Origin of the sequence: Peribacillus sp. S4 (assembly GCF_046715815.1) — a bacterium.
Taxonomy (GTDB): Bacteria; Bacillota; Bacilli; order Bacillales; family DSM-1321; genus Peribacillus; species Peribacillus frigoritolerans.
Window position 1 is genome coordinate 530,687 of sequence record NZ_CP175708.1, and the last position, 115,343, is coordinate 646,029.

103 protein-coding genes, 3 pseudogenes, 2 riboswitches and 1 other annotated feature (2 of these 109 running past the window's edge) are annotated in these 115,343 nt (G+C 41.8%); of the genes and pseudogenes, 69 read left to right on the plus strand and 37 right to left on the minus strand.

Going from position 1 to position 115,343, the window contains the following annotated elements; genetic code table 11:
- The 3 genes in view from bioC to bioF are tightly spaced (each overlapping or abutting the next) and all read right to left on the minus strand, a layout consistent with a single transcriptional unit that may run on beyond the window.
- Positions 1–382: the 5' portion of a malonyl-ACP O-methyltransferase BioC gene (gene bioC / locus ACJ9PY_RS02565; protein WP_411739434.1), read on the minus strand. 440 nt of this gene lie to the left of the window's left edge; the window shows 382 of its 822 coding nt (coding positions 1–382); its start codon is at positions 380–382; its stop codon lies off the left edge, out of view.
- On the minus strand, positions 372–1,121 hold the full coding sequence (locus tag ACJ9PY_RS02570; RefSeq protein WP_057278539.1) for an alpha/beta fold hydrolase: 750 nt from the start codon (positions 1,119–1,121) through the stop codon (positions 372–374). Before ACJ9PY_RS02570 ends, bioC begins: the two co-directional genes overlap by 11 nt.
- A complete protein-coding gene (gene bioF / locus ACJ9PY_RS02575) occupies positions 1,118–2,317 on the minus strand; it encodes an 8-amino-7-oxononanoate synthase (protein ID WP_411739435.1) in 1,200 nt (399 codons plus the stop codon). The genes ACJ9PY_RS02570 and bioF overlap by 4 nt, the downstream gene beginning before the upstream one ends.
- Positions 2,318–2,734: 417 nt before the next feature.
- Here bioF and ACJ9PY_RS02580 point away from each other — a divergent pair, with 417 nt between their 5' ends.
- The 10 genes from ACJ9PY_RS02580 to ACJ9PY_RS02625 all read left to right on the plus strand — a co-directional run bounded on the left by ACJ9PY_RS02580 (position 2,735) and on the right by ACJ9PY_RS02625 (position 12,519).
- On the plus strand, positions 2,735–3,574 hold the full coding sequence (locus tag ACJ9PY_RS02580; RefSeq protein ID WP_034305961.1) for a YitT family protein: 840 nt from the start codon (positions 2,735–2,737) through the stop codon (positions 3,572–3,574).
- A 153-nt stretch (positions 3,575–3,727) separates the two neighbouring features.
- Positions 3,728–3,913, plus strand: coding sequence for a hypothetical protein (locus ACJ9PY_RS02585; RefSeq protein ID WP_034305959.1), 186 nt, complete (start codon positions 3,728–3,730; stop codon positions 3,911–3,913).
- 359 nt (positions 3,914–4,272) lie between these two features.
- Positions 4,273–5,562, plus strand: coding sequence for an ABC transporter substrate-binding protein (locus ACJ9PY_RS02590; protein WP_098184943.1), 1,290 nt, complete (start codon positions 4,273–4,275; stop codon positions 5,560–5,562).
- A 148-nt stretch (positions 5,563–5,710) separates the two neighbouring features.
- The gene (locus ACJ9PY_RS02595; protein WP_098865664.1) at positions 5,711–6,571 is read left to right on the plus strand and encodes a carbohydrate ABC transporter permease; all 861 of its coding nucleotides are present in this window, start codon (positions 5,711–5,713) and stop codon (positions 6,569–6,571) included.
- Complete coding sequence (locus ACJ9PY_RS02600) at positions 6,571–7,389, plus strand: carbohydrate ABC transporter permease (RefSeq protein WP_057278543.1); 819 nt, start codon at positions 6,571–6,573, stop codon at positions 7,387–7,389. The genes ACJ9PY_RS02595 and ACJ9PY_RS02600 overlap by 1 nt, the downstream gene beginning before the upstream one ends.
- Before the next feature lie 57 nt (positions 7,390–7,446).
- Positions 7,447–8,481: a LacI family DNA-binding transcriptional regulator gene (locus tag ACJ9PY_RS02605; protein ID WP_411740227.1), complete on the plus strand. Its 1,035-nt coding sequence runs from the start codon at positions 7,447–7,449 to the stop codon at positions 8,479–8,481.
- 225 nt (positions 8,482–8,706) lie between these two features.
- Positions 8,707–9,435 (plus strand): ThuA domain-containing protein, encoded by a 729-nt coding sequence (locus ACJ9PY_RS02610; protein WP_098184942.1) that lies wholly within the window; start codon positions 8,707–8,709, stop codon positions 9,433–9,435.
- Between the two features lie 13 nt (positions 9,436–9,448).
- Positions 9,449–10,471, plus strand: coding sequence for a Gfo/Idh/MocA family protein (locus ACJ9PY_RS02615; RefSeq protein WP_411739436.1), 1,023 nt, complete (start codon positions 9,449–9,451; stop codon positions 10,469–10,471).
- A gap of 17 nt (positions 10,472–10,488) precedes the next feature.
- Positions 10,489–11,529 carry a Gfo/Idh/MocA family protein gene (locus ACJ9PY_RS02620; protein WP_034305944.1) on the plus strand — a complete coding sequence of 347 codons (1,041 nt, stop codon included), beginning with the start codon at positions 10,489–10,491 and terminating at the stop codon, positions 11,527–11,529.
- Positions 11,530–11,550: 21 nt separating this feature from the next.
- The gene (locus ACJ9PY_RS02625) at positions 11,551–12,519 is read left to right on the plus strand and encodes a sugar phosphate isomerase/epimerase family protein (RefSeq protein WP_057278546.1); all 969 of its coding nucleotides are present in this window, start codon (positions 11,551–11,553) and stop codon (positions 12,517–12,519) included.
- A 264-nt stretch (positions 12,520–12,783) separates the two neighbouring features.
- Here ACJ9PY_RS02625 and ACJ9PY_RS02630 read toward each other — a convergent pair whose 3' ends face one another.
- Positions 12,784–13,020, minus strand: coding sequence for a hypothetical protein (locus ACJ9PY_RS02630; RefSeq protein ID WP_411739437.1), 237 nt, complete (start codon positions 13,018–13,020; stop codon positions 12,784–12,786).
- Between the two features lie 246 nt (positions 13,021–13,266).
- Between ACJ9PY_RS02630 and ACJ9PY_RS02635 the strand changes: the two genes are divergently transcribed.
- The 5 genes from ACJ9PY_RS02635 (at position 13,267) to ACJ9PY_RS02655 (ending at position 16,000) form a co-directional block, all read left to right on the plus strand.
- Entirely contained in the window at positions 13,267–13,587 is a 321-nt protein-coding gene (locus tag ACJ9PY_RS02635; protein ID WP_016131412.1) for a PadR family transcriptional regulator, read from the plus strand.
- A 65-nt stretch (positions 13,588–13,652) separates the two neighbouring features.
- Positions 13,653–14,006 (plus strand): DUF1048 domain-containing protein, encoded by a 354-nt coding sequence (locus tag ACJ9PY_RS02640; protein ID WP_034305937.1) that lies wholly within the window; start codon positions 13,653–13,655, stop codon positions 14,004–14,006.
- Positions 14,007–14,203: 197 nt separating this feature from the next.
- The gene (locus tag ACJ9PY_RS02645; protein ID WP_145506820.1) at positions 14,204–14,965 is read left to right on the plus strand and encodes an ABC transporter ATP-binding protein; all 762 of its coding nucleotides are present in this window, start codon (positions 14,204–14,206) and stop codon (positions 14,963–14,965) included.
- A complete protein-coding gene (locus ACJ9PY_RS02650) occupies positions 14,966–15,715 on the plus strand; it encodes an ABC transporter permease (RefSeq protein WP_187050434.1) in 750 nt (249 codons plus the stop codon).
- Between the two features lie 57 nt (positions 15,716–15,772).
- Entirely contained in the window at positions 15,773–16,000 is a 228-nt protein-coding gene (locus ACJ9PY_RS02655; RefSeq protein ID WP_063577479.1) for a hypothetical protein, read from the plus strand.
- A gap of 271 nt (positions 16,001–16,271) precedes the next feature.
- Here ACJ9PY_RS02655 and rluF read toward each other — a convergent pair whose 3' ends face one another.
- The 4 genes from rluF to brnQ all read right to left on the minus strand — a co-directional run bounded on the left by rluF (position 16,272) and on the right by brnQ (position 20,529).
- Positions 16,272–16,979, minus strand: coding sequence for a 23S rRNA pseudouridine(2604) synthase RluF (rluF, locus tag ACJ9PY_RS02660; RefSeq protein WP_411739438.1), 708 nt, complete (start codon positions 16,977–16,979; stop codon positions 16,272–16,274).
- A 115-nt stretch (positions 16,980–17,094) separates the two neighbouring features.
- The gene (locus tag ACJ9PY_RS02665) at positions 17,095–17,994 is read right to left on the minus strand and encodes a DMT family transporter (protein ID WP_106027516.1); all 900 of its coding nucleotides are present in this window, start codon (positions 17,992–17,994) and stop codon (positions 17,095–17,097) included.
- A gap of 148 nt (positions 17,995–18,142) precedes the next feature.
- Entirely contained in the window at positions 18,143–19,075 is a 933-nt protein-coding gene (locus tag ACJ9PY_RS02670) for an aldo/keto reductase (RefSeq protein ID WP_411739439.1), read from the minus strand.
- A gap of 122 nt (positions 19,076–19,197) precedes the next feature.
- Positions 19,198–20,529 (minus strand): branched-chain amino acid transport system II carrier protein, encoded by a 1,332-nt coding sequence (brnQ, locus tag ACJ9PY_RS02675; protein WP_411739440.1) that lies wholly within the window; start codon positions 20,527–20,529, stop codon positions 19,198–19,200.
- Positions 20,530–20,627: 98 nt separating this feature from the next.
- Positions 20,628–20,874, minus strand: a binding site (T-box leader).
- Between the two features lie 207 nt (positions 20,875–21,081).
- Here brnQ and ACJ9PY_RS02680 point away from each other — a divergent pair.
- The 6 genes from ACJ9PY_RS02680 (at position 21,082) to ACJ9PY_RS02705 (ending at position 29,143) form a co-directional block, all read left to right on the plus strand.
- The gene (locus tag ACJ9PY_RS02680) at positions 21,082–21,255 is read left to right on the plus strand and encodes a hypothetical protein (protein ID WP_164468807.1); all 174 of its coding nucleotides are present in this window, start codon (positions 21,082–21,084) and stop codon (positions 21,253–21,255) included.
- A gap of 495 nt (positions 21,256–21,750) precedes the next feature.
- On the plus strand, positions 21,751–24,492 hold the full coding sequence (locus ACJ9PY_RS02685; protein WP_222620070.1) for a GTPase domain-containing protein: 2,742 nt from the start codon (positions 21,751–21,753) through the stop codon (positions 24,490–24,492).
- A 94-nt stretch (positions 24,493–24,586) separates the two neighbouring features.
- A riboswitch (SAM riboswitch) is annotated at positions 24,587–24,692 on the plus strand.
- A gap of 115 nt (positions 24,693–24,807) precedes the next feature.
- Positions 24,808–25,920, plus strand: a complete 1,113-nt coding sequence (locus ACJ9PY_RS02690) for a sugar ABC transporter substrate-binding protein (RefSeq protein ID WP_411739441.1) — start codon at positions 24,808–24,810, stop codon at positions 25,918–25,920.
- 56 nt (positions 25,921–25,976) lie between these two features.
- Positions 25,977–27,479, plus strand: coding sequence for a sugar ABC transporter ATP-binding protein (locus tag ACJ9PY_RS02695; protein ID WP_411739442.1), 1,503 nt, complete (start codon positions 25,977–25,979; stop codon positions 27,477–27,479).
- A gap of 1 nt (position 27,480) precedes the next feature.
- A complete protein-coding gene (locus ACJ9PY_RS02700) occupies positions 27,481–28,485 on the plus strand; it encodes an ABC transporter permease (protein WP_411739443.1) in 1,005 nt (334 codons plus the stop codon).
- Positions 28,486–28,777: 292 nt separating this feature from the next.
- Positions 28,778–29,143 (plus strand): winged helix-turn-helix transcriptional regulator, encoded by a 366-nt coding sequence (locus ACJ9PY_RS02705; RefSeq protein WP_063577474.1) that lies wholly within the window; start codon positions 28,778–28,780, stop codon positions 29,141–29,143.
- Between the two features lie 64 nt (positions 29,144–29,207).
- Here the strand turns inward: ACJ9PY_RS02705 and ACJ9PY_RS02710 are convergent, their stop codons facing one another.
- Positions 29,208–29,738 carry an NAD(P)H-dependent oxidoreductase gene (locus ACJ9PY_RS02710; protein WP_411739444.1) on the minus strand — a complete coding sequence of 177 codons (531 nt, stop codon included), beginning with the start codon at positions 29,736–29,738 and terminating at the stop codon, positions 29,208–29,210.
- A 316-nt stretch (positions 29,739–30,054) separates the two neighbouring features.
- Between ACJ9PY_RS02710 and ACJ9PY_RS02715 the strand changes: the two are divergent.
- Positions 30,055–30,376: pseudogene (locus ACJ9PY_RS02715) on the plus strand (ABC transporter permease); the annotation flags it as partial.
- Between the two features lie 66 nt (positions 30,377–30,442).
- On the opposite strand, the gene ACJ9PY_RS02720 reads toward ACJ9PY_RS02715, so the two are convergent.
- Entirely contained in the window at positions 30,443–31,066 is a 624-nt protein-coding gene (locus tag ACJ9PY_RS02720) for a nitroreductase family protein (RefSeq protein ID WP_057278558.1), read from the minus strand.
- Positions 31,067–31,191: 125 nt separating this feature from the next.
- On the opposite strand from ACJ9PY_RS02720, the gene ACJ9PY_RS02725 reads away from it, so the two are divergent.
- The 3 genes from ACJ9PY_RS02725 to ACJ9PY_RS02735 all read left to right on the plus strand — a co-directional run bounded on the left by ACJ9PY_RS02725 (position 31,192) and on the right by ACJ9PY_RS02735 (position 33,754).
- On the plus strand, positions 31,192–31,542 hold the full coding sequence (locus tag ACJ9PY_RS02725; RefSeq protein ID WP_057278559.1) for a winged helix-turn-helix transcriptional regulator: 351 nt from the start codon (positions 31,192–31,194) through the stop codon (positions 31,540–31,542).
- A gap of 279 nt (positions 31,543–31,821) precedes the next feature.
- The gene (locus ACJ9PY_RS02730; protein WP_187050439.1) at positions 31,822–32,805 is read left to right on the plus strand and encodes a ketoacyl-ACP synthase III; all 984 of its coding nucleotides are present in this window, start codon (positions 31,822–31,824) and stop codon (positions 32,803–32,805) included.
- A gap of 496 nt (positions 32,806–33,301) precedes the next feature.
- Entirely contained in the window at positions 33,302–33,754 is a 453-nt protein-coding gene (locus ACJ9PY_RS02735) for a helix-turn-helix domain-containing protein (protein WP_095678679.1), read from the plus strand.
- Positions 33,755–33,862: 108 nt separating this feature from the next.
- Here ACJ9PY_RS02735 and ACJ9PY_RS02740 read toward each other — a convergent pair whose 3' ends face one another.
- Complete coding sequence (locus ACJ9PY_RS02740) at positions 33,863–34,219, minus strand: hydrolase (protein WP_336058255.1); 357 nt, start codon at positions 34,217–34,219, stop codon at positions 33,863–33,865.
- 189 nt (positions 34,220–34,408) lie between these two features.
- On the opposite strand from ACJ9PY_RS02740, the gene ACJ9PY_RS02745 reads away from it, so the two are divergent.
- The 8 genes and pseudogenes from ACJ9PY_RS02745 to ACJ9PY_RS02780 all read left to right on the plus strand — a co-directional run bounded on the left by ACJ9PY_RS02745 (position 34,409) and on the right by ACJ9PY_RS02780 (position 42,814).
- Entirely contained in the window at positions 34,409–35,089 is a 681-nt protein-coding gene (locus ACJ9PY_RS02745; protein WP_057278573.1) for a hypothetical protein, read from the plus strand.
- Positions 35,090–35,280: 191 nt separating this feature from the next.
- Positions 35,281–36,516, plus strand: coding sequence for a S1C family serine protease (locus tag ACJ9PY_RS02750; protein WP_187050442.1), 1,236 nt, complete (start codon positions 35,281–35,283; stop codon positions 36,514–36,516).
- A 255-nt stretch (positions 36,517–36,771) separates the two neighbouring features.
- Positions 36,772–37,086, plus strand: coding sequence for a hypothetical protein (locus tag ACJ9PY_RS02755; protein ID WP_057278575.1), 315 nt, complete (start codon positions 36,772–36,774; stop codon positions 37,084–37,086).
- A gap of 1,135 nt (positions 37,087–38,221) precedes the next feature.
- Positions 38,222–39,145, plus strand: coding sequence for a cytochrome aa3 quinol oxidase subunit II (qoxA, locus tag ACJ9PY_RS02760; RefSeq protein WP_034305893.1), 924 nt, complete (start codon positions 38,222–38,224; stop codon positions 39,143–39,145).
- A gap of 73 nt (positions 39,146–39,218) precedes the next feature.
- On the plus strand, positions 39,219–41,165 hold the full coding sequence (gene qoxB / locus ACJ9PY_RS02765) for a cytochrome aa3 quinol oxidase subunit I (protein ID WP_057278577.1): 1,947 nt from the start codon (positions 39,219–39,221) through the stop codon (positions 41,163–41,165).
- Complete coding sequence (qoxC, locus tag ACJ9PY_RS02770) at positions 41,165–41,761, plus strand: cytochrome aa3 quinol oxidase subunit III (RefSeq protein WP_057278578.1); 597 nt, start codon at positions 41,165–41,167, stop codon at positions 41,759–41,761. Before qoxB ends, qoxC begins: the two co-directional genes overlap by 1 nt.
- A 1-nt stretch (position 41,762) precedes the next feature.
- Positions 41,763–42,047 carry a cytochrome aa3 quinol oxidase subunit IV gene (gene qoxD, locus ACJ9PY_RS02775; protein WP_057278579.1) on the plus strand — a complete coding sequence of 95 codons (285 nt, stop codon included), beginning with the start codon at positions 41,763–41,765 and terminating at the stop codon, positions 42,045–42,047.
- A gap of 338 nt (positions 42,048–42,385) precedes the next feature.
- A pseudogene (locus ACJ9PY_RS02780) lies at positions 42,386–42,814 on the plus strand (YfmQ family protein).
- A gap of 466 nt (positions 42,815–43,280) precedes the next feature.
- Here ACJ9PY_RS02780 and ACJ9PY_RS02785 read toward each other — a convergent pair.
- Both ACJ9PY_RS02785 and ACJ9PY_RS02790 read right to left on the minus strand, forming a co-directional pair.
- Positions 43,281–43,415 (minus strand): BA3454 family stress response protein, encoded by a 135-nt coding sequence (locus ACJ9PY_RS02785; RefSeq protein WP_034305885.1) that lies wholly within the window; start codon positions 43,413–43,415, stop codon positions 43,281–43,283.
- A 247-nt stretch (positions 43,416–43,662) separates the two neighbouring features.
- Positions 43,663–44,520 (minus strand): EamA family transporter, encoded by an 858-nt coding sequence (locus tag ACJ9PY_RS02790; protein ID WP_222620073.1) that lies wholly within the window; start codon positions 44,518–44,520, stop codon positions 43,663–43,665.
- A gap of 280 nt (positions 44,521–44,800) precedes the next feature.
- Between ACJ9PY_RS02790 and queF the strand changes: the two genes are divergently transcribed.
- Together queF and ACJ9PY_RS02800 are read left to right on the plus strand one after the other, a co-directional pair.
- Positions 44,801–45,301, plus strand: coding sequence for a preQ(1) synthase (gene queF / locus ACJ9PY_RS02795; RefSeq protein WP_034305880.1), 501 nt, complete (start codon positions 44,801–44,803; stop codon positions 45,299–45,301).
- 203 nt (positions 45,302–45,504) lie between these two features.
- Positions 45,505–46,851, plus strand: a complete 1,347-nt coding sequence (locus ACJ9PY_RS02800) for an aspartate kinase (protein ID WP_411739445.1) — start codon at positions 45,505–45,507, stop codon at positions 46,849–46,851.
- A gap of 506 nt (positions 46,852–47,357) precedes the next feature.
- Here the strand turns inward: ACJ9PY_RS02800 and ACJ9PY_RS02805 are convergent.
- Complete coding sequence (locus tag ACJ9PY_RS02805; RefSeq protein WP_054397999.1) at positions 47,358–47,918, minus strand: nitroreductase; 561 nt, start codon at positions 47,916–47,918, stop codon at positions 47,358–47,360.
- Between the two features lie 448 nt (positions 47,919–48,366).
- Between ACJ9PY_RS02805 and ACJ9PY_RS02810 the strand changes: the two genes are divergently transcribed.
- From ACJ9PY_RS02810 to ACJ9PY_RS02850, 9 genes are all read left to right on the plus strand, one after another.
- Positions 48,367–50,115: an ABC transporter ATP-binding protein gene (locus tag ACJ9PY_RS02810; RefSeq protein WP_411739446.1), complete on the plus strand. Its 1,749-nt coding sequence runs from the start codon at positions 48,367–48,369 to the stop codon at positions 50,113–50,115.
- Positions 50,090–51,880, plus strand: a complete 1,791-nt coding sequence (locus tag ACJ9PY_RS02815) for an ABC transporter ATP-binding protein (protein ID WP_411739447.1) — start codon at positions 50,090–50,092, stop codon at positions 51,878–51,880. The genes ACJ9PY_RS02810 and ACJ9PY_RS02815 overlap by 26 nt, the downstream gene beginning before the upstream one ends.
- A 374-nt stretch (positions 51,881–52,254) precedes the next feature.
- A complete protein-coding gene (locus ACJ9PY_RS02820; RefSeq protein WP_411739448.1) occupies positions 52,255–54,309 on the plus strand; it encodes a carbon starvation CstA family protein in 2,055 nt (684 codons plus the stop codon).
- Positions 54,310–54,322: 13 nt separating this feature from the next.
- Positions 54,323–54,526, plus strand: coding sequence for a YbdD/YjiX family protein (locus ACJ9PY_RS02825; protein WP_258249794.1), 204 nt, complete (start codon positions 54,323–54,325; stop codon positions 54,524–54,526).
- A gap of 298 nt (positions 54,527–54,824) precedes the next feature.
- Complete coding sequence (locus tag ACJ9PY_RS02830; protein WP_063577454.1) at positions 54,825–56,039, plus strand: ammonium transporter; 1,215 nt, start codon at positions 54,825–54,827, stop codon at positions 56,037–56,039.
- A gap of 14 nt (positions 56,040–56,053) precedes the next feature.
- Positions 56,054–56,416 carry a P-II family nitrogen regulator gene (locus ACJ9PY_RS02835; RefSeq protein WP_411739449.1) on the plus strand — a complete coding sequence of 121 codons (363 nt, stop codon included), beginning with the start codon at positions 56,054–56,056 and terminating at the stop codon, positions 56,414–56,416.
- Positions 56,417–56,981: 565 nt separating this feature from the next.
- A complete protein-coding gene (locus ACJ9PY_RS02840) occupies positions 56,982–57,632 on the plus strand; it encodes a LytTR family DNA-binding domain-containing protein (RefSeq protein ID WP_057278591.1) in 651 nt (216 codons plus the stop codon).
- A 131-nt stretch (positions 57,633–57,763) separates the two neighbouring features.
- Complete coding sequence (locus tag ACJ9PY_RS02845; RefSeq protein WP_034305854.1) at positions 57,764–59,290, plus strand: acetyl-CoA hydrolase/transferase family protein; 1,527 nt, start codon at positions 57,764–57,766, stop codon at positions 59,288–59,290.
- Between the two features lie 394 nt (positions 59,291–59,684).
- Positions 59,685–60,791: an AI-2E family transporter gene (locus ACJ9PY_RS02850; protein ID WP_063577452.1), complete on the plus strand. Its 1,107-nt coding sequence runs from the start codon at positions 59,685–59,687 to the stop codon at positions 60,789–60,791.
- Between the two features lie 55 nt (positions 60,792–60,846).
- Here ACJ9PY_RS02850 and ACJ9PY_RS02855 read toward each other — a convergent pair whose 3' ends face one another.
- The 5 genes from ACJ9PY_RS02855 to ACJ9PY_RS02875 all read right to left on the minus strand — a co-directional run bounded on the left by ACJ9PY_RS02855 (position 60,847) and on the right by ACJ9PY_RS02875 (position 67,310).
- Positions 60,847–62,265, minus strand: coding sequence for an NAD-dependent succinate-semialdehyde dehydrogenase (locus tag ACJ9PY_RS02855; RefSeq protein ID WP_048685027.1), 1,419 nt, complete (start codon positions 62,263–62,265; stop codon positions 60,847–60,849).
- Positions 62,266–62,476: 211 nt separating this feature from the next.
- Positions 62,477–63,745, minus strand: coding sequence for a dicarboxylate/amino acid:cation symporter (locus ACJ9PY_RS02860; RefSeq protein ID WP_057278594.1), 1,269 nt, complete (start codon positions 63,743–63,745; stop codon positions 62,477–62,479).
- Positions 63,746–63,966: 221 nt separating this feature from the next.
- The gene (locus ACJ9PY_RS02865) at positions 63,967–64,887 is read right to left on the minus strand and encodes a ketopantoate reductase family protein (protein WP_411739450.1); all 921 of its coding nucleotides are present in this window, start codon (positions 64,885–64,887) and stop codon (positions 63,967–63,969) included.
- 147 nt (positions 64,888–65,034) lie between these two features.
- The gene (locus ACJ9PY_RS02870) at positions 65,035–65,598 is read right to left on the minus strand and encodes a 3D domain-containing protein (RefSeq protein WP_063577450.1); all 564 of its coding nucleotides are present in this window, start codon (positions 65,596–65,598) and stop codon (positions 65,035–65,037) included.
- Between the two features lie 647 nt (positions 65,599–66,245).
- Positions 66,246–67,310, minus strand: a complete 1,065-nt coding sequence (locus ACJ9PY_RS02875; protein ID WP_411739451.1) for a M20 family metallopeptidase — start codon at positions 67,308–67,310, stop codon at positions 66,246–66,248.
- A 163-nt stretch (positions 67,311–67,473) separates the two neighbouring features.
- Between ACJ9PY_RS02875 and ACJ9PY_RS02880 the strand changes: the two genes are divergently transcribed.
- A complete protein-coding gene (locus ACJ9PY_RS02880) occupies positions 67,474–67,980 on the plus strand; it encodes a general stress protein (protein WP_241590034.1) in 507 nt (168 codons plus the stop codon).
- A 50-nt stretch (positions 67,981–68,030) separates the two neighbouring features.
- On the opposite strand, the gene ACJ9PY_RS02885 is transcribed toward ACJ9PY_RS02880, so the two are convergent.
- The 3 genes from ACJ9PY_RS02885 to ACJ9PY_RS02895 form a co-directional block, all read right to left on the minus strand.
- Complete coding sequence (locus ACJ9PY_RS02885) at positions 68,031–70,025, minus strand: methyl-accepting chemotaxis protein (protein ID WP_411739452.1); 1,995 nt, start codon at positions 70,023–70,025, stop codon at positions 68,031–68,033.
- Positions 70,026–70,224: 199 nt separating this feature from the next.
- Entirely contained in the window at positions 70,225–71,691 is a 1,467-nt protein-coding gene (locus tag ACJ9PY_RS02890; protein WP_411739453.1) for a PH domain-containing protein, read from the minus strand.
- On the minus strand, positions 71,691–72,185 hold the full coding sequence (locus ACJ9PY_RS02895; RefSeq protein ID WP_098865685.1) for a PH domain-containing protein: 495 nt from the start codon (positions 72,183–72,185) through the stop codon (positions 71,691–71,693). The genes ACJ9PY_RS02890 and ACJ9PY_RS02895 overlap by 1 nt, the downstream gene beginning before the upstream one ends.
- A gap of 235 nt (positions 72,186–72,420) precedes the next feature.
- Here ACJ9PY_RS02895 and dacB point away from each other — a divergent pair, with 235 nt between their 5' ends.
- The 3 genes from dacB (at position 72,421) to bluB (ending at position 75,727) form a co-directional block, all read left to right on the plus strand.
- Positions 72,421–73,911 carry a D-alanyl-D-alanine carboxypeptidase/D-alanyl-D-alanine-endopeptidase gene (dacB, locus tag ACJ9PY_RS02900; RefSeq protein ID WP_250161121.1) on the plus strand — a complete coding sequence of 497 codons (1,491 nt, stop codon included), beginning with the start codon at positions 72,421–72,423 and terminating at the stop codon, positions 73,909–73,911.
- 477 nt (positions 73,912–74,388) lie between these two features.
- A complete protein-coding gene (locus ACJ9PY_RS02905) occupies positions 74,389–74,994 on the plus strand; it encodes a uridine kinase (protein ID WP_098865687.1) in 606 nt (201 codons plus the stop codon).
- A gap of 91 nt (positions 74,995–75,085) precedes the next feature.
- A complete protein-coding gene (gene bluB / locus ACJ9PY_RS02910; protein ID WP_063577443.1) occupies positions 75,086–75,727 on the plus strand; it encodes a 5,6-dimethylbenzimidazole synthase in 642 nt (213 codons plus the stop codon).
- Positions 75,728–75,846: 119 nt separating this feature from the next.
- On the opposite strand, the gene rpoN is transcribed toward bluB, so the two are convergent.
- Positions 75,847–77,205: an RNA polymerase factor sigma-54 gene (gene rpoN / locus ACJ9PY_RS02915; protein ID WP_098865688.1), complete on the minus strand. Its 1,359-nt coding sequence runs from the start codon at positions 77,203–77,205 to the stop codon at positions 75,847–75,849.
- Between the two features lie 382 nt (positions 77,206–77,587).
- Here rpoN and ACJ9PY_RS02920 point away from each other — a divergent pair, with 382 nt between their 5' ends.
- From ACJ9PY_RS02920 to ACJ9PY_RS02930, 3 genes are all read left to right on the plus strand, one after another.
- A complete protein-coding gene (locus ACJ9PY_RS02920) occupies positions 77,588–78,913 on the plus strand; it encodes an aspartate aminotransferase family protein (RefSeq protein WP_098865689.1) in 1,326 nt (441 codons plus the stop codon).
- Between the two features lie 18 nt (positions 78,914–78,931).
- Positions 78,932–80,365 (plus strand): aldehyde dehydrogenase family protein, encoded by a 1,434-nt coding sequence (locus ACJ9PY_RS02925; RefSeq protein ID WP_411740228.1) that lies wholly within the window; start codon positions 78,932–78,934, stop codon positions 80,363–80,365.
- A gap of 217 nt (positions 80,366–80,582) precedes the next feature.
- Entirely contained in the window at positions 80,583–82,103 is a 1,521-nt protein-coding gene (locus tag ACJ9PY_RS02930) for an aldehyde dehydrogenase family protein (protein WP_063592217.1), read from the plus strand.
- A 350-nt stretch (positions 82,104–82,453) separates the two neighbouring features.
- On the opposite strand, the gene ACJ9PY_RS02935 is transcribed toward ACJ9PY_RS02930, so the two are convergent.
- The gene (locus ACJ9PY_RS02935; RefSeq protein ID WP_411739454.1) at positions 82,454–84,499 is read right to left on the minus strand and encodes a molybdopterin oxidoreductase family protein; all 2,046 of its coding nucleotides are present in this window, start codon (positions 84,497–84,499) and stop codon (positions 82,454–82,456) included.
- Between the two features lie 157 nt (positions 84,500–84,656).
- On the opposite strand from ACJ9PY_RS02935, the gene putP reads away from it, so the two are divergent.
- From putP to megL, 4 genes are all read left to right on the plus strand, one after another.
- Positions 84,657–86,126 carry a sodium/proline symporter PutP gene (gene putP, locus ACJ9PY_RS02940; RefSeq protein WP_034305814.1) on the plus strand — a complete coding sequence of 490 codons (1,470 nt, stop codon included), beginning with the start codon at positions 84,657–84,659 and terminating at the stop codon, positions 86,124–86,126.
- 375 nt (positions 86,127–86,501) lie between these two features.
- Positions 86,502–87,569: an ATP-binding protein gene (locus ACJ9PY_RS02945; protein ID WP_262869727.1), complete on the plus strand. Its 1,068-nt coding sequence runs from the start codon at positions 86,502–86,504 to the stop codon at positions 87,567–87,569.
- 47 nt (positions 87,570–87,616) lie between these two features.
- On the plus strand, positions 87,617–88,753 hold the full coding sequence (locus tag ACJ9PY_RS02950; protein ID WP_057278610.1) for a DEAD/DEAH box helicase: 1,137 nt from the start codon (positions 87,617–87,619) through the stop codon (positions 88,751–88,753).
- Between the two features lie 225 nt (positions 88,754–88,978).
- Positions 88,979–90,154, plus strand: a complete 1,176-nt coding sequence (megL, locus tag ACJ9PY_RS02955) for a methionine gamma-lyase (RefSeq protein WP_411739455.1) — start codon at positions 88,979–88,981, stop codon at positions 90,152–90,154.
- On the opposite strand, the gene ACJ9PY_RS02960 is transcribed toward megL, so the two are convergent.
- Positions 90,151–90,888, minus strand: a complete 738-nt coding sequence (locus tag ACJ9PY_RS02960; protein ID WP_411739456.1) for a TspO/MBR family protein — start codon at positions 90,886–90,888, stop codon at positions 90,151–90,153. The two genes, megL and ACJ9PY_RS02960, sit on opposite strands and share 4 nt — an antisense overlap.
- Positions 90,889–91,090: 202 nt before the next feature.
- A riboswitch (FMN riboswitch) is annotated at positions 91,091–91,222 on the plus strand.
- A 146-nt stretch (positions 91,223–91,368) separates the two neighbouring features.
- On the opposite strand from ACJ9PY_RS02960, the gene ribE (ACJ9PY_RS02965) reads away from it, so the two are divergent.
- From ribE (ACJ9PY_RS02965) to ACJ9PY_RS02980, 4 genes and pseudogenes are all read left to right on the plus strand, one after another.
- Entirely contained in the window at positions 91,369–92,007 is a 639-nt protein-coding gene (gene ribE, locus ACJ9PY_RS02965; protein ID WP_034305702.1) for a riboflavin synthase, read from the plus strand.
- Between the two features lie 18 nt (positions 92,008–92,025).
- Positions 92,026–92,664 (plus strand): annotated as a pseudogene (ribB, locus tag ACJ9PY_RS02970) (3,4-dihydroxy-2-butanone-4-phosphate synthase); the annotation flags it as partial.
- 77 nt (positions 92,665–92,741) lie between these two features.
- Positions 92,742–93,212, plus strand: a complete 471-nt coding sequence (gene ribE, locus ACJ9PY_RS02975) for a 6,7-dimethyl-8-ribityllumazine synthase (RefSeq protein ID WP_034305700.1) — start codon at positions 92,742–92,744, stop codon at positions 93,210–93,212.
- Positions 93,213–93,616: 404 nt separating this feature from the next.
- Positions 93,617–94,783: an oligoribonuclease gene (locus ACJ9PY_RS02980; RefSeq protein ID WP_328134248.1), complete on the plus strand. Its 1,167-nt coding sequence runs from the start codon at positions 93,617–93,619 to the stop codon at positions 94,781–94,783.
- 48 nt (positions 94,784–94,831) lie between these two features.
- Here ACJ9PY_RS02980 and ACJ9PY_RS02985 read toward each other — a convergent pair whose 3' ends face one another.
- From ACJ9PY_RS02985 to mreBH, 5 genes are all read right to left on the minus strand, one after another.
- On the minus strand, positions 94,832–95,698 hold the full coding sequence (locus tag ACJ9PY_RS02985; RefSeq protein ID WP_057278615.1) for a YihY/virulence factor BrkB family protein: 867 nt from the start codon (positions 95,696–95,698) through the stop codon (positions 94,832–94,834).
- Between the two features lie 368 nt (positions 95,699–96,066).
- A complete protein-coding gene (locus tag ACJ9PY_RS02990; RefSeq protein WP_063577434.1) occupies positions 96,067–97,293 on the minus strand; it encodes a cation:proton antiporter in 1,227 nt (408 codons plus the stop codon).
- A gap of 6 nt (positions 97,294–97,299) precedes the next feature.
- Entirely contained in the window at positions 97,300–97,797 is a 498-nt protein-coding gene (locus tag ACJ9PY_RS02995) for a cation:proton antiporter regulatory subunit (protein ID WP_034305691.1), read from the minus strand.
- A 52-nt stretch (positions 97,798–97,849) separates the two neighbouring features.
- Positions 97,850–98,413, minus strand: a complete 564-nt coding sequence (locus ACJ9PY_RS03000; protein ID WP_063577433.1) for a tyrosine-type recombinase/integrase — start codon at positions 98,411–98,413, stop codon at positions 97,850–97,852.
- A gap of 264 nt (positions 98,414–98,677) precedes the next feature.
- A complete protein-coding gene (mreBH, locus tag ACJ9PY_RS03005; protein WP_057278618.1) occupies positions 98,678–99,685 on the minus strand; it encodes a rod-share determining protein MreBH in 1,008 nt (335 codons plus the stop codon).
- Positions 99,686–99,961: 276 nt separating this feature from the next.
- Between mreBH and ACJ9PY_RS03010 the strand changes: the two genes are divergently transcribed.
- The 6 genes from ACJ9PY_RS03010 to map all read left to right on the plus strand — a co-directional run bounded on the left by ACJ9PY_RS03010 (position 99,962) and on the right by map (position 104,738).
- Positions 99,962–101,059, plus strand: coding sequence for an AbrB family transcriptional regulator (locus ACJ9PY_RS03010; RefSeq protein WP_411739457.1), 1,098 nt, complete (start codon positions 99,962–99,964; stop codon positions 101,057–101,059).
- Between the two features lie 321 nt (positions 101,060–101,380).
- Entirely contained in the window at positions 101,381–102,172 is a 792-nt protein-coding gene (motA, locus tag ACJ9PY_RS03015) for a flagellar motor stator protein MotA (RefSeq protein WP_411739458.1), read from the plus strand.
- Positions 102,165–102,920: a flagellar motor protein MotB gene (gene motB / locus ACJ9PY_RS03020; protein WP_268564041.1), complete on the plus strand. Its 756-nt coding sequence runs from the start codon at positions 102,165–102,167 to the stop codon at positions 102,918–102,920. The genes motA and motB overlap by 8 nt, the downstream gene beginning before the upstream one ends.
- A gap of 45 nt (positions 102,921–102,965) precedes the next feature.
- Positions 102,966–103,241: a late competence development ComFB family protein gene (locus ACJ9PY_RS03025; protein ID WP_250161120.1), complete on the plus strand. Its 276-nt coding sequence runs from the start codon at positions 102,966–102,968 to the stop codon at positions 103,239–103,241.
- A gap of 128 nt (positions 103,242–103,369) precedes the next feature.
- Complete coding sequence (locus ACJ9PY_RS03030) at positions 103,370–103,885, plus strand: type 1 glutamine amidotransferase domain-containing protein (RefSeq protein ID WP_034305681.1); 516 nt, start codon at positions 103,370–103,372, stop codon at positions 103,883–103,885.
- A 106-nt stretch (positions 103,886–103,991) separates the two neighbouring features.
- Positions 103,992–104,738: a type I methionyl aminopeptidase gene (gene map, locus ACJ9PY_RS03035; protein WP_411739459.1), complete on the plus strand. Its 747-nt coding sequence runs from the start codon at positions 103,992–103,994 to the stop codon at positions 104,736–104,738.
- Between the two features lie 40 nt (positions 104,739–104,778).
- Here map and ACJ9PY_RS03040 read toward each other — a convergent pair whose 3' ends face one another.
- The 4 genes from ACJ9PY_RS03040 to ACJ9PY_RS03055 form a co-directional block, all read right to left on the minus strand.
- A complete protein-coding gene (locus tag ACJ9PY_RS03040; protein ID WP_034305676.1) occupies positions 104,779–105,021 on the minus strand; it encodes a DUF2164 domain-containing protein in 243 nt (80 codons plus the stop codon).
- Positions 105,022–105,033: 12 nt separating this feature from the next.
- A complete protein-coding gene (gene mobB / locus ACJ9PY_RS03045; protein ID WP_278088561.1) occupies positions 105,034–105,549 on the minus strand; it encodes a molybdopterin-guanine dinucleotide biosynthesis protein B in 516 nt (171 codons plus the stop codon).
- Positions 105,537–106,802 (minus strand): gephyrin-like molybdotransferase Glp, encoded by a 1,266-nt coding sequence (gene glp, locus ACJ9PY_RS03050; RefSeq protein ID WP_098865698.1) that lies wholly within the window; start codon positions 106,800–106,802, stop codon positions 105,537–105,539. Before glp ends, mobB begins: the two co-directional genes overlap by 13 nt.
- Positions 106,803–106,899: 97 nt before the next feature.
- Positions 106,900–107,124 (minus strand): DUF1128 domain-containing protein, encoded by a 225-nt coding sequence (locus ACJ9PY_RS03055; RefSeq protein WP_057278623.1) that lies wholly within the window; start codon positions 107,122–107,124, stop codon positions 106,900–106,902.
- Between the two features lie 231 nt (positions 107,125–107,355).
- Between ACJ9PY_RS03055 and ACJ9PY_RS03060 the strand changes: the two genes are divergently transcribed.
- Together ACJ9PY_RS03060 and ACJ9PY_RS03065 are read left to right on the plus strand one after the other, a co-directional pair.
- On the plus strand, positions 107,356–107,748 hold the full coding sequence (locus ACJ9PY_RS03060; RefSeq protein ID WP_098865699.1) for a YtxH domain-containing protein: 393 nt from the start codon (positions 107,356–107,358) through the stop codon (positions 107,746–107,748).
- A gap of 16 nt (positions 107,749–107,764) precedes the next feature.
- A complete protein-coding gene (locus ACJ9PY_RS03065; protein ID WP_063577426.1) occupies positions 107,765–108,604 on the plus strand; it encodes a YihY/virulence factor BrkB family protein in 840 nt (279 codons plus the stop codon).
- A 230-nt stretch (positions 108,605–108,834) separates the two neighbouring features.
- On the opposite strand, the gene ACJ9PY_RS03070 is transcribed toward ACJ9PY_RS03065, so the two are convergent.
- Entirely contained in the window at positions 108,835–110,754 is a 1,920-nt protein-coding gene (locus ACJ9PY_RS03070) for a heavy metal translocating P-type ATPase (protein WP_145506761.1), read from the minus strand.
- Positions 110,755–111,085: 331 nt separating this feature from the next.
- Entirely contained in the window at positions 111,086–112,252 is a 1,167-nt protein-coding gene (locus ACJ9PY_RS03075; protein ID WP_057278627.1) for an MFS transporter, read from the minus strand.
- Between the two features lie 188 nt (positions 112,253–112,440).
- Here ACJ9PY_RS03075 and cax point away from each other — a divergent pair, with 188 nt between their 5' ends.
- Together cax and ACJ9PY_RS03085 are read left to right on the plus strand one after the other, a co-directional pair.
- On the plus strand, positions 112,441–113,499 hold the full coding sequence (gene cax, locus ACJ9PY_RS03080; RefSeq protein WP_057278739.1) for a calcium/proton exchanger: 1,059 nt from the start codon (positions 112,441–112,443) through the stop codon (positions 113,497–113,499).
- Positions 113,500–113,960: 461 nt separating this feature from the next.
- Positions 113,961–114,773: a YfkD famly protein gene (locus ACJ9PY_RS03085; RefSeq protein ID WP_034305665.1), complete on the plus strand. Its 813-nt coding sequence runs from the start codon at positions 113,961–113,963 to the stop codon at positions 114,771–114,773.
- Between the two features lie 33 nt (positions 114,774–114,806).
- Here the strand turns inward: ACJ9PY_RS03085 and yfkAB are convergent, their stop codons facing one another.
- Positions 114,807–115,343, minus strand: partial view of a radical SAM/CxCxxxxC motif protein YfkAB gene (gene yfkAB / locus ACJ9PY_RS03090; protein WP_057278629.1) — the end only. The gene runs 591 nt beyond the window's last position; the window shows 537 of its 1,128 coding nt (coding positions 592–1,128); the start codon falls outside the window, past its right edge; its stop codon occupies positions 114,807–114,809.

The window sequence follows — 115,343 nt, forward strand, 5'->3', positions numbered from 1 at the left end:
CAAGGGTTGCAGGAATATCATTCAGCCATTGAAACGTTGCATTGGAAATAATCAAGTGGTAATTTTCATTTAGCGCCATTTCTTCGATGTCCGTACATAAAAATGTAACACGGTCTTCCTTTGTTAATCCTTTTGCCACTTCAACCATACCGGGTGCCAAATCAACAGCCGTAATGGCGGCATTAGGGAATGTTTTGACGAGTAACCTGGTTAAGTAACCGGTGCCGCAGCCGATTTCAAGAATATTGATTTTATGGTTGGTGTTTTTTTGAGGAAGCAAATCCACTAATTGCTTTGCCATGTTTTTTTGAACATTGGCATACGCATCATATGTTTGCGCGTGTTCACTGAATCGCTTGCTTAACAATCGTTTATCTATCATGAACGTACTCCTTTTGAATAAATGTTTTTATATGATCCATACATTCCTCTGGTTTTGTGAAAAATGGAATATGACCAGTACCTTCGATAATACGAACCTCGGCTTTCCCACCCAGATTCTCTTTAATGAAAGATGAAGCTTCAAGTGGACAAATTTTGTCTTCCCTCCCATGAAGCATTAAAAAGGGGGCTTCAATCCGGTCGAGTCTTGCTCGAGCATCTTTCTGAAGTAAATAATCCAATCCAATCAGAAGCGAAAACACATCATCTCCATGAAACTCGCTTTGACTGATCTTGGTGAATTGATGATAAAAACCTGCTTCTTTTTCAGCATCGGAAAACATCGCTTCATAGAAGGAAGTCAAAGTCTTCTCTTTATTGCGCGGCAGTTGTTTCTTCATGCGCTCGACCATTCGCGGATCCCAGCCAACTGAATAATTTTCCCCTGTAGTGAACCGACTTGTTGCGCCAAAAAGGATAAAACCTTTTATTCTTTCTCGAAAAGAACTTGAGAGTTCAAGTGATACTAGTGATCCTAATGACCAGCCCAATAAATAAACAGGACCATCGATGGAAGCGATTGTGTTTATGACCCGTTCTTCAAAGTCATTTAGTGCCTTCATATCTCTCCAATCTATAAATGAAAGGTGAAATAGTTCTGACAGCGGTTTGATTAACGGTTGAAACGCCTCTTTTTCCATTCCCCAGCCAGGAAGCACGACTAAATTCGGCTGCTTCATTCAACAACACCCATTTCTTTTCCAATGATCGAAACTTTTTGAACTGCCCAATCAAGATCTTTTTTATCGTGGAGAGCCGTTACGGTAAACCGGATTCTCGCTTCATTTTCAGGAACGGTCGGCGGCCTGACAGCAATAGCGGCAATTCCTTCTTTTTGCAAACGTGCAGCAAATTCCATCGCTTTTTCGTTTTCCCCGATGACGATAGGAACAATTTGTGATCGGCTTCCGCAAATGTTAAACCCGTAATTTGTGAGTTCTTTTCTAAAGTATTCTGAATGTGTTTGGAGCAGTGAGCGGCGTTCTGGTTCTTGCTGTACAAGTTCAATCGCTGTTTTTATAGCACCGAGTATGGCAGGGGGAAGTGCAGTTGAATAGATGAATCCGCGCATGCGATTTTTTAAATAGTCGATGAGCCATTCTTTCCCGACAACATAGGCCCCGAATGAACCAAGCGCTTTACTGAATGTTCCCATTTGGATATCTATTTTATTTTGAAGATGGAGATGACCTGCATAGCCTTCACCGTTTTTACCGTAAATGCCGCTTCCATGTGCTTCATCTGTCATTAACATTGCGTTATAACGTTCCTTTAACCGAACTAGGTCTTCAAGATAAGCGAAGTCACCATCCATGCTGAAGACCGTATCCGTCACGATTAATTTACGTGCTTCAATCGGTGATTTTTTCAAAAATGCTTCTAAATGATCTAAATCATTATGACGATAGCGTATATGCTTTGCTCTGCTTAAAAGAGCTCCATCGACAATGCTTGCATGATTCAATTTATCACTATAAATAATATCGTTACGGGACAGCAGGGTGGAGATTATTCCAAGGTTCGCGTTATAACCACTGTTGATGATGAGTCCTGCTTCGGCCTTCTTCCAATTGATAAGAGCTTGTTCCGCCTGCTCGTAAAGAGGATGATTGCCAACAATTAAACGTGAAGCCGTTGCTCCTGCACCATATGTATGTACGGCATCAACCATAGCCTTTTTCAGCCGCTCATCTCCTGCATATCCTAAATAGTTATTAGAAGCTAGATTAAGCATCCTGCACCCGTTGACCGTAAGCCAAGGCTGCTCGGCACATACGGTTGATACGAGTTCGCGCTTTTGCGAAATCTCTTCTAAATGAGCCAGTTCTTTTTTTATTTTTTCTTCCCAACAAAGTAAACGTTTTTCACTGTGCATGGCCATTCTCCTTTTTTATATGTCAACTAAAAATAATATAGGTTAACACATAAAATATTCTAATCATGACTCAATGAAACTGTCAAGCTTTGAAAACGAGCATGAGAATAAAGTAATGATCCATTAATCTGGGAGAATTCAAGGGTCGGAAAAGGCTGGTAGATTATTTAGGTCCCAGCCAGGAACATGAATCTAACCAGAAAAATCAGTTTAAGGAGAATCGGGCAGCGGTGGTTTTGTTAAGCTAATGTATAAAAATATGTATTAAGCTCGTTCATTGAAGATAATCTAACTTCCAAGGTAGTCTTTTTGTTAAACCTTGAAATCTTTGAAGGATTAAATGGAATTCCATGTTACTATAGAGCAGTGAAATTTAACAGAATTCACATTAACCATTACATAAAGGAAGGTATAAATATGAAAAAGATTTCTTTGGATGTTTTCTTTATATTAATAGGAGCTTTTATTTTCGCTTTGGCAATAAATCTTTTCGTCATTCCCAATGAGCTTGGTGAGGGAGGAGTCACGGGGATAACCATCATTCTGTTTTATCTTTTTGAATGGTCACCAGGGCTGTTAAGTTTGATCATTAACGCTGTCCTGCTCATTGTCGGTTATAAATTTTTGTCGAAAATGACAACGGTATATACAATCGTAGCCGTTGCCTTTAATTCACTTTTCCTTCATTTAACCGAAAGCTGGACGATATCTTCAGATGAATTGGTCATCAATGCGATATTTGGCGGGGTTTTTGCTGGTGCAGGTATTGGCATGATCATTCGTGTTGGAGGCACTACTGCCGGTACGACGATCCTTGCCCGAATTACGAATAAGTATTTGGGATGGAGCTTAAGCTACGGACTTCTGTTTTTCGATTTAATCGTTGCGTTCTCATCTTATTTCATAATTGGCGCTGAAGGTCTGATGCTCACTATACTAATGCTTTATATTGGAACAAAAACGATGGAATTCATCATTGAGGGATTGAACCCGAAAAAAGCGATCACCATCATTTCAAAAGAAGCGGACCAGATTGCAAAACAAGTAACCGAATTGATGGACCGGGGGGTCACTGTTTTTAGTGGTCATGGATACTATACAAAAGAATCCAAGGATATTTTATATATCGTTATAAGTAAGCAAGAGGTACTGAAGTTAAAGAGAATAGTGCAGTCAACGGATAGCAATGCTTTTATAGCCATACATGATGTTCGGGACGTATTCGGTGAAGGTTTCCTGGATATCTCGAAGTCCTGATGGTAATAATGTATAAGCGAAATGAAAAGGCCTAATAGGCTTTTTTATTTTGCATGGCGAAAAATCTATAAATTCTGAATAATTTGTTATATTATGTAAGTAAGAAACCACACACCCTGAGGAGTGCAGCCATTAAATGTGGAGGTGTCCAAGATGATCCTTTTAAAAGTGGATGACAGAAAGTTTGGGAAAAGCAATATCAAGTACAGTGTCGTTGATAAGGAAACGAATGAATTGATCATTAGCGGTGTGTTTAAGGAATTTGGACAAGCAAGCGATAAATATTATGAATTGAAGGATGAATACGGTCCTTCCAATGTAAAGATGATATTGAAGTGAAAAGAGGGGGACCGACGGGTTTCCCTTTTTTCGTATAATGCCGGGAATGAAAATGCCCGTACAATAAATAATCGGATAAAGGAATAATCAAAGGTTTCTGAATCATATAATTAGATTAAGAGAGTTCTTAATATCCTTTTTTTACAATATACTACAATTTTATTGTAAAGTATGGAATTTGGTGGTAATATAAAGCGCATAAATGTAAACGTTTGCAATGTTTTTGTGAGGGGGTGATGTAAAAGAAGTACGATAGACTACGAATTTTATTGAATGAATGGCTTTTATTTTACTAATTTTATGCAAACGTTTTCTTAAAATTGCATGAATATTATGAGAAAAAGGGAGAGTGGGTAGGCATGAAGCGTAAAAAATGGTACGGGGGAATTCTTACTGTTTTATTGATTTTTAGTGTGATTTTGGCTGGATGCTCTTCTTCAACAGGCGGAAACAGCGACTCAAAGGATGTCGTGACGCTGGATATATTTCAATTCAAGGTAGAATTCAAGTCGCAATTCGAGACATTGGCAAAACAATATGAAAAAGAAAATCCAAATGTGAAGATCAAGGTATCGACAGTCGGCGGCGGAAATGATTATAAATCAGCCATTACGGCAAAGTTCGCTTCAGGTGAGGAGCCAGCGGTGTTTAACATTGGCGGACCGGTAGATGTCGCACAATATAAAGATAGATTAACAGATTTAAAGGACACGAAGGCTGCTGCTGCAGCGCTTGACGGTACTTTGGATGGCGTGGAAGAGGACGGGCAAGTCCTTGGACTTCCATTTAACCAGGAAGGATACGGCTTGATTTATAACAAACGGATATTTAAAGAAGCCGGAATTAATCCTGATGACATTACAAGTTATGAAACATTAGAGGCGGCAGTTAAGAAAATCGATTCACAAAAAGACAAATTGAAAATCGATGCAGTTTTCGCGTATCCGGTCAAAGAGAAGTGGGTGACAGGAAACCATTTATCCAATGTATTCTTATCACCGGAGTTTGATGGGAATGTGTTAGAAGCAAGTAAGGCACCAACGGTTAAATTCACGGATGGTGACAAGTTTAAACAATTGGTCGATATCCAAAATGAGTATTCCGTCCAGCCGACAGCAAGTCTTGATTACTCCCAACAAGTGGAGGAGCTGTTCTCGCTTGAAAAGGTTGCGATCATTCAGCAAGGTAACTGGGTTTATAACACAGTCTATGATATGGATCCTGAGTTAGCTGAAAAGGGAATTGGCATCATCCCGATTCCAAATGGAGACAATGCAGGCATGCCGGTCGGTGTACCGAACTATTGGGCAGTGAACAAGAAATCGGATGAAAAGGTACAGGAAGCAGCCAAGAAGTTCCTAGACTGGATGTATACATCCGAAGCAGGGAAAAAAGCTGTTTTGGAAGATTTTAAATTCATTCCTGCTTATGAAGGATATGATGTAGAAAAAATTGCCGATCCAATTTCAAAAGAAATTTATAAATACTCTCAAGAAGGAAATACGATTGGATGGGTGTTTAATGGATATCCGGTCGGTTGGAATGATGATCTTGGTGCAAGTGTCCAAAAATACGTAACTGGTAAATTGACTTGGGAGGAACTTGTCCAACAGAACATTGAAAATTGGGAGAAGATTCATAGCAAATAAGAGTTGGGAAATGCAAGTGACCAATCGGCAAGAAAAAAGTGTCGATTGGTTGTTCCTTATTATAGAAAAGCCGCTAAGGGATTCATCAAATTACCCAGTCATGATCTAACCCATTAACTATTAAATCATTTCAAGGAGGTCGGTTTCGTTGAGAAATCGGGATGCCGCATATTGGCTGTTTTTAACACCTGTTCTTGCTGCACTCATTTTGGTTGTGATCGTGCCACTCATCTACGGATTTTATTATTCCTTTACGAATTGGAACGGTTTAGGGACACCGGATTTCATCGGTTTTAAGAATTATATAGACTTGTTTACGGATAAAGGGTTCCTTGATACATTTTGGTTCACGATTAAATTTTCCGTAGCGGCAATTGTGGTAATCAATATCATCGGATTAAGTTTGGCTCTCATCGTGACTTCGAAAATTAAATCAAGCAACATATTGCGGACAGTTTTCTTTATGCCCAATTTAATTGGCGGCTTGATACTCGGCTTTATTTGGCAGTTCATTTTTATTAAGGTCTTCGGTGCGATTGGTGATTTGACGGGGATCGAAGCATTTAATGGTTGGTTATCGACGACTGATACAGGTTTTTGGGGATTGATCATTTTAACGTCCTGGCAAATGGCCGGATATATCATGATTATTTATATCGCCTATCTTCAGGCAGTTCCTGAAGACTTGATCGAAGCGGCAAAAATTGACGGAGCTAACAGTTTCCAGCGCTTTCGCCATATAACTTTTCCACTAGTGGCACCTGCTTTTACCGTCAGTTTGTTTTTGACACTTTCCCACTCGTTCAAGATCTATGATCAAAACCTTTCCCTGACGAATGGAGCTCCCTATAATTCAACTGAAATGGTTGCGATGAACATTGTAAAATCCGCCTTCACCGAAAACGATATGGCATATGCACAGGCAAAAGCCGTTATCTTTTTCATAATCGTGGCGGTCGTTTCGCTGACACAAGTCTATTTCAATAAAAAACGGGAGGTTGAGCTGTAATGAGGGGAAAATGGAAATTGTGGCTGATTGGATTCATCGGATTCATTTTGGCCATATTATGGCTCACTCCGTTTTATTTAATGCTTGTCAATGCTTTTAAAATGAAACGGGATATATTTGCCGATACATTGGGACTGCCTGAAACCTGGACATTGGAAAACTTCACTCAAGCTTTCGAGCAATTGGATTTCCTCCGGACTTTATTCAATTCTTTATTGATATCGGGCGTCAGTGTAGTCATCATCATCATCTTTTCTGCGATGGCAGCATACGCTCTTTCCCGAAACAAAAGTAAAATAAGTTCCCTGCTTTTCTTTGTGTTTGTAGCAGCCATGCTGATCCCGTTTCAGTCTGTGATGATACCGCTCGTTGCCCAATTCGGACAGCTTGGGATGCTGAACAAGGCTGGACTGATTTTCATGTATTTAGGTTTTGGCTGCAGTCTATCCATATTCCTATATCATGGTACCTTAAAAGGGATTCCCCTCTCACTAGATGAGGCAGCAAAGATTGATGGTGCAAACCGATTTCAAGTATTTTGGTATATCATATTTCCACTATTAAAGCCGATGTCCATTACAGTTGGGATCTTGAATGTCATTTGGATATGGAACGACTATTTGCTGCCATCCCTTGTTATTGGCGGCGCGGGATCGGAGACCATTCCACTTAAATTATTCTTCTTCTTCGGACAATATACGAAGCAATGGCATCTCGCCTTGGCTGGACTTACTTTATCCATCATTCCAGTCATCATTGCGTACTTTTTTGCTCAGAGGCAAATTATTAAAGGAATTGCAGATGGAGCCGTTAAATAACTATTTAAATATAGGGAATATTAAACCATGTGCGGTGAACGGGGAGTGTTGATGAATTTGTCTGTTACTATAAAAGACGTTGCCAAAAAAGCAAATGTCGCTCCATCAACGGTATCGCGTGTAATCCATAACAGCCCGACAATCAGTGAAAAGACCAAGCGCAAGGTACGCAAGGTATTAAAGGAAATGGGCTATCATATGAATGAAAATGCCCGGAACTTAGTCACGAAGTCAACTAAGGCCATTGGGATCGTCATGAAAAGTTCGGCAAGGGAATCACTTTATAATCCCTTTTTCCCCGAAGTGATCCGGGGCATCGGAGATTTCTGTAATAAAGAAGGGTACAGTCTTTCTCTGACTACCGGCGAGACGGAGGATTCCATCTTTGAGGATGTCGTGAAAATGGTCCAGGGCAGAAGAGTGGATGGCATGATTGTTTTGTACTCTAAAAAGGACGATCAAGTGGTGCCGTATTTATTGAAGCAGGGCTTCCCGTTCGTTTTGATCGGGAAGCCAAGTACGAACATGAGCGGTATCACATTCATTGATAACGATAATGTTCAAGCGGCCAGGGAAGTATCGGAGTTTGTAATCAATCTTGGACATGAGCGAATCGCCTTTTTAGGAGGCAGCCCCGAGTTTGAAGTGATCCAGGACCGCTTGACAGGCTTTCAACAAGCGATGGAACAGGCCGGGGTGGATGTGCGACAGGAATATATCAAATTGATTCCTTTAAATCGAACGGATGGAATAAAGGCGATTGACGAATTGCTGGAATTGAATGAGGCACCAACCGCTTTTTTGGTTATGGATCTTTTATTGGGTGTGCTCTTACTTGGAGTGTTAGCCGAAAAGAACTTGAAAGTGCCGCAGCAAATAAGCGTCGTCTGTTTTAACCACTCAGAATTCATAGAATTTTTAAGTACCCCGCTGACAACGGTTGATATCCATACGTATCAGTTAGGGTATGAAGCCGCAAAATGCGTGTTCGATCTTATTGCGAATCCGGAAATGATGGAAAAGAGCATCAGCATTCCTACCAAAATCATAAAGCGAGAGTCGCATTTTGTTGCTGAAAAGGAAATTAAATGAAAATTGTAGAAAAGTTTTACCAATTAAAGCTTGATTTTTGCTAACATAAATTTACAATATAGATTATCACTATTATTTTGAAAATTCATACTTTCTAGGGTCGATAAGTATGTTCTTATATTTTGATCATCCCTAACGCAAACGTTTGCGTTTTGAATAAAGAGGTAATAGTTAAACAACAAAACAAGTTGCCGTGAAATGATTCTTGAATGGAGGAGGTTGTTCATGAGAGTCCTTGTATGGAATGAGTTTCGCCACGAGAAAACAAAGCCTGAAGTAGCAAAAGTATATCCGGATGGCATCCATGGTGCAATTGCCGGCTTTTTACAAAGTGAACAGGTCGAAGTGAGGACCGCTACTCTCGATGAAGAAGAGCACGGATTAACCGAGGAAGTACTGGAACGAACCGATGTACTGCTTTGGTGGGGGCATGTTGCACATGATGAAGTTCAGGATGAAATCATTGCAAGGGTTCACAAGCGAGTACTTGAGGGAATGGGTCTCATCGTCCTCCATTCTGGTCATTTTTCAAAGATCTTCAAACGATTGATGGGAACGACTTGTGACTTGAAATGGCGGGTGGCGGATGAAAGGGAACGGCTTTGGGTAGTCGATCCGAGTCACCCTATCGTTGATGGAATCGGAGAATATATCGAGCTTGAAAAGGAAGAGATGTACGGGGAACATTTTGATATTCCTGCACCAGATCAATTAATATTCGTCAGTTGGTTTGAAGGCGGGGAGATATTCAGAAGCGGTTGCACGTATCAGCGGGGTAAAGGGAGGATTTTCTATTTCCGTCCAGGACATGAAACATATCCTACCTACCATAATCCGGAGATTCAACGTGTGATTAAAAATGCCGTTGATTGGGTCAAGCCGGAATTCGGAATCGCAACGAACTATGGTAAAGCCGAACCGTTGGAATCCATCTCATCCAAAGAGATGAAGTGAAGGAGAGAACAAAATGGGCATAGTGAAGGTAGGAGTCATTGGATGCGGGAGTATCGCAAAAAACAGGCATTTTCCGGAGTATGAATCACATCAGGAAACGGAGATCATTGCCGTTTGTGATATTGTGCCGGACCGGGCGAATGCAGCAGCACAAAGGTATGGAGCGCAAGCATATACTGATTATATAGAACTTTTGAAGAATGAGGAGATTGAAGCGATCAGTGTATGTACACCGAATTACCTGCATGCACGCATCACGGTTGCGGCCTTGGAAGCGGGTAAGCATGTCCTATGTGAGAAACCAATGGCTACTTCTTTAGCAGACGCTGAAAAAATGAATGAAGCAGCAGCGAAAAGCGGCAAAATACTAATGATTGGCCATAATCAGCGATTTGTTCCCTCTCATCAAAAAGCGAAACAGCTTATTGAGGGCGGGGAGCTAGGGAAGATCTATAGCTTCCGGACGGCTTTTGGACATTCCGGGCCGGAAACCTGGAGCGTGGACGGACTGGAAAGCTGGTTTTTTAAAAAGGATCAAGCGGTCATTGGTGCAATGGGCGATTTAGGCGTTCATAAAGCTGATTTATTACGGTATATCCTTGGAGAAGAATTTGTTGAAGTGGGAGCCTTTGTGGAAACGACTGCCAAGAAAAACACGGACGTTGATGACAGTGCGGCCTGTATCCTCCGGACGGAGAACGGTATCATCGGAACTCTTACCGCCAGCTGGTCTTATGCAAAAGAAGACAATGCTACGGTCATTTATGCGGAAAAAGCGGTATTGCGCCTTGAAGACGATCCGAAATACTCACTGATCATCCATCATGATAATGGAAAGACAGAAACCACCCAATTAGGAAGCATCCAGACTAATGACTCAGAAGGACAGCATGATTCCGAAGTGATCAGCCACTTTGTAAAATGTGTGGTGGACAATGAGGAGCCTCTTGTCTCAGGAGTTGAAGGATTAAAGTCATTAAAAGTCATTCTTGGCGCGATGGAATCAAATGCATCCCGAAAAATCATCCGCTTATAAAGGGGTTAAAAGTCATCATGTACAAATTAAAAATGGGTATTATCGGTGCTGGCGGAATTGCCCAAAAAAGGCATATCCCAGCTTTTCAAAAATTTCAAGATAAAGTGGTTTTATACGCCATTCAGGATATAGATGAAATGAAGGCGCGGGAAGTGGCGCGGGAATTTCATATCGAAAAGGTTTTCACGAATTATGAAGAAATGTTTGCTGAAGTGGATGCTGTTACAATCGCAACGCCAAACAAGTTTCACGCTGAGATTTCCATTGCTGCCCTGCAAGCGGGTGTACATGTGTTATGCGAAAAGCCGATGGCCATTACAACCGAGGAATGTTTAGCGATAACCGAGGCTGCAAACATATCAGGTAAAGTGTTATCGACTGCCTATCATTACCGCTTCATGAAGGAAGCCCAGGCTGCAAAGAAAATGATTCAGGCCGGTGAAATCGGTGAACCGTATGTAGCGCGTGTACAGGCAATCAGGCGGCGCAAAGTCCCTGGCTGGGGAGTTTTTACAAGCAAGGAATTGCAAGGCGGGGGAAGCGTGATCGATTACGGCTGCCATTTGCTCGATTTGGCATTATGGCTGATGGATGACCCAGAACCGATTGAAATCGTAGGTTCGACATATAATTATGTCAGTAAGGGTGTCGATCAGGTCAATTTATGGGGCAATTTCGATGCCTCGGTATTTGAAGTGGATGACCATGCCACGGCATATATCAAATTTGCCAACGGAGCATCTCTATTATTCGAAACATCTTGGGCCGCGAATATCCGTGAAGAAGCAACTGTTTTGAGTTTATCCGGAACGCAGGGCGGACTTGATGTATTTCCGCTGGTCTTGAATCAGGCTAAGCACGGCATGCTTTTAAACAGTGAGGCAGTATGGATGCCAGGAGAGGATACACCAGACCTGCAACAGGCAGAGAACTTTATCAACAGCTGCCTGGGGTTAGCGGAACCATTGGTAAAACCATCGGAAGCCATGAAAGTTTCGAAAATAATCGAAGCGATTTATCAAAGCTCGGCAAGTGGGAAGGTCATGAGCATAAATTAAAGAAAAGGTGAGGTGGGGCATGTGAAATTAGGGATCTTTACAGTGCTATTTGCTCAAAAATCATTCGAGGATATGCTTGATTATGTCGCGGATTCCGGATTAAAAACAGTTGAAATCGGTACAGGCGGGTATCCAGGGAATATCCATTGTCCACTCGATGAACTGCTCGAAAGTGAAGAAAAGCGCCAAGAATACCTCGAGGCCGTTCAAACAAGAGGGTTAACGATCAGTGCATTCAGCTGCCATGGCAATCCAATCTCTCCTGATGAAACCTTCGCTAAAGAAAGTGATGAAACACTGATCAAAACAATCAAACTTGCATCCTTACTGAACGTCCCGGTCGTCAATACCTTTTCTGGTACAGCGGGTGATCACGAAGGAGCTAAATATCCAAACTGGCCCGTAGCCCCATGGCCGAATGAGTATACAGATGTGCTGAAATGGCAATGGGAAGAAAAATTGATCCCCTATTGGAAGAAAGTGGCCGCCATTGCCGATGAACACAATATAAAAATCGGCCTTGAACTGCATGGGGGCTTTCTCGTCCACACACCCTACACCTTATTAAAACTGCGGGAAGCTACATCTGATGCAATAGGCGCCAACCTTGATCCAAGCCATCTTTGGTGGCAGGGTATCGAACCAGTCGGAGCCATCAAAATCCTAGGGAAAGCGGGAGCAATCTACCACTTCCACGCAAAAGACACATACCTGGATCAGGATAACATTAATATGTATGGATTGACCGACATGCAGCCTTATGGCAATATCCAGAGCCGTGCCTGGAACTTCCGCTCTGTAGGATGCGGCCACAGCCTGCAAGAGTGGTCCGACATCATGAGCGCCCTTCGCACATACGGTTACGATTACGTCGTCAGCATCGAACACGAAGATCCGCTGATGTCAGTTGAAGAAGGATTCCAACGGGCCGTAACCAATCTGAAAACTGTACTCATCAACGAAAGTCCAACTGATTTATGGTGGGTATAATTTAGAGCCGAAAAGAGCAGCCTAATGCAGGTTGCTTTTTATTTTCGCCCTCACTCGTGCAAAAGTGGATAAGTGAAATTCACGAGTAAAAGCGTGAAACTCACGAGTAAAACAGTATAATTCACGAGTAAAACAGCATAATTCACGAGTAAAAGTGCGAAACTCACGAGTGAAAGCATGAAATTCACGAGTAAAAGTGAAATTCATGAGTAAAAGCGTGAAACTCACAGATAAAAGTGAAATTCACGAGTAAAACAGCATAATTCACGAGTCAAAAGTGCGAAACTCACGAGTAAAAGTGCGAAACTCACGAGTAAAAGCATAAAATTCACGAGTAAAACAGTATAATTCACGAGTAAAAGTGCGAAACTCACGAGTAAAAGCATGAAATTCACGAGTAAAAGCGTGAAACTCACGGATAAAAGTGAAATTCACGAGTAAAACAGCATAATTTACGTCGGCTGTATCCAATGGAGAGAGCTGGTTTTTTAAAAAAATCAATTTGACAGTCACCCTACTGCGTGTTACAGCATACCTTGTAGTAAGTAACGCAAGATACCAATATCACCGAGTAGTGAAGTTACAGAAATATTTTTAAGAAAGAAAGTTGACACTTCTGCTACTCGGTGTTACAGTTTAGTTGTAATAAGTAATACTAAATAGCGTGATTTCCCAAAAGCTATTCAGTATAAAAATTCCCCTCGGAACTACGTTATAATATAAGTCACAAAATAGAGGAGGCTGAACATGGAAAATTTAACTGAAATGCTGAAGGGTTCGCTGGAAGGCTGCGTGCTGGAAATCATCAGCCGCCATGAAACCTATGGCTACGAGATTACCCGCCGCCTGAACGAGCTTGGGTTTACTGAAGTCGTGGAAGGGACGGTCTACACCATCCTCGTGCGATTAGAAAAGAAAAAACTGGTGAACATAGAGAAGAAACCGTCAGATATGGGGCCGCCCCGCAAGTTTTACTCACTTAATGAGGCTGGACGCCAGGAACTTGAATTGTTTTGGAAAAAATGGGATTTTGTATCATCAAAAATCAATGTCTTAAAGTCAATCTAGCTTCATAAGATATTCCGTACGCTATTTTTGGAGTGTCTTGTTTATAAAAAAGGAGGAAAAATAACATGATGGAATTATTCAAAAAAATGATTGGTGATAAAAAAGAGTATAAAATGATGATGGCACGGGTTGAAGCCCTACCAGAGGACTACCAATTTGTATTTAAGAAAATTCAAAACTATATGTGGAATTTCTCAGCGGGCAACGGGATGGATATGCTGCACATGCAGTATGAATTAATCGAGTTGTTCGAAGCCGGTGCTGCGGAAGGCAGGCAAGTGCTAGAAATCACTGGGGACGATGTGGCGTCCTTTGCCGACGAACTAGTGGCAAATGCTAGAACCTATTTCGCCAAGTATCGTGAGGATTTGAATGACAGTATCATGAAGCGATTGGGAAAAAATAAATTCAATAAATAATTCCGACTGAATAGCTGGTTACAAATGTGAAATGCCACCTTCGCTATTCAGTTATATTTTTAACTTGGTAGTAAGTTATACAGATTATCAGTCAGACTAAATAGAGGAGAATAGGCAACCTAGTCCGCTAGGCGCTCGGAAGGATAAATACGAATCTTACAAGCGGCATTACTGCGCTATTAAAAGGAGGAAAAAGTATGAGCAATGCAGCGATTACTGTAAAAGGGTTAAAAAAATCCTTTAAAGACAATGAAGTCTTAAAGGGGGTGGATTTTGAGGTGCGGCGTGGCGAAATCTTTGCCCTGCTGGGCTCAAATGGAGCGGGCAAGACGACGACGGTCAACATCCTCTCGACGCTGATGAAGTCCGATGGCGGCGAAGTAGGTATTTGCGGCTTTGACGTTCAGCGTGAACCGGATCAGGTTCGCCAGAGCATCAGCCTGACAGGGCAGTTTGCAGCTATAGACGGCATGCTTACCGGGCGGGAAAACCTGCTGATGATCGCCAAGTTGCGGGGAGTTTCCAATCCCGCTCAAGTCGCCGACAATCTGCTTGCAAGATTCAGCCTGACCGATGCGGCCAACCGCCGGGCGGATAAATATTCCGGCGGGATGAAGCGCCGGCTTGACATCGCCATGAGCCTGATCGGGACGCCAGCAGTCATTTTTCTCGACGAACCGACGACAGGGCTTGACCCCGAAGCGAGGATTGAAGTCTGGAATACGGTCAAGGAGCTAGCTGGCGGCGGAACGACAATCTTGCTGACGACCCAGTACCTGGAGGAAGCCGAACAATTGGCGGACCGTATCGCCATCCTGCATGGCGGAAAAATCATCTCGACCGGGACCCTTACCGAACTCAAGGAGATGTTCCCGCCAGCGAAAGTAGAGTACATCGAGAAGCAGCCGACATTGGAGGAAATTTTCCTAGCAATCATCGGCAAAAAGGAGGAGATGTAAATGAAAAGCAAAACAGGGGTATTACTAGGGCGTTTAATGCGCAACATCATGCGGAGCCCGGATACAATTATCACGGTGGCGATTACGCCGATTATGATGCTGCTGCTGTTTGTCTACGTATTTGGCGGCGCCATAGAGGCAGGCACGGACAACTACGTCAATTATTTATTGCCGGGAATCTTGCTGATGGCTATCGCATCCGGCGTCGCTTACACCTCAGTAAGGCTGTTTACGGATGTAAAGAGCGGGTTGATGGCGCGTTTCATTACCATGCCCATCAAGCGCTCGTCGGTATTGTGGGCTCACGTGTTGACCTCGTTAATATCCAATTTGCTTACTGTCGTCGTGGTTATCCTCGTCGCACTCTTGATGGGCTTCCGTTCCAGCGCTGATATCCTGGATTGGCTAGCGGTAGCTGGGATAATCGTGCTGTTTACGCTGGCGCTGACATGGCTGGCGGTCATTCCTGGATTGACAGCGGGGTCTTTGGAAGGGGCGACAGCCTACTCGTACCCGCTGATTTTCCTGCCGTTTATCAGTTCGGCCTTCGTCCCCACCGAAACCATGCCTAAAATTGTCCGTGCGTTCGCCGAGAACCAGCCAGTGACTTCAATCGTGAATGCGATTCGTGCCCTTTTGTATGAAGGGTCTGTTGGGAACGATATTTGGATTGCGCTTGCCTGGTGCGTCGGCATCATGGTCATCGCTTACTTCTTCGCCAGTAAAGTATTTAAACGCCAGTTCGGGTAAGTACACCATTATCGGGATTGGTCATTTCATAGTCAGCCGATGCGATGAATGCATCACATGGAAGTCTGCTTAAATGCCGGGGCAACCATCGATCAAATCATGGAAACCTTCAAAATTGGGGTGATTGGTGGCGGCCACTTATCCCATCATGGGATTTGCCATACTTGCTTTAGAAGAATTTACAGCAAAAGGGTAGTGGTCATTCGGAAAGGGGAAATGAAAAGAATAAAGCCCATAGTAATTGACAGGAAAAGAGTAGATCCAGAAACAAAACCGCTTTGGTAATCAATGTTTTAAAAATAGATTCCTTTCATTATCATAAAATGCGTGGAGCTCCCCGCGGAACTCACGAGTAAAAGTGCAAAACTCACGAGTAAAAGTGCAAAATTCACGAGTAAAACCGCAAAATTCACGAGTAAAACCGCAAAACTCACGAGTAAAACCGCAAAGCTCACGAGTAAATCAGCAAAACTACGAATAAAAGCAAAATGATTACAGGAAATCCTTCTGAAATTAAAAAAGCGATGCCCCCGGAATTCTGGGGGCATCTTCATTATCATCTTTTCCTAGGGGAATAATCCAATTCCTTAAATAGTTCCGTCAATTCATCCTCGGTCAGGTCGCGCCATTGTCCGATCGCCAGTCCGTCCAGATGGATGTTCATGATCCGGATTCGATGTAAATCACGGACTTCATAACCTAGTGCGGAGCACATACGGCGGATTTGCCTGTTCAGTCCTTGCATTAAAGTGATGTTAAATGTGTATTTGGTCAACTGCTCAACTTTACAAGGAAGTGTTTTCGTATCCAAAATCTCTACTCCGGATGACATATCTTTGATGAAGGAAGCGGTAAGTGGCTTATCCACGGATACGATGTATTCTTTTTCATGCTTGTTTTCTGCACGAAGGATTTCATTAACGATATCTCCGTCATTTGTAAGAAGGATCAGACCGCTTGAGTCTTTGTCCAGCCGCCCGATATGAAAAATGCGAAGCGGATGATTTACAAAATCAACGATGTTCCCTTTTATGTGTTTTTCGGTCGTACTTGTAATCCCTATCGGTTTATTCAGTGCAATATAGACATTTTGCTGTTCGACTTTTATCGGCTTGCCGTCCACCCGGACATCATCGCCGGGTTCAGCTTGACTGCCGAGCTCAGCTACAGTGCCATTAATCGTCACACGGCCCTCGGCTATCCATTTGTCTGCGCCTCGTCGCGAGGTAATTCCGGATTCACTGATAAATTTATTGATCCTCAACTAAAGCACACCTTTACATTCAGATTTTCTTCTTTAAAGGATAACGTAAATCATGGTGCATAGACAAGGGGAAAAGAGAAGAAAGCGTTCGTTGATGTGTATCACTGGATGCCCTTTACATGTTCTTCGTGACAGCTGACGGATCTGCTTTTTTCTTTTTGCTTGTCAGGTAGACGCCGAGGAAAACAAGGAGGCCACCGAGGGTTTGGATGGTCGTAATCGCATGACCCAAAATAAGGCTAAGAATGGCGGTAAATACAGCAATCAGATTTAGATAAATCCCAGCCTGACCGGCATTGATATGGCGAAGGGAAATATTCCAGAAAATAAATGAGCCGACAGAAGGGAAAATCCCGATATATAAAAGACCGGTGATGGCTTTACTGCTTAAATCAAGGTTCATTCCCGAGCCAATGGCAAATGGAGCAATGAGAAACAAACCGAGAAATACGGAAACGGCAGTAGCTGAGATGATCGGAATGTTTTTCAGTTTTTTACCGATTATAGAATAGAAGGTCCAAACGAGAATCGCCAGGATCATCAATAGGTCGCCTTTATTATAATTGAGCTGGAATATATCCAGAAGGTGTCCTTTTGTCAAGACCAATAAAACGCCGAATAAAGATATGATAAGTCCAAGAGCATGTAGGGATGAAATTTTCTCCTTTAACAGCAAAGCGGAAAAAAGAACAATTAATGCAGGGTTCATGGAATTGACAAGAGCTGCATTCATGGAAGTTGTATAGGTCAGAGCCCAATAAAGGAAAAAATTATAACTGATGATTCCGAGTACACCCATGACTAATAGTAATTTCCAGGCTTTCCATACACTCTTCCAGTCTGGTTTTTCAATCCATTGCGCTAAAGGAAACAATAAGAAAACGGCGATTAGCCATCGCGCAAAGGTTAGTTGGATCGGGGAAAGTTCGGTCACAACGTACTTTCCGAATATATAATTACCGGCCCAGAACAAATTTGCCAAGATAAGAAATAAAATAACAATAGATTTTTTCATCAGACTGCCTCTCCCTGAATTTATGGAATATTCACTAAATATAGCAAAATAGGGGTACCTAAGCAATATAGGGGGCCTTATCAGTCAATTTTGGACAGGATAAAAAGGCCGTTCAACTTTAGCTGAACAGCCTTTTCACACATCTATATTAAGCGAAAATGGCACTGATTTCGGCGATTTCATCCATGGTTAGATCGACGTCCAATGCTTGTAGGTTGCGTGTGACCTGTTCTGGTTTTTTCGCTCCGGGAATCAGTACATCTATCGAGTGCCTAGTTAAATACCAAGCTAGTACGACATCGGCGACATCGGTATGCTTCCTGTTGGCAATCGCCCGTACTTCTTCCACTTTTTGCAGGTTGCTTACAAAGGCTTGTCCTTGGAAAAGCGGACTTTTTGCCCGGCCGTCATCGAATGTTGAATCCTGATTATATTTGCCGCCGAGCAAACCGGAAGCAAGGGGGAAATAAGGAATGAAGGAAATATCATTTTCGGCTGTATAGGGAAGCAGGTCTTGTTCTGCCTCCCGTTTGAATAGATTGTACTCGGATTGCAGGACATCGACATAGCCGTCTTTATTCGCTTCCTTCAATTGTTCAAACGAAAAGTTAGAGACGCCGATTGACTTTAACTTGCCTGCATCCTTCAATTCCTTTAAGGCACCTACTGCTTCATCTTTAGGGGTATCACCATCAGGGAAATGGATATAGAATAAGTCGATGTAGTCTGTTTGGAGCCTTTTTAGACTCGAGTCCACGGCATTTTTCAGAAAAGCGGGAGAGTTATCAAAAACGATGCTGCCATCGACAAATTTGTGTGCCCCTTTAGTGGCAAGGACTATGTCTTCGCGTTTGCGGCTCTCTTTAAGGATTTCACCGATAAGTTCTTCTGAACGTTCAGGACCGTAAATGTAAGCTGTATCCCAAAAGTTGATTCCTTCTTCCAATGCCGTTCTCAAAACATCCCTTCCTGTATCCTCACTTAGATTAGGGAAAAGGTTATGTCCGCCAATTGCATTCGTGCCAAGGCCAATCGGGTTTACATACAGATCTGTTTTACCAATACGGGTTTGCTTAGACATATTACTTATCATCTCCTTTGACACCATCATAACAAAAAGCCGTTGCCGATTTCCAAAATAAAGCAATGAAGGTGTGTACAAAATAAGCAGATGACCGGAAAGATCACCTGCTTACTTCATTATTATAGTGTTTCGACTTCCAACTCCTCAGCGGAAGCTGTTTGTCCGATTTGACTGAGCAGAATGCCAAGGGCTGTACCGACGAGAGCAGGGATGACCCATTCCATGCCGTAAGCGGAAAGGGGAAGGACATCAGTCAAGGTTTGTACGGGTCCTAATTGTAAGCCAAAAGCATTCAGCCCATCCATCAAGGCGAAGACTCCTGTGAAAGTCATTGCACTGCGATAAACCTTCTTCGGATTTTTGAAATGACGGCTGAAGAATGTCAGGACAATCAGGACGATCGTTAGCGGATAAGCCATCACAAGGAATGGTACCGATACTTTCAGAATTTGATTCAGACCCATATTTGAAAGGATGAAACCGACGATTGTTACAATCAGAATGACGGTTTTATAGTTCAGCCTGGGGAAAAGTTTCGAGAAATACTGTCCGCAAGCAGTCGTCAACCCGACAACGGTGGTGAAGCATGCCAAAGTGAAAATGATGCCAAGAAGGGCCTTCCCGCCGGTTCCTAGTAAAAGGGTGGAAGCGACAGTGAGGATATCCGTTCCGTTTTCGAATGACCCACCGGCCGCCATGCGTGCTCCCATTACACCTAAGGAGATATAAACTAAAGAAAGCAAAACGCCAGCGATGAGACCCGCTTTTACTGTATATCTCGTCAATTGTTTTCGTTCGGAAATCCCCCTTTGCTGGATTGAAGTAAGGATGACGATCCCAAAGGCCAAGGCAGCTAAAGCATCCATCGTGTTGTAGCCTTCGATGAACCCTTTCGAAAAGGCACCTGCAGCATATGCTTCGGTTGGAGCTTGGAAAGGAGCATCAAGCTTTACGAACCCAACGACACAGAGAATGACCATGGACAAAAGTAGAACGGGAGTGATCCAGCGTCCCATGAAGGTTTCCATTTTTTCCGGATTCAATGAAATGGCATAAACGATGATGAAAAATATGGTTGTGAACATGAATAGAAATAGTGGTTGATCCACAGAGTCGCCAAGATACGGCTTGAAGCCCATTTCATAGGCAACATTCGCATTCCGCGGAATGGCCAGAAACGGCCCGATGCTTAAATAGATTACGACCATGAACAACGTGCTGAATAGGGGATGTACCCGGGCACCGATGGTTTGTGCGCCGCCTTTAACAAGTGAGACTGCAAGAAGCACCAAAATTGGCAGGCCGACTCCGGTGGCGACAAAACCGGCGATGGCTGGCCAGAAAGACGTTCCAGAAGATGCTCCTAAAAATGGAGGGAATATGAGATTCCCGGCTCCGAAAAACATTGAGAAAAGCATAAGGCCGATAAATAATGTGTCTGTTTTTTTCATGGTGATTTCTCCTTTTTTTAAAATGATAACTCCCGCCGACTGGCCTGAAAAAGGCTAATTAAAGTGTTTTGTGCAAATAAAAAACTCGCCCCTGAAAAATCAGGGACGAGTTTGTGCTCGCGTTACCACCCATATTCCGCACTTCAAAGAAGCTGCGGCACTCAGTCAACGTACGAATTCATACGTGATCCATTGTAACGGCGGAAACCCGTCAAAGCCTACTGCATTTTCAGCTTTGCATCTCAGAGATGATTTTCGGATAGGCCTTGGACATCGACTTCCACCACATGTCGACTCTCTGTGGAACAGGGTTCTCATCTTACTCTTTCTCTTCATAGATTTTATAATATAAAGATAATTTAGCAAATTCTGATTATGAAGTCAACATAATTTATCATTAATCCTTTCAAAGGAGCAGGAAATTAGTCCCCATTTGGCGAAACCAACTTTATCAAGAGTGTTTTTTGAAGAAGAATAGGATATTACTCCCTATTATCTTTCTAATCACAACTATATTATAATAGAAGGCAGAACACTAAAGGAGACAACAACATGTCTGAAAATAAAAAATTAAGCCTGGCGGATGCAGTCAAACAAAAACTGGCTCAAAAGCAAGCAGGATCAAGTAAAGATAAACTGGAAACAGGCGTTGTGAAGAAAACGAAACAGCTAAAAAGCCAGTTGACCAAAAAGCCGAATAACCAACGTAAGCGTACAGGGGTATAATCCTAATTCGTCAAAGGACAAGTACTGTTCGGAGCTTATCAGTGAGCAGTTACCTTTTATGAATGAGGGTACTGCTTTTTTATATGAATACAAAAATGGGGATCAAGTAATGGACGAGCCAGAGTGATTTTGTTTTTTACCGTTTATAGGTAAGTTGAAGGGCTGGGCTTCTGGTCATTTAGAGGGATGGAGAATGGTTCGCTCACTTCTAGCTGATATGTGGTAAAACTAGAAAAACATATTTTCTCGAAAATGGAAATGACATCTCTGTATCGGTTTATTAAAAACATTACAGTTCTAGTTGGTTCTGTTTTAAAATTGTAAGAGTGGTGACATGTTGTTACCATATTGTTTTGTTAAAATAACATTTTAAGGTTTTGTAAATGATTTTTTAACTAAAGGAACCTATAAATTGAATATTAGGTCTGCTATGAGTCTTATAGAATCAGTGATTATCCTTTAATTGAAAATATGAAATATATCGGGGGAATAAAGATGGACGAACGTCTGATCGGAAAAAAATATTATGAAACGATGCTTGAGGATACAAGGAAGCATCCCATTCAAGCTTTGGGTGAAATGTTCCTCGTGGAACAAAAAAAGGAAAGATCCGATTTAACCGCAATTAGATTTGCTCAAGGAGAGGTATATTTTCAGCACCATGACTATGAAGCAGCCATTTTTAAATGGGAAAACATAGAAGGGGAACTTGGTTCATGGGCGAAGAAAAACATCGCTGATGCGTATTTTGAATTGGAAATGTATTCAACCGCAGAGGATATCTATAAATCCGTCGATACGGATGAAGCTGTCTTGAAAACAGAAGTTCTTTTGCAGCTGTTTTCCCTGTACATAGTGGAATCGAGAAATGATTTGGCTTCCAAAGTCGTGAAAGAAGCAGTCGAGTTTCAACCAGACTACCCGAATGTCACTGAAATTGCACGCGCCTTTTTTGAAGAACAAAAGGATTGGAACAGTGCGGTGGTATTAGCGGCGAATGAAAGTATCCGTACAGAGTCAATGGGCTGGTTCGATGTGCTGAAAACGTATATCCAGCAGGGTGTTGCCCAATCGATGGAGCCGGATTATTTCTCAACTGTCCTTGGTTCGCTATACACACTCGACCAGGAACGTTTCGAGAAAATGACGGTTGCCCTTTGGAAAAATTATAAATATACGGATGCTTATTTCGAATGGTTAAGAGTGATTAATAATTTGATAGATACCATCGAATTGAACCATGCGGATGTATGGGATGAGCTTTCCGTCTATTACAGGGATGCATATGCAGGTTTGTTAGAAGGAACGCATCTAATCAAAGAATTAAGTCCTGTCGTGCCAAGGTTGCTGGAAAACTGGCTCAAAATCGCAGACGGGGAGCTTTCGCTGTTTGCGGCGGCATCCACGTTGTCCTGGAATGAAATCTTCCCGGATACGATTAATGCGCTGGTCATTCAGGATGCGGAGAGCCTGCTTTCGAAATCGCCTAAATTGGGAGGCGGACTGGAAGCGGGAGAGAAACTGTTCAATTCCATTATCCAGTGGGCTGAAGATAATGATTTAAGGGTTGGAAATAAGCTTAAATGGATGGTGGAAGGGCTTAAAGATACCAGCAATTTCAATCTCCTTCTTGCAGGAAGTACAGGAAATGGCAAGACATCCTTTATTCAGTCAATCGTTGGAGAGAGCATTGCTGCTGAGGACCATTCTTCCCTAGTCAGTGTCAAAGACGGGGATGATTTGGAAATCCTTGAAATTACCGATACAGATAGCAAAGTTGTCGAGGAGCTAACTGATTTGGATGAAACACGCCGTCAGCGCGGGACTATAGTCGATGTGACAATCATCAGTGACTACCTAAGAAATAATCATTTGCGATTATTGGATACACCGGGGTTCAATGGGGAACAAAGCGTGGAATCCGATTTCCAAGGCTATTTACATGGCAGTGATGGCCTGATGTTCGTTCTTGACGCCCGGGCTCCTTTCACCGGCAGCGAAAGGGATCTGTTATTGGAAATTCAAATGATGGCGCCTAAACTGCCGATCCATTTCCTATTAAATAAAATGGATACGATATACAGTGATCAGGTCGCAGTCCGGATGGAAGACGAAACATGGGATAAAGTGAATGCATATTTCCCGAATGCGAAAGTGTTCGCTTTCTCCAAACATTATGACAGCAGGCAGCAATTGAAGGACCTTTCAGCCTTCCTTCAATCGAATTATCAAGATGATAATTGGAAGGAAAGAAGATCTGAAAAAATCCTGGCATTCATTCGTAAAACTTTATCTTATCTATTAGAAAAACGGACAGCCAATGAGCGGAAATGCGAGCATTCCATCTCTTGGAATGAGCAGATGGAAGTCAAACTGAATGGAGCGGTCAATCAACTGGCTGATCTGGAAAAAGAAAAAAGTGAAAATATCATAAGGTCGTATCGTTCGCTTAAGGACGAAGTGAAAAGTCAGCTTTATTCAAAAATTCCTGAATTACTGAGGGATTGCTCTAAATCGTTAACGGAAAGCAGTGATTTCAGTCAGGTCCATGTACAGTTAAACCAGGAAATGAATGAGCGGATTCAAAACTTCATTTCTGACAAGATCATGCCTCAATATTACCGTTCTCTTCAAGACTGGATTGCCAGTTCCCAAATGGAGTTCTCACAAAGCCAACAGTTCATGGATGAGATGAGTGCCGGATTCAATGAATTATACAAAGAAGAACGGATTACACTGGCAGGTGACTTCAGGGTATTGGATGACTGGCGCCGTGATGCCGACCGGATGACAAGCAGTATCCGCATCGAAAACGTTAATATCCTTTTGCGCAGGACTCCATCACAATTGCTGCTTAAAGGAGCAGGTAAGCTATTTGGGGCGATACCGCAAAATAAGGCCAATATGTACAATCGTTACAAGAAATACCTGGAAAGTGAAGATTACCTGGATGTTGCTGAAATGATCACGGAACGTTTCCTAACCCAATTTGGATTGTTTGAAAAATCATTGGATCGGGACATCTCACTTTTCTATCGCAGTTCATTTGCCTTACTTCAAAAAACGATAGAGCAGACTCAGACTGAAATAAAAGACTACCAGGCTGCATTGGAGCATATGAAAGAAAATCCTGAGGTTTACCGTGATCCGATCACGTTGTTCGAAGTGAAATTAAGGCAGTTGGAGAGGCTTGAAAAAATCGAGAAAAAGCGTCTAGCCCAGCTCCAAAGAAAATAAAAATAACAGGAAACATTTCAAATATTCAAAAATCTATTGACTTTACGACTATATCCCTATAAAGTGATAATTACGAAAACGTAACACAATATATCTCTTATCAAGAGTGGCGGAGGGACTGGCCCTAAGATGCCCAGCAACCGTTCCATTAGGAATTGGTGCTAAATCCTGCAAAACAGAAATGTTTTGACAGATAAGAGAGGGACAAGTCTGCAAAACAGCCGATTAAACCTCTCTATATTAGAGAGGTTTTTATTTTGGGATTTACACCGACTTAACTGATAAGAATAATTAGAAAACATGGAGGGGAACAAGATGAGAAGGTCTATTAAAGGGATATTCATTTCTGCCATCGCTTCGGCTTTGCTTTTAACGGGTTGCTCTGCAGGGCAGAGTTCCACAGAATCGAAGAAAGAAGAAAAAGTATCATTTGAAAATGTCCCGGAGAGATTTGCTGATGGCGATGGAGCCAAAATCAAAGTGATCCGTAAAATTGGCGGTGATGATCATACTGCCCAATACCTGGCGGGGGCGAAAGAAGAAGGAGAAGCACTGGGGTTTCAGGTCGATACGTACACAGCCAATGGTGATACGGCTAAATTCCATGATGCGATAGCACAGGCTTTGGAGGAAGATTACGACGGCTATATCATTTCACATGGTGATGATGCCGCAACTGTAAATGACGTTCAGAAGTTGGTTGATGCAGGTAAAAGCGTTGTCACATTCGATTCAATAAGCGATCTATCTAAAATAGAGGGCGTGACATTAACTTCACAAGATGATGAAGTGCTGGCAACATTGGCTTTCGATAAACTGATAAAAGAACAGAAAGGTGAAGCGGCAATTGCATATCTTTGGGTGGATGGTTTTCCTCCAATGGTAAGAAGAAATGCAGTCTATCAGGAAAAACTAAAAGAAAATCCAGGGATTAAAGAAGTCGAAAGATTCGGAGTGGCATCCGCTGATACTTCGGTTCAGACACAAAATGCTGTAGCCGCAATGCTGAATAAATACCCTAAAGGCAAATTGGATGCCATTTTCGCAACATGGGATGCCTTTGCCATCGGTGCAGCCCGGGCGATTAAAGAAGCGGGCCGCGATGAAGTGAAGATATATGGAATTGATGTTTCGAATGCAGATCTCCAGGAAATCCAATCGGCTGATAGCTCTTGGTCCTACACGGCAGCAGTCGATCCCAAGTTGATCGGTGCAGTGAATATGAGGATATTGGCTAAAAAATTAGCGGGTGAAGAAACACCGCAAACATATGATTTGGAGGCATCACTCATTTCGCAAAAGCAAATCCAAGCTTCAAAAGAAGCGGTAAACATGGCAAACCTGTCTGATATTGTCGATGGCTGGGGTGTATCGACGGAATTTGAAGAAGATTGGATGAAGGTTTTGAAAGATCATTATAAAAAATAAAAAGAGACACTCTCTTTCCAGCGAAGGGAGTGTCTGTTCTATAAGGGGGAATGGACATGGGCAAGCAACTAGAAATGAAGATGATTTCGATTGAATTTCCGGGGGTGAAGGCGCTAAGTGATGTTGATTTTTCCTTACAATCAGGAACAGCCCACGCATTGGTCGGTGCAAACGGAGCAGGGAAATCGACGTTAATGAAAGTTTTATCGGGAGCCCATGTTCATTATTCAGGTGACATTTTTATTGATGGGATGAAGCGGGATATCCGCTCGCCAAAAGCTGCTCAGGAACAGGGCATTCAAATAGTTCATCAGGAAGTGGATACCGCCCTCATCCCTTATTTAACAGTTGGGGAAAATGTAATGTTGAATGATATGGTCCAAAACATGGGAAAAAAACAAAGGGTACATTGGAAAGAACTGCACAACAAAGCCACTTCTATTCTTGAAGATATGAAAATTCATGTCCCTTCGAAAAAGTTGGTTAGAGACCTGACCTTGGCTGAAAAACAGATGGTCCTGATAGCAAGAGCCGTTTCGACAGAATGCAAATTCCTGATTCTCGACGAGCCAACTGCTCCGTTAAGTCATACGGAGACGACAGAACTTTTTCGAATTGTAAATGAGTTAAAGCAAAAAGGCGTGGCAATCATTTTCATTTCACATCGTCTGCCTGAGATTTTTGAAATCTGTGAGGAAATTACGATCATGAGGAATGGGGAGCGTGTCACTTGTCGAAAAATCGAGGACATAACCCGTACCGAAGTGGTAGAGAACATGCTCGGGAAAACCATGGATGAACAGTTTCCTGAAGTGAATGCTTCGATTGGAGACGTAATTCTGGAAGTGAACGGATTGTCAGATGCCGAGAAAGTTAAGAATGTCAGTCTGAATATTAAAGCAGGAGAGATAATCGGCTTGGCTGGGCTGGTCGGGGCTGGGAAAACGGAGCTGTGTAAAACCCTTTTCGGTCATACGTCCATCACAGCGGGTGAAGTCATACTGAATGGTCGAAAGCTTTCTCTGAAATCACCGCATGAAGCAGTAAAAAGCGGGCTGGCACTTGTACCTGAGGAACGCAGGAAAGAAGGGGTCCTTGTACAGGAATCAGTCTCGGCAAACTTGACTGCAGCCAGTCTCGGCAAATTCTGCAAAACATTCAGTGTCGTCGATCGTAAGGCGGAAAAGGAAAAGGCGAAGGAAATGATCGCAAGTCTCGGCATTAAAACACCTTCAGGGGAAGTGAAGGTCGAAAACCTATCCGGTGGTAACCAGCAAAAAGTTGCGATTGGAAAATGGCTTATGGCAGATGCGGATGTATACATATTCGATGAACCAACGAAAGGGGTCGATGTCGGAGCCAAGAAGGATATATTCGAATTGATTGCAAAGCTTGCAAGGAATGGAAAAGCGATCATTTATGCATCCTCCGAGCTTACCGAAATCATTGGCATTACCAACCGGACCTATGTGTTATATGATGGGAGCACTGTCATCGAATTAGAAACAAGCAAAACGAATGAAGAAGAACTACTATTCTATTCAACAGGAGGTAAATAGGATGAGCATACCCATTCCTGTTACACAGACAGCGAAAGCGAAGAAAAAGGTGGAACTATTCGACTTTTTCTATAAATACGGCACAATATTGACGATTATCATTCTGATTGGAATTTTCGCCGTATCCAATCCATCTTTCATCCAAACGTCTAACCTGATAAACATCCTGCGTTCCATTTCAATCGTGACCATCATTGCGATCGGCATTACGATATCACTGACCGTGGATGGCTTCGACCTTTCCGTCGGCTCCGTCGCATCATTGGCCAATGCCATCGTCATCTCGATGTTTGTCTGGTTTTCCCAGGATACATTCATCGCCATATTAGCTGCGGTAGGTGCCTCGCTTTTCGTAGGGGCTTTGAATTCATTCATGATCGTTAAATTGAGAATTCCCGACATGCTGATGACATTGGCTACCATGTTCATTATTCAGGGAATTGCCCTTACTTATACAAAAGGGGCCACGGTTTCGCAAAATATGGTCATGCTAGACGGGACATTCGCAACAGGACTGATCAGCCCGTTTTTCGCCAAAATTGGCCAGGTACCGTGGATAATCCTGATCATGGCCGTCATTGTGATAGCGACCCATATCTTTTTGACTTATACGAAGCACGGTCGTTATATGTACATTATTGGGGGAAATAAGGAAGCGGCGAGACTTTCCGGGATATCGGTTAATAAATACAAAATCCTTGCCTATCTGCTTTCGGCTCTATTTGCTGCAATCGGGGGGATTGTCCTTGCTTCAAGGGTCATGACATCGGAAATCAATTCAGGGTCACCCTATTTAATGGATGCCGTCGCGGCAGCCTTCATTGGTTCCTCCGTTTTGGGAGCGGGAAAACCTAATGCCTTTGGAACCTTCATCGGTGCAGTCCTGATCGGAATCCTTCAAAATGGACTTATCATGATGTCCGTTCCGTATTATGCGATGGATATCGTCAAAGGAACTGTGCTGGCCCTTGCGCTCGCGGTAACCTATTATAAGCAAAAACATTAAAAAGAATTCGTTACGTTACTCTACAGAAATCCAAAAATATGAAAAAATCCTGTTGTAATGCAACAGGATTTTTCCTTTTTAAAAAGGGATGGGTTAAGGAGATCATCATCATTTTACTTACGCTAAAATGGTGGCAGGAGCACTTTTTGAACCCTCATTGTCGGAGTATAAAGATTGACCGCAATTGTAATTTTTATAGGAACCTTATTTACCTTTTAATAAGATTGATAATGATCTATTGTAAAGTATGAACATTCATATCATATACTTATCTAAAGGAGAGTGTAAATTTATGCGCGAAACCTGTGTTCCGGCAGGTGTGAAACCGAATGAAACTGGCTTTGGATATACGCTGTCCTTGATAGGCGGCAAATATAAAATGATCATAATGTATTGGCTGTCTGAAAATAAGGTCATGCGTCATAATCAACTGAAGCGAAGTATCGGTACCATTTCCTTTAAAACGCTAAGCATCATGTTAAAAGAGTTGGAGGCAGACGGCCTTATCATACGCAAGGAATTTCCCCAAATACCTCCAAAAGTAGAATATTCATTATCTGATCGTGGTCTATCTCTCATCCCATTGTTAAATATGATGTGCGAGTGGGGAGAGAAAAACAGTTTGCCAGCTCAGGATACTAAACAGCCGGAGGTGTAGCTATTTTGATAAATCAAAAGAAGTATTTCCCTGACAAGGAAATACTTTTTTAATGAACTGCCTATTATAGGTTATCGACAAAATTCAAATAATCTTGTGCGCTTTTTTCCAATTCGCTCACGGCTGGCTCATTTTCAGCACCATAAAACGCAAAGAATGAACGATAATCTGCATTGCAGTATAGGAAGGTAGTTTCAAAGGGAGATAATAAATGTTCAAGTGTATAGCGATATCTTCCTTCTTCACTATAATCCTCTTCGTTAATTCCGGCAGATACAGCTAAAGCCGCTTTGCGATTCTTTAATTTATCGCCTCCATTTGAACCATAAGCCCAACCATAAGTAAAAACATCGTCAAGCCATCTTTTTAGGAGAGGCGGACAATTAAACCAATAAAAAGGGAACTGTAAAACAAGATTACTATGCGATTCGATTAATTGCTGTTCTTTTTCCGCATTAATGTTTCCGTCAGGGTAAACCTTATACAATTCGTGTACTGTATACCTCTCCGGATATTTCCTTAGCGAATCTACCCATCGCTTATTTATGACGGATGTTTCCAGACTGGGGTGTGCTACGATAACAAGAGTTTTCAAAGATTTCTCCTCCTTAACTATTATTTATTTTAAGTATAAAGTGCACTCTGCAAGTGCGTAAGTATGCACTTTTAGTATAGGTACTTACCTAAAGGAGAGTGTTAAATCAGGTTTAACTAAAAAAACGATCTGTAAATTCCAATATGAAGAAGATGTTAATAGGGGAATCTTAAAAGGTCAGATAGTCACTTTTATATAGGAGGGATATGTACGGCTTGAATTAGCCAAAATTGACTTACATCAGTGGGGGAAGAAGGCTTTAAACAAAAGCGCCTGGAATGGGAATTTGTAAGAGATGTGATTGATTCCTTTTTAGATTGGGGGAAATAAGGAAGCGGCTAGACTTTCCGGGATATCAGTTAATACGTATCTGATTTCAGCTCTATTTGCTGCAATCGGGGGAATTGTCCTTGCATTAAGGGGCATGACATCGGAAATCAATTCAGGATCCCGCTATTGATGCCGTCGCAGCAGCCTTCATTGGTTCCTCCGTTTTAGGAGCGGGAAAACCGAATGCCTTTGGAGGCTTCAGCGGTGCAGTCCTGAGCGGATTCCTTATCATGGATGCGATTGATATCATCAAAGGAACAGTTCTTGCCCTAGCGCTCGCGGTAACCTATTACAAGCTAAAACACTAAAGTTTTACGAAAAATTAAGGAGAAAGAGGAAGAGGGTTCTTTTTAACCCTCTTTCCAATACACTCACTATATTTTGTTTTTATAAATGACTTTGCTAACATCGTGTCTTACTGTTTTGTGACCTTCTTTCATTCCTTTCCCCATGGCAATAAGCATAACATCTAAATACCTATCGGAAATGTTTAAGGCTGACTTTAATTGTTCGGAGTCATACCCGGACATTGTAATGGTTTCTATACCTGCCTCGTTCGCCAATAAAACTAACGACATTGACGCCAGGCTTGCGTCTCTTATTAATTCAACCTTTAAATCTTCTTTTGATTTATTTAGATAATAATTGATTGCCGCGTTTGTTAGATAATCTCTTACAGATGCGTCAAAATAACCTTTTTGAAATTCATCCTCATGTATCATTATGATATTTTCTTTTTCAAATGCTTGATAATCACCTAGTATAACAATCAGTACTGAGGCTTCAATTACCTGTTGTTGATTAAAAGCGATGGGCAGTAACAAATTCTTTAAATATGGTTCATCTATAACCAGGTATCGGGTTGCTTGAATATTGTTTCCGTTAGGAGATTTACTTGCTCCTTCAATAAGTGTCGCCAACGTTTCTGGACTAATTTTATAATGGGGATCATACTGCCTTACGGAACGTCTTTTTTCTATAGTCTCTCTTACACTCATCGTGTTCACTCCCAATGTTATATTTGCTTTATAATCAGAGTATAATGGACCCATGATGTAGAAGAAAATAACGCACAATAAAGTGGCATAGCCACCTTTATGTGTCTATTCAGGAGGAATGAGGAATGAAGAGTCTAAATACGGGAATAAATATTTTCATGAATACTGTAGGAGGAAAGTGGAAATGCTTAATCCTCTTTTTTCTGAGTCAAAAACCAATGAGGACAAAAGAATTTTATATTCTAATACCGACCATAACCCAGAAAGTCTTAACCGACCAATTAAAGCAGCTGGAAAGAGATGGGCTTGTCCGAAGAGAAGTATATAAAGTAGTACCACCAAAAGTAGAATATAGTTTAACTGAGTTAGGTCAATCATTTGTACCTGTATTAAATACAATGTGTGAATGGGGCACTACATATGCAGTCGAACAAAACCTCGAAAGGCAAGATCAAATCTGTCGTCATCATAAATAAGATCTGCATCAACTAGTAGTATGGATTTTTTTGATAAGTTCAGTAAGGCAAGCAGAATTTAATATTATTAGAGGAAATGTCTTGAAGATGACTTTTGGCATTCTCTCTAAAGATTGTATTGAACTAACAGGTGCTTTCCTTTAAAGTTGCTTTGCCCCGCCCGCTCTTTTTTAAATGTAACGGTTAGTTGCATAAGATTTTTTTTGCTTTATAATTAGTACCAGGTGTTAATATCAAGTTATAAAATGATGCAATTCATACACACGAGGTGGCTATTCTATGTTCAAATCCAAAGCACGTATTACTGCGATAGGTTCGTATGTTCCTGAAAAAAGGTTAACAAATAAAGACTTAGAAAAAATGGTTGAAACCAATGATGAATGGATTGTTAAACGTACCGGTATTAAAGAACGAAGAATTGCACATGAAGAGGAGTTTACTAGTGATATAGGTTATAAAGCTGTAAAGGATTTAATGGAACGGTATGATAAATCTGTCGAAGATGTTGATATGATCATTGTCTGTACCTTTACTCCTGATTTCAACACTCCAAGTGTAGCATCTTTAGTCCAAGCAAAGCTAGGCATTAAGAATACTGGAGCTATTGATTTAAACGCTGCCTGTGCAGGATTTACTTATGGGCTCCATGTAGCTAATGGATTAGTAACATCGGGATTAAATAAGAAAATCCTAGTTATTGGAGCGGATACTTTATCAAAACTTATGGACTATGAAGATCGAGCCACTTGTATTTTATTTGGAGATGGCGGAGGAGCAGTTCTTGTAGAATATGATGAAAAACAGCCAAGTTTTCTTTCTTCACATTTATATTCGGAGGGTGAAGGCGGAAAACATTTATATAGTACAAACCTGTCGACACGCATAAATGGTGAAGACTTAAATGATAGCGGCAACCTTGTACAAAACGGACGTGAGGTTTATAAATGGGCTGTCACGACCGTTCCAAAAGGAATGCAAACTGTGGTGAAAAATGCAGAATATCAATTGAATGATGTTGATTGGTTCGTACCGCATAGTGCAAATTTAAGAATGATCGAGTCAATATGTGAAAGAAGCGGCTTTCCAATCGAACGAACTTTATATAGCTTAGTGGGGTATGGAAATACTTCCTCAGCAACAATTCCCTTATCTTTGGAAATAGGGATAAAAGAAGGGAAGCTCCGTGGTGGTGAGAAGGTTTTATTATATGGTTTCGGCGGTGGATTAGCTCAAGCTGGATTGCTTATCGATTGGACCCTATAAAGCTATTTTCTACAACTAATAACAGAGTTTGTTCCAGAAGAAGGCCTCTCATCGGGGGCCTTCTTAAAGTATGATTCTTTGCAGAATTATATATTCAAGGTAAGGTAAAAACTATCTTTAAAACGATGCAGGAACATGACCTTCATTTGAACTGCAAATAATGAGGAAAAGAAATCTATAAAGAACAGTTTCCGTTATGTTTTTTACTCACGGAATTATCCTGAAGAATTGGGAATTGCAAAAGCCACAAAAAATGATTCGTGAAATTAGGAAGCGATCTTACAAGGCTTTTCCCTGCCACTTTCGTGTTAACTGGCTGCTATTTTTTTAAATTTTTTCTTTCTACAGCAGTTCCATAAAGTTAAACGGATACCCTTGATATATCAAGGTTTTCCTCGGTGTCACTCATAGGTTGCATAGTATTGCGCTTATTACTATCTTTACTATGCACGATTCATCTCACAATACTAGGAGTAGGAAAGGCGATGAACTCATTATGATTTTTAGCGAACGATTGAAAAAAGAACGGGAAAAAAGAAATTGGTCACAAAATGATCTTGCAGAGAAGATTCATGTGAGTCGCCAATCTGTGTCCAAATGGGAAACGGGAAAAAATTATCCAAGTATTGAAGTACTCATTAATCTGAGTGATTTATTTCAGATTACGGTAGATGAATTATTAAGGAGTGACGAGGAATTGAAAGAAAAAATAATACGGGAAAGTAAGCAGTTAGCATTTCCGAACTGGAAAATGTTTTTTGATATCTTGTTACTAATAGGAGCATTTTTGTTAGTGTCTAAATTAATTATTTTTGGCCTTAACAAATTTGCTGGCACGGATATTACCATTTTAAAGAGCATGCCAGTTTTAGCGAGTTTTTTACCATTTGCTTTGATGGTTATTGGCGGTATCGGTTCGGATTATTTGAAGGATAAATATGTAGATTAAAAATACTTTCTTCAAAAAATGCATAGTGATTCACAAGGGAATGAAAACCTTTTGGAAAACTGATCATAAAAGAACAGAACCTTTGAATTTCAGGTTCTGTTCTATTTTTTATTTGAAATTTTGCACTTCTTCATTTCCCTCGAATTTATTATCATTCAATATGCCAATTTCTTCAATATGATTTCGTGCCGTTTCATCCCCTAATTTATAAATTAAGGCATAAAGCCTTTTCATGGCTGCATCGTATTTATCATTTGCCCGGTCATGATGATAGAGAAGGTAGGGCACATGTGATCGGGCATATGCCTCGAGGTCATCTTTTCGGTGTTCCTCCAAGCATTGTTTCAATTCTGCAAGTTCCTCATCAGTTGCGTGCACCGTAAAGCTCGGATTCTCTTCAAGTTTTTGTCCGAGTACGTCACCGCTGACCAAATCGACATGGTAGGTATGTTTTTCCTGTATCATTCTGCACATCACCCTTTCCGGCATTTATCTATTCTGTACCACTATTTGTAAAAAGTTAATCATGAAAGTAAACATTTCCTTAATGAAAAAGATAGGAAATAAAGGTATCGGACTCCTTATCAAATGGTTTAAGATGGATTTACAGAATAATATGGTAAATGGAGTGGTGATATAGTGAAGAGGTCAATCATGGTTGTTTTTTTTGTGTTGATTGCTTCAGGCTGCGTAACAAGGAATTATGATTCCAATATGGATTTAGGGAAAAGTCAGTTGAATGAGGAAAATTATTTAGAAGCCCACGAGGCATTTGAATTAGCTTATAAAGAAGCAAAAACACCTAAATCAAGGGAGTTAATGGATCTTTCAGGTTTGCTGGCGAGTGGAATGAAGAAATACGACGAACAGGATTTTGAATCGGCCAAAAAAGATTTTGAAGAAGCAACCGCATATAAAGCAAAATACCGGGAAGGTAAACAAATGGTTTCAAAGGCGGCGGAAATGCACCCGGTATCAGACTCCGCCACGATAGAAGCAGTAGTGGGAAATGATGAAGTGAAATCCACGGAGGAAACAACCGAGGAAGAATCCAAAGCAGAAGATGAGGCGGCAACGGATACAAAAGGCAAAGAAGGAAGCAAGGATTCGGATCGTTCATTAAGTAAATCTCAGGCGGAGAAGCTTGTGAGGGATTACGTGGATATGGAAAACTTTTCGCAATTGCAAATCGAATATGATCATGATGCCGAAAAGGGAGATTATATTTTTCATGTTTTCGAGGTAGATGAACCTAGTCAGAAAAGCGGACACAAAACCACTTGGGGCTGGTATGGCGTGAATAAGGAGACCAAAGAAGTTTATGAAGTCATGTAAGGATAAATGAATGGTCGAATGGGGGGCCCCTGTTGTGGCCTTTTTATTTTGTTGTACGGCAACATACAGGATTCGATAAATTTTTTTGATTTTTGTTAAAGGATAGCCAAATTCTTTATTTTCTTAAGGATTTTTTAATAATTCCTGTTTATGATTGAGGCAAGTAAAGGACAATCATAGGAGGGATAAAGATGGAGAATTATAATGGTGAGGAGCAAGTCAGAATCAAGGCAGAACGGAAAAAGGGTAAGTCTCTCTGGATAACTAGCCTTGTTTCCGGAACGGTTGCTTCTATGGTTACATCATCTGTATTTCTATTTGGCGGAGACTTTATAGATCAAGGGAAAAGTTCAGTGAATGAGTCAACCGAAACGGCAGGTGTACAGCAAACGGACAGTGTTGAAAAGGATAAAAATGTCACGGCGGAAAAGTTATCGACAAGTACGGATTCAAATGATAGGGCAGAGATGGTCGAATCAGCATCCAAATCGATTGTAGGGGTCGTGAATTTACAGGAGATGCAAAGCCAGAACCCGTACCAGCGGCAAAGCACGGAGAGCGAAACGGTTGAGAGCGGAACTGGCTCAGGGGTCATTTATAAAAAAGCTGATGGGAAGGCCTATATCATCACGAACAATCATGTTATTGAAGGAGCTAAGGAAGTCGAAATTTCATTGTATGACGGACAAAAGGCAACGGCAGCTGTTGTCGGGGCCGATGCTTTGACGGATTTAGCGGTTTTGACAATTGATGCCTCGAAAGCACCAGAGGGAATTAAATTCGGGAATTCTGATAGCATGCGTCCAGGTGAAGAGGTATTGGCAATTGGCAACCCACTTGGACTTGATTTTTCAAGATCGGTTACACAAGGAATCGTCAGTGCCAACGGACGCACCATTTCAGTCGATACCGCGGACGGGGAGTGGGCACTTGATGTCCTTCAAACCGATGCAGCAATCAACCCTGGCAATAGCGGCGGTGCATTGATCAACACCGCTGGGGAAGTGATCGGCATAAACAGTCTGAAGATTTCTGAAAACGGTGTGGAAGGCTTAGGGTTTGCCATACCAAGTAATGATGTGATTCCGATTGTTACGGAACTGATTGAAAATGGAAAAATCACACGTCCATATTTAGGAGTCAGCTTGGCCAGTATGGAAGAACTGCCGCAATATTACATTCAAAATGTTCCTGAAGCCGTAAAGTCCGGTGTAATGGTGACGAGTATAGAAGCGGGATCGGCTGCGGCGAATGGAGGGCTAAAGCAACAGGATATCATTGTTGAGATTGATGGAACGAAGATAAATACTTCCGCAGCATTAAGGAAATACTTATATACAAATAAGAAAATCGGCGATAAAGTAAAAATTAAAGTATACCGAGGTACTGAAGAGAAAACGGTAACGATAACCTTGCAAAAACCATAGAAAGAGGTAAGGCCCCTGATCATTCATCAGGGGCCTTTTATTTAGAAGTTTTTAATAGTAAACACAAGGTTAATATCGGAAAAATAGATAGTGTATTTGCACTGTTTTTTAGATTCTTCATATAGTCTTTAATACCTAAAAGCTAGTAGTAGCGTGTTCTACTTGTCAAGGTTTCCATTGTGAATATGTTAAAATATAGAAAAGATTTGACAAATTTGTGAAATGTCATAAAATAGAAAGAAAGGGGATGAAATTATGGAAGCTAATCAGAAGATGTTAGATGCAGTGAAATGGGTATCGGGCACAGGTTGTGTAATCGGAATTATTATTTTTGCTTTAAGTTTCATTGTAAGCGATTACAATAAAGATTATATATTTACCTCCGTTGGAATCGCCATCACACTAAGCGCAGCTGCAATTTTTTTAGTTGGTATATTTTTTGTCCTAACAGAAGAAATGGTAATGAAAACACATAAAGGTGAAAGAATTGTACCGGAAACGACTAAAATCATAAAAATGAAGTCAAAGGCTAACACTCAAACAAAAAGAAGTACAGAATTCAGTAACTAAAACGAGGAATATAGTATAATGAGCATTCTATCATCAGATTTACTAACATGGATGAACGCCTGTCTAAAGAATTTGAGTCAAAGTGATCCGAATGATTGAATGCGCTTTCATTATGTGGAGGACTTGGATTAATTATCAGTTGGCTACTTTTTAATTCAATACAATATACTGCACTCGTTATGTATCAAAAATATGACCAACCCTTTCATTTAATGGAATACACACGATGTGCTCGGATATCCAAACCGAACTGCCCGAACGCAGGAAGTTCTAACTTTAAACTTTGAACTATATCCACGAGAAAAGGACATTTTTTAAAAGTCCTTTTTTTGTGGTTTTTTTTGCATTTTTACTTGAAGTTTCATTCAATGAGGAAGTGTGGGTTACAAAGGCGGAGTTTATTGAACAACCAAATGTCCTTTTCTGTAATTCAGACCTGTCCTGCTGACCGATAAACATCACTAGTTGCAATAAGTTTGGCCGACCCCTGAATTATTTCACTTATGACTACTGGTAAACGGCTCGTTAGGAATACTGAAAGGGCAATAAGTATTGCAAGGAGAAAGAGCCCAATTTACCCACTCGTTGTTTCCTTATATACATATAATATTGACCAGTGTTGGATCAATAGAGTTTGGAAGCATGGATTCAACATCATATCCAATGCGGCTACCATTTACCAACTTCCTTGGCCGAGTGTAAAAAATCCGTTTTAAATCATGTTTTCCAACGATAAATACCTACTTGACAGGATAGGTAATATCATTCATATTCTTGAGGGAGGTTGAGGCAATAAACACGGAGAATATAATGTGAAATTTTCATTTCATTATATTAGAGTAATAATAAATGGATAGTGGACCGGTAATATATGCAATCCTGTAATGATAAGTGAATTCCATAGGTATGTTATTAAACAATTATTATATTTCATTTGCTGAAGATTTTCGAACATTTCCGTTCATTTACCATCTTCTTACTGCTCTTTATTGAACTTTATGTGACAGATGTCACTTTGTATTGTCTTTTTTTAGACTTGGGATTAATATTGGTATGTCGGGGTTTGTGAACATGGTAACACTTTGTCCGAATAATTACCAATTGGAATTTTATTATGTAAGAAAGGGGTAGTACTATGAAAATAAAATGGGCTCTATTAACTATACTTTTTACTATTGCCACTGTGCTAACCGGTTGCGATAACCCATTAATGGTCTTGGACCCTAAAGGGCCAGTAGCTGCAACACAAGCAGATGTTATTATGATTTCGATATGGACAATGGCCTTTGTCGTCCTTGTCGTTATGGTACTGTATATCTTCATGATAATGAAATATCGTGCTTCCAAACAACGTGATGATTATGAACCGCCTCATATTGAAGGAAGTAAGGTTCTTGAAATAATTTGGGTTGCGATCCCAATTATAATCGTCGCTTTCCTATCCGTTGTTACTGTTAAAACAACAAATGAAGTTGAGGCAACACCTAAAGGATACGGAGATCAAGAACCTTTAGTTATTTACGCTTCATCTTCCAACTGGAAGTGGCATTTTAGTTATCCGGAAGAAGATATCGAAACGGTCAACTATCTGTTTATACCGACTAACCGACCAATCGAATTTAAACTTTACTCATTCGGTCCAATCTCAAGTTTCTGGATTCCGCAACTTGGAGGACAAAAATACGCGATGTCGGACATGGTTAATACGTTGCACTTAGCAGCTGATGTACCAGGTGAGTATATGGGTCGAAATTCAAACTTCAGTGGTTCAGGTTTTGCTCAGCAAACGTTCAACGTTAATGCATTGTCAGCAAAAGATTACGATAAGTGGGTAGATGAAATTAAAGCTACTGCTAAACCGATTACTGAGGAAAAATTCAATGAATTATTAAAACCTGGTCATGTGGGACAATCCACATACACTGGAACTCACTTAGAGTTTTCACCAGCTCCTGAAGGGGAAAATGCTGGTCATGACCACGGATCTTCTGATACTGAAGAACATGATTCCAAGGATTCACACGAGGAACATTCAGAACACAGCAACATGAATCACTAAGAATTAATTTCGTTCGATAAAACAACTAGGTTTACAAGATAAGGAATATTTTCCTGAAAGGAGTCACAAAAGTATGGATTACTTTGATCGATTTGCCGTACCTCATCCAAGTCCTGCGATTTATGCATCCATGGTTGCCATTGGTTTAACCATGATTGCGGTTGTTGCCGGAATTACCTATTTTAAAAAATGGGGTTACTTATGGCGTGAATGGTTAACAACGGTTGACCATAAACGTATTGGTATCATGTACATCTTGGCAGCGCTGCTTATGCTTTTCCGCGGTGGCGTCGATGCTCTTATGATGCGTGCTCAAACGGCTATTCCAGATAACGGTCTTTTGGATGGACAGCATTATAATGAGGTATTTACAACACACGGGGTCGTCATGATCCTGTTCATGGCTATGCCATTTATCATTGGGTTAATGAACATTGTTACACCATTACAAATTGGAGCGCGTGACGTAGCATTCCCACGTCTGAACGCAGTAAGCTTCTGGTTATTCTTCATGGGGGCAATGCTATTTAACATTTCTTTCGTAGTCGGTGGTTCTCCTGATGCAGGTTGGACATCTTACTTCCCGCTGGCAAGTAACGATTTCAGTGAATCAGTCGGTTCGAACTATTACGCGATTTCACTTCAAATCGCAGGTATTGGTACATTAATGACTGGTATCAACTTTATCGTAACCATCTTGAAAATGAGAGCACCTGGCCTGAACTTAATGAAAATGCCAATGTTCACATGGTCTATCTTGATTACAAACTTCATTATCGTTTTCGCTTTCCCTGTATTGACAGTGGCACTTGCGTTGATGACAATGGATCGTCTATTCGGAACTCAATTCTTTACGATGGCCAATGGCGGTAGCGATATGCTTTGGGCAAACTTGTTCTGGGTTTGGGGACATCCTGAAGTTTATATAGTTATTCTTCCAGCTTTCGGTATTTACAGTGAAATCATTTCGACATTTGCACGTCGTAACCTGTACGGGTATAATTCGATGGTTATCTCCATGGTAGCAATTTCTACACTATCTTTCATTGTATGGGCTCACCATTTCTATACAATGGGCCACGGTGCAATGGTTAACGGAATTTTCTCGATTACCACGATGGCAATTGCCGTGCCGACTGGTGTTAAGATCTTCAACTGGTTGTTCACACTTTGGAAAGGTAAAATCGTGTTTACCGTTCCAATGCTATACTCTTTAGCTTTCATTCCGATTTTCACGCTCGGTGGGGTAACAGGGGTTATGCTTGCCATGGCAAGTGCTGACTACCAATACCATAATACAATGTTCTTAGTAGCTCACTTCCATTACGTTTTAATCCCTGGTACTGTATTTGCCGTACTTGCCGGTTTCACGTACTGGTGGCCAAAAATGTTCGGTTTCATGTTGAGCGAAAAAATTGGAAAGTGGTCGTTCTGGTTCATTATAGTCGGCTTTAATGTAACATTCTTCCCGATGTTCATCACTGGTTTAGATGGGCAGGCACGTCGTATGTATACGTACTCTGAATCAACGGGATATGGTCCATTGAATATGCTCTCTTTCGTTGGAGCGATTGGTTTAGCAATAGGTTTTGCACTTATTGTGTACAATATCTATTGGAGTACTCGTTATGCATCAAGAAATATCTCAAACGATCCATGGGATGCACGTTCTCTAGAGTGGGCTACACATACACCAATCCCTGAATATAACTTCGCAATTGTGCCAACAGTTGCTTCTACAGAAGCATTCTGGGATGCAAAGAAAAAAGGCTTTAAATTATTTGGCGGTAAAGTAGAAAAGATTCATATGCCAAATAACAGTGGCGTGCCGTTTATCATGAGCTGTATCTTCTTCGTTTGGGGCTTTGCATTGGTATTCAGCATGTGGATCATTGCAATCATTGCAACGATCGGTATCTTTGCTTGTATGATTCACCGTTCATTCGAAAAAGATCACGGACGTTATATCTCTGTTGAAGAGATCGAAGAAACTGAAAATAAATTGCGAGGTGCTAAGTAATGAAAATAGATAACTCGCTGCCACTTGAATATAGCACGGAAGAAAATCGCTTAAAGATTTTTGGATTCTGGATTTTCCTGGGAGCAGAAATAGCTCTTTTCGCTACACTATTCGCCACTTATTTTGTCTTAGTTGGTGGTACTGGAAATGGTCCAACAGGGGAACATCTTTTTAAAGTCCCAACACTAATGTTTCAAACAATCTTTCTTTTAACTAGTAGTTTTACCATAGGTCTTGGAATCAATGCGATGAGACTTGGCAGGCAGAAAGCGACGATTGGTTTCTTCATTATCACCCTTATTCTTGGTTTAGGCTTTTTAGGAGTCGAAATTTATGAATTCGTGGAGTATGTACATGAAGGAGCAACGATTCAAACAAGTGCTTTCTTATCTAGTTTGTTCACACTACTAGGTACGCATGGAGCTCACGTTACACTTGGTTTATTCTGGGGAACCTTCATCACCATGCAGATTAAAAAACGCGGTATGACTCCACAGACAACAAACAAGGCTTTCATCTTTTCACTTTACTGGCATTTCTTGGACGTTGTCTGGATTTTCATCTTCAGTTTCGTCTACCTGAAAGGAATGATGTAATATGAAAGAATTATTCCCACGGGGCCAAGTTATGGGATTTGCTTTTTCGCTAGTTCTGACTTTGGTCGCATTATCAGTTATTATGTTTGATCTCTCACTTAAAATGGCTATGATCATCCTACTTGTTACAGCTTTCATGCAAGCAGCACTTCAATTTGTTATGTTCATGCATGCAGGAGAGTCTGAAGATAAAGCATCGATTTACACAAACGTTTATTACGGATTGTTCGTTGCATTGGTTACAATTTTCGGTACAATGCTAACTATGATTTGGGGATACCAATAATCGATTCTGGAAAAGCTGGGCGTCTTGATGACGTCCAGTTTTTTTGTATGTTAATTCTTATACCGGCCTATCCATTTCATTCATGGAAGTTTGGTTAACAAGGATGTGGCTATCCATTTGTTTAGTATAACCATTTCACAACATTATATTTATAAATGGGGATTTTCACTTTTGAAGCATTCCTGTGTGTTTAAGTGCAATGTGTTACTGGGGTAAAACGTTAATAGAACGGACACATCAACTAAGAAAACGATCAGCCACTTTTGATATAAAAAGTTATATAAGAATTAATTAATAAATGTAGCGGAGATGATGAATTGACATTGCCGGTTTTGATTGTGACAAGCATCTTAAGTTTGTTAAAAAGATTGGTTTCCTGTCTTCCAACAGATGCAGTTAATTGGATTATCAGTAAATTTAAAATACATTCAGAAATTAGTGGCGGGAATGCGATCGTAACCTTTGACGGAAAACGTTTGGAAGGTGAAGAAAAAATTCAAGTTATTAATTATTTTTAATAGCGCTAGATTTTTGAAGGGAAATCATATATTCCCGGGAATGAGGAATTGTTTTTACATCCAGATAATAGTGGGACTCCATTGGTCATTGATACTAAAAGAGGCAAAAAGGATGTTAGGTTATTTGTATATATTTACAGCGACCGCGTGGATGTAGTTAAACAGTACAAGAAGAAGCTCATTTCTTATAGTCTGTTTTCCGATAGCCTCCAAGAACGTTCCATGCCATTAATAAGAAATTTAGTTTAATAGAACATTAAAAAGACGGTCCTTAAAAGACCGTCTTTGAGTTTGTAAACAAAAGGGTTAAAACATAGTTGATTGGAGCGGGTGTGCGAGACTCCTGCGGGAAAAGCGAGTCCAAGGGAGACACCGCGGACGCAAAGGCACCGGGGAGGTTCCCGGACCGCCCGCGGAAAGCGAGTGCCTGGAGTGGAAATTAACGGTTAAATTGTCTACAGCTGAGACGGGCCTTAAAAATACCTTCTTTTTTATAAGGCTTTTAATATAATTCCATTTCAAAGATATTTTTACATTATAAAAATTCTGGTACACAAACTGGCATCTTGATTTTAGTGCCTTTTGAAAAAAACAATTAAAAGTGTTATTAAGTAGGAGGGGATTGCAAGAGGGTCGTTAATCGTGCATATGAAAAGTATTTGGGATAGTATTTAAGGGAATAAAAAAGCAGGTATCTATTGCGATGCCTGCTTTTTTATGCTTTCCATTGTTTTTCAACTTGATGAAGGGCTTGTTGTAAAATTACTTCATGATCAGTACCCGGTTTAGCAAGGACGTTAGTTTGATAAGATTTTCCTTGGAAATCAACTGTTACTGTAACTTTTACCATTATGCATCTTTCCTTTCCTAATTCAGAATTAAATGAGGTGGTTGTACCTATTTCTTTTATACCCGTAGCAGAAGGATAATCAAACATTTCAAAAGCTAAAATCGTGAGAATTAATATTCAAAATTATCTGATATTTTAAGTGAAGTGTCAACACTTTTTTTTTGACATGCCCCATTTTCAGGTTTTTTAAAAAACGACCTGGCTTGTATACATGACAGCCAGGTTGTTTTTTTAAAAGGAACTATATTCATATTTTAGTTAAAATAATACCGATTAATGCTGCAAGGACACCAGCAATTTGATAGTTTTTTAGTCTTTCCTTGAATATATAACATCCAGCGAATACGACAACCAAACAGTTCAGGCTGACGACAGGGAAAATGATGCTTGCGATGCCAGTGTTCAACGCAAAGAAATAACATCCATAGCCTATCATGCTTAAAAAGCCTACTAAGGAACCGATTTTGACTTCCTTTAGCTTGATTTTTTCTTTTTTAAAGGCTAGAGCCGAAAGAAGATAAAGCATTCCGCCTCCATACATTGATACAAGGATATCAAGGGAGTTTAATTGAAGACGTGTTGATGTCGTCATAAGAATGCCGAGCACACCAAAAGATAAGATGGAAAGTAATGTGTGCATCATCCATGGGACATATTGATGATTACCTTTTGCATTAGGTGTATATTGGATGACTAATGTAGCGATAAACATGCAGGCGATTCCACTCCACTGCAAGGAAGAAATATGTTCGTGAAAAATTAAAGCTGCACAGAGAATGGGGAATATGGCATTCGCTGCGATTAATGGAGATGTCAAGCTTGCCGGACCTTTTTCAAAGGCGCTTGCCATCTGGATGTTACCATTGGCGTTCAGTACACCAATTGCTGCACCAAGCATGATGGACAGCCAGTTCAGCTGCAAACCATCCATTAATACTCCATAAACAATGGACAAAATAAAAGCTGAAAAATAAAAGAAAAATTGGATATGTATCTTGGAATACCCTTTTCCGCTGCTCCATTTAAAAATGCTGTTATTGATTCCGAAACATAAACTCGTGATGAGTGCTGCAAAAATCCACATTGACTTAATCTCTTCCTTCATGTAGGATAAACTTCTTCTACATTTTAAGGTGAATGCCCTCAAGAATCAAACCAAATTTAAAATGTATGATTGACAGATTAGATATTTTTTACTATATTTACTATGACAATTTTAAAATATTTTCCGATAAACGGGAGAGGTTCATAGCATCACCCTCTTAAAAAAACTATGGCTTTGATATTTTTCGCGAATCAACCATATCTTTGAGGAGATATGGTTTTTGTTATATAGAGGCCCATTTTATGAATCTCCCTGATATGTGGGATTAGGAGGACTTTTCATGTCTGGAAGAAAAGAAGAAGAATTAAAAAAAGATATCACACTGCTTGGGAATCAAGGAACAAAATATACATTCGACTATGCTCCTGAAATCCTTGAGTCATTCGATAACAAGCATCCGAACCGGGACTATTTCGTCAAATTCAATTGCCCGGAATTCACTAGTTTATGTCCAATCACGGGCCAGCCGGACTTTGCTACCATTTACATCAGCTATATTCCAAGTGTGAAAATGGTGGAAAGTAAGTCTTTAAAACTCTACTTATTCAGCTTCCGTAATCATGGTGATTTCCATGAAGACTGCATGAACATCATCATGAATGATTTAATCGAATTGATGGACCCTAAATATATTGAAGTATGGGGCAAGTTTACACCAAGAGGCGGAATTTCCATCGACCCTTACACGAATTATGGGAAACCAGGTACGAAGTATGAGGAAATGGCGAATTACCGCTTGATGAATCATGACTTATACCCGGAAACCGTGGATAATCGCTAAAGAATAGGAGGGACAATGGGCATATGCCCGTTGTCTTTTTTTAGTTTATAGCTAATTTCGATCAGTGGTTCTGTCATTCTGTCCTTTTTAAAAGTACAAATGTCCTCCTATAATGGAATTTCCACTTGATTGTTTCGAGAAAAAGCGTAATAATAGGGAGAGTTAATTTTGACAGAATATTTACGAAAATAGGGGATGTCGAGATGAAAGTTGCAAAGTTTGGTGGAAGTTCACTTGCGTCAGGTGATCAGTTGAGGAAGGTATTCGAAATTGTTGTTTCTGATCCAGAGAGGAAGATTGTGGTCGTTTCCGCTCCAGGAAAACGCAATTCCGATGATATAAAGGTGACGGATTTATTGATTGAAGCTGCGGAACAGCAGCTGCGCGGGGATAACGGAGAGCATTTGATAGAAGATGTTGTATCCCGCTATGCGAGAATTGCGGAAGAGTTGGATATATCCGAGAGTGTCATCACAGGGATTCATGAAAATTTAATGGCGCTGCTGCATGCAGATCAAATTAACCCAAAGCGCTATCTGGATGCCTTGAAGGCAGGTGGCGAGGATAATAATGCGAAGCTGGTCGCAGGTTATTTCCAAAGCCTTGGAGTGGAGGCGCAGTATATCAATCCGAAGAAGGCAGGCTTGATCGTAACGGATGAAGGTGGATTTACCAGGGTGCTGCCAGAGTCTTATGATCGGTTATATGCTCTGCGTGATGAGCCGGGAATCGTTGTATTCCCAGGATTCTTCGGATATACGTTAGATGGTGATGTGTTAACGTTCTCAAGAAGCGGTTCCGATATTACGGGTTCGATTCTTGCTAATGGGGTCAAAGCTGATTTGTATGAGAACTTTACGGACGTGGATGCCGTTTATGCGGTGAATCCAAATGTGGTTTCCAATCCGAAGGGAATCCGGGAACTAACCTATCGTGAGATGCGTGAGCTTTCTTATGCAGGTTTCTCGGTATTTCATGATGAGGCGCTGATTCCTGCATTCCGGGCGGGAATACCTGTCCATATCCAGAATACGAACAATCCGGCGGCACAAGGGACCCGCATTGTGAATACACGGGATAATACGAACGGGCCTGTTATTGGGATTGCAAGTGATAAAGGATTTTGCAGTATTTACATTAGCAAATATTTGATGAACCGGGAAGTTGGTTTTGGCCGGAAACTGCTGCACATCCTCGAGGATTATGGAGTTTCATATGAGCATATTCCATCAGGCATCGATGATGTGACGCTTATTCTAAGGCAGGACCAGATGAAAGGGGATGCCGAAAAGAAAATCATTTCCCGAATCAAGAAAGAGCTTCATGCCGATGAAGTGAATGTGGAACATGATCTTGCCTTGATCATGGTTGTAGGGGAAGGAATGCGCCATAATGTCGGTACAACGGCAAGAGCGTCAAAAGCCTTGGCTGAAGCAAAGGTGAATATTGAGATGATCAATCAAGGCTCTTCGGAGGTAAGCATGATGTTCGGTGTGAAAGGGCACAACGAAGAGACGGCAATTCAGGCATTATATCACGAGTTCTTTTGAGTATGAGCGTTTAGGGACCTCCTTTTAAAAGGGGGTTTTTTGTGATTGACCTTTTAATCACTATACATACGCTGGATTTTTTTCATCTGGCTTTTTATGGTAGTGGCAATGACCGTGGGGATAATCATTCCAAGCTAACAGACGCGCTGCAGGGTTCAGAGCGTCTTTTTTCATGTGGCTAAAGCAATTGGAGGAGAACGGAGTTGACGCTCTTGAAACGGATAAAAAGGGACGTCCAACCCCATACATATCTTACACCAAATTATAAATGAAATAGATGTCAATGGCACATCAAGCTTACGAGCTAAATGATTCACTGGCACCGAATAAGTTCTATCTATATGTGATTGGAGTGTAAGGCACGAGACTCCTGCGGGAAAAACGAGTGCCTGGAGCGGAAATCGACGTTCAAAAAAGCCATAAAAAAACTGTAGAAAACCCGGTTTTCATCGAGTTTGTCTACAGTCTGAGCCTCCAACTGGAAGATTGGAGGCCTTCCTTTTATGTTAGTCCATGACGGTCAGGAGTTGGTCGATCGCGTTCCTTGGACGAGGGGCAGGAATCATATCGGGATAGCCAACGTGAAGGCTGCCGACGATCTTCTCGCCCGGTTTCACGCCCAAAGCTTCACGAAACTCCATGCTGTGTATCATGCCGTATGTTTCCCATATCATCCCGATTCCCTGTTCCCAGGCAAGCAGGCTGAAATTCTGGATCAAGGCACTTGTAGCCGCATAATCTTCTTCACGTGTCATGGGATTCGGATTCTCTTCCATGATCACTGCGACAAACATCGGTACACCTATGAGTTTATTATATCCTCGCTGTCCGGCTGCTTTTTTCTTTTCAGGGTCCTTCTCTTTGCCTTCCATGAATGCACGTGTTGCTTCTGCGAGTTTTAAACGGCTATCACCATGCACCACGACGAAGCGCCATGGCTGGGTCATTTTATGGTTCGGTGCCCATGTCGAAGTTTCCAATAATGATTGGATGGTATCAATAGGAACAGGAATGTCCTTAAATCGTTTGATGCTGCGCCGTTCTTTAATGATATCTTCTAGTTTCATGATCATCCTGCTCCTTTAATCATATATGTAAGTTTAATAGTTGAAAAAAAATAATCCCCGGCTGCCTAATATGCTTCCAATGTGAATAAATTACTTGAATAAAGAGGGGGCAATATTCTAGTGACTTGCATTCGCTAATGAGCATATAATTTTACTAGGCACAGAGAAGCCGGGGCGACATTGTATCTATGTACAATATCAAAAGGGTACGATAAGAGAATATCGTAATTGCTTATCAAATTTCAGAGATCGATAATGAAATTGAAAATCATTATCAATTAGAATTTTCGCTTATTTCCTGTTATTTGTCAAGGGTATTTATAAAAAAAATTCAAGATATTTACCAATGCTTTAAAACAGTTAAAATCTTTTAAAAAATCTGTATAAAAATGTATAATGAGAGGATGAAAAGATGCTATTTACATACGGAGAATCGAAGGTGTCATAGATGAAAAAATTGTCCTCATTTCTTAAGCCGTACTGGCTTTTGATCATTCTTGCTTTATCCTTAATGATTGTCGAGCTCGGGGTAGAGCTATTACAACCTCTATTTATAGCAAAAATCATTGATGATGGCATTTTGCAGAAAGATTTATCGGTGGTGATTAAATGGGGAAGTGTCATGGTTGGACTTTCCGTTTTTTCATTTCTTGGCGGGATCGTTAATTCATTTACGGCATCACATGTAAGTCAAAGCTTTGGACATGATGTCAGGACAAGCCTTTTTGGTAAAATACAGGCGTTTTCTTTTGCGAACTTGAATAATATCCCGACTTCCTCGTTGATCACAAGGATGACGAATGATGTGACCCAACTTCAAAATACGGTTTTTATGGGCTTGCGTATCATGGCAAGGGCGCCGTTGATCGTAATCGGCGGAGCCATCATGGCTATTGCGGTCGATTTGAAATTATCCCTTGTATTGGTCATTTCAATTCCGGTTCTTGTTTTCTTCTTGGGATGGGTTATGAAACGGGCGGCTAAGCTGTTTAAGCTCGTCCAGAAAAAACTCGATAATGTCAATGGAGTCATGAGGGAAAACCTGATAGGCATGCGCTTGATCAAAGCTTTTCTTCGTAAGGAGCATGAAATCGGCCGATTTGACGATGCGAATGAAGAGTTGAAAAGAAAGACTGTGTCTTCCCTTCGTTTAATTGAAACGACGATGCCTGTGCTGATGCTTGTCATGAATGTGGCGATTCTGATCATTCTCTGGCTTGGAAGTGAATTTATAACGACGGGAGATATACAGGTAGGGGAAGTTGTGGCGATTGTCAACTATGCCACGAGGATTGCGGCATCCCTTTCCGTTTTTTCATGGCTGATCATGGTCATTTCCCGTGCAAAGGCTTCAGCGGAACGTGTGACGGAAATATTTGAAACTTCGATAGATATTGATGAAGGTAAAGCGGAAAGCAAGAGTGGGGCCGTCAATGGGGGAGGCATTAAGTTTCTGGATGTATCTTTCCGCTATCCTGGAACCGAAACCCCGATATTGAAAAACCTGACCTTCTCCATCGATCCGGGAGAATCGCTTGCCATCATAGGAGCGACAGGATCAGGGAAGACATCACTGTTTCAGCTGATTCCGAGATTATATGAAGTTGAAAGCGGCTCCATTCAAATTGATGGCCAAGATCTGAAAGATATTCCCTTGAATTCGCTGCGGAACAGGATCGGCTATGTACCGCAAGAGGCCCTGCTTTTTTCGGGGACCATAAAAAATAATGTCGCTTGGGGAAAAGAGGGTGCCTCGATGGAGGAAATCATGGCTGCGGCCATGCATGCTCAGGTCCATGAGACCGTAATGAAACTTCCGAAGCAATATGAAACCGAGTTAGGGCAAAAAGGAGTGAATCTGTCTGGAGGGCAAAAACAGCGCTTATCGATTGCAAGAGCATTGGTGCGCAAACCGAAGATTCTCCTTCTGGATGATAGTACAAGTGCGCTGGATTTGAAGACGGAAAGTAAATTGCTTGCCGCTTTAAAGGACTATACATGCACAACGCTCATCATTACACAAAAAATCAGTACAGCCATGGAGGCTGACAAAATCTTGTTGCTGGAAAGCGGTCAAGTCCTTGCGCTGGGGAAACATCAGGATTTGATGCAAACAAGCGATCTTTATCGAAAAATCGTTCGCTCACAGTTTGGGGAGGAGGGGATTTCGCTTGAGTCGAAGAATATCTCCCGATAAGGCAAAGTCTAAACCGGTCAACTCCTGGAATACGGTAAAAAGGATCATTCCCTACTTGGCAACGAATAAAAGCCTGCTATTATGTGTCCTTTTCATGGTACTGATAAGCTCGGTTTTGGGATTGCTTGGCCCCTTTCTTGTTGGGATGGCCATTGATGATTATATTGTCACAAGAGATAGCGGGGGGCTTATCAGCCTTCTTTTAGGGCTTCTCGGAGTCTACATATTTTATTCCCTATCCATGTGGCTTCAGAATTATTGGATGATCGGAATTGCACAGGATACGGTTTATGCGATGCGCAATCAACTATTCAAAAAGCTTCACCAGTTGTCCATTCCCTTTTTTGATCGGCGTCAGCACGGGGAGTTGATGAGCAGGGTCACGAATGATATTGAAAATGTCAGTTCCACTTTGAATAGTTCTGTCATCCAGATCTTTTCAAGTGTGCTGACACTTGTCGGGACGATCGGAGTCATGCTGTATTTGAGCCCTTTATTAACTATTCTAACCTTATTCATCGTTCCTCTCATGTTCTTCGGTCTGAGGTGGATAACGAACAGGACGGGAAAGCTGTTTAAAGCACAGCAGAAGAACCTTGGAGAACTGAATGGGTTTATAGAAGAAACGATTTCCGGACAACGGATCGTAAAGGCTTTTTCACAGGAAGATAAAGTGATCCGTGATTTTATCATCCGGAGTGAAAATTTAAAGAAAGCCGGATTTCTATCACAATCATACTCAGGGCTGATTCCAAAACTGATGAATTTACTGAACAACTTAAGTTTCACGGTAATAGCCGCTGTCGGAGGGTTTTTGGCGCTGAATGGCATAGGTACGGTTTCCATCGGGGTCATTGTCATTTTCACCGAGTACTCAAGGCAATTCACCCGTCCGCTCAATGACCTGGCTAACCAATTCAATACACTCCTCTCAGCTGTTGCCGGTGCTGAACGGGTTTTCGCCATACTTGATGAAAAAGAAGAAGAAGTGGATGAGAAACAGGCTTCTGAACTTCGTGAAGTCCGCGGTGAGGTGGACTTTGAGGGTGTTTCCTTTTCGTATAATGATGAAGAGCAAACGATATATGATGTTAGTTTCCATGCAAAAAAAGGGGAGACCATCGCGCTTGTGGGTCCCACGGGGGCAGGTAAGACCACGATCATTAATCTTCTTGCCCGTTTTTACGAGCCGAACAGCGGCCGGATATTGATTGACGGCCAGGATATCCAACAGGTGACGAGGTCCAGCCTCCGTAAGCATATGGGCTTCGTTTTACAGGATTCCTTCTTGTTTCAAGGTACGATTCGTGAAAATATCCGCTACGGCCGGCTGGAGGCAGAAGATGAAGAAGTGGTGAATGCAGCCAAGCTTGCCAATGCCCATTCCTTTATCATGAAACTGCCAGATCGATACGATACCATCTTGAATCAAGATGGCAGTGGAATAAGTCAGGGGCAGCGCCAGCTATTATCGATTGCCAGGGCTATTTTAGCGGATCCCGTATTATTGATTTTGGATGAAGCGACAAGTAGTATAGATACGATAACCGAGCTTAAAATCCAGGAAGCATTACACCGCTTGATGGAGGGAAGGACAAGTTTTGTCATTGCCCACAGATTGAATACAATTCAGCAAAGTGATCAAATCCTCGTACTTGATGAAGGAAGGATCATTGAAAAAGGATCCCATGATGAATTGTTGGGACAGAGGGGTTTTTATTACGATCTAAATCGCAGCTCATTAAGGGAAAATCAGATAGGATAAAGAAAAATGTGTGCCATCCGGCGCACATTTTTTGTGTTGGTCCCATAATGAGCATCATAAACTTGGGGATCGCATCCCGTTCATTTAATGATGAACCTTCTAAAAATGCGTTCACACAATACGATTTTTATAAGCATTGAAATTATTGATTCCACCAAAGTGGGAAAAGAGGGAATTATCGACAAAATAATGGAAAATACTTTACAAATTGACTAAATTGCTATTGCTAAAAAACCTTACGGTAACATATAATTCAGAATATATATAAAATTCTTTAAATTTAATGGGTACGGGGAGAAATATAGCCCTGGCCCCTAATAAATGAAGGTTTTTTATAGTTGTACACTAGATCGATAGAGGGGAGATGGAAAAAAATGAAAGCGCTTAAGTCTGTTATTCTTTGGGGGATCATATCTGCATTGGGTGCGGTGAGTTTTGGTTTCGTCGCGCTAAACCGGGGGGAAAACATCAATGCCATGTGGATTGTTACTGCGGCACTCTGTGTTTATTCAATTGCATACCGCTTTTATAGTAAATTCATTGCACGGAAAGTGTTTGAGCTAGATGACAATCGCCAGACTCCATCGGAAGCGAATAATGATGGGAAAGATTATGTACCTACAAACAAATGGGTGTTGTTTGGCCACCACTTTGCAGCAATTGCCGGAGCTGGACCTCTCGTAGGCCCCATCCTTGCAGCTCAGATGGGATATTTGCCAGGGACGCTATGGCTTGTAGTCGGAGTTGTTTTGGCTGGTGCCGTACAGGATTTCATCATTCTTTTCGGTTCGATGCGCCGTAACGGCAAATCTTTGGGAGAAATGATCAAAGAGGAGATTGGACCGATTACAGGCTTGATAGCGATGGTCGGTATCCTCGGTATCATGATCATTTTACTGGCGGTACTTGCCCTGGTTGTCGTAAAAGCGCTGGTGGGCAGTCCGTGGGGAATGTTCACGATTGCCTCGACCATACCGATTGCAGTCCTTATGGGCATTTACATGCGTTATATAAGGCCGGGACGGGTTGGTGAAGGGTCGATTATCGGAATCATACTTTTGATGCTCGCGTTATATTTCGGCCGCTTTGTAGCCGAGAGCGCAACATTGGCGCCGATGTTCACTTTCGACGGGGAAACGATTGCCATCATGTTGATTGTCTATGGTTTCGTTGCTTCCGTTTTGCCAGTATGGATGTTATTGGCACCGCGTGATTATTTAAGTACATTCTTGAAAATCGGTACGATCATCGGACTTGCACTAGGCATCTTTATTGTCATGCCGAGCCTTGAAATGCCTGCCGTCACTCAATTCATCGATGGAACGGGACCTGTATTTTCCGGAAATTTATTCCCGTTCCTATTCATTACGATCGCTTGTGGAGCGGTATCGGGATTCCATGCACTCGTTTCCTCAGGTACGACTCCTAAAATGATTGAACGCGAATCGCATGCACGTCCAATCGGATACGGGGCGATGTTGACTGAATCCTTTGTAGCCATCATGGCGATGATTGCCGCCTGTGTATTGACGCCAGGTATCTATTTTGCCATTAACAGCCCGGGGGCCGTTGTGGGAACGGAACCAGCGCAAGTGGCTGCTACGATATCAGATTGGGGTTTCCTTGTGACACCTGAGATGATTACCGGCCTTGCAGACGATGTTGGGGAAGAGACCATTATATCCCGTACTGGAGGAGCTCCAACATTTGCAATCGGCATGGCCCATATCTTCTCGCAAGTGATTGGGGGGGCGTCCCTGATGGCGTTCTGGTATCATTTCGCGATACTGTTCGAGGCATTGTTCATATTGACCACCATTGATGCAGGAACCAGGGTGGGACGTTTTATGATACAGGATATCATCGGCACCTTTTACAAACCATTTGCCGAAACGAATAGATGGCTGCCCAATATAATTGCGACTGCCATTTGTGTAATCGGTTGGGGCTACTTCCTTTATCAAGGGGTCATTGATCCTCTTGGCGGAATCAATACCCTTTGGCCATTGTTTGGAATCGCGAATCAGATGCTTTCCGCCATTGCGTTGCTGCTTGGGACGACGGTCCTTTTCAAAATGGGCAAAAAAGCGTACACATGGGTCACTCTTGTGCCCACTACATTCTTGTTGATAGTGACCATGACGGCAGGGTGGCAAAAGCTGTTCCACGAAAACCCGGCAATTGGCTTTTTAGCACATAAGGATAAATTTAAAGCGGCTTATGATAGTGGGGAAGTTCTTGCTCCGGCAGCCAATCTGGCCGAGATGAAGCGGGTCATCGTCAATGATTATGTGGATGCTGCCCTATGTGCCATCTTCATGATCGTGGTGATCACGGTCCTGATTTCTGCCATTAGGTTATGGATAAAAGTCTTGAAGAACCAGAAAATAGATTTACATGAAACGCCTTATGTATCAAGGTCGTCATAAGGGAGGGAAAGCGATGTTGAAAAGAATAATGACAATTCTCAGCTATAGAAAGCAATTCGTCAGTTTGCTCGTCGGCGTGCCAAGTTATGATACGTATGTGGCACATATGAAAAAGCATCATCCTGAAGATCCCGTGAAAACCAGGAAAGAATTTTTCTGCGAAGCCCAGGATGAACGGTATAACGCAAAGGGTGGGAAAGTGTCTCGTTGCTGTTAATGAATATTTATTGAAGGGTCTTCAATAGGAGGGCCCTTTTTTTAATGGTTTTTTCGAGGGTGAATAAGTGGAGGGTAAATGTGACAGACGTGGAGTCGTGAAGATGTGGAAAAGTAACTATTAAACCAATAAAATCAAATTTGCTGATCCTTTATTCTTATTGATGTTATTTAATCTAACATTTTTTTCTGAAAAATACAAAAATTAAGTTGAATTATTAGAAAATTAAGTATATGATAAAAAATATAACATAGTTTTGTTAATAAACATAACATATATAAAAAGGGGGAAAAACAGTATGCAAATGGCAGATTCGGTATTCATGTTTTTGGCGACGATGATGGTTTGGCTAATGACACCAGGGATTGCCCTATTTTATGGAGGGATGGTAAAAAGTAAAAATGTCTTGAATACGGCAATGCATAGTTATATGCCTCTGGCTGTCATTTCTATTCTTTGGGTGCTGATTGGGTATTCATTATCATTTTCACCTGGTAATTCACTTCTGGGCGGTCTGGACTGGGTTGGTTTAAAGGATGTGGGTTTTGCACCTGGACCTTACAGCGAAACAATTCCCCATAGTTTGTTCATGTTATTCCAAATGACTTTTGCCGTTTTAACGGTCTCGATCATTGCTGGTGGCATTGCCGAGCGGATGAGGTTTTCAGCATTCCTGATTTTTACGATCCTATGGTCTTTATTCGTATATGCACCCGTTGCACACTGGGTATGGGGTGGAGGCTGGTTAGCGGAACTGGGTACACTTGACTTTGCAGGTGGCAACGTTGTTCATATATCTTCAGGGGTTGCAGGTTTGGTATTGGCAATCATGTTAGGTAAAAGGAAAGAGTCGGGGGACAGTGCGCCGCATAATCTTCCTTTAACATTTCTTGGAGGATCATTAATTTGGTTCGGTTGGTACGGCTTCAACGTCGGAAGCGCACTGACAATCAATGGAGTGGCGATGAATGTATTCGTTAATACAGCTGTTGCAGCAGCTGCTGGTATCATTGGATGGCTGATCGTCGAGTATATGGCTAATAAAAAGGCAACATTGCTGGGTGCAGTATCCGGAGCCATTTCTGGTTTGGTGGCCATTACACCCGCTTGCGGATTCGTAACGCCCGCATCATCAATCATCATCGGTGTCATCGGCGGTGCCGTTTGTTTCTGGGGCGTATTCTTCCTGAAGAATAAACTGGGTTACGACGATGCGCTTGATGCTTTCGGATTACATGGGATCGGCGGGACTTGGGGGGGCATCGCTACAGGTTTGTTCGCGACAACTTCCGTAAACGAAAGCGGTGCAAATGGTTTATTCTATGGAGATTTCAACTTGTTGTGGAAGCAGCTTGTAGCGATCATTGCGACCTATATCTTCGTTGCCGTGGTCACTTATATCGTTGCTAAAGCCATTAACCTTTTCGTACCGTTGCGTGTCAGTGAAGAAGATGAGTCAATGGGGCTTGATCTTACACTTCATGGAGAAAAAGCTTATCACGAATCAATCTAAAAGGGGGTGCCCATATGTCCGAGATTTTAACGAAAATAGAAATCATTACACGTCCTATCCAATTTGAACAATTCAAAGCGGAACTTGCGAAAATAGGGGTAAGCGGAATGACAGTATCGGAAGTAAAAGGAACGGGTCTTCAGAGAAGTTATGTGGAAACATATAGAGGCAGAAATCGTGAAATGTCATTGCATGATCGAATGAAAATCGAAATCGTCGTGTGTGAAGTGCCAGTTCAGGATGTTGTGGATGTAGCAAGGAAATTCTTGAGTACCGGTAAACCGGGTGACGGTAAAATCTTTATATATGAATTGGCGAATGTTGTGAATATCCGTACCGGTAAAGAAGGTCATGATGCGCTAAAGAATGACATCTGATGCTGTGATCAATTCCGCCGGATACAGAAGATTAAAGAAAGGGAGCTGAAAATGGGGAGACTGGTCCGAATTGTTAATGCAAAAAAACAGAAGATCGTTAATACGCTCATTTCAGAGGATGTATATCAACCTGATGACCGACCCTTTTTATTGGAATTGCCACTGAAAAATTTAGAAGAGATGTTATCACTCCGATTAAAATCCCCGTTTCAAAATCCCCCTTCAAAAAAATGACCTTTCAGCCGTTATCCTAGGAGAGCGGCTTTTTTGTTTGATGTCCGCTGGATTTTGATATTTAAATGTTTGTATAATAAGGAAACTTTTTTCTTGAATCCCCCATGGAAATCGGGGAGCATTCCAACTATAATGAATAAGGACATAAATTTAAATACGATTTTTTTGCTTTTTTCGACGCTTTTCGCTTAGTTACTTCAATTTTTCTTTAATTTTCCGAAAAGTGAATTCAAAAAAATGTAAGTTTACCAAAAAACTATGAATTACTTCATGAATGCCCTGCTTAAAAATAGGGGAATTATTAATATGTTCTTTTAAGAGGTGAAAGGAAATGGATCAATTTACGGTCGAATCCGTTTTAAATATCATCAGGGAGTTTGTACCGAAGGATGCTTCAATTTCTGTGGCTGATTCCGAAAAATACATTTATTATCAACCGAGCAAACAAGTGGACTTAAGAATAAAACCAGGTGATTTAATCAGTGAAAATACGGCGACATATAAAGCGCTGAGCATCCGTAAAAAAATAGGGGTGCAAGTTGAAAGTAATGTATTTGGCGTACCTTACTATGGGCTGAGTGTCCCTATCATGGACGAGGGCAACCCTTTAGGGGCGGTAACGGCCATCTTGCCGTCAAAGCCATTGATTTTACCGACATCATTCCTGACCATTAAAACAGATGATCGCTGGATACCGCTTCCATACGATGAAATTATGTATTTAGAAGCTCAAAATAGGAAAACTAAAATTCAGTCCGAACGTGTGAGTGGATTTCATAAAATGAATTTAAGTGAATTGGAATTCATTTTACCTAGTGATTTATTCATTCGTGTGCACCGTTCGTACATCGTCAATATCAACTATATACAAGAGATCCTCCCTGATTTCCATTCTACATTTTTATTGATAATGAAAGACAACTCCAAAATCCAGGTCAGTCAAACATATGCTAGTCAATTCAGGAGGGCTTTGGGGTTTTAGTGATTCTCCTTTGTGTGAAAGAAATGCTGGTTTATGCCCAATTTAAGGCTTTTCATTCGAAAATGAATGTGACGATTACACAGGATTGGTAAAATTAAGTGTAAGAAAAGCGAAAAATGGGGGTCTTTTGTATGAACGAAAGCGTTTTCAAAAAAATTCGCAATGAACAATTTAAGGGGAAAGTAGTTACAGCGGAAGAAGCAGCATCATGGATTAAAAATGGGATGAAACTCGGTATGAGTGGATTTACCCGTGCTGGTGATGCTAAAGTTATTCCGATGGCTCTAGTTGAAAGAGCTAAAACTGAAAAATTCAAAGTTGACGTTTATACTGGTGCCTCATTAGGACCGGAAGTCGACCAACATATGGCGGAAGCGGGTATCATAAATAAACGTTTGCCGTTCCAAGCGGATAAAGGCATTCGCAATAAAATCAATGCTGATGAAGTAACTTATGTGGATCAGCATTTGTCTCATACGGCTGAACAAGTTCGTCAAGGCATTGTCGGACCAATCGATTTTGCAATCATCGAAGCATTGGCGATTACGGAAGATGGATTGATCATCCCGACAACTTCTGTAGGCAACTCAGCCATATTCGTTCAAGAAGCTAAACATGTGATCATTGAATTGAACGTATCCCATCCAGAAGGATTGGAAGGGATGCATGATATATATACACCGGCTAAACAAGGGGAACGCGAACCGATTCCTATGACTAAAGCAAGTGATCGCCTTGGATCGATCGGCATTGCGGTTGATCCTGAAAAAGTAATGGGAATCGTCGTTTCTACAGATCTTGATGCACCTTCCACAATCGTGCCGCCGGATGAAGAAACTGCAACAATCGCCAACCACCTCATTAACTTCCTTCGTGGAGAAATAAAGGCTGGCCGTTTAACTGAAAGCCTTGCTCCGCTTCAGTCGGGTGTAGGTTCAGTGGCAAATGCAGTATTCGCTGGCTTCCTTGATTCTGAATTCAAAGATTTGGAAGTTTATTCAGAAGTGCTGCAAGATGCGGTATTTGATCTGATCGATGCTGGAAAGGTTAAATTCGCTTCAGGGTGTTCGATTACATTAGCTGAAGAAAAAGGGAAACAAGTTTACGGTGAGCTTGAAAAATACCGTGATAAGCTAGTTCTTCGTCCACAAGAAATATCTAATCATCCTGAAATCATCCGTCGTTTGGGCTTGATTTCAATCAATACAGCGTTAGAGTGTGATATCTATGGTAACGTAAACTCGACACATGTTTCTGGGACAAGAATGATGAATGGAATTGGCGGATCAGGAGATTTTGCCCGTAATTCACGCCTAGGAATTTTCGTAACGAAATCATATGCAAAAGGCGGCAAAATTTCCAGTATCGTTCCTTTCGTTTCTCATGTGGATCATACTGAACATGATGTGGACGTATTAGTGACAGAGCAAGGGATCGCTGATTTACGTGGCTTGGCACCAAAAGAGCGCGTAGAGTTAATCATAGAAAACTGTGCTCATCCTGATTACCGACCACAGCTACGTGCATACTTCACTGAAGCTGTTGCGCAAACGGGCGGGCATCAAACTCCGCACATTCTTGAAAAAGCATTTTCATGGCATACGAACCTAGCTAAAAACGGTACGATGCTTGAAGCGGTCCTTCAAGATCAAAAATAAGACTCAAAACCCCGCCAATAAAAAGCGGGGTTTTTTTATTGGGTCCGTGTCCGGAATAGGTGAAAACCAATGAATCTTTCGTCATCAATGGAATATTGAAAAGTAAATAGATTATTTCTCCTAAGTAATTTGTATGGTGTTTCCTATTGATTCTTTTTTCTGGGACAAATAACAGATTTAAAGTGTAAAATGATGCTTAACCATCAAAAAGTTAGGGAACTGTATCTTTAGGCTTTTTTCTATTATTTTTATATATAATTATTCATCCAAGTTATAGAAATATGGTAAACTGCTAACAATGAATGATTATCATACATAGGATTTTTCGCATTTATGATGTTGTTTCCTTAGAAATAGGGAGTTAAATAGAATTGCTTATAGTGGAGGAGATAATTTGTTCAAGCAAAAACTGCATTTTTGGACGTTAGAGTTATTACTATTGTCTTTACTTTTTTATGTTGGTACAAAGATTTCTTTTCTTTTTGAACCAATAGTCATTTTTACATCTACATTGTTTTTTCCAATCTTGATTTCGGGTTTTCTCTACTTCCTGTTCAATCCCACTGTTGATTTCCTCGTTAAAAGAAGAGTGCCAAGGGGATTGGCGATTTTATTGCTTTACGTATTTTTCCTTGGGTTGATTAGTTTACTGGTCGGTCTGGTTGGCCCGTCGCTTTCCAAACAGGTTACGGATTTACTCAATAACCTTCCGGATTATTTCAATCAAACAAGGAAGTTCATTGAAGACTCAGCGGAGTCAAAATGGTTTTTATGGACGGTGGAACAAGATTATGTACCTCTGCAAGAAGTAGGGGATTCGCTGCAAAAATATTTGACGAACTTACCTAGTAATATAACGAACAGTTTAACTTCCGTTTTCAGCGTGGTGACGAATATCACTTTAGTTGTCGTAACGGTTCCTTTCATCCTGTTTTATATGTTGAAGGATGGGGATAAGCTTCCGGCCGCCATTATGAAATTCGTACCGGTTCGCTATAGAAAACCAGCTTTAACAGTACTTCAGGAAACTGGCGGGACGCTTACTACATACATACAAGGGCAGATGCTTGTTTGCATGTTTGTCGGGATCGGAACGTTCATCGGATATCTAATCATTGGGTTGCCTTATGCGTTCTTATTCGCGCTGATTGGCGCTGTAACCAATATCATTCCATATGTAGGTCCGTTTATCGGAGCCGCTCCTGCCGTCATTGTGGCGTTGATCCATTCACCGACAGAGGCATTATTGGTCATTCTGGTTGTAACGGTCATTCAGCAATTGGATGGTAATTTCATTTCACCGTTAGTCATCGGGAAGAAATTGAACACACATCCGCTTACCATCATCATCCTATTGCTTGTCGCCGGAAACATTGCCGGTATCATCGGCATGATTTTGGCGGTTCCGACTTACTCTGTTGTTAAAACGATCGTATTGAATATCGTAAAATTCATCAGGATCCGAAAAGAGGAAAAGCTTGAAGAAGATATATTGGAATGAAAAAACGGGTCAGACTCAATTGAGTCGGGCCCGTTTTCTTATTGGGGTAAATAGGTCACAAACCTAAGGAAATATATTTTACTTCCAGGAATTCTTCGATGCCCTGGTGCCCGCCTTCACGGCCGAGTCCGCTTTGCTTGAATCCGCCGAATGGAGCTTGCGGAACGGAAGGAAGTCCATCGTTCAAGCCAACAATACCGAATTCAAGTGCCTCGGTGAATTTGATGCCCTTTGTGATGTTTTCAGTGAAGACGTAAGCTGCCAAACCGAAGATGGAGTCATTTGCCCTCTTGATTGCCTCTTCATCAGTCTTAAAGGAGGCAATGGGAGCTAGTGGACCAAATGTTTCTTCCTTCATGCAGAGCATGCTGTCATCAATGTTGGACAATACGGTCGGTTCAAGAAAAAGGCCGCTTATTGATTTACCGCCAGCTTCGAGCTTAGCGCCGCTGCTGATTGCTTCATCAATTTGTTTTTGAACCTTATCCACTGCATTTTGATCGATAAGCGGACCGATATCGACGCCATCTTCCAGTCCATTTCCTACCTTCAGTTCCTTGACCTTGGCAACGAGCTTTTCGATGAAGGCCTCTTGAATGGCTTCGTGGACATAAATGCGATTTGAACAGACGCATGTTTGTCCTGCGTTACGGAACTTTGAACTGATGATGCCATCAACCGCTTTATTAAGGTCGGCATCCTCAAGAACGATTGCTGGTGCGTGGCCTCCGAGTTCTAGCGAGATTTTCTTTACCGTGTCTGCGGAGCCCCTCATCAGGGTTTTGCCGACTTCTGTAGAACCGGTAAACGTCAATTTACGAACCCTCGTATCTTGAAGCCAAGTTTCGCCGATTTCTGAGGATTTTCCTGTCACGACGTTGATGACCCCTTTTGGAATGCCAGCTTCTTCGGCTAATTCAGCCATTTTTAAAGCTGTTATGGGAGTCAGGTTTGCCGGTTTAATGACGACTGTGCAGCCGACGGCAAGCGCCGGTGCCACTTTTCTTGTAATCATGGCTGCAGGAAAGTTCCAAGGCGTAATGACAGCTACAACTCCGACAGGCTGTTTAGTCACGAAAAGCCGCTTATTGGACACGGAAGCAGGAATCGTTTCGCCGTACACCCTTTTTCCTTCTTCGGCAAACCAAGATAAAAAGCCATTGGCATATGTCATTTCACCAAGAGCTTCTTTAAGGGGCTTTCCTTGCTCTTCAGTCATGATTTTTGCCAGTTCTTCTTTATGATCATCAATCAATCGATGCCATTTCCAAATTAGTTCAGCACGTTCGTAGACTGAGAGTGCAGCCCAGCCCGTAAAGGCTTCATATGCGGCATCTGCAGCCTTCGCCGCTTCAGTTGCACCGCCTTTAGGAACGGTGGCAACTACTTCATCCGTTGCCGGGTTTCTCACTTCAATTTTATCCAATCCAAAATCCGACCACTCACCGTTAATAAATAATCCGTAATCCTTCATGATAAAACCTCCTAATTTGGTTAAATCCATCAAACTACTAAACTTCTAACTATATACTTTTACCTGTTACATAAAAGTATAAACACTTTTCAGTGATTCTGAAATTTATTTGTTTGGCTATTTATAGAAAATTAGCTATTCATTGCTAGAAAGGGAGGAATACACACAAAAAAAGAGGTGCAAGCTGCACACCTCTTCATTCAAGGTTCGATTATTTTTCCGATGAAACAGCCACTTCATTCATATCATCTGAGATGGCTTGGTTTGGATTGAATTCACCTTCTGATTTAGAAATGACCACCGTAGCGACACTGTTACCGATTAGATTCGTGATGGCGCGTGCTTCTGACATGAAGCGGTCGACTCCAAGCAGTAATGCCATTCCTTCAACTGGAATCATCGGGAAGGCAGCTAATGTTGCAGCAAGTGTGATGAAACCGGATCCCGTTACACCGGCAGCACCTTTGGATGTTAACATCAAGATTCCTAGAAGGGTCAATTCCTGCCAGATGCTTAAATCGACACCATAGGCTTGGGCGATGAAAATCGCAGCCATGGATAAGTAGATGGAAGTGCCATCAAGGTTGAAAGAATAACCGGTTGGGACAACCAAACCGACTACCGATTTTGAGCAACCGTATTTTTCGAGTTTTTTCATCACGCTTGGCAGGGCGGATTCCGATGAAGAGGTTCCTAAAACTAAGAGGATCTCTTCTTTTATATAGGCAATGAACTTGAAAATATTAAAGCCATACATTTTTGCAATTGAGCCAAGGATAAGAACGATGAAAAGTGCCATTGTGATATAAACACTGCCCATTAATTGTCCTAACGAGGATAAAGAACCAAGGCCAAACTTACCGATTGTATAAGCCATTGCTCCAAATGCGGCCAATGGAGAAACTTTCATGATCATACCGACGATGCCGAAGAAAATGTCGGCAATATGCTGAAAGAAAGAAACGACTGGCTGCACTCTCGGTCCCATTGCTGCCATCGATAATCCGAATAATACGGCAAAGAATAGAATAGGAAGTAAGTCTCCGCCAGCCAGTGCGGCAACGGCATTATCAGGAATGATATTAGAAATGAAAGCAACGGCGCCATGTTCCGTTTCGGAAGCGGCTGTCGTATATTGTGATACATCTCCGCCCTCGACTGAATCGATGTTAAAGCCTTTACCAGGTCCCAGCAGATTGACCACGATGATTCCGATGGCAAGTGCGAAAGTGGTAACGATTTCAAAATAAAGCAGGGCCTTTCCGCCGATGCGGCCAACCTTTTTCATATCACCCATACCGCCGATTCCGATTACGACGGTTAAGAAGATGATTGGTGCGATGACCATTTTAATCATTTTAATAAATAAATCAGCCAATATCTTTAGTTGTTCACCGAAAGCAGGGAAGAAGAAACCGACTGTTATACCCAGAATGATACCGATGATGACCTGAACTGTTAAATTTTTTAATATTTTCAAGGGGCATTCTCCTTTGTTATATGATAGCGCTTTCTTAACTTGATAATAGTGTAACAGAAGAAAGAATCAGAATATTCTTTTGGTGATATTGTTTTCTTTTTGTTCTTTTTGGTCTTGGGGATTTTGAATAACTGAAGAGGAATTAAAAGTGAAGATTAGGATATAAAGAGATTACTAAGCCGTAAAAAAAAATACCGGTGGAGCACCGGTATTGGCGAAAATCAATTTTCAAATGGTTTTATTAGTGCATATAGGGTTCCGATCACAGGAAGTTTCAAACCGACCTTGTCGGCTAGGCGCAGTGCACCGCCCTGTAAATGTTCCACTTCGAGGGTTAGGCCCTTCCGGCGGTCCTGGTGCATCGAAGAGGTGGATTCATCAGGTAAGCCTGCCATGTTTTCCAACGCTTGAGCAATATTCTCCACAGTAATTCCGACGTCATAAGCATTTGCAAGCTCCTTCATTTCAACAAGGACCTTTTCTAGCAATCCATTGGTTTCCGGGTATCTCCGTATCGTGCCGATAGGGAGGTTCGATGCTGTTGTCACACCGGAAAACGCGGTGATGAACATGTATTTGATCCACATCCTGATCAATATGTTTTCCGTTCTGCTTACCTTCATGATAGCTGATCCCGCCGCCTGTTCGAATTCATCACATATCTTTTTTTGTGACGGATGAAGCGGGCCATAGATTAAATCGTGATTTTCATTGGAGTGAATGACATGCCCTTTTTCATTAAGGGTGGCGATGATGAAGGCACTTCCCCCCAAGACGGCTTCATCGCCCAGCGCCTCCTGTAAAATGGATATATGCTCCAATCCATTCAAAAGCGGGAGAACCTTTGCGCCCTTTTCAACAAGCACCTTTAAATCTGTAAGGGTGCCTTGCAGATGCTGGCCTTTTACGGCGAGAATCACGAGGTCGACCTTTTCGATGTCATTTACATTCTCTGTGATATGAAGGTCGTTGAATTGGTAGTTTCCATGTGGGCTGGTTATGCTGATCCCGTTTTCCTTCAATTGTTTGGCGCGGTTTTTTCGGACAAGGTATTGAACATCCTGTCCGGCCTGCTGCAACCTGCCCCCAAAGTAGGAGCCCAGTGCCCCGGCCCCTATAATGACAATATTCAAAGCGCACACCTCTCTTTTGATTAAGATGTACTAATCATAACATTGACTGAAATTTCAGTAAATATTTCCGTTTGAAGGTCAACTGGCTGTTTAGATGTTAGTAAGAATGGGAAAAACAAAAGACCAGCCTGAAAGGTTTCAGGCTGGTGCTTATCATTATTTATAGATTTTTACTTTAACGGTTTTTCTGCCCCAATTGATAGCTTTTGAGTGAGAAGAGTAGAAGACGTCAATTTTATTCCCTTTGATTGCGCCGCCTTTATCTGCCGCAATGGCATCCCCGTATCCTTCTACATGAACTTTTGTTCCTAGTGGAATGACCTTAGGGTCGACCGAGATGGCTTTTACGTTAGGGTTTTTCTTTAAGTTAAGACCAGATGCTGTAATCCCGCTGCAGCCTTTGCAGTTCGCAGTGTAAGCTGTTGCCTTCACCGTGATCGTTTTATATTTCTTGGATGATGATGATGTTTTTGCTTTAGCTTTAGGTTTAGCAGAGGTCGATGTTTTCTTGACCTTTAAAACTTGTTTTGGATGGATGTTATCTTTTTTCAGGTTGTTCCAACTTTTGAGTTGATTGACTGTTATATTATGTTTATTGGCGATACCCCATAGTGTGTCGCCGCTTTTAACTTTGTATGTAGTAGTAGCAGCCGATGAAACTCCGGAAAAACTAAATACCAAAAAGAAAGCAGTGAATAGTGGAAGTAGTATTTTTTTCAAAATGAATAGTCTCCTTTGTTTTAAATCGTAGACTTAGAATAACAGGTCTTTATGACAATAATGTTTCGGTGGAATAGTAATTGTGTTACAAAAAGGTTTCCCTTGATAAATAAATGTAATATAAACTAGGTCAAAAGTACTTATCTGTTAAATGTAAATATATTATTTATTATGTCAGTATAAGCGTATTTTTGTTAAATAGTGTTGATGTAATGGCGTATCCTGTTTAATGAGGTAAAATATGGATGTAAAATCCCTGGTTTTAAAGTCCTGTATATTTTGTAAAAAAACAACGTAATATTAGACGATTGAATGCTGTTTATTTTAGTAGGAGAGGATATGCGGAACATGGAAAAAGCCGACATCTATGTGATGCCGGCTCAAACTGTAGACAAAATCGATGAAAATCGAGTTTGTCTAATTTTTTTGAGAGCTTGTTAAAATTCGAACATTGATTTCCACTCCAGGCACTCGCTTTCCGCGGGCGGTCCGGGAGACTCCTCGGCGCCTTTGCGCCTGTGCGGTCTCCCTTGGACGCGCTTTCCCCGCAGGAGTCTCGCACCTTTTGTTTCAATCAACTTTGTTTTTAAAATGTAGATAGACTTCCTTTTGTCTATATGTGATGCCGGCTTTTTTCATGATTTGGATTAATGTAAAGCAAATTCAGAAGCGAAATCGACCAGCATTTTTTGATAGACTGCTACTGATTCAAGATTGACGCATTCCCTATCTCCATGCCAGTTCTCGCCTTTTGGTCCGAATTCAATCGCTGGGATATCATATGCCGCAAAAAAGACGGTATCTGCGGAGCCATGTTGTCCGAAAATGACAGCGTCTTGCTTGGTGTTTCTTTCGATAATCGGTCGGAGCAAAGTGATGAATGGGTCTGACTCTTCGGTTTTTACAGGTTTACTGTACATATTAAGGTGAACATTTTTTCCTGTCACACTTTCGATCTGAGCAATGATATCTTCCATTGTTTGCGTAGGAAGATAACGAATATCAAGACTTAGCAAACAAGCATCCGGTACCTTATTATAGACATCCCCGCCTTTTATTTTTGCTAGATTAAGTGAAGGTGAAGAGTAAAGGGGAGTATGATCCCGGGTGAATGGAAGTTCCTTTATTTTTTGATAGAGATCATAGGCCTTTTCAATTGCATTCACACCTTCCCATGGACGGCTTCCGTGTGCAGATTTGCCGGATACTTCAATATCGAGACGGAGGGCACCCTTTGCCTGGAGTCCGATTCCCAATTGCGTCGGTTCAGCACAAATTACAAAGTCTCCCCGATAACCATGTTTCGCTAAATATCCGGAACAGTTCAACCCGCCAATCTCTTCATCCGATACGATCTGTAGCTGGATTTTTAATCCTAAGTCCTTATCTTTCAGTTCGGTAAATGCACACATCATCCCCGCAACCCCAGCTTTCATATCGGCTGTTCCGCGTCCATATAAATTTCCTTCATGAACCTCAGGGAAAAATTGATCCGGCGTACCGCTGACAACATCGACATGGCCATTCCAAATTAGGGTTTTATCTCCGCTGCCAATCTCGCTAACAAGCATTTTATAACCGTTATTTACGATCACATTCACGGTAAGTCCTTGATCTTTAAGCCAGTCCGTACAGTAATCTACCGCTTGGTTGGCTCCTTCTTTCGATGAACTGTCGATGGATACTAAATCTTTAAGTAACTCGATGAGCAAAAAGAAAACCTCCTAAAAATATGCATACTACTATTATATATACCCTTTCTGAGTAAGGGTTAACTCGAAAATATTTTCCTGTTAAATAACGTTTAGCATTTTCATCCCCTGGGGTATGTAAAGGGGGAGCGACAATTTACATTCTTTAAGGAGGATGATAGATATGGATAAACGTATAATTGGTGTATATGAAACTGGAGAAGAAGCCATAAAGGCTGTTGAGTCATTACAGGCCCAAGGGTATGATCGTGAAGATATTTCAGTGGTAGCTAAAGATAAAGAAGAATTAAATGCAGTGAATGAAGAAACGGGTACAAAAGTTGAAGAGGGGCTCGCAGCTGGTGCGGCGACTGGAGGCATTTTGGGCGGTGCTGCCGGATTATTGGCAGGTGTGGGTGCGTTGGCGATTCCGGGAATCGGGCCGGTACTGGCTGCTGGACCGCTTGCTGCAACATTAGCCGGAGCGGCTGTAGGCGCTGGAACAGGAGGATTGGCCGGTACATTAATCGGAATGGGTATACCTGAAGACGAAGCGAATCGTTATGAAGCGGATGTAAAGAGCGGCAAATTGCTTGTGTTAGTCGATTCGGATGCTAGAAAATCCAGTTCTTCTTACTCGGGAATAACCGAAACCGATGAAACGCTGACGAATGGCAGAAGAACTCTATAAGTCGTACTTTTAAAAAGGACGGATCCCTTAGGGGGCCGTCCTTTTTTTGATTAGAATGTGAATTTCTTTATTTCTTTGTGCATTTCCTGGGATAGGGCATCCAATTCACTAGCCAGGACATTTAATTGTTCCATGGAAGCATTCGTTTGTTCTGCGGAAGCTGATACTTCTTCAGTTCCTGCCGCAGTTTCCTGACTGATTGAATTTAATTTTTCTGCATTGCCCGCCATCCGTGTGACCTCGTTTACCATATCGTTCATCATCTCTTTTATTTCGTCAAAATTGCTGAATGTGGTCGTGATGATGGATGCAATGTGACTGAAAGCATTTTCCGTATCCGTTACAGAAGTATCCTGAAGATGGATTTTTTGATTGACTTGACCAATCAAATGAACGGTATTGGTTGTATCTGTTTGCATGGCTTGAATGATTTCAGAGATTTCTTTCAGTGATTTTTCCGTTTGTTCGGCCAATTTCTTCACTTCATCGGTAACAACAGCAAACCCTTTTCCGTGTTCACCAGCCCTCGCTGCTTCGATGGCAGCATTCAGGGCGAGTAAATTCGTTTGTCCTGCAATCCCTCTTATGGTTTTTACGATCGCACTGATATCATTGGATCGTGCATCCAATGATTTGACTGCCGTGCTCATCTTATTGGATATCTGGGACGTTTCATTGAATTGTTGTTTCAGGCCTTGTACTTGAGTGATTCCGTTTTCGGAAGCCTTGAACATATTTTCGGATTCCGTGGCCATTTTTCCCGTTTGCGCCTCAAGATCATTGATTTTGTCAGCCAATAGCTTCACGGCCATTTCGTTATTCTGCCCGACTTCGATTTGGTCTATGGCACCGGCTGCTATTTGTTCCATCGTCATGGCCACTTCGTTAGCTGCCGCTGAATTTTCATCGGCACTGGTTACTAGCGTCATGGAGGAATCCGATACTTTATCGGAAAGGTTGTTGACAACCCCTAACATATGACTCATATTCCTGGTCATTAAGCTGATATCTTCTGCAAGTTGGCCAATCTCATCTTTTCTGGAAATGGAATTCCAGGAGGTGAAATCGCCGTCAGCCATTTTCCGTATGGATTCCTGCAGCTTTTTAATGGGCTTCGTTAAAGAACGGGTGATGAAGATGGCAGATAGTGCAGTGACGGTAAAGACAATCAACAGTGTGATGACATTATCTATTATCATATGGCTTGCCCGGACTTTCACTTCATTTTCCTCCATTACCCCTGCTATTCTCCATCCGGTGGTAGGATTTGTGGCGTATCCGACGATCCGGCTTTGCCCTTCAAATTCCTCGATCATTGATCCGGATTCACCTTTCATTTTTTTGGAAATATTTTCCTTTGATATATCCTGTTGAATTTTTTCCTTGTCTGGATGTGTAACGAATGACCCTTTCTGATCAAGCAAAACCGTATAGCCCGTTTCGCCGAATTTCGTTTGATTGACCATCGTGATCAATGTATCGATTGAGGTGTCGACACCTAGCACGCCTATTAATTCATCACGATCATCATATATGGCCTTTGCTGCCGTAATGACAAGTTCATTCGTAGCCTGATCAGTATAAGGTTCCGTCCAAATGGTCTTGTTTTTTTGTTTTAATGCGGATTGATACCAATCCCTTTGTCTCGGATCGAAGTCAGCCGGCAAATCCGCTTTAGGGAATATTAATGTTTTTCCATCTTTCTCGGTGCCAAGGTATAAACCATTTATTTCAGAACTGCTTGACTGTGTATGGGAAAACTCATCCATTATGGATTCGGGGTTCTTATCATAAGTACCCATGATAGGATACTTGCTGATCCTATCCAATTGATTTTCCGTTTTTTGAAAGAAGGTCTCGAAAGAATCGTTCATTGACTTGACTTGCTCTTCCGTCGATCCGGTAATTTCCTGGGTCGTCAACTCGATACTATTTTTATAGCTCATGTAGGAAATGGCCATTCCGCTTATCATGATCAAAGCTAAAAAGGGAATCAATATTTGTTTTTTTAGCGAATTAAAATACCAGTCTGTCAGTCTTTTCATCTGTAAAATTCTCCTTATATACTTCTAATTAATTTTGACTTCTATTTGATATTTCGGTCTTCTTTCGCTTTTTTTGAAGGGATAAGTTAGAAAATTCCAATATTAATTTTGTCGTGAAGTGCAAAGGTGGGAAGGGGGTGGAATATAGTGGATAAAAAAAGAGCTGACTGCCATGGTCAACTCTTTCATTCATTGAATACTATTCGAATTGGATATTTTTTGTCCTGTCCATATACCATGTGTAAAACTCGTCTGCATATTCAACGGATACATCTTGGAGCTTTGTATGGTGTACAGGCTTGGAGCGGTTGATCGTTTCAATTGTGGCAAGCCCGAAAAACTTTTGCAGCTTCGAACGTTCCACCTCAATTTGAATGACCTTGCTTCTTTTGGTAATGAATAGTGATGTTTCCAAACTTCCGGATTTGAACTGAATGAACTCATCATTTAACAAGTAACGGCTATTTTTGTAATCCATTATTCTCAATGTATAAATGAGGACGAGTAGAATCAGCGAGATATACCATAGGGAGGGTTTGAAATAATAAATCGCCAATGTTGTGAGAATCCAGAAAAAGCTAGGTCGCAGCATTCGGATTTTGAAGGCCTGTTTCGATAGTGACCTCATTGATCGTTCCACTTTGTAAGCGGGTAAAATCTCTTCTACCATCCCATATGCCCGTTCAATTGATAAAAAGGGATAGAGGGTGTTCGTTCCCAGCTCTTCATCACCGGTGCTTCCTGCACTGATCAGTTTCACTTCTGCCAACCCCAGCACTCTTTTAATGATTGATTGGGTGATTTCGACTGCTTGTACTTTTTCTTTCCGAATGGAAAAAGCGGATTCATCCAGTACACCTTTCTTGATATATATGCGCTCGTGATCGGATGAAATTTCATATTTTCCATATTTAACGAATGTGGAAACGATTCCGAAGGCAACGGCGACACATATGAGGCCTGCAATAACGATGGTAATGATCCACCATGTATCCAATAACTTGGCAAGAAACCCTTCGGTGTTCTCCAAATCAATAAAATCATCGAGTGTATTATATAACGTAGCCAATATCGGGATAAGAGCCAGGAAACTGAGTGATGTAAAGGAAGCATTCAGCACATCATGTTTGCTAGGAGTGAAATGGATCGTTTTTTCAATGGCTGGTTCCATATCCTCAGCAATTCGTTCTTCGGAAATATCAATAACCGGAAGTTCCTGTTTTGAGGCATATTCCCCCTCAAGCCGTTCGGCTTCTTTTCGGGAAATCATCTCGAAAGGTACGCTACCCTGATCACCAGTCATCCCCGTTTCGAATGTTAAAGAGGTCAATCTGAAAATCTTATGAAATAACGTCGTGCGTTGCTGGACATTCTGAACCTTATGAAGCGGGACAGTTCGATACGATTTCGAGACAAGCCCTGAAGTGATGTATAAGGTACCTTCTTTGATTTGGTATTTGTATGTATACCATCTAAGGATGACAGAAATGACTTTCCAAACCAAATAAACTAGAAAGCCGATTTGGAGTACCTTCATATACATCTTTTCAGAACCGAAATTCAGGACATAAAGCATGATTATGAAAAATACATTTCCTTTCAGCAATTTCCAAAATTCGAAAGGGATTTTGAAAGGGTGTAATCGTTTTGCGTGTTCTTCCATCATTAATCCACTTCCTTAATTTTTGCGAAATGGGCAATTTTATCTCGTAATTCATACGCCTCTTTCTCGGGGATGGCCGGTATGTCATGAGAGTCGCCCATTGTTCCGATGCTTAGGGAATAAAGGTTGTATTTTCGCAAAAACGGTCCTTGGTTCAATTTGACGGATTGAACCTTCGTCATCGGAATGAGTTCATGCGTTTCACTCCAGGCTCCATGTTTTGTTTGAATGAATTCTTCGTTCACGTCGTATCGCCAATACTTTTGCAAAAGTATCGGTTCAATGAAGATGGACCAGATAGCATGGAAAAAAGATAATACGATAAGTCCGTTTAAAATCCATCCAATCCATTCTTTCCAAGTGAAATAATCATCAACAAATAATAGGAGGCTAAGGACGGCGAGGATAATGAGATTGGTAATGGCTTCAGTCATCCGCCACACCTTCACTGATTCTTTGGATATTTTCTTCGTTGGTGGCTGTATCTTGGAATACATATATTCACTCCTTACTATGTCTTTATACTTATACGGATTATGTTGCAAAAAAGTTCCCTATTAAAGGTATATGTATAGAAACTATGCAGCCGCATACCGTGGAGTGGCGGGCGAATAATCCTGCAGTTTCCCGAGTATGTATAAATAAGGAGCTTTCTAGTGGATCTTTTCTTTTTATATGACCGAATAATGGACAAGATAGAAGTGGTGAGTTTCTAGAGTGGGAGTGATAGGTTTGACGTATAAAAGGAAGTTGAGTTTTATATTCTTCCTGTTTTTGATTTGTTTTTTTAATGGAGAATCGATGCAGGCTGCAAATGATGATGGAAACCTAGGGCAGGAAATTCAACGAATATTGGAGCAATCGCCAGGATTGGCTGGGGCGTTGACGGGAATTTCCATCCGTTCAGCTGAAACGGGGGAAATGATTTATGAACGGGAATCACAAACGAGATTGCGGCCTGCTTCGAATCTTAAGCTTTTGACAGCAGCAGCCGCGCTGGAAACTTTAGGGGAAGATCATACTTTTCAAACGGAACTATACATAAAAGGAGTGCAGGTTGGCCATGTTCTGCAGGGCAATGTATACCTGAAGGGAAAAGGGGATCCCACATTATTGGAAAAGGATTTTGATGAGCTGGCAGCTTCACTGAAGCAAAGGCAAGTTAAGTTCGTTCACGGGGATCTTATAGGGGACGATTCTTGGTATGATGATGTTCGTTATTCTCAAGACTTAGTTTGGGGCGATGAACAGGAATATTACGGTGCAGCCGTTTCGGCTTTAACTGCTTCCCCGAATGAAGATTACGATACCGGTACCATCATCGTGGAGTTAGCTCCTGGGGAAAAGGCTGGAAAGAGGGCAACGGTAAAGCTGGAGCCTGAAACCGATCACGTGAAGGTCATCAACAAAACGAAAACTGTATCGGCAGATGCTAATAATAAGATTGAAATCGAACGGTCTCATGGCACACAAGTCATTACGGTGACCGGGACCATTCCGGAAGATGCCGAGGTGACCAAAGAGTGGGTCTCGGTGGAAGATCCCACAGAATATGCCTTGAGCCTATTTGAAAAATCAATGAAGGAACATGGAATTAAAGTGTTGGGAAAAAGGAAAAAAGGGAAAACGCCAGTAGGAGCGCATATGATTGCCACTCATCAGTCCATGCAGCTTTCACAGCTGCTTATTCCTTTCATGAAATTGAGCAATAACAGCCATGCCGAGGTTTTGGTGAAGGAAATGGGCAAAGAGGCAGATGGGGAGGGAAGCTGGAAGGATGGTTTGAAGGTTGCTCGAAATCAGCTGAAGAGTATGGGTCTCGATATGCAAACGATCATGATGCGTGATGGGTCTGGAATTTCCCAAGTCAATATGATTCCAGCGAATGAAATAACGAAGCTGCTGTATGCCATTCAGGAAAAAACGTGGTTTCCTGCTTACTTGAATGCTTTACCGATTGCAGGCAACGAAAATCGGATGGTGGGCGGTACTCTTAGAAAGAGGATGAAAGGGACACTTGCAGCCGGGAATGTCCGCGCGAAAACAGGGACAATTTCAGGTACGAGCTCCTTATCCGGTTATGTGACGACCAAAAGAGGGGAAAAAATCATATTTTCAATCATCTTGAATAATTTTGTAGAAGAAAAAGGCATTACGGCAATCCAGGATAAGATAGCCGTAATGCTCGCAGAACAGGAAAACCTATTGGGAAGCGGCCATTAGTATCCATGGAGGCTAAGTTGAAGTCAGGATCTGCGAGAAAGAGGTCGGTATCAGCCAAATCATTTTCTTCGCAAGTCCCAATTGGCAGCATAATGCCGCTAAGCCGTTTTATTTGCTGATCTGATCAGGTTTCAATCGCAGATCCGAATGGCGTATTCAAATCGATGGTCATTATATGACATTGCATCAAGTCGGCATTCGAACATTCGAAGGCCTTTCTCCGGTATATATGTCTATAACAAGAAGTTTTCAAGTCCATTACATGGAAAGTCTAGCCGTTTGATCGTAGACAGTTTCTCCATGAAGTGGAGGGAAAGGGGCCCTTTTCCTCCTCTGTTTCTTTAATCAGACATGAAGCTGGGGGCAAATTGGTTTTTATTCAATATCAGCACCTTCTTCTTATTTTTTAAATTATCCCCCTCAAGGAAGGAGTTTAAGGGAGGATTAATAGAAATAAGTATATAGGGGGGAATGCTTATGAACTTTCCAACACTTAATGGACAGTATACGATCAGCAGTCTTATAGCTGAAATTCACGAAATTTCCAAAAAACGCTCACTCTATATATTGGCTATAGATGGCCGGGGCGGATCTGGAAAAAGTACACTCGCTGCCCGTATCCAAGCAGAATGTCCAGGTAGCGTGGCCGTTCATATGGATGATTTTTATTTGCCGTCATCGGAAAGGGTTCAACTGCCTCCATCCCAAAAGCCTATCGGGGCGGATTATGATTGGAAACGGGTTTGTAACCAAATCCTAAAACCGCTTACAAAGGGGAAGGAAGCAAGATATCAAAGGTATGATTGGGAAACGGACACTATGGCCGAATGGCATGAAGTTGCTGCTGGGGGCCTTGTGATTATAGAAGGAACGTATTCAATCCGTAAAGAATTGGCAGGGTACCATGATTTCACGATTTGGGTAGAATGTCCCCGTGATCAGCGTTTGAAACGTGGCCTTGAGCGGGATGGTGAAGATGCGCGTCAAATGTGGGAGGATAATTGGATGGTTCATGAAGATCTCTATGTGGGAGTGCAAAGGCCTCAAGAAAGAGCGGATCTTGTTGTGGACGGAATGAGCTGAGCCAGCGGATATTTTAATTGTAAGGGTTTATCTATAAAATAGGTTGTATGTTTAGATAAATTTCCGGGGAGCCGGAAACAGGGGGGAAACTATGTTTACTAATGAAGAACAAGCTGCCGTATATAAAGCCATTTATAACCGTAGGGATATCAGGAGTTTTTTGCCAAAGCCCATTTCAAAGGATATACTCCGCAGAATTTTGGATGCTGCACATCATGCGCCGTCTGTAGGATTCATGCAGCCTTGGAGTTTCATCGTGATTTCGTCTCAGGAAACCAAGAACAGTTTGGCATGGGCAGCGGATAAAGAAAGAAGGGCCCTCGCCATTCATTATGAAGGAGGTAAAGAAAATAAGTTTCTTAGTTTGAAAGTGGAAGGGTTAAAAGAAGCACCGTATACAATTTGTGTTACATGCGACCCGACACGGGGGGGCTCCCATGTTTTAGGGAGGAACTCCATTCCGGAAACCGATATCCTATCCACTGCCTGCGCCATTCAAAATATGTGGCTGGCTGCCTATGCGGAAGGATTGGCAATGGGATGGGTAAGCTTTTATAAGAAAAATGATATTCGTGATATTTTGGAGATTCCGCCGCATATAGAACCTGTTGCACTCCTGTCGATTGGCTATACGGATCAATATCCGGATAAACCCATTCTTGAACTTGCTAATTGGGAAAAAAGAAGGCTGATGGATGAACTTATTTTCGAGGATAAATGGGGGAATAAATAAACCGATATATTATGATTCCAAAACTGTTTATTAAGCCCCTGGTTCAGGGGTGGAAAATATAGAAGACTCTTACAATAGATTCTCATTTGTAAGAGTCTTCTTAAAAATTCGGTTTGATTTTAAAATCTGCGCCGTTTTGAAGATCCAGGTATACCGAGGTCTTCACGGTATTTTGCAATAGTGCGGCGGGAGATCTTCGTCCCTTCATTTTCGAATATTTGACAAAGTTTCTGATCTGAAAAAGGCTTTATTTTATCTTCATCGGCAATCAGGACCTTTATTTTTTCTTTGATGGTGGCCGTTGATTCGGTTGCTGGGCTGTTCACGCGATGTAACCCTCTAGTAAAGAAGTTCCTTAGTTTAAAGAGGCCATGCGGCGTCTGGATATATTTATTGCTCGTAGCCCTGCTGATCGTTGATTCATGAAGCTGAAGTTTTTCCGAAATATCCTTCAGTGTCATAGGTTTTAATCCTGTAATTCCCTTCATGAAAAACTCATGCTGCTCCTCCACGATTGACGCGGTCACTTTGTAAAGCGTCATTTGCCTTTGTTCGAGCCCCTTTAACAGTAATTGGGCATCATTTATGTGCCCTTTTATATAATCTTTAGCTGGATTAACGGAATTGATGGCGACGTGGTTCTTGTAGTAAGGATTGATGGAAAGTTTAGGTGTACAGCTATCGTTGACCGTTATCAGAAAACCTTCTTTATCTTTTTCCACGTAAACGTCCGGAACGATGTAATGAGTCATATCATCGGAAAAGTGACTGACAGGACGCGGGTTTAACGTACGGATGAAATCCGAGGCCTCTTGTACTTCCTGAACGGTCACTTGGTGAAGGGCGGCAATTTTCCTGTAGCGTTTTTCTGCTAAATCTTCTAAGTGCTTTTTAACGATCTTATACGCCAATTCATTGTGATTCTCATGCTCACGCAGCTGAATGAGTAAACAATCGGCCAGATCTTTAGCACCGACTCCAATTGGGTCAAGGGATTGCAATATTTGAATCATATTTTCGATTTCTTCCACGGGTACGGAAAAATGCGAAGCAGTCCAATGGACATCCAATTCTAGAAATCCATAATCATTTAAGTTTCCAATCAAAAATTGGAGAATCTTCTTTTCAAATGCATTCAATGAACTTAGTAAACTCAATTGTTCCAGTAAATGCCTTTCAAGTGTTTCTGTGCTGACTGAATGATTGTTGATAGGGTTGTAATCATTGTCTCCGTTGAAACCTTTACTTTTAGAGGAAGAACCGCGTATCTGAGAATTTATTTTATTTGTACGAATACTGTGCGATGAGGGGGGTTCTTTAAAGCTAATTTCGAGAACGGGATTTTCGTAAGCCTGTCGGTTCAGGAAATCTATCAGTTCATGGGTGGAATATTGAAGGATATTGATCGATTGCTGTAATTCAGGGGTTAATGACAACTTCAAGGTTTGTTTTTGGTACAGTTCAAATCCTACCTGCATATATATCAACTTCTTTCATTTAGATTAACATAGCGGCTCAAAAGGAATGAAAAAATATTAACATGATAATAATACAAATCTTCCGAAAATTCAACATTGTGTGTCAGGTTTTGTAACATCAATTAGAAATAAAGAGGGGGATTCGAAAAAATGCTTGTCATTCAGTAGTTAATCAAATAAATGGGAGTTGATTGATTCGAATGTGAATCAAATGATTTATATGTGAATCAACACATGCTCCTATTGATTTATATATGAATCGTTTTAACTTGAATACCTTTAATATCAGGCCCATATAATTTGGCATGCATCTTGCTACATCTATAAATATAAAAATAAACTAGCTTGAAAAAATCCATTACATGAGAAGGGTGTTTTTTACATGATTAAAGAGACTACGAGTATTCAGGAATTAATCGATTTGGATAAAAAGCATTTTATTCATCCGACCACGGCAATCGAACAGCAGCAGGCAGATGGTCCAAGTTTCATCTTTAAGGAAGGGAAGGGAATATATCTTACGGATGTCACGGGCAGGACTGTCATTGATGGCATGGCTTCACTTTGGAATGTGAATATTGGACATGGACAAGAAGAGATGGCTGAAGTCGCGAAGGAACAAATGGCCAAATTAGCTTTCACCTCAAGTTTCGCCACTTTCAGCAATGAGCCGGCAATCCGTTTGGCGGCCAAAATCGCATCCATCGCGCCTGGGGATTTGAATGCAGTTTTCTTCACTTCAGGTGGATCGGAGTCGAATGATACGGCGATCAAACTTGCTCGTCATTACTGGCTTTTGAAAGGGCAGCCTAATCGTCAAAAAATCATTTCCCGCTCGAAATCCTATCATGGAGTGGCAATGGGAGCTACAAGTGCGACTGGCCTGAAGCCGTTCAGGGATTTCACGAATTCAATCGCACCTGATTTTTATCATGTGGACGGTTCCTCCATTGAGGAGTTGCGTAAGGTCATAGAACAGGAAGGACCGGAAACGATTGCGGCCTTTATCGCTGAACCGATTCAAGGGGCCGGTGGCGTGAACCTTCCTCCTGAAGGCTATTTTAAGGAAGTAAGGGAAATTTGTGATGAATACGGCATTTTGATGGTGACGGATGAAGTCATTACAGGTTTCGGAAGAACAGGGACTTATTTTGGGATTGAACACTTTGGTGTTGTGCCTGACATGATGTGCTTTGCAAAAGGTGTGACGAGCGGATATGCACAGTTAGGCGGGGTCGTCCTGAATGATAAGTTGCATCAGGATTTTATTGCCCTTTCAAAAGGTACGCTTTTACACGGCTACACATACAGTGGCCATCCGATGGCATGTGCGGTTGCTTTGAAAAATATTGAAATAATTGAACGTGAAAACCTTATAGAAAACTCGAAACAGCGTGGTGAAGAGTTGCTTGCCGGCTTTAAGAAGCTCCAAAGCAAACATCCGATTGTTGGTGATGTGAGGGCACTTGGACTAATTGGGGGCATCTCCATCGTAAAGGACAAACAAACAGGTGAAGGCTTTGAGACACAGCTTGCTCCAAGACTTGTTGCTGAAGCTGCGAAGAATGGTTTGATTTGCCGTTCAGTTACGTTTGATCAAGATACACTCGTATTCGCACCGCCTTTAATCATTACTAAAGCAGAAGTCGAAAGAATGATTGAAATCCTTGATGAGACATTTACTGCAGTCGAAAAAGAAATTTTATAAGAGGTGAAAGTGATGGTCATGACGGAAACGCTGAAAAAGAAATTATACATTAATGGTAAATGGCAAGAAGCTGAAAAGTTCACGACACTAAAGTCCCCATATAGCGGGGAGGTCCTAGCGGAGATTCCCTCGGCAAGCCTTGAAGATGTCGAGTTGGCCATAGAATCAGCCTATCAAGCTAGAAAAACGATGGCAGCTTTACCTAGTCATAAACGCGCTGCCATACTTGAAAAGCTTGCGAGCCTTTTGGAAAGCCGCAAAGATGAGGCAGCTGAAATTATTGCAAAAGAGGCAGCGAAACCGATTAAAACGGCAATGGTTGAAGTATCCCGGACGATTGCCACATATAAATTTGCAGCAGAGGAAGCAAAAAGGATTCATGGAGAAACATTGACGATGGATGCCACAGCTGACGGAGAAGGAAGGATAGGATACACGGTCCGTGAGCCTCTAGGCGTTGTGGGTGCGATTACGCCATTTAATTTTCCGATGAACCTGGTTGCCCATAAAGTGGGCCCGGCCATTGCTGCCGGAAATACACTCGTCCTGAAACCTGCGAGCCAAACACCGCTATCTTCACTATTTCTTGCTGAATTATTGGCCGAAACGGATTTGCCGGCAGGTGCGTTTAATTTAGTTACTGGAAGCGGTTCGGTAATCGGTGATAAATTAGTCACCGATTCACGGGTGAAGAGCATCTCATTTACAGGAAGTCCGGCTGTAGGAATCGGGATCCGTAATAAGGCCGGGTTAAAGAAAGTGAGTCTTGAACTAGGTTCGAATGCGGCTGTCATCGTGGATAAAGGGATCGATATTGATAAAATCATCCAACGCTGTGTATCGGCAGCATTCGCTTTTCAAGGGCAGGTCTGCATTTCCTTACAGCGCGCTTATGTTCATGAAGAGGTGTATGATGAGTTCGTCAAAAAATTCACGGAAGCAACGAATGGCTTGAAACTGGGAGATTCTTTGGACCCGTCTGTGGATATTTCAGCATTGATCAGCGCCGGGGATGTACAGAGAAGCCTGGATTGGATCAGTGAAGCTAAACAACACGGGGCGATAGTTGCAGCAGGAGGTAAATCTGAAGGTAATATCCTGCATCCCACTGTGTTGCTGGAAGTGGATGCCATGCTTAAGGTATCTTGCCAGGAGGTCTTCGCTCCAATAGTTTTGATCAATAAGGTTTCTTCCGTGGAGGAAGCGATTGACTTTGTCAATGATTCCGAATTCGGATTGCAGGCCGGGATTTACACAGAAAATATCAATCTAGCTCTTTCTGCCGCAGAAAAATTGGAAGTCGGCGGTGTCATTATTAATGATATCCCAACTTACCGTGTTGACAACATGCCATATGGCGGAGTCAAAAAAAGCGGGACTGGGCGCGAAGGATTGAAATATGCCATTGAAGAAATGACGGAAATGAAATTGGTCATTATTAATCGGAATTAATCAGAAGAGAGGTGAGCAGCTGCTCATCTCTTTTTTCTGTGAAACTTGGAAGAAGTTTTGCCTATGAGTTATGCAAAAATGAATAGGTAATTCACGACTGAATTTAAATATGACAGGAAAGGGCAAAAAAACGTGAGTTACCTAAAATTTCAAACTGGCATGAATCTTGCTCATATTTATATATAGGTAGATAACTTAAAACAGAGGAGGAAATTACATGCAGGAAACTTTGCAAAATAATACGAAAAAAGAAGGAACGGGAGCATTGGACTTAAAGATGTTCATCAATGGGGAATGGGTGAATTCGACTTCGGGTGAGAAGAGGGATGTATTGAATCCGGCCACGGGGGAAGTTATTGCCAAAGCAGCGGAAGGAACACAGGAAGATGTGGATGCAGCGGTCGAGGCAGCAAAATATGCTTTCTATGAAGGTGGTTGGTGGGGAACTCCTGCCGTCGAAAGAGCTCGCATTTTATTCAAAATAGCCGACAAGATAGAAGAAAAAGCTGAAGAACTAGCTGCGTTGGAAACATTGGATAATGGGAAACCATTGCGTGAGGCTCGTTTTGATATAGCTGATTCGGCAGCATGTTTTAGATATTATGCAGGATTGGCCACAAAACCGACAGGTCAGACTTTTGAAGTTCCTGACGGCCAGCAAGCGATGGTCGTAAGGGAACCGATCGGTGTATGCGGGCAAATCGTTCCTTGGAATTTCCCACTAATGATGTCAGCCTGGAAACTTGCTCCGGCGCTTGCTGCAGGAAATTCCGTTGTGTTCAAACCATCTGAGATCACTCCGGTGACGGCGGTCAAACTATTTGAAATCATGGATGAGGTAGGATTGCCAAAAGGTGTCGCGAATCTTGTGTTAGGAGCGGGGCCAGTTGTCGGACAAGCCATTGCAGAGCATGAGGAAATCGATAAAGTAGCCTTTACAGGAGGCACGGCAACAGGACGTAAGATCATGGAGGCTTCGCTGGGTAACCTAAAGAAAGTCACATTGGAGCTCGGCGGCAAATCGCCTAATATCGTATTTGCGGATTCTGACTTTGAGACTGCAGTTGATTATGCTCTATACGGGATTTTCTGTAATCAAGGACAAGTGTGCTCAGCAGGATCCCGTTTACTATTGGAAGAGTCCATTTACGATCAGTTCATTGCAAGTCTTACTGCGAAGGCGAAAAAAATCAAAGTAGGTTCAGGTTCTGATGAAAACAGCCAGATGGGACCTATCGTTTCAGAAGCCCATATGAACAAAATATTATCATATATCCAAATCGGAAAAGAAGAAGGTGCCAAATTAATCGTCGGTGGAAATCGAATTAAAGAAGAAGGCATGGATAAAGGTTACTTTGTCGAACCTACTATTTTTGTTGATACGACACCGGATATGCGGATTGTACAGGAAGAAATTTTTGGACCGGTGCTTGTCGTTCAAAAGTTCAAGGATGAAGCGGAAGCTCTTCGACTTGCCAATGATACGAAATATGGTTTAGCGGGAGCGGTGTTCACGAATGATATCTCAAAAGCGTACCGTGTCATTAAAAAAGTGCGTGCCGGCATCACGTGGATAAACTCATATCATCCGACTTATAACGAAGCTCCTTGGGGAGGGTTCAAGCAAAGTGGAAATGGACGCGAACTGGGAACTTTCGGTTACGAAGCTTACACTGAAGTGAAGCAAATAAATAATAACTTGGATATCCAGCCAACAGGCTGGTTTGATGAAGAGTAAATAGCTTGACGAAAAAAGGCTGTTCCTTGGGGAACAGCCTTTTTTCTATGGAATCTATAATCCGAGAATCGCAGATAAAAAGCCGAAATCGGAGATATCATCCGAAAATCACAGATATAATTCTAGAACCGCAGTTATATAATCCGGAATCGGAGATAAAATCCGAGAACCGCAGATAAAAAGCCGAAATCGGAGATATAATCCGAGAACCGGAGATATATCATCCGAAAATCACAGATATAATTCTAGAACCGCAGTTATATAATCCGGAATCGGAGATAAAAATCCGAAAATCGCAGATATAATTCGAGAATCGCAGATATAGTTATAGATTGCTAAACACTTCTTTACTATTGTTGGACTTTTTCAAGATCAACCCGTCCTGAAAAGAAAACGGCGCCATTACCCATATCCGCGAGGCGATCTGGGGTAAGGGAATTGATGTGTTGCTTTGTTTCGGGCGTATTCTGCCACAAGCCTTGGCTGACAAGAACGCCTGGTAACACATTTTCACCGGGAGCAGCGGTAAGCAAGCATTCACCGCGACCGTTCCAGATTCTAACCATATCTCCGGCGGCTATCCCCATTGTTTTGGCATCAGCGGCATTCATGTGCAGTTTCGGTTCCTTTTCCATGGAGATATGTTTGGCATTATTAGAAAAGGTTGAATTCAAGAAATTGTGATTAGGTGCCGGAATGAATAAAAATGGCAGGTCGCTGTCTTTTATGATAGGCGTATATGTGGGCAATGGCTCGAATCCATCCCGCTTCATCCGTTCGGAATAAAGTTCGATTTTACCGCTTGGTGTCGGGAGTTTGCCTGGGGACATCGGCTGCATTTTGGCTTTGACAAATTGATTCCTTGAAAGGGAGTCATAGGTGATGCCTTCCAAATGCGGGTTGTCGGGAAAATCCAGAGCCTGCCGTATCATATCTTCCTCTGAATCTCCAAATGCTTGTTCCCCAAATCCCATTCCAGCAGCCAACAGTTTGAACAATTCAACATTCGATTTCGATTCGCCATATTTTTCGACTACAGGTTTTTGTATTTGGACGTAATTATGCCAATATGAATTATAAAAATCCTCCGTTTCATAAGATGACGTGGCAGGAAGGACGAGGTCGGCAAACATGGCCGTTTCGGTTAAGAATAGATCATGTACCACTGTGAATAGATCTTCCCGCATTAGACCTTCCTGCACCTTATTTGCATTCGGAGCGACAAGTGCTGGGTTGGAGCCGTATACAAACATAGAGCGAATCGGGTTTTCTTTTTCCATAAGAGCTTGGCCGATTTGGTTCATATTAATGGTCCGGGTAGCTTTATTTCGCAATAAATCAGGACGTCTTAAGGCATTTATATTAAAGGCCAGATATCCTGAATTCCCTTTGATGGCTCCGCCGCCTTCCTCCATCCATTGGCCGGTAAGGGCAGGCAGGCAGGCAATGGTACGTACCGCCATGCCTCCATTGTCATGGTGCTGCAGGCCATTGCCTATCCGAACGAATGATGGGCTTGTGGTGCCATACATCCTGGCAAGTTCATATAAGTCATCAATGGGAACGCCAGTTATCGTGGAGACGGTCGCAGGGTCATATTGGCGGACATGTTCGCGCAATTCAGCAGCACCCACTGTGTATTCATCGAGAAAGGGCTGGTCGACTAGATTCTCGGCATAAAGAATATGCATTAATCCGAGGGCAAGTGCACTATCGGTGCCAGGCAGAATCGGAATGAACCAATCTGCCCACTTGCCAGTTTGGTTTTTATGAACGTCAATGACAACTACTTTGGCCCCGTTTTTTCGGGCTTGCTGGGCAAGCGTCACTTGGTGCATATTTGTGCTCACAGCGTTGATGCCCCACATGATGAATAGCTTCGTATGGATCGTTTCTTCTGGATCGATGCCGAATGAACCACCCATTGTATAGCTGTATCCGACTGAGCCTGCCGCATTACAGATGGAACGCTCGAGCATGCTTGCGCCGAGTTTGTGGAAAAAGCGGCGATCCATCCCCTCGGCGCTGAGGTTGCCCATGTTTCCGTAAAAGCTGTAAGGAAGTATGCTTTCCGGTCCATGCATTTCGATCAAGTCTTTCCATTTGGAAGTGATTGTGTCAATGGCCTCTTCCCAGCTGATTGGAACGAAATTCCCTTTTCCTTTCGGACCGATGCGCTTTAATGGCTGTTTTAAGCGATTGGGGTCATATAGGCGGGCAGTCATGTTGCGGACTTTGTTGCAAATATTCCCTTTTGTGACTGGATGATCAGGGTCTCCTTGAACTTTAATGATTTTCCCATCTTTTTTGTGCAGCAGTAAACCGCATTGATCAGGACAGTCAAGAGAACAAACAGAGGGAAAGACTCCATCTGGCTGATTGATATAGGATTGCATGGCGTATTCCTCCTAAATGATTTATTCTAATAAAATGAATTTTCTTACTTATATTGAAAGTGAAATCGTTGAAAGGTGCAAGAACTTCTTAACATATGTTTTTTTTTCTGATAAGCTTACAAGATGAAAATTAACCTATAAATAGGAGGATTCATTTTTGGAATATGGAATTATAATATCAATTGCAATATACATGGCAGGTATGCTTTTAATTGGTTATTTGGCCTATCGGAAAACGGCTAACTTAACCGATTACATGCTTGGCGGCCGGAACTTGGGGCCGGCTGTAACGGCATTGAGTGCAGGGGCTTCCGATATGAGCGGCTGGCTGTTGATGGGTCTTCCTGGTGCGATGTACATAAGCGGGTTGAGTGCTGGCTGGATTGTCATCGGCCTGTGTGCAGGCTCTTATTTAAACTGGTTATTCGTGGCACCAAGGCTTCGGACATATACGGAAATTGCCGGCAATTCGATTACGATTCCCGACTTTTTGGGAAATCGGTTTAAAGATGGCTCCCGCGTCTTAAAAGTGGTATCAGCATCGGTCATTTTAATTTTCTTCACCTTTTATACCTCTTCAGGCATGGTGGCAGGCGGTGAGCTTTTCCGTACGGCTTTCAATTTAGATTACCGGTGGGGTATCTGGCTGACGGCAAGCGTTGTTATTCTTTATACATTATTTGGCGGATTCCTGGCTGTCAGCTGGACGGACTTTGTACAAGGTACAATCATGTTCATTGCCTTAATTCTAGTACCAGTTGTCACGATTGTAAATATTGGGGGCTGGGATCCCACCTTCAATGAAATAAAATCGATTAACCCGAATTTATTGCATGTTTTTGAAGGAACATCAACCATTGGCATCATATCTCTTCTGGCATGGGGGCTTGGTTATTTCGGGCAGCCTCATATAATCGTCCGCTTCATGGCGGTCTCATCTGTTAAAGAATTGAAAAGTGCACGGCGAATCGGCATGGGATGGATGATTTTTGCTATTGTTGGAGCGATGTTCACCGGATTGGTGGGGATAGCATATTTTAACCTGACAAATAGTCCTTTAGGGGATAGGAATGCTGAGTCCGTCTTCATCATATTAGCTAAAGAACTGTTTCCATCTTTAATTACAGGCTTCTTGTTGGCTGCGATTTTAGCAGCGGTCATGAGTACGATTGCATCACAGCTGTTAGTATCGGCAAGTGCTCTGACAGATGATTTCTATAAGCAGTTCATTCGGCCGAACGCATCTGATAAGGAATTAGTGCTGGTAGGTCGGTTTGGCGTATTGGCGATATCTGCCATTGCCCTATTATTGGCTTTTAATCCAAGCGGTACGATCCTTAAATTGGTTGGTTATGCATGGGCTGGTTTTGGAGCGGCATTCGGTCCTGTCATTTTGTTAAGCCTGTACTGGAAACGGATGACGAAATGGGGAGCCTTGGCGGGAATGATTGTCGGTACGGCAACCGTGATCGTCTGGGATATGATCGATAGGTTTGCTGAAATATACGAAATCATTCCTGGTTTCATCGCTGGTTCAATAGCGGTGGTCGTTTTCAGCTTACTATCGGCCAAGCCTACAAAAGATATCGAAGAAGAATTCAATCAAGCCATTAAAGACCTCTCTTGATTTATTGAAAATCCAGTAGTAATGCTGCTGGATTTTTTAACGATATAAAACAATGATTACTATATATATGTTACAATATCGATAGAGTCCTTATGTTGAAAACATGAGGGCTTTTTTTGAGTGATTTGGGAATAATAAACCAAAAAACAATACAAAGGAAAAAATATGAACCAATCTCATAAAATTGCATGTAAAGTGGCTTTTATATATATATTCATTGGGGTCTTATGGATTATCATTACGGATTACATCTCTATGACGCAGGCAAGGTCAGATGTTCAGATATATGCAATGTTTCAACATTCCAAAGGGTGGATGTTCATATTCATAACCGGACTTTTCCTGTACTTCATAATCAGGTATTGGACGGGGAAAATGCTGAGGTCCCAACAGGAATTCATTCTGAAGGATGAACAGTATCGGTCGCTGTTCAAGCATAACCCGGATTGTGTCCTTGAGCTGAATCTCGAAGGAAATGTCGTTTCGATAAACCCAGAAGCGGAAAAACTGTTAGGTCATCATAGTGACAATTTGAAAGGCAAGAATGCGAATCATCTCATCAACTGGAATGAAAGTGATAAAGTAGCTGAATTCTTTCTACAGTCCCTTCAAGGGGAGGCTGTAAAATTCGAAACGACCATTCAGAATAGCAGTGATGAACAACGGATAATCCGTGTAACTTTTTTACCGATCATCGTCCACTCGGAAATGCTTGGAGTATATGCCATCGTAAGGGATATCACCGAATTGCGGCGCGAAGAGGAATTGATGATCATGTCTGAAAAGCTATCTGTTATCGGACATCTGGCTGCAGCCGTCGCACATGAGATAAGGAATCCGCTGACATCGTTAAAAGGATTCGTACAGTTAATGGATATGACCCAGGAAGTGAACCCGCTGCATTCTGATATCATGTTGAAGGAAATTGACCGAATCAATATTATCTCAAGTGAACTATTGGTTCTCGGGAAGAAGCAGGATGTCGCATTCTGCAGGATCGATCTTGCCGACAGTTTACAACAGGTATTCACGTTGATGAAAGCAGAAACGAATTTGAATAATATCGAAATGGGGCTAAGGATTAAAACCGCCGAACCGATTTATATTATGGCTGATTCAATTGAACTTAAACAGTTGGTAATCAATATCGTCAAGAACAGCATTGAAGCGATCGAAGATAATGGGGAAATTGATATATCGCTGCAAATCATCGATGGACATGCTGTAGTCAGCGTGAGTGACAATGGCATGGGAATGGGACCCGAGCGCCTTGAACGGATTGGTGAACCTTTTTACTCGACGAAGGAAAAAGGTTCAGGGATCGGGCTTGCAATTTGCCGGAAAATCGTTCATCGCCTTCACGGGGAAATGGATTTTGAAAGTGAGATAAACAAAGGGACGACGGTTACAATTCGTATTCCATTGGCTACTGGACAAGAATAAATGGTACTATGAAAGATAGGAAAAGTTTTATATTAAAGGAGAACGATATGAGCGAATTACCTGCATTAATAAACGATAGAAAACCATATATACAAGAAGCCTGGAAAAAGTCCGGATTCGGACAACTTACCCCGATACAAACGAAAGCGATCCCCGTGATTGTCGAGGGAAAGGATATCATGGCCGAATCACCGACAGGTACAGGAAAAACATTGGCATATTTACTGCCATTGCTGGAAAAGATTGATCCTGAAAAAAAATCGCCCCAAGCTTTGATTCTGGCATCATCACGGGAACTGGTCATGCAGATCAATGAAGAAATTCGCATTTGGTCAGAGGGAAGCGGCATAATGGGTGCAGCATTCATCGGCGGTGCTAATGTGAAAAGGCAGTTGGACAAACTGAAGAAGCGTCCACAGGTGATTGCTGGAACACCGGGGCGGATTTACGAATTGATTGCCCAAAAGAAACTGAAGATGCATGAAGTTAAGACGATAGTACTTGATGAAGGTGACCAATTGATCATTCCAGAACATATGGGAACGATCAATAATATTATCAAAACAACACTAAAAGATCGGCAAATCATGGTGTTTTCAGCAACCCTGCCAGAGGAAACGGAAAAAGCGGCCAGGGGATTCATGAATGAACCCGAAATGATCAAGGTCGATAAAAATGAAAAAATGGAATCCAAGGTGGACCATCTTTACTTTGTTGTTGAGAGACGGGAGAAGTCCAAGATTCTCGAGAAAATCACAAGACTTAAAGATGTGAAGGCACTTGCCTTCCTGAATGATATTGCGGAGCTTAGCGTCTTACATGAAAAGCTGAGTTATAAAGGTATTGAAATGGGCGTGCTTCACGGTGAATCCAATAAAGTCGACAGGGAGAAAGCACTGCGTAAGCTTCGTTCCGGAAAATCCCCGATGCTGATAGCAACGGATGTAGCGGCCAGGGGGCTGGATATTAAAGGCCTTACTGCGGTCGTTCATATTGATATGGCTGACAATATCGAACAATATATCCATAGATCCGGGAGAACTGGGCGTGCAGGTGCAGATGGCACGGTCATTTCAATCGTAACGGAAAGAGAAGAGCGAGAGTTGAAAAAAATGGCTCGTGAACTGGAGTTACCATTAACGAGAGTAACCTTCTATGGTGGAAACATCGTAGTCGATGAATGATTCGCAAAAAAGGGACGGCCATGGCGGCTGTCCCTTTTTTTGGAATTCACTTTAGAATTTAAAATTAAAAGAGGTGCTCAATTTGCAGGATCCAACTGAACAGAATGAAGCTTATTTTTACTAAATTCAGTGTTCATTTATGGGTGATAATCATGAATGAAAACGCTTCCTTTATATGGTTTTTTGACATATGATAGCAATAGACATAGGTAAGGGGGAAACGGTATGACAAGAAAGTATAAACAATTTGAAACGGCAGTCATCCATGAAGGATATGACTCGAAGAAGCATTTGGGAAGCTTGGCAACACCTTTATTCCAAACCTCAACATTCACTTTCGAAAATGCCGAGCAAGGGGAGAGGCGTTTTGCCGGTATCGAAGATGGATATATTTATTCTCGCCTTGGAAATCCAACGGTACAAGTGCTTGAGGAAAAGATTGCCGCACTGGAAGGAGGGGAAGCTGGCCTTGCTTTCGGTTCAGGCATGGCTGCCGTTTCAGCAGTACTTTTTGCGTTAACTAAAACAGATGATCACATCCTCTGCTCACAGGGGGTATATGGTTGTACATTTGGCCTTCTGCAGCTAATGAAAAATAAATACCGGATCACTCATGATTTTTGTGAAATGGATACTGAAGAACAGCTTAGGAAAATGATCCGGCCGGAAACGACCTGCATCTATGTAGAAACCCCGATCAATCCGACGATGAAAATGATTGACTTACAGATGGTGGTGAAAGTTGCGAAGGAATACAATGTGACGGTCGTAGTCGATAATACGTTTTCGACGCCATACCTACAGAGACCGCTTGAGTATGGCTGTGATATCGTCCTTCATAGCGCTACGAAATATCTTTGCGGGCATGGGGATGTCGTTGCGGGACTTGTCGTCGGTAAGAAGGAATTCATGAATCACGTAGCTGGGACTACACAAAAGGATATCGGTGGAATCATTTCACCTTTCGATGCCTGGTTACTATTGCGGGGGTTAAAGACCTTGCCTGTCAGGATGGACCGTCATTCGGCCAATGCAATGGAAATCTTTCATGAACTTAAGAAACATCCAAAGGTGAAAAAGGTATATTATCCAGGTGATGAAGCTTCCCCGGATCATTATATCATGCAAAAACAGATGAAACATGGCGGCGGCCTTATCTCTTTCGAATTGCATGGCACAAAACAGGATGCACAGGAATTCCTCAATAAATTGAATCTAATTAAAATTGCCGTAAGTCTTGGGGATGCCGAAACATTGATCCAGCATCCCGCTACCATGACGCACTCTGCCGTTCCTGAAGCTTCAAGGGAACAAATGGGCATCAGTGACCAGCTGGTCCGTCTCTCTGTTGGTCTAGAAGCTTGGCAGGATGTATGGCAAGATCTTCAGCAAGCATTTTAGGCTACCATATTCCTTCTACTTTTTATGAAGATGGTTATGGATATGATAAAAGTGATGGTAGCGAGGATATAAGAAATGTCCGTGATTACAGGATAGGCGGAGCTATTTCGTATCCCGATGCCTATGAACGCCCAAACGAATACGAGAGGATAGCACCAATCCCGGTTTTTATCTGTGAAGACAAAGGCCAGGATTGTTGCTGCAATCAGCAGGATGATCGTCCAGGTTAAACTGGAAACCCCAAAACCGTCCCATTTGATATAGGTTAGGTAATAAGAAATGTCAGCGATCGTTGCAACACTTACCCAGCCTGTATAGACGGAAAACGGGAATAGGTCGAAAGTAGTGTGTTCCACTTTTCTTATGCTTGTATAAATGACCATTAAAGTAGCCAAAAGAGCAATGATGATGAATACGGATAACAAAAAGTGTTCATAGTGCCAAGCTAAAAGCCAAGCGCCATTCAGGACACAGCTTAAAGCGAACCAAGGGAAGGATGCCTTATAAGCAGGGCTGTTTTGATGTTTACTTAAAAACTGCCTGAATACCCAGATGGCGAGCAGGAAATAGATCAAGCCCCATATGGAAAATACATATCCGGAAGGAGTGAAAACGACATGAAGTTTATCGGAAATCTCTCCTGATGTCTGGCCGTTCAATGGCAGGAAATTGGCTAAAAAATTCATCGTGACGACGAACAGATAGAAAATCAGGTTGATGATGGAAATAAGCATTAAGCTTCCTCCTTATATGAAGTTTGATTCTCTAATCCTATTCCACATATTAAGCCTGCCTAACCTTTTTGGAGCACATCGGGGTTAATGGGGATCATTTTTACATAAAGTTAGGAAGTTCCTGTAACAATTGAACCATTTAAGGTTAGAAATTTTACATCTTCACTTTATGGTGATAAAATATTCAAAGATTCATATTATTTTAGTCCTTCGGGGTCGGGTGAAAATCCCAACCGGCGGTGATGAAGAAATTCTAAGCCCGCGAGCCTGTTAAAAGGCAGGATTTGGTGAGATTCCAAAGCCGACAGTACAGTCTGGATGGGAGAAGGACGTGTGGAACCCAAGTGTATACGTACGCCTAATTTTTCGAAAATGAAAATATTAGGCTTTTTAGGTATACAATTTTTTTCACTCATTTCTCCTGCTAACCCTTTAGGTCATCCTAAGGGGTTTTTTATACTTTATAAAAGGGGGAAAAACATGTTTACGGGAATCATTGAGGATATCGGTACCGTACATTCCTTGAAAAAAGGAAAAAGCAGTATGGAGTTATCGATTCGTTCTGAAAAAATCCTTGAAGATGTGCATCTGGGGGATAGTATTTCAGTCAACGGGGTCTGCTTAACGGTAACGTCCTTCACGAAAAGTTTATTTACGGTCGACGTGATGCCGGAAACGGTCAAAGCTTCCTCGATCCGGACGTTAAAATTGGGATCACCTGTTAATCTCGAACGAGCCATGAGTGCACAGGGAAGATTTGGCGGTCATTTTGTTTCAGGTCATATCGACGGAACCGGAACGATCATAAAAAAAGAACGGAAAGAAAATGCCGTATATTATGTAATCCAACTGGAAGAAGGGCTTAGTGCCTTTTGTATTCCAAAAGGTTCCGTGGCCATTGATGGAACAAGCTTGACGATATTTGGGATCGAAAGGAACCTTTTGACGGTATCATTGATTCCATTGACTCATCAGGACACCATATTGGGACAAAAAGCGGCTGGCGATATCGTTAACATCGAAAACGACATGATTGGGAAATATATAATACATCAAATGAAAAATGGCAATCCAAAACCAGGACTGAATTTAGAGTTTTTGGCAGAGCATGGATTCTAATAAAAGGGCGGTGTAATGATGTTCCATACAATAGAAGAAGCAATAGAAGATTTGAAGGCTGGCAAGGTAGTAATCGTGTCCGATGATGAAGACCGTGAAAATGAAGGGGATTTTGTAGTGTTGGCCGAAAAGGCGACACCGGAAGCGATTAATTTCATGGCGACTCATGGACGTGGTTTGATTTGTACGACCATCACTGAACAACTGGCAGCAAAATTGAAACTGCATCCTATGGTAGGCGAAAATACCGATCATCATGGCACTGCTTTTACGGTAAGTGTCGATCATAAAAGCACCTCTACAGGAATCAGTGCTTTTGAACGGTCCTTGACCATCCTTGAGCTTCTTAATGAAGATTCGGTCGCAGAAGATTTCCAAAGGCCTGGTCACACTTTTCCGATAGTCGCTAAAGAAGGCGGCGTATTAAGAAGGGCAGGACATACGGAGGCATCGGTGGACTTGGCGAAGTTATGCGGTGCCGCTCCAGCCGGTGTAATTTGTGAGATCATGAATGAAGATGGATCGATGGCCCGCGTATCCGATTTAGAAGTCATCGCTGATAAATTCAACCTGAAGTTCATTACGATAGCCGATTTGGTTCGGTATCTTCAACATAATGATCCAATCGGGAAACAGGAACTTGAAATGAACATCCCGAAAGCTTGAAAGATTTTTAAGGAATGAAATCTTAACATGAAAAAATTATTGTTTTTAAAAATTAGGAGGAATTAGACATGGGGAAAACTATTGAAGCACAATTAATCGGATCAGGATTGAAAGTAGGAATCGTGGTAGGAAGATTTAATGAGTTTATCACAAGCAAGCTTTTAGGAGGGGCAATGGATGGCCTTAAGCGTCATGGCGTTGATGAGAATGATGTTGACATCGCGTGGGTCCCGGGTGCTTTTGAACTTCCGTTAATTGCTAAGAAACTTGTGAATACAGGTAAATATGATGCGGTAATCGGTCTTGGAACGGTAATCAGGGGTGCTACTTCACATTATGATTATGTCTGCAATGAAGCAGCTAAAGGCATGGCTTCCGTTTCTTTGGAAACAGGTGTACCGGTTATCTTCGGTTTGCTGACAACTGAGAATATAGAACAAGCCATTGAACGTGCTGGAACAAAATCAGGTAACAAAGGCTATGAAGCGGCCGTTAGTGCAATTGAAATGGCCAACCTTGGAAAATTGATTGAACAGTGATTTCACATAAGGAAGCCGCAGGGAATGACATTCCTGCGGCTTTTTTTTGATGTGCCGGATCGTGGTCTGATTGAGTCAACTTTCTTCAACCATCTGGCAATTCTTTAAAGTTCGTAAAGTTAGCCATTGATCGATTAGCTAATGCTGCTCTTCGACACTCACCGAAACTCCTTCACTGGAAATACCCGATTTCAAAGTAATGTGTTTTTCCATTATTTATTGTTATAAATTATGGGGAATGAGGAATCATTAGGTAATTCATCGAAAAAAAAACGAACAAAAGCGTCACGTAATGGAAGCATGATAAAATATGCAGATATGATTATGCTACAATTGTAAAGATTGCAATTGAAATTCATGTCTTTAGGGAAAAGTAAATTTATTAGTTATTAGGAGGGGTTTGTGTGTACCATCTCTTTACACATAATGATTTGGATGGAGTCGGGTGCGGCATTGTAGCAAAGCTGGCATTCGGAGATGAAGTAGTGGTTAGTTATAATTCAATTGGTCGCCTTAATCAGAATGTAGGTGCATTTCTTGAGCAGGCCAAGATTGAAGATACATTGATCGTTACTGATCTATCGGTTGATGAAGATAATGAAAAAATGATTACTCAGTTTGTGGAAGATGGAGGCAAGGCGCTGCTGATCGATCATCATAAGTCAGCACTGCATTTGAACGAACATGATTGGGCATCTGTAACTGTCGAACAGGAAGATGGTAAACAGACGGCAGCCACATCATTATTCTATCAGTATGCAGTTGAAAATAAATTGCTGGAACCTTCAAGCATTGTCGCTGAATTCGTTGAATTGGTCCGTCAATATGATACTTGGGAATGGGAAGTCAATAAAAATACAACGGCAAAGCGATTGAATGACCTGTTTTTCATGATTCCGATAGAGGAATTCGAAATGAAAATCGCAAATAAGCTGTCCACGGCTGAAAGTTTCACTTTTGACGAAGTGGAGCAAACACTTCTGAATGTTGAAGAGAGTCGAGTGGATCGGTACATAAACAGGAAAAAAAGAGAAGTTTATCAAGCTACGGTCGGTCCCCATACAGCTGGTGTGGTCCATGCAGAGTCATACCACTCGGAATTGGGAAATGAACTGTCGAAAGAGTTCTCACATCTGGATTATATAGCCATCCTGATGGTAGGAAGCAAAAGAATCAGCTTCCGGACAATCCACGATGATATAGATGTTTCTGAGGTTGCTGGCAAGTACGATGGTGGCGGCCACCAAAAAGCCGCCGGTTGTACGATGTCCGAAAAGGCATATAGCCAATATGTCGAAAAGACCTTCTATGCCGAGCCCCTTAAACGAGACGCACATAAGAATCAATTGAATGTAAAAGGATCCCCAGAGGGTTGCCTATATTCAACAAGAGACAAACAGGATATATTCATCTATGAAGATGAAGAAGAGGAATGGATTGTTGAAATCAAAGGAAAACAACAGAAAAAAACATTCGATACATTTGCGGAAGCGGAAAAATACATGAAGCGGAAATACGCTGCATGGCTGGCCCATGATGAAAGATATGAAGAGTTTGTCAATAAGGGTTAATTAGAAAGGCGGCTGTCCGAATGGGACAGCCGCTTTTCTATCTTGATTTTATCTTTTAAGCGGGACAGGATGAACGATCGTGCGTGACTGTTTTTTTGGAATGGAATTTTGGCGATGAAGAATTGCATTGATTTCTCCGCCGATCACAAAAATCAGACCACTCAAATACAGCCATAGCATCAAGATGATGACGCCTCCTAAACTGCCGTAAGTGGAAGAGTAGTTGGCAAAGTTACTGACATAGAATGAAAATCCAAGTGATATTCCAAGCCAAAGTACAGTTGCGGTAACTGCGCCAGGGATGACATGTTTAATGGGGAAACTTTTATTCGGTGCAAAGCGATATAAAAAGGCCAGGACAAGTGAGATGACCACAACCGCGATGACCCACCGTAATAAGCTGAATAAGATTTGCGTTTCTTCTGGGATCGGAATGACCTGCTGTAATAATTCGATGATGACCTTTCCAAAGACGGGGAGACCTAACATGACGATGAATGCTACAACCAGGCCTAATGTCAGTATAATGGAAATGAAGCGGGCTTTAATGAAATTCCTTGTTTCTTCCACATCATAGGCGATATTCATGGAATGGATGAACGCGTTCATTCCGTTGGATGCGGACCATATCGTTCCAAGGATACCAAAGGTCAGTAAGCCGCCGTTCCGTTCAGATAATATGTTGATGATATTTTTCTCAATGACTTCCATCGTTTCCGCAGGCATGAAGGTTTTTATCGTGTCGAGGGCTGTCTGAATATCGATATTCAGATAAGGTAATATGGACAGCAGTAATATGAGCAAAGGGAATAGTGCCAGTAAATAGTAATAAGCTTGTTCTGCTGCCAGCCCGGTCACACGATCTTCCTTTATTTCTTTAATAAGTTTCTTTGAAAATTGGATCGACTTATTCATCTGGGCATCACTCCTGAATAGTTACTTAGGTTATCTGCTTCTATTCCCTTTGTTCATGTAAGTTAATCCACAAAAAGAAAAGAAATTGAAACCTCTAATCCGGGCACTTGTAGAAGCTTGTGACAATGACATAGCCCGTAAAACAAATTTGGAGAGAGGCAAGTTTTAAATCCTCAGTAAAGAAATATCCCTCAATCTCGAAAGTTTCTAGAATAACTGTGAATAGGTGCTGTTGAAACTTCAAGTACGGCAACCATACTACTACTAGTATGATTTTATGCCCGCTTTCTTACAAGTATTATCATGTTAGTGAGAGTTATAAAAGGTAAGCAGAAAAAAGGCCAGAAAGCAATTTCCGGCCTTTTTCTCTATTGGACTTCTTTTTCCTGTTTCTTTTGAACCTTCGGAGGGGTCCATTTGAATACTTTATTTAGGATATTATAGATGTGTTTGGATTCTTTTGTAAGGATGGGCCCAAGAATCGCTAAGGTTAAAACATAAAGTGCTGCAAACGGGGTTAGTATAGGCATTAAACCTCCTGCAATGCCTAAGTTGGCTAAAATGATGGAGAATTCGCCGCGTGAAACGATCGTTAAACCGATGTTTGCGGAAGCTCTGTGAGATAAACCGGATTTGCGTCCGGCAATCATACCAGCTGCAAAGTTACCGATTATGGTGATGATGACGGCACCAAGAACCATCCAGACAGCTCCGCCAAGGGTCGTCGGATCGATACTCAAGCCAAAGCTGAAGAAAAATATGGCCCCGAAGAAGTCTCTGAAGGGAATGACAAGTTTCTCGATCCTGTCGCTATGCTCCGTTTCAGAAAAGACCAGGCCGAGCAGTAATGCACCAATGGCTTCCGCAACATGAATCGTTTCCGAGAAACCGGCGATGAAGAATAGTAATGCGAACACGACGATGATAAAAATCTCATCGGAGGTTATATTGAATAATTTGTTAAGGACCCCAGATGCTTTCCGGGCGATAACGAAAAATATCAGCATATACCCAATCGCGATAAATGTAGAAAGTAATGTTCCCCAAACGGAACCAGAAGAGCTTAATACCAATCCAGATACGACTGATAAATAAACAGCGAGGAAGATATCTTCAAACATGATGATGCCAAGGATTAACTCCGTTTCATTGTTACCGGTCCTTTTAAGGTCCACAAGTACCTTTGCCACGATGGCACTTGAAGAAAAACTGATGATTCCGGTTAATATCAGGACCTCTTTTAATGGAAGACCTAGCAGGAAGCCATACAGCAAGGCCATTCCCACGTTGATTAAAATGTAATAGGTTCCGCCGGTCACGATATTTTTCCCTGACTTCATAAGCTTTTTGACGGAAAATTCAAGCCCAAGGTAAAACAGAAGGAATAAAATACCGACACGACCGAGGAATGCTATGATTTCATCACTTTCAATGAAACGCAGGTCAATTAATCCGAAGTGCGGGGCATGGGGTCCAACGAGCATCCCGATGATAATTAATAACGGAACATTTGATATTTTGAATTTACCTGCAACGAGAGCGGCTAATGCCACTAGAAGTAGGGCAGTTCCCACTTCAAAGACTAAATGATCCATATGAGCTTAGTCACTCCTTTCGTCGGTCAATAATTCTCTTATCAGGTTACGAATATCTTTTCTTTCACCGGATATTACAAGGGTGTCGCCTGTTTCGATGATGGAGTCTGGACCAGGATTATTCAGTTGTTTTTTGCCTTTTTTAGAATGGGCGATGACGGTCACGTTATAATTGCTCCTGATATCAATCGAACCGATCGTTTGATTGATGGCCTTTGAACCGGGTTCGACTTTGAACCATTCGATCACCAAGTCACCCAAGGACATTTCAATTGTTTCAAGTGCTTGTGGTTTATAGACCATGCCGCCTATGATGGAAGCCAGTTGCCGGGATTCCTGATCATTAAGGGTGATGCTCGATATGACGTCCTCATGTTCATTATCAAAATGGTATAATTCCCGACGGCCATCATCGTGAATGACGATTACTAACTTTTCATCATTTCTCGTTATGATTTCGAATTTTTGGCCAATGCCAGGAAGTTCACTTTCTCTAATTTTCACTGGAATTCCTCCTTAAAATGTTGGTTAGAGTTAATAGAAGATAGCAGAATGTTTATAAGTTAACGTCAATATTCGTCTTGAATTTCTTCTCCTTGGATAAACCGATGTATTTTAATGTCTCCGATGGACTGGAATGATGGTAATGCTTCTGTATCAAGGCCAGAGACACGCCTTGTTTATAGGCATGGTAGCCAAAAGTCTTACGCATCGAACTTGCTCCGAATTTGCCTGTAAGCCCTGCACCTTCCACAGCATCATGGATGATTCGGTGCGCCTGTTGACGTGTAATCGGCTTTTTTGTCTTAGGGGAAAGAAATAAAAACTGACCTTCGATAACCTTCGAGCCTTTAAGGTATTCTTGTAGGGCGGTACGGACTTTCAGGTTCAAATAAATTTGGTTGACTTCGTCAGTTTCCGTCCGTTGCTCATAGAACTCCTTGATTTTGCCCGTTTCATCCAGAACGCTGGCGACGGTGATTTCGAGCATTTCATTTATCTTCATACCTGTATTGATGCCGAGTACAAACAATAAATAATCCCGACTGGAGTGAGCGCGTAAGTATGTTTTTATTTTGCTGATTTGATTGATATCCTTAAAGGCTTCTACATATTCCATAGATCTTCTCCTCTTACCAATGTAACATAATTATATTATAACACAATTTATGTAACATTGCATGCGATTAGTTCTGCACGTGATGCCTACCCAATCAGTAATGCTTGCTTTCGAACGTAAAAAATCCTTTTCCTTATTCTCTGCTCAAACGAGGTAAAATATTTCCGGGAAGTTATTTAATGTGGAGATTGTGTTTGCATCATGGGGGGGGATCGGTCTGGAATGATAAAAAAAGAAACCCCAAGTTGGGGTTTCCTAATCTTTTTAGTACACGGCTTTTTGTAATTTGTGAATGACCTCAAGTGAAAGCCCGGTTCCGATGGCAACTGATTCAAGCGGGTTATCCGCAAGTTTGACAGGGACGACGATTTCATTCGTCAGCCATTCCTGTACCCCGTTGAGAAGTGCACCCCCGCCGGATAAGATGACTCCTTGATCGACGATATCGCCGCTCAATTCAGGAGGACAATCTTCCAAAGTGGCCCTTATTGCTTCCAGTATATGAAGAAGCGATTCCTGGATGGCTTCCTGGACGTCAGTGGATGATATTGTAATCGGTTTTGGTAGCCCTGTTACAAGATCGCGGCCCCTGACTTCCATGGTGATCACGGAATGTTCAACGAGTGCGTAGCCGATTTCTTTTTTTATTTCCTCGGCTGTTCTTTCCCCAATCAGCACATTATGTTTTTTCCTGACATATTGGCTGATATCTTCATCCAATTGATCTCCGCCAATTCTGATTGAATTGCAGGAAACGACGCCGCCATAAGAAATGATTGCGACTTCAGTCGTTCCGCCGCCGATATCAACGATGACATTGGCAACGGGCTCTTCGACAGGCAGGCCCGCACCTATTGCTGCCGCTACCGGTTCCTCGATAAGGTGGACCTGTTTCGCTCCGCAGCTTTTGACTGCATCCTGAATGGCCCTTCTCTCAACCGAAGTGGAACCTGATGGTGTACAGACCACTACACTAGGTTTGCGAATCGATAAACCTAGGGCCTTGCTTGCTTTTTTCATGATTTCCTTAAGCATTTGCGCGGTCACATTAAAATCCGCAATGACACCATCCTTAAGCGGACGGATTGCCACGATATTGCCGGGTGTTTTCCCGATCATGTTTTTTGCATCAACACCGACTGCCAATACTTTATTAGTCTCTATATCAATGGCCACCACAGATGGCTCATTAAATACGATTCCTTTATTTTTACTGTAAACTAGCGTATTTGCAGTTCCTAAGTCAATGCCTATTTCTGTATTTGATAACATCTAGTCACCCCTCCATAAGAGTTTGACCCCCTATATATATTATTCTACCTTTTATTGCGAGTTTGTGGGGGTGGGAAATCTAGTAAATGGTGGAAGTGCCATGCTGTTTCTTTTCATGGAGCGAAAACATGATTAAATATAAAAAATTGCACTGGAGAAGGTATCACTGCTGCGCTCCTCGCTCCAGTCGAAAACAAGCGTGGATGACAGCTTTGAACCAATTTATTTTATGTTAAGATATAGATGAAAAACCGCTTAGATAAAGAAGGTAATTTTGTGAGTGCAAATTTAATCGAGAGTAAGAGTTTTAGAATCATTTTTACAGCTTTTCTAGCATTCATGGGTGGTTACGCGTTTAATAGCCTTGGCATATACCTGCCATGGATGCTAGGACCATTATTCGTCGTGATGATTGCGAAAGTGAAGTTAAGGAAGTACTTATATTGGTCCAAAACCTTTAGAAGTACTGGATTGGTCATTCTAGGTTTACAATTGGGCAGTTCATTCACGAAACAATCGTTAAATGAGATGATTGAATATCTGCCTGTAATGCTTTTTACGACAATCGCAATCATTTCATTTACAGTGTTGACTGGCTGGTTTATCGGAAAACGAATGAACTTATCCTTGGGCACATCCATGCTTGGCAGTTTCCCGGGAGGTCTTTCCCAGATGGTGGTCTTAAGTGAGGAAATGAAGGATAGTGATGAAACGGTTGTAGGTTTCATGCAAACACTGCGGGTCATCCTGGTAATTTCCATTGTCCCTTGGATTGTGACTCATGTAATGTCAGTTGAACCAGGTGCGGTAATGGCCGTAACGGAGCGGGCGTTTTTCTTTTTTGAATATGATGGGAAATTAGAAATCATGATGTTGTTAACCTTGATAGTGTTCATTTTCATCACAAAGAAAGCCAATTTTCCGCTGCCTTTTTTGCTAGGACCTCTCATGGCCGCAGCACTATTCAATTTAGCAGGCCCAGGTGCCCCGCAGATTCCTGACTTTTGGTTGAACCTGTCGCAATTGTTGATAGGCGCACATTTAGGCTACACACTGAAGGTGGATAATCCCCGACTTTTCAGAAAGATGTTCGGAGCCGTATTCGTCAGTAATGTCCTATTGATTGGATTTTGCTATTATCTTTCCATTCAGTTTGCCCCGACCCTATCTTTACAGGCAAATGAACTTTTTTTGAGCATGGCCCCAGGCGGCGTCGCCGAAATGGCAGTCACAGCCATGTCTGTGCATGTGGATTTATCCGTTGTCACAAGCTTTCATTTATTCAGGATCTTATTCATTTTATTTTTTCTGTCCCCCATCATAAAATGGCTGGCCGGAAGAAATCATGGAAAACAAGAACAGGGACAAAGCTGACAGGCTTTGTCCTTTTCTTTCGGAAAAACTGAAGAGTGAGAAAAAATGTCAGCGATATGCGGAATCACGAGTAAAAGCGTGAAAACAACGAGTAAATTCGTATATTCCAGATGTTATGAGAAAATCATGTACGGAACATGCTTGAGGTTCCATTCTTGAAGGAATATTTGTGCTGTTGATAAGCTCATGCAGGCAATAAGGTGGGAAGATTTTGTGATGATTTAATGAAAATTGAAACTGAATAGTAAAATAATCCTCACTTTTTTTGAACTTCATCCGATATAAGGAGGAGACGAGACTTTAAATGAATGGGTGAGTATTATGGATATAACATCAGTTTTGGGCGTAGTTCTTGGAATTGTGGCCATCTTAGTCGGAATGGTGTTGAAAGGTGTTAGTGTAACGGCGCTGATTAATCCGGCGGCTATTTTGATCATCATTGTAGGGACGATAGCTGCTGTCGTAACGGCTTTCCCTTTGTCGGAATTAAAAAGACTGCCAAAAATATTCAAGATTTTATTCTTTGAACAAAAATTGACAAAGCCGGAAGATTTAATAAAGACCTTTTCGGAATGGGCGGTCATTGCCAGGAAGGAAGGCTTATTGGCCTTGGAAAGCATTTCGGATCAGGTGAATAATGCCTTTTTGAAAAATGGCTTGAACCTTGCAGTCGAAGGTCAGAGTGCCGATTATATTCGTGATATTTTAGCAGAGGAAATAGACGCGATGGAAGAACGTCATTTAAGTGCGGCGGCGATTTTCAGTCAAGCCGGTACATACGCACCGACGCTTGGCGTATTGGGTGCCGTAATCGGGCTGATTGCTGCATTGGGGAATATGGCTGACACAGAGGCATTGGGACATGCCATATCTGCAGCGTTCGTCGCGACCTTGATGGGGATTTACACGGGGTATGTGTTATGGCATCCATTTGCCAATAAGCTAAAACGGAAATCGCAGCAGGAAGTCAGGATCAAAGAAATGATGATTGAAGGGATTTTATCGATCATCGAAGGGGAAGCGCCGAGAACGATCGAACAGAAATTAACATCATATTTGCCTGCTGGAGATCGTAAAAAGTGGTTGGAAGGCGATGTGAGAGATAATGGCTAGGCGCAAAAAGAAACAAAGGCATGAAGAGCATATTGATGAATCATGGCTGGTTCCCTATGCCGATATCTTAACATTGCTTCTTGCGCTTTTTATCGTCTTGTTCGCTTCAAGTTCGGTTGATGCAGTAAGGTTCCAGCAGTTGTCCAATGTATTTAACCAGGTTTTTACAAGCGGAACGGGTTTTATGGATTTTCCAAGTGATTCCCCCAGCAATGAGCCGACGTCACCCGAACAAAGAACAGGTGCAGAAGATCTTGAGAAGCTAGGGAAAAACGAGCAGGAAGAACTTACGGAAGTTCAGGAGCGCGTAAATGCCTATATCGAAAAAAATGATTTAACGGATAAATTGGGAACGAACCTTACGGATGAAGGTATGTTGATTTCAATTAGGGAAAACGTTCTGTTCGAATCGGGTGTGGCCGAGGTGAGGAGTGAAAACCGTAAAATGGCTAAAGAAATCTCGGGGTTACTGGTCATGGACTTACCCAGAAACATCATCGTAAGCGGACATACCGATAATATTCCTATTAAAAATTCCAAGTATGAATCCAACTGGGACCTGAGTGTGATGCGATCCGTGAATTTTATGAAACTTCTCCTCGAAAATAAGGATTTGGATCCCGAAATGTTCAGTGCTAAAGGACATGGGGAATTCAAGCCGGTTGCTTCCAATGAAACGAAAAAAGGAAGGGCGAAAAACCGGAGAGTTGAAATCCTGATTGTTCCACGGACAGTGATAAATGAGTGAAAACCTGTCAGGAATGGATGGGTTTTTCTTTTTGAAGGAGAATATATGGAAAGAGAATACACAAATGTGATGGAAGAAATCGTTGTGACATGGGTGAAGGTTTTAATGTCAGGTATAGAATACCAAACATTTTGTTCGTGCAGGAAATGTAAAAATGACATCATCACATTATCATTGAATAACCTGCCAAATTACTATGTAACTACGGAAGTAGGTCGGATTAGGATATTTGGGAATTTGAATACAGAAGAAAACAGGAAATGGATCAATAAAAGAATCATCAATGCGATACACGTTGTTGGCCAGTACCCTAAACATTGATTCGTGGTATTTTACTCATGGACAAAGGGTCAACTATTAAATTATGTGTTTTATTTATCGTGTCAGAGGGAACATAAATAAAGTGCAAAGTAGGTTCATTCGATCAAAAATTAAGGAGATGAATGATTATGGGTAAAAAAATCGCATGTGTAGTAACGAATATGTTTGAGGACTCGGAGTATAGTGAACCGGCAAAAGCATTTGAAGAAGCTGGCCATAAGGTAACGACGATTGAAATGGTGAAAGGGAAAACGGTTAAAGGGAAACAAGGGGAGGTGGAAGTCGAGATTGATGAAAGCATCGACTCGGTGAAACCGGAAAGTTTCGATGCTTTATTCATCCCCGGTGGGTTCTCGCCTGATCAACTGCGTGCTGACGAACGCTTCGTATCTTTCGCGAAATCGTTCATGGATGATAAAAAACCTGTATTTGCGATCTGTCATGGACCGCAGTTGCTGATTACGGCCAAAACACTTGAAGGACGCCACGCAACAGGGTATACATCCATTAAAGTCGATATGGAGTATGCAGGTGCCACATATTTGGACAAAGAGGTTGTGGTTTGCGGCAACCAGCTTGTAACCAGCAGGACTCCTGAAGATCTACCGGCATTTAACCGGGAATCGCTCAATCTATTGAAATAATGAAAATTCCCGGCGGCTGCCGGGATTTTTCATTTTAAAGGATTCATATACTTCAATCTTTGCAGTAAAATAAAAGGAGAGACGAATAAAAAAGGAAGTGTCACGATTGATCGTATTAAAATCTGCACGTGAAATTCAAGCGATGCATGAATCGGGTAAAATTTTGGCAGCTTGTCATAGGGAGATTGCAAAGTTGATTGTTCCTGGTGTGACAACATGGGAAATAGAAGAATTTGTTGAAGGATTCTTAAAGAAACATGGTGCGAAGCCGGAACAAAAGGGTTACAAAGGGTATGAGTATGCGACATGTGCCAGCATAAATGAAGAAATCTGTCATGGTTTCCCTCGTAAGACCCCTTTGAAAAACGGAGATATCGTAACGATTGATATGGTCGTCAATTATAATGGGGCCCTTGCTGACTCTGCTTGGACGTATACGGTCGGTAAGGTTTCAAAGGAAACCGAACATTTAGTGAATGTGACGAAGGAATCTTTATATAAGGCAATTGAAGTAAGTGTGGAAGGCAATCGGATTGGAGATATAGGTCATGCCATACAAACATATGTCGAAGCTGAAGGCTTCTCTGTCGTTCGTGATTTCATCGGACACGGGATAGGGAATGTCATTCATGAAGAGCCTCAGGTTCCGCATTATGGACTGCCGAATAAAGGTCCGCGTCTTAAGGAAGGAATGGTATTCACCATCGAGCCAATGGTAAACGTAGGTACATATAAAGCAAGCCGGAATCCGAATGGATGGACGGCATCCACAGCAGATGGGAAATACTCGGCTCAGTATGAGCATACGATTGCCATAACGAAAAACGGTCCGTTGATTCTAACCGAACAATGAACATTAAAAAACAGCATCGTTTATGATGCTGTTTTTCATTTTAATCAATGGGGCGTTCCAATGAATACAAATCCTCTTCGATATTTCCTAATCTGTCCTCCATGACTTTTTTAGCATCTTTGATCCCTTCATTGTAAATAAAGGGAGCGATATTTTCGAAAATGAACTGCAAGTGATTTTCAGCAGCAATTTCACCGATTTCCTTCCCATGTTCCTGATAAACATATTCTTGGATACTTTCGATCATTTTACGGCGTTTTTCTATGGGGAATTGAATGAACATTGTCCCACTCCTTCATATTTGTTCTAAAAACCATGTAATGAATTGATCTGAATCCAAAGGGAAGACAGGTACTGAAGCATGATTCCTGGTTCGCTCAAGACATTCGGGCCAAGCCACCGCTGCCTTGACATTGGTAAGCCGTTCCAATAACGGGAGGTCACTTTCTTCCTTGATTAAAATGACCTTGGGAAAATCCTCTTGCTTATACCCTTCAATTAAAATCACATCAGGGAGAAATAGACAAAGTAATTGAATCAGCTCAGTGATAGGGGCGCTCCCCCTGAATTTGCCGAGCAGCTCGATTGTTCCATCTCCTTCAACAAGTGAAGCGGCCGCCCCGGCAAGAAAGTGTTTATTGGAATCCTTCGTGCCTGTAACATCTGGTTTTCCGCCATGTCCATGATGTTTTAAAACGGCTGTCTCTAATTTTGATTCGCGCAGCTTTTTGATTAAATTCGTTATGAAGGTCGTTTTTCCTCTATTTTGGTAGCCAACCACCTGAAAAATAAAGGGCTTCACCAAGGCCATTTGGAACCTTCCTGATCATCGAGGAGCAGGATGTCCACGAAGTCTCCCGTTTGGAAACCACGTGTCCCCCCAGGTAAGACGGTCAGTGAATTGGCACCTGCCAAGCTTGTTGTAATATTCGATTTATCCACACCGCTTGGAATTACCTTCAACTGGCCGGATTCGTAAAATAATCGGGTGCGAAGCAGACGTGAGAATGGATTGGGTTTTAAGAAGTCCTCTGCCAATTGGGCCGTCTCTTTTCTTAAATGCGGATATTCCGAGAACAGCATGGTGCGGATGATCGGTCTTGCAAATAGTTCAAAGCCGACATAACTGGCGGATGGATTGCCGGATAAACCGAATAAAAATTTGTCATTATATACCGCTACGGTCGTCACGCTGCCGGGGCGCATGGCCACTTTGTTGAATAATACAACGGCGCCAATCTTTTGATAAATATCCGGGAGAAGGTCAAAATCACCGACAGAAACTCCTCCTGTTGTAATGAGCAGATCCACTTCCTCCAACGCAGTTGAAATGGCCTCATAGCTTAATTCGAATTCGTCCTTAAGCTTTCCATAAAAACGGACTTCCCCCCCGGCCCTCCGAATTTGGGCGGAGATGGCATGTGAGTTGCTGTTGCGGATTTTCCCAGGCTGCAACGGTTCATGAACATCAAGCAGTTCCGATCCCGTAGCGAATAATCCGACGACAGGCTTCCTGGCAACTGGCACTTCGGCATAACCGAATGTTGCCAGCAAGCCGATGATCCCTGGATTGATCGCTGTTCCTTTTTTTACAAGAACATCGCCTTTCTTTGCATCCTCGCCTTGAAAAGAAACGTTATCGCCTTCCTTAAGTGAGCGTTTAAATGATATGTACTTCTTTCCGTCCTTTTCGAATTCCTTCGTAAGTTCAAGCATGATTACGGCATCACACTCAGCTGGCATTTGGGCTCCAGTCATGATTCTTGCCACTTGATTTTTTTGAACGGGAATAGTCGATACCATACCCGCAGCCAACTCCTCCACCACTTCGAACTCGAGGGGGTTATTTATGGAACCTTCAGAAGTATCCTTGGACCTGAGGGCGAATCCATCATATGGGGAGCGGTTAAAATGCGGAACATCATTTGTAGCTACAATATCCTGAGCCAAAAAGCGGTCTTGGCTGTCCTCGAGGGGAATCAGTTCCACATGTCCTGTTAATTTATGCTTCATCACTTTTTCCACTGCTTCTGCGATGCTGATGGGCGTTCTTCTTTCTACCATGCCTACAACTCCTGTCCGTTTTCAATTTCTATATCAAATGTAGCAGAATTTTTTTGAAAATGAAAAAAATCCTCACCGGTATGGGAGGATTTGAATGTTACTTATTACGCAGTCTTCCAAGTTCTTCAGCGATCGCTTCCATTTCACGGACACTGAAATTCGTTTTTTTCATCACCATTGTATAAATATCGTGCAATTCTTCGTACATTTCAATATCAAAATGAGTTGATTTGATTGCACCGAAGTTCATTACTTTTAATTTATCCTTGATTGCCTCGATCATAAACTCGACACTTTCGGCTGTGTTTTGTCTTAAATCCATTTCCTTCATCCTTTCATACGTTCCTAAATTATTTTCATCTTTGCATGATTACCGCTGGAAGTCAATGAGTATTCGGGTGGGATATGAAGCTTGACCCCCGATAATCTTGGTGATCTTTGCGTTTTAAAGTGAGAGAGTTTGGGAAAAGATAGGAAAAAACTTTTTTAAACATTGTATAATGGAGAGAGCTACCCTTTTCCATCAACTAATATATGACGAGGAGGAGAATATATGAGCAACATTCGAGAAGAATATAAGTGTGCCAAGAAAAGTAAGTTTATGCAAGCGGTCTTTATTGGGGCGTTAGCTGGGGCGGCAATAAGCCTTTTTGACAAGCAAACGCGTTATTCTGTATTGGAAAACAGCAAAAGCTGCATGAGTAATATGAAGGAATTCGTGAAGAATCCCAATGGGGTGCTTACACAAGTAAGTGAAACATCATCCAAGGTCCGTTCCACTGTTGAAAAAATTTCCGAAGATGTATCCTTCATTTCCCAAAAGGTTGAGGAAATGAAAGATATTCCATCACAAGTTGCCCAAGTGGTGATGGAGACGAAGGAAGTTTTTACTGCAGAGGAAGAAGAGCCGTCTTCTAGAAACCACGAACGAATTTCCTTAAATTAGAAAATGGGGTGGGGGTATGGCCAATAAAAAAGAATGGCTGAAAGGCTCATTCTTCAAGACTTTGGTAAAACGGTTACAGGTCGATGATGTGTCGGGGCTTGCCGCACAGCTGTCTTATTTCTTCTTACTTTCCCTGTTTCCGTTACTTATTTTTTTATTCACTTTATTGGCCTATCTGCCATTTTCACAAGAAGATATATTAAATACCGTCCGTACATATGCACCTGACGATTCGATGAAAATTATTGAAGCAAACCTATCGGAAGTGTTGGAAGCGAATGGGACATTATTGTCGTTTGGTGTCATAGGAACGATATGGTCGGCATCGAATGGGATGAATGCAATCATTAAAGCATTTAACCATGCATATGGTGTAAAAGAAAGTCGAACTTTCTTTATTTCCCGGGGAATGTCGATTCTTCTCACTTTAGCGATGATTTTTGTTTTTATTGTCGTTTTATTGCTGCCGGTATTCGGAAAACAGATCGGAGTGTTCCTATTTGCCGAAATTGGACAATCCGATGAGTTTCTTACGATTTGGAACCAACTTCGCTGGGTGGTCAGTACGCTTGTATTTTTAATTGTGTTCACCATCCTTTATTGGATTGCGCCCAACATTAAGCTAAAGTGCATAACCGTACTGCCTGGTGCAATCTTTGCAACGGCAGGATGGAGCCTGGCTTCTTTTTTGTTTTCATTTTATGTGGAGAACTTCGCTAATTATTCCGCAACATATGGAAGTCTTGGAGGGATAATCGTATTAATGGTCTGGTTTTATTTATCGGGCCTTATCATCATACTGGGCGGGGAAATAAATGCGCTCATTAGTGAAAGGAAAAAGCCAGAATGTGCATGAGCTTCCTGGAGTTTCCGTAATAGCGGATTATCATGCTGCGGATACTATTCAAGAAATGACCACTTTTAAAGAGGAGGAGTTCTTTCATGAGTAAAAAGGATGGCGGCACAAAACAAAAAGGAAAAAATAAAGGATCGAACCATAAAACATCAGGTTCTGCAAACGGTAAGAACGGATATCATTAAATGAACATAAAAAAAGGGAGCCTTGGATGGCTCCTTTTTCATGGTTTAGTTTCTCAAAAGTCTTAAGCTATTCAGTATAACGAGGATTGTGCTTCCTTCATGGCCAATGACGCCATATGGGAGGTCCAGGAATTGAAGGAAATTGGATGCTATCAGGATCATGATGACCGAAATGGAAAAGATGACGTTTTGTTTGATGATCCGATTCATCTTCTTGGATAATTTGACTGCTTCCGCGATGCGCGGCAGGTCATTCTTCATCAGAACGACATCTGCTGTTTCCAAGGCAACATCCGTTCCTTCACCCATTGCAATTCCAACAGATGCTGTTGCCAGAGCAGGTGCATCATTGATGCCATCCCCAACCATCGCTACAGTGCCAAAATGTTCTTTAAGCTTTTTCACTTCAGTCACTTTTGTTTCTGGCAGGCATTCGGCAATATATGCATCAATATGGCTCTCCAAGGCAATCGCTTTAGCCGTTTTTTCACCATCGCCTGTCAGCATGACGGTATGGATGCCCTCATTCCTCAAAGCTTCGATGGCTGTTACGGTTTCATCACGCACGACATCTTTCAAAGTGAGTATACCGGCAATTCCGTGATCATCTTTAGCATACACGATTGTCTTACCTTGTTCAGCCAATGTCAGCGAAATGCCATTTTGGAATCGTTCTGCTTCACTGCGACCGACGAAATCAGCTTTTCCGACTTGCCAAAGCACGCCATTGATGTATGCTTGAACCCCATTACCTGAGATATCTTCCATGTTAACCGGTTTAATGATATCTCTTTGCAATTTCGTTTTGGCATAACGAACGATCGAAGTTGCCAAAGGGTGGTTCGAATAATTTTCAACAGATGCAATGTGAAATAAGAAATCTTCTTCGTTTAAATCTTCGCGGATAATGACATCCGTTACCTCTGGTTTTCCTTTTGTCAATGTACCGGTTTTATCCAAAGCAATTGCCTGCAGGTTACCTAGATTCTCAAGATGGATGCCGCCTTTAAACAAAATGCCATGACGAGCACCATTTGAAATGGCTGAAAGTGTAGCAGGCATAATAGAGGCCACAAGGGCGCAAGGAGAAGCGACAACGAGCAGGATCATCGCTCTGTAGAATGTTTCGGTCCAGCTCCACTCCAATAGGAAATGGGGTACGAACATCATCAAACCGACGACCGTCAATACCACTTTTACATAAGTTCCTTCAAACCGTTCAATGAACAGCTGGGAAGGCGACTTTTCACTTTGTGCGGATTGAACGAGAGTGATTATTTTTTGAAATAAAGTTTCACTTGCCGGTTTGGTGATTTCCACGGTAATCGTACCACGGAGATTAACCGTTCCAGCGAAAACTTCATCATCCAATGATTTACTGACTGGTATGGATTCGCCTGTAATGGCGGCTTCATCGATATTGGTACGTCCGTCCGTGATTTTTCCATCTGAAGGAACTCTTTCTCCTGGTTTCACTAAAATCAGATCCCCGACATGCAGTTGGGAAACGGACACGGTTTCTTCATATCCGTTAGTTACGCGCAGTGCTTCTTCAGGCTGTAAGTCCATAAGTGCCGAAATTTCTTTATGGCTCTTATTCATCGTGTATGTCTCAAGGGCGCCGCTTAAAGCGAAGATGAAAATCAATATGGCACCTTCCGTCCAATATCCGATGACCGCAGAACCGATGGCCGCAAAAATCATCAGCATCTCAACATTCAACTCCCGGTCGGCAATCGTATCTTCTATGCCTTCTTTTGCCTTGGCATATCCGCCAATCAAGAAAGAGGCTAAGTAAATGACGATGGAAGCGGCCTCCATTCCGTTCTTTGAAAGGGCCCAGCCCAAAACTATTAATAAACCGCTGAATAATGCAGCAATAAGTTCTAAATGAGGTTTTGCTTTTTCCAACCAAGTGGTTTTGCATGTAGCCAATTGGGTTAAATGTTTAGTATCTGTAGTCATAAGATTCCCTCCCACATTCTTCTCTATTTTGTGTAAATGATATAGATTATCATTTACTTTATATCTAATTGAGAAAGATAATCAACGTCATTTCTCTGGATAAAATATGAAAGCTGCCACCGTAATTGCGATGACAGCAATGTTTTCAAAGGTTTATTAAGGTGATGTCCCTTTTGTTAATATTATATTACCACATATCCTATTCAGAAATAAAGAAGAATGATTCTAATCTAGTAAAAAATATAAAGTATCGAATCTCCATTATACAGGCACTTTTGATAAATCCGTTCAAATTGAATAATAAAAGAAGTAGTCCAGATAATAAACTATATTACATAACTGAAGCAGGCATTTTCTCCTTAAACATGGCCAATGAAATGAAGACAAGGATAAGCATGATGCTAATCATGTAGAAAAAATTCCCGCCTTTGATATGTTCAATGACCAGGCCGCCAAAAAATGGACCGCCGATGCTGCCGAGACTAAAGAAAATACTGCATAATAAATTTCCTGCAGGTAATAGGTTTCGAGGCAAAAGATCTGCCATATAACTGATTCCCAGCGAGAAAGTCGAACCAACCATCATTCCGCCAAACATAAAGCAGATGAATAGACCAAGTACTGAATCGGAATAAATCCCTGCAAGCGTGAATATCGCAAACCCTGAAAAAAGGATCGTCAGCAAGGTCTTTCGCCGGCCAAAACGGTCACTGATCATCCCTAAGGGAATCTGGGTAAGCAGGGTCCCTGCGGAAAATGCCGGAATGATGATGGAAACTGCCGTTAAATCGATTCCGGAGCGCAGGGCGAATACAGGGAAATTGCTATTCAATGATGCCTCAAGCACGCCAAATGTGAACGGAAGTAAAAATGCGACCCAAGCTATGCGGCTTACTTTCGTAAACCTTTGGAGTGTGCCCAGGAATGATGTGCTTTCAGAATCATCCTGTTCAGGAAGTTCATTTCTAATAAGGAAAACAGCAGACCAGGCGAGAAGGCTAAGTATGGATGTGATGATGAAAGGCAAAGACTGATTAATCTCGAGAAGCTTCGTCATCAGCGGGCCTACCATGAAGCCAAGACTGAAGAAAAGTCCATAAATGGCAAGATTCCTTCCGCGCTTCTTTATTGGTGAAATGGCAGTGATCCATGTCTGGGTAGCAAAGTGAAGTGTATGATCCCCGATACCAATGAAGAAACGAAGGACAAACCAAAACCAGAATGATTTCCAAACAGGAAATAAGGCAAGCGATAGAATGACCGTTATCCCGCCAAATATGATCAATGGCTTATAGCCGTATTTGCGGAGCGGTGCTTCCATAAAAGGGGAAATCAACAGAATTCCAATATAAAGCGAGGCTGCATGAAACCCGTTCAGTGATGAGCTAATTCCGTCATTTTCAAAAATGATGGCAATGATCGGCAGAAGCATCCCTTGAGAAAACCCCGATATGCCGACAATTAAGATTAAAACGCTAAAAAGCAATTTGTTATTCATAAAATCATGTCTCCTAAGAAATGTATACCTTCTTGATGTTACATCTTAGGAAGAGGATTAAGCAATAGAAATTTGGGTAAATATTGACAAGAAGAGAGAAGATGATAAAATTTTCCTTTGTCATCGCCCGAAGATTTTGTATGATAGTTTTTGTTACATAAAAAGAACTATAGATTGTGAGGAGAAGTATCGTGAATAAAATATTTTTGGGACTTGTCCTGCTGGGCGTCCCTATATCAGTCATCGGGTCATTATTGCATTGGCCGAGTGTGATCATGTTCATCGTATATTGCTTAACAATCGTCGCGCTTGCAGGCTTCATGGGCCGGGCGACTGAAAGCTTAGCGATCGTCATGGGACCAAGGATTGGCGGTCTTTTGAATGCAACCTTTGGGAATGCGGTGGAATTGATCATATCCATCTTTTCATTAAAGGCGGGGCTTGTTGGGGTCGTGTTGGCTTCTTTGACTGGTTCGGTATTAGGGAACTTATTGTTGGTGGCAGGTCTTTCATTCTTTGTCGGAGGGACTAAATACAAACGGCAGAAGTTTAATGTATTCGATGCGAGGCATAATGCCGGTCTATTGATTTTTGCGGTTATTGTAGCCTTTGTCATACCGGAAGTATTCACACAAGACATGAGTGAATCAAGCACGATGTCGTTAAGTGTAGGAATTTCCATTATATTGATCTTATTATACCTTGCTGCTTTATTCTTTAAGTTGGTTACTCACCGCGGGGTATATCAGCATACGGAGAAACCCGAGGAACATGAAAAGGAGGTACCGGAGTGGAGCAGGAAAAAGGCAATTATAATACTTGCTGCCGCTACATTGGCCGTTGCGTACGTATCGGAAAAACTCGTCCATACGTTCAGCGAAGTGGGGGAAACCTTCGGATGGTCGGAGTTATTCATCGGTGTCATTATCGTTGCAATCGTAGGTAACGCGGCAGAGCATGCGTCCGCCGTCATGATGGCCTATAAAAACAAAATGGATGTCGCAGTGGAGATAGCCGTCGGTTCCACGCTTCAAGTAGCGATGTTCGTAGCTCCTGTACTCGTACTTATTTCGTTAATGTATCCAACGCATATGCCGCTCGTCTTCACACTGCCAGAACTGATTTCCATGGTTACAGCAGTCTTCTTGATGATCATGATTTCCAATGACGGGGAAACGAACTGGTTTGAAGGCCTTACCTTATTGGCCGCTTACTTCATTATGGGAATTGGATTTTATTTATTATAAGAATGCAGGCCTTCCGATGTGGAAGGTCTTTCTTTTAATAAAATAAAAATGACTCTGCTCAGTTTAGATTTAGCAGAGTCATTTCTATATTAGTAAATTACCATTCATAAGTTATTCCAAAATTTTTCATCATGCTTTTGTAAAAGTTGAGAAAATATTCTAGAGTGTCACACCATCCTTTTACATCAGATTTAAGTATTGGCGAATTCGTTTTCTGTCATCCTTTAAAAGGGTGTCATGGATTGTTCGATAAGCATACCTCCTGAAGGTTTAATAGGTATGAACGATTTCGCCTCCTTTTTATAATGTAAATTAAGTATAACCGATTTGAAGAGAAAAGTAAATATTCTGAACTTTACAAATTCATTACAAAGTTGAAATCTGAATGAAATGTATAGAATGTTGGCTAAAAACAAAATCTATAAACAAATGATTGAACCCCTCAAAAGGAGTGCGACAGCATGAGAAGAACTATTCTTATTACGATGATTGCCCTAATTGCCTTCATACAGGCGAATGTAAGTTTTGCAGCAGATATACCAGAAGTCAAAGCAAATCCGAATAAGGTGAATATTCCTCCTTCCGTATTGAATATTGCAAAGGAGAATACGTATCCGAACCCGACCCAGGATCTTCCGATGCTGCAGCCAAGTAATCTTGCCGAACAATTGATCGAATCGTCGGATATCAAGATTGAAAATCCAGAACTCATCCAAATGTTGAATGAATCCGCAATTGCAAAGGCCCCGCTTGCTTTTGGATACAGGGCGACCATTTACCTTGGTCATTGGGCCTTGAATTATGAGTCTTCGGAAACGGCACCAAACTGGGAATACCAAAAAATCAATACGAATTACTATGATAATCGCGGCGGTGAAGTTCCATATAAGATCCGTTATGTCCAGGAAAGTCAGAAGGCAGTGAGTGGCGGTCTGACGGCGAAAATTCCTAAGGCTGAGGATGTTCAAAAGATGATGCTGTTAAAAGCCACCGAGAAAACGAATTTGCCTTTGGCTTTTGAAACGATCATTGGAGCTGGTACGAAAAAAGATCAAGTATACAATGTTGCGTCAAATAGGATTGGTTACTTATCCAGTTTTGCTTCCGCCGTAAATGAAAAAGGCAAGGTCACATATGGGGAAGTGTATTTGAACCTAAAAGGAAATAAAAGAACCATTACGATAAAGAACATCACTTCCCAAGGCATCGGTGCATGGATACCGGTTCAGGACCATGTTTCCTTCAGTTTTACAGTCTCACAGCAACCCAGGTAAATTGAAAAACTCGCCGGATTGGCGAGTTTTTCTTCATATGGTTGACTTTCTGATCCTGAAGTCCTCTTTCGGGTAGTATGCATTTTTGACGAGTACATTCGGGCCTAGACATTTGACTGCCGGGCAGTGGCAATTCAATTCATTGGCCAGTTTCGAATTCATCCATGTTTCATAGGATTCGGTCAAGGGCTGATCTTTGATATTCCCTAATGTAGGCGCGTCCCCAAAATCGGTCACGATCACTTCCCCGGTGAAAATATTGATGTTCAACCGTGATCGTCCATCAGGATCATTTCGCACAGTCACTTTATGTGAACCATAAAGGCGTTGAAGCAGCTTAATATCCTCTATACTGTTATTGCAAGGATAAAATGGCAGGGTACCGAAAAGCATCCAAACATTTTCATCTCGGATATCAAGCAAATGATGAATCGCTTCACGCATTTTGTCCAGTGATAAAGTTTCAAGTGCCGAAGCGAAATCGCTTGGATACATCGGATGAATTTCATGCCTTTGACATCCCATTTCATCGACGATCTGCCTGTGTATATGCTCAAGATGAGGCAATGT

Excerpts from the sequence above, each read along its gene's own strand:
- ACJ9PY_RS02945 (WP_262869727.1), top strand. The coding sequence starts at position 86,502 with ATGCTGAGGTCCCAACAGGAATTCATTCTGAAGGATGAACAGTATCGG.
- ACJ9PY_RS02785 (WP_034305885.1), bottom strand. The coding sequence starts at position 43,415 with ATGGTAAAAGTTACAGTAACAGTTGATTTCCAAGGAAAATCTTATCAA.
- mobB (WP_278088561.1), bottom strand. The coding sequence starts at position 105,549 with ATGGCCTTGGTGAAGCCCTTTATTTTTCAGGTGGTTGGCTACCAAAAT.
- ACJ9PY_RS02950 (WP_057278610.1), top strand. The coding sequence starts at position 87,617 with ATGAGCGAATTACCTGCATTAATAAACGATAGAAAACCATATATACAA.
- ACJ9PY_RS02580 (WP_034305961.1), top strand. The coding sequence starts at position 2,735 with ATGAAAAAGATTTCTTTGGATGTTTTCTTTATATTAATAGGAGCTTTT.
- ACJ9PY_RS02665 (WP_106027516.1), bottom strand. The coding sequence starts at position 17,994 with ATGAAAAAATCTATTGTTATTTTATTTCTTATCTTGGCAAATTTGTTC.
- ribE (WP_034305700.1), top strand. The coding sequence starts at position 92,742 with ATGGGGAAAACTATTGAAGCACAATTAATCGGATCAGGATTGAAAGTA.
- ACJ9PY_RS02725 (WP_057278559.1), top strand. The coding sequence starts at position 31,192 with ATGAAGAGTCTAAATACGGGAATAAATATTTTCATGAATACTGTAGGA.
- ACJ9PY_RS02930 (WP_063592217.1), top strand. The coding sequence starts at position 80,583 with ATGCAGGAAACTTTGCAAAATAATACGAAAAAAGAAGGAACGGGAGCA.
- qoxD (WP_057278579.1), top strand. The coding sequence starts at position 41,763 with ATGAAAGAATTATTCCCACGGGGCCAAGTTATGGGATTTGCTTTTTCG.
- ACJ9PY_RS02600 (WP_057278543.1), top strand. The coding sequence starts at position 6,571 with ATGAGGGGAAAATGGAAATTGTGGCTGATTGGATTCATCGGATTCATT.
- queF (WP_034305880.1), top strand. The coding sequence starts at position 44,801 with ATGTCTGGAAGAAAAGAAGAAGAATTAAAAAAAGATATCACACTGCTT.
- ACJ9PY_RS03000 (WP_063577433.1), bottom strand. The coding sequence starts at position 98,413 with ATGGAATATGTAGAAGCCTTTAAGGATATCAATCAAATCAGCAAAATA.
- ACJ9PY_RS02570 (WP_057278539.1), bottom strand. The coding sequence starts at position 1,121 with ATGAAGCAGCCGAATTTAGTCGTGCTTCCTGGCTGGGGAATGGAAAAA.
- ACJ9PY_RS02985 (WP_057278615.1), bottom strand. The coding sequence starts at position 95,698 with ATGAATAAGTCGATCCAATTTTCAAAGAAACTTATTAAAGAAATAAAG.
- motB (WP_268564041.1), top strand. The coding sequence starts at position 102,165 with ATGGCTAGGCGCAAAAAGAAACAAAGGCATGAAGAGCATATTGATGAA.
- ACJ9PY_RS02805 (WP_054397999.1), bottom strand. The coding sequence starts at position 47,918 with ATGAAACTAGAAGATATCATTAAAGAACGGCGCAGCATCAAACGATTT.
- ACJ9PY_RS02890 (WP_411739453.1), bottom strand. The coding sequence starts at position 71,691 with ATGATGGAAGAACACGCAAAACGATTACACCCTTTCAAAATCCCTTTC.
- ACJ9PY_RS02920 (WP_098865689.1), top strand. The coding sequence starts at position 77,588 with ATGATTAAAGAGACTACGAGTATTCAGGAATTAATCGATTTGGATAAA.
- megL (WP_411739455.1), top strand. The coding sequence starts at position 88,979 with ATGACAAGAAAGTATAAACAATTTGAAACGGCAGTCATCCATGAAGGA.
- ACJ9PY_RS02830 (WP_063577454.1), top strand. The coding sequence starts at position 54,825 with ATGCAAATGGCAGATTCGGTATTCATGTTTTTGGCGACGATGATGGTT.
- ACJ9PY_RS02750 (WP_187050442.1), top strand. The coding sequence starts at position 35,281 with ATGGAGAATTATAATGGTGAGGAGCAAGTCAGAATCAAGGCAGAACGG.
- ACJ9PY_RS02610 (WP_098184942.1), top strand. The coding sequence starts at position 8,707 with ATGAGAGTCCTTGTATGGAATGAGTTTCGCCACGAGAAAACAAAGCCT.
- motA (WP_411739458.1), top strand. The coding sequence starts at position 101,381 with ATGGATATAACATCAGTTTTGGGCGTAGTTCTTGGAATTGTGGCCATC.
- mreBH (WP_057278618.1), bottom strand. The coding sequence starts at position 99,685 with ATGTTATCAAATACAGAAATAGGCATTGACTTAGGAACTGCAAATACG.
- ACJ9PY_RS02655 (WP_063577479.1), top strand. The coding sequence starts at position 15,773 with ATGGAAGTCTGCTTAAATGCCGGGGCAACCATCGATCAAATCATGGAA.
- ACJ9PY_RS02635 (WP_016131412.1), top strand. The coding sequence starts at position 13,267 with ATGGAAAATTTAACTGAAATGCTGAAGGGTTCGCTGGAAGGCTGCGTG.
- ACJ9PY_RS02905 (WP_098865687.1), top strand. The coding sequence starts at position 74,389 with ATGAACTTTCCAACACTTAATGGACAGTATACGATCAGCAGTCTTATA.
- glp (WP_098865698.1), bottom strand. The coding sequence starts at position 106,802 with ATGGTAGAAAGAAGAACGCCCATCAGCATCGCAGAAGCAGTGGAAAAA.
- ACJ9PY_RS02810 (WP_411739446.1), top strand. The coding sequence starts at position 48,367 with ATGAAAAAATTGTCCTCATTTCTTAAGCCGTACTGGCTTTTGATCATT.
- ACJ9PY_RS02790 (WP_222620073.1), bottom strand. The coding sequence starts at position 44,520 with ATGAAGGAAGAGATTAAGTCAATGTGGATTTTTGCAGCACTCATCACG.
- ACJ9PY_RS03055 (WP_057278623.1), bottom strand. The coding sequence starts at position 107,124 with ATGGATTTAAGACAAAACACAGCCGAAAGTGTCGAGTTTATGATCGAG.
- ribE (WP_034305702.1), top strand. The coding sequence starts at position 91,369 with ATGTTTACGGGAATCATTGAGGATATCGGTACCGTACATTCCTTGAAA.
- ACJ9PY_RS02695 (WP_411739442.1), top strand. The coding sequence starts at position 25,977 with ATGGGCAAGCAACTAGAAATGAAGATGATTTCGATTGAATTTCCGGGG.
- ACJ9PY_RS02885 (WP_411739452.1), bottom strand. The coding sequence starts at position 70,025 with ATGAAAAGACTGACAGACTGGTATTTTAATTCGCTAAAAAAACAAATA.
- ACJ9PY_RS02670 (WP_411739439.1), bottom strand. The coding sequence starts at position 19,075 with ATGTCTAAGCAAACCCGTATTGGTAAAACAGATCTGTATGTAAACCCG.
- ACJ9PY_RS02960 (WP_411739456.1), bottom strand. The coding sequence starts at position 90,888 with ATGCTTATTTCCATCATCAACCTGATTTTCTATCTGTTCGTCGTCACG.
- ACJ9PY_RS02895 (WP_098865685.1), bottom strand. The coding sequence starts at position 72,185 with ATGTATTCCAAGATACAGCCACCAACGAAGAAAATATCCAAAGAATCA.
- ACJ9PY_RS02825 (WP_258249794.1), top strand. The coding sequence starts at position 54,323 with ATGTTGAAAAGAATAATGACAATTCTCAGCTATAGAAAGCAATTCGTC.
- ACJ9PY_RS02730 (WP_187050439.1), top strand. The coding sequence starts at position 31,822 with ATGTTCAAATCCAAAGCACGTATTACTGCGATAGGTTCGTATGTTCCT.
- ACJ9PY_RS02755 (WP_057278575.1), top strand. The coding sequence starts at position 36,772 with ATGGAAGCTAATCAGAAGATGTTAGATGCAGTGAAATGGGTATCGGGC.
- ACJ9PY_RS02705 (WP_063577474.1), top strand. The coding sequence starts at position 28,778 with ATGCGCGAAACCTGTGTTCCGGCAGGTGTGAAACCGAATGAAACTGGC.
- ACJ9PY_RS02650 (WP_187050434.1), top strand. The coding sequence starts at position 14,966 with ATGAAAAGCAAAACAGGGGTATTACTAGGGCGTTTAATGCGCAACATC.
- ACJ9PY_RS02590 (WP_098184943.1), top strand. The coding sequence starts at position 4,273 with ATGAAGCGTAAAAAATGGTACGGGGGAATTCTTACTGTTTTATTGATT.
- ACJ9PY_RS02585 (WP_034305959.1), top strand. The coding sequence starts at position 3,728 with ATGATCCTTTTAAAAGTGGATGACAGAAAGTTTGGGAAAAGCAATATC.
- ACJ9PY_RS02700 (WP_411739443.1), top strand. The coding sequence starts at position 27,481 with ATGAGCATACCCATTCCTGTTACACAGACAGCGAAAGCGAAGAAAAAG.
- ACJ9PY_RS03070 (WP_145506761.1), bottom strand. The coding sequence starts at position 110,754 with ATGACTACAGATACTAAACATTTAACCCAATTGGCTACATGCAAAACC.
- brnQ (WP_411739440.1), bottom strand. The coding sequence starts at position 20,529 with ATGAAAAAAACAGACACATTATTTATCGGCCTTATGCTTTTCTCAATG.
- ACJ9PY_RS02620 (WP_034305944.1), top strand. The coding sequence starts at position 10,489 with ATGTACAAATTAAAAATGGGTATTATCGGTGCTGGCGGAATTGCCCAA.
- ACJ9PY_RS03075 (WP_057278627.1), bottom strand. The coding sequence starts at position 112,252 with ATGAATAACAAATTGCTTTTTAGCGTTTTAATCTTAATTGTCGGCATA.
- ACJ9PY_RS03085 (WP_034305665.1), top strand. The coding sequence starts at position 113,961 with ATGAGAAGAACTATTCTTATTACGATGATTGCCCTAATTGCCTTCATA.
- ACJ9PY_RS02845 (WP_034305854.1), top strand. The coding sequence starts at position 57,764 with ATGAACGAAAGCGTTTTCAAAAAAATTCGCAATGAACAATTTAAGGGG.
- ACJ9PY_RS03065 (WP_063577426.1), top strand. The coding sequence starts at position 107,765 with ATGGCCAATAAAAAAGAATGGCTGAAAGGCTCATTCTTCAAGACTTTG.
- ACJ9PY_RS02880 (WP_241590034.1), top strand. The coding sequence starts at position 67,474 with ATGGATAAACGTATAATTGGTGTATATGAAACTGGAGAAGAAGCCATA.
- ACJ9PY_RS02645 (WP_145506820.1), top strand. The coding sequence starts at position 14,204 with ATGAGCAATGCAGCGATTACTGTAAAAGGGTTAAAAAAATCCTTTAAA.
- ACJ9PY_RS02735 (WP_095678679.1), top strand. The coding sequence starts at position 33,302 with ATGATTTTTAGCGAACGATTGAAAAAAGAACGGGAAAAAAGAAATTGG.
- ACJ9PY_RS02855 (WP_048685027.1), bottom strand. The coding sequence starts at position 62,265 with ATGAAGGATTACGGATTATTTATTAACGGTGAGTGGTCGGATTTTGGA.
- ACJ9PY_RS02615 (WP_411739436.1), top strand. The coding sequence starts at position 9,449 with ATGGGCATAGTGAAGGTAGGAGTCATTGGATGCGGGAGTATCGCAAAA.
- ACJ9PY_RS02800 (WP_411739445.1), top strand. The coding sequence starts at position 45,505 with ATGAAAGTTGCAAAGTTTGGTGGAAGTTCACTTGCGTCAGGTGATCAG.
- ACJ9PY_RS02990 (WP_063577434.1), bottom strand. The coding sequence starts at position 97,293 with ATGGATCATTTAGTCTTTGAAGTGGGAACTGCCCTACTTCTAGTGGCA.
- bioF (WP_411739435.1), bottom strand. The coding sequence starts at position 2,317 with ATGCACAGTGAAAAACGTTTACTTTGTTGGGAAGAAAAAATAAAAAAA.
- qoxB (WP_057278577.1), top strand. The coding sequence starts at position 39,219 with ATGGATTACTTTGATCGATTTGCCGTACCTCATCCAAGTCCTGCGATT.
- ACJ9PY_RS02720 (WP_057278558.1), bottom strand. The coding sequence starts at position 31,066 with ATGAGTGTAAGAGAGACTATAGAAAAAAGACGTTCCGTAAGGCAGTAT.
- ACJ9PY_RS03060 (WP_098865699.1), top strand. The coding sequence starts at position 107,356 with ATGAGCAACATTCGAGAAGAATATAAGTGTGCCAAGAAAAGTAAGTTT.
- ACJ9PY_RS02690 (WP_411739441.1), top strand. The coding sequence starts at position 24,808 with ATGAGAAGGTCTATTAAAGGGATATTCATTTCTGCCATCGCTTCGGCT.
- ACJ9PY_RS03030 (WP_034305681.1), top strand. The coding sequence starts at position 103,370 with ATGGGTAAAAAAATCGCATGTGTAGTAACGAATATGTTTGAGGACTCG.
- rpoN (WP_098865688.1), bottom strand. The coding sequence starts at position 77,205 with ATGCAGGTAGGATTTGAACTGTACCAAAAACAAACCTTGAAGTTGTCA.
- ACJ9PY_RS02840 (WP_057278591.1), top strand. The coding sequence starts at position 56,982 with ATGGATCAATTTACGGTCGAATCCGTTTTAAATATCATCAGGGAGTTT.
- ACJ9PY_RS02820 (WP_411739448.1), top strand. The coding sequence starts at position 52,255 with ATGAAAGCGCTTAAGTCTGTTATTCTTTGGGGGATCATATCTGCATTG.
- ACJ9PY_RS02680 (WP_164468807.1), top strand. The coding sequence starts at position 21,082 with ATGTCTGAAAATAAAAAATTAAGCCTGGCGGATGCAGTCAAACAAAAA.
- ACJ9PY_RS03025 (WP_250161120.1), top strand. The coding sequence starts at position 102,966 with ATGGAAAGAGAATACACAAATGTGATGGAAGAAATCGTTGTGACATGG.
- ACJ9PY_RS02935 (WP_411739454.1), bottom strand. The coding sequence starts at position 84,499 with ATGCAATCCTATATCAATCAGCCAGATGGAGTCTTTCCCTCTGTTTGT.
- ACJ9PY_RS02745 (WP_057278573.1), top strand. The coding sequence starts at position 34,409 with ATGGTTGTTTTTTTTGTGTTGATTGCTTCAGGCTGCGTAACAAGGAAT.
- ACJ9PY_RS02740 (WP_336058255.1), bottom strand. The coding sequence starts at position 34,219 with ATGATACAGGAAAAACATACCTACCATGTCGATTTGGTCAGCGGTGAC.
- bluB (WP_063577443.1), top strand. The coding sequence starts at position 75,086 with ATGTTTACTAATGAAGAACAAGCTGCCGTATATAAAGCCATTTATAAC.
- ACJ9PY_RS02925 (WP_411740228.1), top strand. The coding sequence starts at position 78,932 with ATGACGGAAACGCTGAAAAAGAAATTATACATTAATGGTAAATGGCAA.
- qoxC (WP_057278578.1), top strand. The coding sequence starts at position 41,165 with ATGAAAATAGATAACTCGCTGCCACTTGAATATAGCACGGAAGAAAAT.
- ACJ9PY_RS02640 (WP_034305937.1), top strand. The coding sequence starts at position 13,653 with ATGATGGAATTATTCAAAAAAATGATTGGTGATAAAAAAGAGTATAAA.
- ACJ9PY_RS02835 (WP_411739449.1), top strand. The coding sequence starts at position 56,054 with ATGTCCGAGATTTTAACGAAAATAGAAATCATTACACGTCCTATCCAA.
- ACJ9PY_RS03040 (WP_034305676.1), bottom strand. The coding sequence starts at position 105,021 with ATGTTCATTCAATTCCCCATAGAAAAACGCCGTAAAATGATCGAAAGT.
- qoxA (WP_034305893.1), top strand. The coding sequence starts at position 38,222 with ATGAAAATAAAATGGGCTCTATTAACTATACTTTTTACTATTGCCACT.
- ACJ9PY_RS02685 (WP_222620070.1), top strand. The coding sequence starts at position 21,751 with ATGGACGAACGTCTGATCGGAAAAAAATATTATGAAACGATGCTTGAG.